Annotated in this window: 68 protein-coding genes, 2 tRNA genes and 1 pseudogene (1 of these 71 running past the window's edge); 28 read left to right on the top strand and 43 right to left on the bottom strand. The window is 42.4% G+C overall.

Annotation, left to right across the window (positions count from 1 at the left end; all coding sequences use genetic code 11):
• From QME03_RS07470 to QME03_RS07450, 5 genes are all read right to left on the bottom strand, one after another.
• Positions 1 to 3,824 carry the 5' portion of a glycoside hydrolase family 2 TIM barrel-domain containing protein gene (locus QME03_RS07470; RefSeq protein ID WP_281723948.1) on the bottom strand. Its footprint begins 205 nt before the window's first position, so the window shows 3,824 of its 4,029 coding nt (coding positions 1-3,824); it begins with the start codon at positions 3,822 to 3,824; its stop codon lies beyond the left edge, outside the window.
• A 536-nt stretch (positions 3,825 to 4,360) separates the two neighbouring features.
• Positions 4,361 to 5,674 (bottom strand): thioredoxin family protein, encoded by a 1,314-nt coding sequence (locus QME03_RS07465; protein WP_281723947.1) that lies wholly within the window; start codon positions 5,672 to 5,674, stop codon positions 4,361 to 4,363.
• Positions 5,675 to 5,732: 58 nt separating this feature from the next.
• The gene (locus QME03_RS07460) at positions 5,733 to 5,963 is read right to left on the bottom strand and encodes a hypothetical protein (RefSeq protein WP_281723946.1); all 231 of its coding nucleotides are present in this window, start codon (positions 5,961 to 5,963) and stop codon (positions 5,733 to 5,735) included.
• A 1,356-nt stretch (positions 5,964 to 7,319) separates the two neighbouring features.
• Complete coding sequence (locus QME03_RS07455) at positions 7,320 to 8,207, bottom strand: glycoside hydrolase family 25 protein (RefSeq protein ID WP_281723945.1); 888 nt, start codon at positions 8,205 to 8,207, stop codon at positions 7,320 to 7,322.
• A gap of 180 nt (positions 8,208 to 8,387) precedes the next feature.
• Entirely contained in the window at positions 8,388 to 10,028 is a 1,641-nt protein-coding gene (locus QME03_RS07450) for a diphosphate--fructose-6-phosphate 1-phosphotransferase (protein ID WP_281723944.1), read from the bottom strand.
• Positions 10,029 to 10,350: 322 nt separating this feature from the next.
• Between QME03_RS07450 and QME03_RS07445 the strand changes: the two genes are divergently transcribed.
• The 10 genes from QME03_RS07445 to QME03_RS07400 all read left to right on the top strand — a co-directional run bounded on the left by QME03_RS07445 (position 10,351) and on the right by QME03_RS07400 (position 20,875).
• Entirely contained in the window at positions 10,351 to 10,620 is a 270-nt protein-coding gene (locus QME03_RS07445; RefSeq protein WP_025815945.1) for a hypothetical protein, read from the top strand.
• Positions 10,621 to 10,801: 181 nt separating this feature from the next.
• The gene (locus QME03_RS07440) at positions 10,802 to 11,356 is read left to right on the top strand and encodes a 1-acyl-sn-glycerol-3-phosphate acyltransferase (RefSeq protein ID WP_025815946.1); all 555 of its coding nucleotides are present in this window, start codon (positions 10,802 to 10,804) and stop codon (positions 11,354 to 11,356) included.
• Between the two features lie 8 nt (positions 11,357 to 11,364).
• A complete protein-coding gene (locus QME03_RS07435; protein WP_281723943.1) occupies positions 11,365 to 13,995 on the top strand; it encodes a golvesin C-terminal-like domain-containing protein in 2,631 nt (876 codons plus the stop codon).
• 12 nt (positions 13,996 to 14,007) lie between these two features.
• Complete coding sequence (locus tag QME03_RS07430; RefSeq protein ID WP_273116877.1) at positions 14,008 to 14,325, top strand: hypothetical protein; 318 nt, start codon at positions 14,008 to 14,010, stop codon at positions 14,323 to 14,325.
• Between the two features lie 96 nt (positions 14,326 to 14,421).
• A complete protein-coding gene (locus QME03_RS07425) occupies positions 14,422 to 16,434 on the top strand; it encodes a YgiQ family radical SAM protein (protein ID WP_281723942.1) in 2,013 nt (670 codons plus the stop codon).
• A 74-nt stretch (positions 16,435 to 16,508) separates the two neighbouring features.
• Entirely contained in the window at positions 16,509 to 17,279 is a 771-nt protein-coding gene (locus tag QME03_RS07420) for a YaaA family protein (RefSeq protein WP_281723941.1), read from the top strand.
• Between the two features lie 189 nt (positions 17,280 to 17,468).
• A complete protein-coding gene (locus QME03_RS07415) occupies positions 17,469 to 18,461 on the top strand; it encodes a lysylphosphatidylglycerol synthase transmembrane domain-containing protein (RefSeq protein ID WP_281723940.1) in 993 nt (330 codons plus the stop codon).
• Between the two features lie 55 nt (positions 18,462 to 18,516).
• On the top strand, positions 18,517 to 19,974 hold the full coding sequence (locus tag QME03_RS07410) for an aminoacyl-histidine dipeptidase (RefSeq protein ID WP_281723939.1): 1,458 nt from the start codon (positions 18,517 to 18,519) through the stop codon (positions 19,972 to 19,974).
• Positions 19,975 to 19,981: 7 nt separating this feature from the next.
• The gene (locus QME03_RS07405) at positions 19,982 to 20,623 is read left to right on the top strand and encodes a radical SAM protein (RefSeq protein WP_044075771.1); all 642 of its coding nucleotides are present in this window, start codon (positions 19,982 to 19,984) and stop codon (positions 20,621 to 20,623) included.
• A 181-nt stretch (positions 20,624 to 20,804) separates the two neighbouring features.
• Positions 20,805 to 20,875, top strand: a tRNA-Gln gene (locus QME03_RS07400).
• Between the two features lie 1,330 nt (positions 20,876 to 22,205).
• Here the strand turns inward: QME03_RS07400 and QME03_RS07395 are convergent.
• The 17 genes from QME03_RS07395 to QME03_RS07315 form a co-directional block, all read right to left on the bottom strand.
• Entirely contained in the window at positions 22,206 to 24,812 is a 2,607-nt protein-coding gene (locus tag QME03_RS07395) for a DUF5686 family protein (RefSeq protein WP_281723938.1), read from the bottom strand.
• Positions 24,813 to 24,959: 147 nt separating this feature from the next.
• Positions 24,960 to 25,703: an HAD family hydrolase gene (locus QME03_RS07390; RefSeq protein WP_281723937.1), complete on the bottom strand. Its 744-nt coding sequence runs from the start codon at positions 25,701 to 25,703 to the stop codon at positions 24,960 to 24,962.
• A 16-nt stretch (positions 25,704 to 25,719) separates the two neighbouring features.
• Positions 25,720 to 26,661 (bottom strand): CDP-alcohol phosphatidyltransferase family protein, encoded by a 942-nt coding sequence (locus tag QME03_RS07385; protein ID WP_281723936.1) that lies wholly within the window; start codon positions 26,659 to 26,661, stop codon positions 25,720 to 25,722.
• Complete coding sequence (locus QME03_RS07380; protein ID WP_281723935.1) at positions 26,654 to 27,478, bottom strand: hypothetical protein; 825 nt, start codon at positions 27,476 to 27,478, stop codon at positions 26,654 to 26,656. Before QME03_RS07380 ends, QME03_RS07385 begins: the two co-directional genes overlap by 8 nt.
• On the bottom strand, positions 27,453 to 28,193 hold the full coding sequence (locus tag QME03_RS07375) for an NTP transferase domain-containing protein (protein ID WP_281723934.1): 741 nt from the start codon (positions 28,191 to 28,193) through the stop codon (positions 27,453 to 27,455). Before QME03_RS07375 ends, QME03_RS07380 begins: the two co-directional genes overlap by 26 nt.
• Positions 28,194 to 28,724: 531 nt before the next feature.
• Positions 28,725 to 30,296 carry an NAD(P)/FAD-dependent oxidoreductase gene (locus tag QME03_RS07370; RefSeq protein ID WP_281723933.1) on the bottom strand — a complete coding sequence of 524 codons (1,572 nt, stop codon included), beginning with the start codon at positions 30,294 to 30,296 and terminating at the stop codon, positions 28,725 to 28,727.
• Between the two features lie 187 nt (positions 30,297 to 30,483).
• The gene (locus QME03_RS07365) at positions 30,484 to 31,452 is read right to left on the bottom strand and encodes a F0F1 ATP synthase subunit gamma (protein ID WP_281723932.1); all 969 of its coding nucleotides are present in this window, start codon (positions 31,450 to 31,452) and stop codon (positions 30,484 to 30,486) included.
• Positions 31,453 to 31,533: 81 nt separating this feature from the next.
• Entirely contained in the window at positions 31,534 to 33,114 is a 1,581-nt protein-coding gene (gene atpA, locus QME03_RS07360; protein WP_273114712.1) for a F0F1 ATP synthase subunit alpha, read from the bottom strand.
• Between the two features lies 1 nt (position 33,115).
• On the bottom strand, positions 33,116 to 33,655 hold the full coding sequence (locus tag QME03_RS07355) for a F0F1 ATP synthase subunit delta (protein ID WP_281723931.1): 540 nt from the start codon (positions 33,653 to 33,655) through the stop codon (positions 33,116 to 33,118).
• 7 nt (positions 33,656 to 33,662) lie between these two features.
• Positions 33,663 to 34,178 (bottom strand): F0F1 ATP synthase subunit B, encoded by a 516-nt coding sequence (gene atpF, locus QME03_RS07350; RefSeq protein WP_025815957.1) that lies wholly within the window; start codon positions 34,176 to 34,178, stop codon positions 33,663 to 33,665.
• Between the two features lie 9 nt (positions 34,179 to 34,187).
• On the bottom strand, positions 34,188 to 34,430 hold the full coding sequence (gene atpE / locus QME03_RS07345) for an ATP synthase F0 subunit C (RefSeq protein ID WP_025815958.1): 243 nt from the start codon (positions 34,428 to 34,430) through the stop codon (positions 34,188 to 34,190).
• Between the two features lie 185 nt (positions 34,431 to 34,615).
• Positions 34,616 to 35,671: a F0F1 ATP synthase subunit A gene (gene atpB / locus QME03_RS07340; protein WP_281723930.1), complete on the bottom strand. Its 1,056-nt coding sequence runs from the start codon at positions 35,669 to 35,671 to the stop codon at positions 34,616 to 34,618.
• Positions 35,672 to 35,703: 32 nt separating this feature from the next.
• Positions 35,704 to 36,114, bottom strand: coding sequence for a hypothetical protein (locus tag QME03_RS07335; protein WP_273147168.1), 411 nt, complete (start codon positions 36,112 to 36,114; stop codon positions 35,704 to 35,706).
• Between the two features lie 7 nt (positions 36,115 to 36,121).
• Positions 36,122 to 36,364, bottom strand: a complete 243-nt coding sequence (atpC, locus tag QME03_RS07330; RefSeq protein WP_281723929.1) for an ATP synthase F1 subunit epsilon — start codon at positions 36,362 to 36,364, stop codon at positions 36,122 to 36,124.
• Positions 36,365 to 36,385: 21 nt separating this feature from the next.
• Complete coding sequence (gene atpD / locus QME03_RS07325; RefSeq protein WP_025815961.1) at positions 36,386 to 37,915, bottom strand: F0F1 ATP synthase subunit beta; 1,530 nt, start codon at positions 37,913 to 37,915, stop codon at positions 36,386 to 36,388.
• 128 nt (positions 37,916 to 38,043) lie between these two features.
• Positions 38,044 to 39,021: a 6-phosphofructokinase gene (pfkA, locus tag QME03_RS07320; protein WP_110370294.1), complete on the bottom strand. Its 978-nt coding sequence runs from the start codon at positions 39,019 to 39,021 to the stop codon at positions 38,044 to 38,046.
• A gap of 326 nt (positions 39,022 to 39,347) precedes the next feature.
• Entirely contained in the window at positions 39,348 to 40,736 is a 1,389-nt protein-coding gene (locus tag QME03_RS07315; RefSeq protein WP_281723928.1) for an SLC13 family permease, read from the bottom strand.
• Between the two features lie 1,645 nt (positions 40,737 to 42,381).
• On the opposite strand from QME03_RS07315, the gene QME03_RS07310 reads away from it, so the two are divergent.
• The gene (locus QME03_RS07310) at positions 42,382 to 44,046 is read left to right on the top strand and encodes an AMP-binding protein (RefSeq protein WP_281723927.1); all 1,665 of its coding nucleotides are present in this window, start codon (positions 42,382 to 42,384) and stop codon (positions 44,044 to 44,046) included.
• A 96-nt stretch (positions 44,047 to 44,142) separates the two neighbouring features.
• Positions 44,143 to 45,807, top strand: coding sequence for an AMP-binding protein (locus QME03_RS07305; RefSeq protein ID WP_274946770.1), 1,665 nt, complete (start codon positions 44,143 to 44,145; stop codon positions 45,805 to 45,807).
• A gap of 347 nt (positions 45,808 to 46,154) precedes the next feature.
• On the opposite strand, the gene QME03_RS07300 is transcribed toward QME03_RS07305, so the two are convergent.
• The 5 genes from QME03_RS07300 to QME03_RS07280 all read right to left on the bottom strand — a co-directional run bounded on the left by QME03_RS07300 (position 46,155) and on the right by QME03_RS07280 (position 54,887).
• Positions 46,155 to 47,717 carry a hypothetical protein gene (locus QME03_RS07300; protein ID WP_281723926.1) on the bottom strand — a complete coding sequence of 521 codons (1,563 nt, stop codon included), beginning with the start codon at positions 47,715 to 47,717 and terminating at the stop codon, positions 46,155 to 46,157.
• Between the two features lie 175 nt (positions 47,718 to 47,892).
• Positions 47,893 to 48,843 (bottom strand): PorV/PorQ family protein, encoded by a 951-nt coding sequence (locus QME03_RS07295; RefSeq protein WP_281723925.1) that lies wholly within the window; start codon positions 48,841 to 48,843, stop codon positions 47,893 to 47,895.
• A gap of 11 nt (positions 48,844 to 48,854) precedes the next feature.
• Complete coding sequence (locus QME03_RS07290; RefSeq protein WP_281723924.1) at positions 48,855 to 51,611, bottom strand: S8 family serine peptidase; 2,757 nt, start codon at positions 51,609 to 51,611, stop codon at positions 48,855 to 48,857.
• 17 nt (positions 51,612 to 51,628) lie between these two features.
• Positions 51,629 to 53,233, bottom strand: a complete 1,605-nt coding sequence (locus QME03_RS07285) for a BACON domain-containing protein (RefSeq protein WP_281723923.1) — start codon at positions 53,231 to 53,233, stop codon at positions 51,629 to 51,631.
• Positions 53,234 to 53,267: 34 nt separating this feature from the next.
• Positions 53,268 to 54,887: a BACON domain-containing protein gene (locus QME03_RS07280; RefSeq protein WP_273147153.1), complete on the bottom strand. Its 1,620-nt coding sequence runs from the start codon at positions 54,885 to 54,887 to the stop codon at positions 53,268 to 53,270.
• Between the two features lie 1,835 nt (positions 54,888 to 56,722).
• Here QME03_RS07280 and QME03_RS07275 point away from each other — a divergent pair.
• From QME03_RS07275 to QME03_RS07250, 6 genes are all read left to right on the top strand, one after another.
• Entirely contained in the window at positions 56,723 to 59,974 is a 3,252-nt protein-coding gene (locus QME03_RS07275; protein WP_281723922.1) for a SusC/RagA family TonB-linked outer membrane protein, read from the top strand.
• 17 nt (positions 59,975 to 59,991) lie between these two features.
• Positions 59,992 to 61,449 (top strand): RagB/SusD family nutrient uptake outer membrane protein, encoded by a 1,458-nt coding sequence (locus tag QME03_RS07270; protein WP_281723921.1) that lies wholly within the window; start codon positions 59,992 to 59,994, stop codon positions 61,447 to 61,449.
• 111 nt (positions 61,450 to 61,560) lie between these two features.
• Positions 61,561 to 62,268, top strand: a complete 708-nt coding sequence (locus QME03_RS07265; protein WP_281723920.1) for a DUF4843 domain-containing protein — start codon at positions 61,561 to 61,563, stop codon at positions 62,266 to 62,268.
• 34 nt (positions 62,269 to 62,302) lie between these two features.
• Complete coding sequence (locus tag QME03_RS07260; RefSeq protein WP_281723919.1) at positions 62,303 to 63,730, top strand: PKD-like domain-containing protein; 1,428 nt, start codon at positions 62,303 to 62,305, stop codon at positions 63,728 to 63,730.
• Positions 63,731 to 63,736: 6 nt separating this feature from the next.
• On the top strand, positions 63,737 to 66,289 hold the full coding sequence (locus QME03_RS07255; protein ID WP_281723918.1) for a zinc-dependent metalloprotease: 2,553 nt from the start codon (positions 63,737 to 63,739) through the stop codon (positions 66,287 to 66,289).
• Between the two features lie 20 nt (positions 66,290 to 66,309).
• Positions 66,310 to 68,826: a zinc-dependent metalloprotease gene (locus tag QME03_RS07250; RefSeq protein ID WP_281723917.1), complete on the top strand. Its 2,517-nt coding sequence runs from the start codon at positions 66,310 to 66,312 to the stop codon at positions 68,824 to 68,826.
• Positions 68,827 to 70,190: 1,364 nt separating this feature from the next.
• Here the strand turns inward: QME03_RS07250 and QME03_RS07245 are convergent.
• Positions 70,191 to 71,240 (bottom strand): annotated as a pseudogene (locus tag QME03_RS07245) (FMN-binding protein).
• Between the two features lie 366 nt (positions 71,241 to 71,606).
• Positions 71,607 to 71,694, bottom strand: a tRNA-Ser gene (locus QME03_RS07240).
• Between the two features lie 385 nt (positions 71,695 to 72,079).
• Between QME03_RS07240 and QME03_RS07235 the strand changes: the two genes are divergently transcribed.
• Positions 72,080 to 73,546, top strand: coding sequence for a Do family serine endopeptidase (locus QME03_RS07235; protein ID WP_025817357.1), 1,467 nt, complete (start codon positions 72,080 to 72,082; stop codon positions 73,544 to 73,546).
• 337 nt (positions 73,547 to 73,883) lie between these two features.
• Here QME03_RS07235 and QME03_RS07230 read toward each other — a convergent pair whose 3' ends face one another.
• The 3 genes from QME03_RS07230 to QME03_RS07220 all read right to left on the bottom strand — a co-directional run bounded on the left by QME03_RS07230 (position 73,884) and on the right by QME03_RS07220 (position 81,826).
• Positions 73,884 to 74,639: a hypothetical protein gene (locus QME03_RS07230; protein ID WP_281723916.1), complete on the bottom strand. Its 756-nt coding sequence runs from the start codon at positions 74,637 to 74,639 to the stop codon at positions 73,884 to 73,886.
• A 268-nt stretch (positions 74,640 to 74,907) separates the two neighbouring features.
• On the bottom strand, positions 74,908 to 77,214 hold the full coding sequence (gene tamL / locus QME03_RS07225) for a translocation and assembly module lipoprotein TamL (RefSeq protein ID WP_281723915.1): 2,307 nt from the start codon (positions 77,212 to 77,214) through the stop codon (positions 74,908 to 74,910).
• Positions 77,204 to 81,826: a translocation/assembly module TamB domain-containing protein gene (locus QME03_RS07220; RefSeq protein ID WP_281723914.1), complete on the bottom strand. Its 4,623-nt coding sequence runs from the start codon at positions 81,824 to 81,826 to the stop codon at positions 77,204 to 77,206. Before QME03_RS07220 ends, tamL begins: the two co-directional genes overlap by 11 nt.
• A 577-nt stretch (positions 81,827 to 82,403) precedes the next feature.
• Here QME03_RS07220 and QME03_RS07215 point away from each other — a divergent pair.
• On the top strand, positions 82,404 to 83,465 hold the full coding sequence (locus QME03_RS07215) for a hypothetical protein (RefSeq protein WP_281723913.1): 1,062 nt from the start codon (positions 82,404 to 82,406) through the stop codon (positions 83,463 to 83,465).
• A 1,325-nt stretch (positions 83,466 to 84,790) separates the two neighbouring features.
• Here QME03_RS07215 and lpxA read toward each other — a convergent pair.
• From lpxA to QME03_RS07160, 11 genes are all read right to left on the bottom strand, one after another.
• Entirely contained in the window at positions 84,791 to 85,561 is a 771-nt protein-coding gene (gene lpxA / locus QME03_RS07210) for an acyl-ACP--UDP-N-acetylglucosamine O-acyltransferase (protein ID WP_025817046.1), read from the bottom strand.
• Positions 85,562 to 85,577: 16 nt separating this feature from the next.
• Positions 85,578 to 86,963 carry a bifunctional UDP-3-O-[3-hydroxymyristoyl] N-acetylglucosamine deacetylase/3-hydroxyacyl-ACP dehydratase gene (locus QME03_RS07205; RefSeq protein ID WP_281723912.1) on the bottom strand — a complete coding sequence of 462 codons (1,386 nt, stop codon included), beginning with the start codon at positions 86,961 to 86,963 and terminating at the stop codon, positions 85,578 to 85,580.
• 4 nt (positions 86,964 to 86,967) lie between these two features.
• Positions 86,968 to 88,008 (bottom strand): UDP-3-O-(3-hydroxymyristoyl)glucosamine N-acyltransferase, encoded by a 1,041-nt coding sequence (lpxD, locus tag QME03_RS07200; protein ID WP_281723911.1) that lies wholly within the window; start codon positions 88,006 to 88,008, stop codon positions 86,968 to 86,970.
• A 46-nt stretch (positions 88,009 to 88,054) separates the two neighbouring features.
• Positions 88,055 to 89,275 (bottom strand): HD domain-containing protein, encoded by a 1,221-nt coding sequence (locus QME03_RS07195; RefSeq protein WP_281723910.1) that lies wholly within the window; start codon positions 89,273 to 89,275, stop codon positions 88,055 to 88,057.
• Positions 89,276 to 89,301: 26 nt separating this feature from the next.
• Positions 89,302 to 90,135: an orotidine-5'-phosphate decarboxylase gene (pyrF, locus tag QME03_RS07190; protein WP_281723909.1), complete on the bottom strand. Its 834-nt coding sequence runs from the start codon at positions 90,133 to 90,135 to the stop codon at positions 89,302 to 89,304.
• 20 nt (positions 90,136 to 90,155) lie between these two features.
• Positions 90,156 to 91,268 carry a peptide chain release factor 1 gene (gene prfA / locus QME03_RS07185; protein WP_281723908.1) on the bottom strand — a complete coding sequence of 371 codons (1,113 nt, stop codon included), beginning with the start codon at positions 91,266 to 91,268 and terminating at the stop codon, positions 90,156 to 90,158.
• 178 nt (positions 91,269 to 91,446) lie between these two features.
• On the bottom strand, positions 91,447 to 92,613 hold the full coding sequence (locus tag QME03_RS07180) for an AIR synthase-related protein (protein WP_281723907.1): 1,167 nt from the start codon (positions 92,611 to 92,613) through the stop codon (positions 91,447 to 91,449).
• Positions 92,614 to 92,716: 103 nt separating this feature from the next.
• The gene (locus QME03_RS07175; RefSeq protein ID WP_281723906.1) at positions 92,717 to 93,466 is read right to left on the bottom strand and encodes a shikimate dehydrogenase family protein; all 750 of its coding nucleotides are present in this window, start codon (positions 93,464 to 93,466) and stop codon (positions 92,717 to 92,719) included.
• Positions 93,467 to 93,549: 83 nt separating this feature from the next.
• The gene (gene ubiE / locus QME03_RS07170; protein ID WP_281723905.1) at positions 93,550 to 94,284 is read right to left on the bottom strand and encodes a bifunctional demethylmenaquinone methyltransferase/2-methoxy-6-polyprenyl-1,4-benzoquinol methylase UbiE; all 735 of its coding nucleotides are present in this window, start codon (positions 94,282 to 94,284) and stop codon (positions 93,550 to 93,552) included.
• A gap of 217 nt (positions 94,285 to 94,501) precedes the next feature.
• Positions 94,502 to 95,452: a phosphoribosylaminoimidazolesuccinocarboxamide synthase gene (locus QME03_RS07165; protein WP_281723904.1), complete on the bottom strand. Its 951-nt coding sequence runs from the start codon at positions 95,450 to 95,452 to the stop codon at positions 94,502 to 94,504.
• A 25-nt stretch (positions 95,453 to 95,477) separates the two neighbouring features.
• Positions 95,478 to 96,437: a PhoH family protein gene (locus QME03_RS07160; RefSeq protein WP_273147893.1), complete on the bottom strand. Its 960-nt coding sequence runs from the start codon at positions 96,435 to 96,437 to the stop codon at positions 95,478 to 95,480.
• A 100-nt stretch (positions 96,438 to 96,537) separates the two neighbouring features.
• Here QME03_RS07160 and QME03_RS07155 point away from each other — a divergent pair, with 100 nt between their 5' ends.
• From QME03_RS07155 to QME03_RS07120, 8 genes are all read left to right on the top strand, one after another.
• Positions 96,538 to 97,341, top strand: coding sequence for a DUF5715 family protein (locus tag QME03_RS07155; RefSeq protein ID WP_281723903.1), 804 nt, complete (start codon positions 96,538 to 96,540; stop codon positions 97,339 to 97,341).
• Between the two features lie 51 nt (positions 97,342 to 97,392).
• Complete coding sequence (miaA, locus tag QME03_RS07150) at positions 97,393 to 98,301, top strand: tRNA (adenosine(37)-N6)-dimethylallyltransferase MiaA (protein WP_281723902.1); 909 nt, start codon at positions 97,393 to 97,395, stop codon at positions 98,299 to 98,301.
• Between the two features lie 164 nt (positions 98,302 to 98,465).
• Positions 98,466 to 100,949, top strand: coding sequence for a transglycosylase domain-containing protein (locus QME03_RS07145; RefSeq protein WP_281723901.1), 2,484 nt, complete (start codon positions 98,466 to 98,468; stop codon positions 100,947 to 100,949).
• A 257-nt stretch (positions 100,950 to 101,206) separates the two neighbouring features.
• Positions 101,207 to 102,907 (top strand): ATP-dependent DNA helicase, encoded by a 1,701-nt coding sequence (locus QME03_RS07140; RefSeq protein ID WP_281723969.1) that lies wholly within the window; start codon positions 101,207 to 101,209, stop codon positions 102,905 to 102,907.
• Positions 102,908 to 104,414: 1,507 nt separating this feature from the next.
• Positions 104,415 to 105,140 (top strand): outer membrane beta-barrel protein, encoded by a 726-nt coding sequence (locus QME03_RS07135; RefSeq protein WP_025817024.1) that lies wholly within the window; start codon positions 104,415 to 104,417, stop codon positions 105,138 to 105,140.
• A 278-nt stretch (positions 105,141 to 105,418) separates the two neighbouring features.
• On the top strand, positions 105,419 to 106,621 hold the full coding sequence (locus QME03_RS07130; protein WP_281723900.1) for a hypothetical protein: 1,203 nt from the start codon (positions 105,419 to 105,421) through the stop codon (positions 106,619 to 106,621).
• 54 nt (positions 106,622 to 106,675) lie between these two features.
• A complete protein-coding gene (locus QME03_RS07125) occupies positions 106,676 to 108,481 on the top strand; it encodes a T9SS C-terminal target domain-containing protein (protein WP_281723899.1) in 1,806 nt (601 codons plus the stop codon).
• A 39-nt stretch (positions 108,482 to 108,520) separates the two neighbouring features.
• A partial coding sequence (locus QME03_RS07120; RefSeq protein WP_281723898.1) for a SpvB/TcaC N-terminal domain-containing protein occupies positions 108,521 to 115,343 on the top strand: 6,823 nt, incomplete at its 3' end.

The following is a 115,343-nucleotide window of genomic DNA, read 5'->3' as shown; positions in this document are numbered from 1 at the left end:
ATGTTACCATTCCCACTATTTTGGCGTGGTAAGTAAGTAAAGCCCTTAATGGTTTTAACACCACCGCAATCGAAGTCTACCCAATGAGGATAGTTAGCCACGGTAACAGAGTACATCGTGTGCCAATAACTGTTGGGGTTTCCATCTGTTAAGTGGTTGGCATCACCTTCTCCGATTTCCTGACTTGATGCATAAACCACAGTTAAGGGAATGCTTTCAATGCGCGAGAAAGTTTGTGAAGCCTTAAGCCACTCTGTATCTTTAGACCAAGCCGTGATAGAACCACCATTGCGCATATTAATTGCACCTGTATACTTCTGTGGTTTCTTGTTGCTATTGGTGGTATAGAACAAGTCGCTCTTAGCACCATTAGCATCTATCGTTACATTGCCTTCGGCATCTCTTGAGATAATAAGCGGCGTTGCACCGTTTAAGCTTATATTAGAATTATCAGTAAGTGCCTTACTAGAAGAGGAACTAACTGGGCGTATCATATAACCAAAGGTATGTGGCGTGGCCATCACACGGTCGTGCATCAACGGGCCTCCTTGTCCGCAACTATTACCACCTAATCCGGTTATTGCCTTATCTAGATGCAAATAAGTGTAATTGCTTTCAGGCAATTCGTGGGGGTGGTTAGCCATGGCAATATCATTGTCCGACCAAGGAAGTGCTGAAAAGCTCATTTTATCTTTTGCAACAAAGATAGCACCAACGCTGTTTGTATCATTATTGCTCGTGAGCGAGAGCCAACGAGTGTCTTGATGGTTGCCCGTATCCTGGGGTTTGGGGAACATTACAAATTCATCTGTTACATCCAGCTGTTCCGTAATCCCTATCATTTGACCAGTCTTGCGGTCTGGATAGTTATCATACACCCCCCTACCATAATAAATCAGATTATTATATTCCTTTGGCATACGCAGCGTATAGCCTAGACGAGCAAGCACCAACGTGGGTTTATTGCTCGTTACAGCGCTTTCACTTTCAATACTACCATCGGGGAATACAGTATAAACAACTTGTGTATTAAAGCGGAAATCATCTCTACCGAAAGGTTTATCTTTAAATTCAACAAGTCTCTTCCAGTTGGCATTACCTCCCTCAAGGCGGTAACCGTGAGGAGCTTGCGATTCTACGTTAAACACGATTGACACCGAACCGTCTTTATTCACATGCGTGGTATGAGATGTGCATTTATGTTGTAGGTTGTTCAATCCATTAGCATACCATCCCTCATAAGCCCAATTATCGTTATTGGTCCATGCACGGAAGGCATTCAATTCGGGCCCACAGCCATCAGCAATGATTGTTTTTCCGTCATATTGCAGGTTGTAAATAGTACCCTTTACCAAGTCGAACGTGGTTGTAAATGTAGGTCCAGACATCACCAGTTTATTGCCTTTTGGCGCAGAAACATTTACTTTCCCTTGTACAGCAATGGTGGGACGTGTTTCAGCCATCTGCACGGGCAACTGCTCTTCGGCCTGTACATATCCTGCTCTAGCCCATGGCATGTCGTGTTTTAACGTGTAGGTAACATGCAACAGATATTCCTTATTGGGGTCAAGCCCCTCGTTAAGGCCATCAATCGTTATATACTTATGTGTTCGTGCAGGCACACTTCCGAGTTCAAGATTTCCTTTTTTAACGGTCAAACCATCTGCTGTAAGGGTGTATGCCATGTTATAGCTGCTAAGATCGTCTGAATAGTAGTTTTTATTAAACACATCCAGCGTTGCCTTTTTAGCATCTTTCCAGGTTGTTCCAATGTATTGATACACTTTCTTTACCTCAAAATATTGAGGTTTAGGTGTAAGATCGCCAAAGATGATGCCATTCATTACAAACTGTCCGTCGTTGGGGGTGTCGCCAAAATCACCACCATAGGCCACATAACGCTTACCTTCTTTAGTGTAATTATACATACTTTGGTCTATCCAGTCCCATATAGCTCCACCCATAAAGAAGTTAGTAGACTCGATGGCATCCCAATAATCCACAAGATTGCCAACAGCATTTCCCATGGAGTGGGCATATTCAGAGATATGGAAAGGATACTTAATTCCCATTTTACCCTTAACTGCATCGCGCGTCCAAGCAATACTTGGATATTGATTAGAACCCATGTCCACAATATCGTTATTTCGCTCGTATTGCACAGGACGTGAAGCGTCATAGGCTTTCAACGAGTCGTAAGCCACAACAAAGTTATGACCTGGTCCGGCCTCGTTACCTAAGCTCCAAATTACAATACAAGGATTGTTTACCAGTTGACGAGCCATAGCCATCACTCGGTCTACGTGTGCGTCTTGGAACTCTGGCACATGCGACAGCGAAGACTTGCCATAGAAATATTCGTGGCTTTCGATATTGGCCTCACTCTCTAGGTAAATACCATATTTATTGCAGAGGTAATAGAAATAAGGATCGTTGGGATAATGCGATGTGCGCACATGGTTGATGTTAGCACGCTTCATCAACATAATCTCTTCTTCCATTTGTTGGCGCGAAATTACTTTACCCGTTAATGGGTTTGTATCATGTCTGTTTACACCTTTAAGTTTCAAAGGCATGCCATTGATATAAAAATAACGTCCTGCTAAACCAAATTCGTCTTTTTCTGCAGGCGTATTTTTTATTTCAACCGTGCGGAAACCAGTTTGAAAACTAATTGTTTCTACTACTTTCTTTCCCTGCATCAATTCACCAACCACAACATACACGTTAGGTTCTTCTGCCGTCCATGGTGCAACATCGTTCAGAGTGATGCTTTGATGTAGTTGGGTTTCTGCATTACAGCTGCACGAGGTTTTAGCCTTGGCATCATCAAAAGTAGCCACCAACACATTATCATCCGAGAACAATTTGTTTTTATAAATGCTCCAACGCATACTCAAGCCTTTTGCATTCTTTGCAGTAAGGTTTTGTAAGGTGGTATTAATGCTTAGAGTGCCTTTTCCACCATCATAAGTAGGAATTGCTTTAACATCGGCAACACGTAACTTGGATGTAGCTGTTACACTCACACTGCGGAAGATGCCAGGCAAACGAAACATATCTTGAGCCTCGAGAAAACTTCCATCAGAAGAGCGATAAACTTCAAGAGCAATTTCGTTTCTTCCTTTTATAATATAAGGAGTGATATCAAATTGGGCTGTATTACGTGAGTTTTTTGAAAAGCCTACATATCGTCCGTTTATCCAAAGATAGAAGAAAGAATCTACACCATCAAAGTTGATGTAAACTTCCTTTCCATCCCAGGTAGCAGGAATATTAAAAGTCCTTCTGAAAGAGCCAACCTCATTACGATATTCATAAGTGGTGTAATTCTTTGGCGGTTCGCGCATCACACCCTTTTTCCAGTCTCCGGGTTCAATCTTATACTGGAAGATAACCCATTGATTAACATAGATTGGCACACCATATTTTAGCGTACCATCCTTTTGAATGCCAGCCATATTCCAGCTAACGGGCACATTTATTCGATCCCATTTAGTGTCGTTATATCCTTGTGCATAAAAATCTTTAGGTCGTTCATCGGGATTTTTAGAAAAATGAAAACGCCATTCTCCATCTAATGATAGATAGTCTTTGGCATATTCGGGCAATACTTTCCTCGCATCATCTACAGATGAGAAAGAAGAAAACAATGCACGAGCTGGCAATTTATTATAACCCAACGACTGGGGTGATTGCCATTCCTTACCTGTTGGGGCTGTATCGAGCCCAAAAAGGTATCCGCCTTTGGGATGGTTGTCTGCCTGTAACGGCACTGCAGCTACTGTTGATAACAATAAACTAAATAATAAATGTTTATGCATAATAGATAGTTGTTAGACATTGTTGTTTGAAATAATGCACATTTGTATTGCAAGCATTGAAAACACTGCGGTGAATATTAACTAGCCCACAAAACTATTTATTGCATTAGCGTGGCAAAGTTAATAAAAAAATAATTATTTAACATGGGTCAGATAAATTATAAGCTACTACTAATTTGTAGGTCAAAGTAAATAACTGTTGAATTAATGTGACTACACCCTATGCCTTTTACATAATTTAATGGCATAACTTCTCAAAAAATGATGCTAAATAGAGATGATAACGAAACAAGAAGGTAAAAATAAACCTTATAGATAAGCGATTATGGTATGACGAAGAGTTGTTATAGAAGCTATAAATGAAAATTGGAATACTCTACGATATCAATTCATAACTAACACACTTATTTACACTAGGTCACCATTGAGATTATATCTGCCAATGAGGCACATCTCTAGCTTAAAACAAACTGTGTGTCAATGCTTGAAAGAGCATTAACACACAGCCTGCTTATTATTAATCGGTACGAATATCGTCAGTGAGTGACGATTTCTCTTCGAACACTACCATCACTATATCTCACGATATTAATTCCTTTCTGTGGATTATGAATACGACGCCCTTCAAGTGTGTAACGTTCTAATTCGATTACCGTGTTCTGTCCTTCTTCTAAAGCCGATATGCCTGTGGCTGAACCATCAGTAATAATGCATTTAGCAGCGTTCTCAATTTTCTTTGTAGAAAGATTTATCAGCAACACACAAACTTTCAATTTCGATTTGTCTTGCAATAATGAATTATGAGCAATATCAAACACGTGTTTAAAGCTTTGCACCTTATCTATTTCAATCGGAGTTTTAACATAATCTTCGATGGCTGGTGTGTAAACCCCTTTAGCTGCTATTGCCGAAAAATTGTTGTGAAGTCCTTTTATCACTAATGGAGAATTAACAAATTTGTTCATTTCTTCTGAAATACCAAGCACACTTTTGTCACCTGAGTAGATATTGTTTTGCGACCAAGTGGGTTTTGACATGCCATCTTCTGTTAGCACATAAGCCAATGCATAGGATGCATCTTTGGGGGAGACGCGAAAGGTTACTCGAGGTGTCACGGTTATGTTTGTTTTTTGCTTATCCCATTGTGCCGAGACATCAACGTCCATGTCTGCTCCCATAGACTTTTCCTCTTCAAACTCATTCGTGGCGATAAAACTTGATAGGTCGCGACTTCTGTTCATTTGGAGAGTTGGGTAAGTACGGATATTTGAAGCTTTCCATGCGTAATCTGTACACTTTAGCGGATCCGATATATGAATGGCAATACCGATGAAATCTTCGGGATAATTCTTTTCTAAATTTTCCATCACTGCAATGCCACGTGGACAGTATTTGCACCACATGCCCGTATATTCCTCAACTACAACTCTTCTTCTAGGCACTTTAGTAACGGTAGCTCTAGGTAGATTGGCGTAAGGAATAGTTGCTCTGTTTAGCTCGCCATTTACTTTCGTAATCTCTACTTGTAGTTCTGTTTCCGAGAGGTGGCTATGGGGTGGCACATCTATTTCTACAGTTGCCACGCCCATACGTGGCAGAGCCTCTTTCATTACATGTTTTTGCTCTAGAATAACAGCTCCGTTGTAAGAAAGCTTGTAATTGAAATTTTTAACCGTAACTCTACCATAATTGGTAATTGATAAAAGTCCTTTAGCACTCTTTGCATGGATGGGTACATATACCTTGCGTCCTGTCGATGGCGCCAAACTATAGTCGTCGGCACTAAGGTTAATTGGATAGCATAGAATTGCAATGAGTGCAAGTATTTGTAAAGATAATGTTTTAAGCATATTGTTATTTGTTATTATTTGGAAGTATATTTATCTTGGTTCTTGAGTTTCTTTGGAGTCAAACACTTGCAAATGTCGCGGACGTTTGTAAATATGAGATAATAAGCTGGCTGAAATTAACTCGTGCTGCACGCGTTAAAGCTTCTGTTGACTGCAATTTATGGGTTGAAATATACTTAGACGCAATCAATTGCGCTGCATTCTTCCCCACGGGTTCTGCCCTGGATAAAGTTGTTACTGCTAAATGAGCAGCTAACACAGTCATTCTTAGAATGATATTTTGTCTCATTTATATATTAAGGTTTAATCTTTTTGATTTATAGTTTTACTAGATAATAGCAAGCTATTAAGTGCAAAATTACACAAATATTTGCAAACATATTAATTTCATATAAAGATTATTTAATTGAACCTTAAAACTTCAAAATCCAAACATTTTTTCAGAAAATAAGGGGAGAGTTTAACCAGAATACTTATTTTCATCCTTCAACACCATTTGTTAATTATAGTTATTTAATTTTACAAATTAACTTGTTTACATCGCTCAATCTAGCGAGAAATCACGCTAAAAACATGCTAAATAGCAGTTATTTATTAACTTTCTTGGTTACAATTCTCGGTTATGATTGTCTCAGTAACGCCATTTTGTACCTTTTTACCTTCCTAGTTTGTGTCAAACTTACAATTTTTGCGAGTCAATCGACCTAGTTTTGATGCCCAAAAACACTATTTTTACCGCCACTATAACCAAAAATATGCGTATATTGTATACTTTTTAAGCTCATTTCTTGGAGCGACACTTGTAAAATTTTAAGTACTATCTTGCATTTAGTATCTTTTTACCTCGCGTTTTGCTGCTAAATGCACTGCGTTTTGTTGCTAAATGCATTGCGTTTTGCTGCTAAATGCATTGCGTTTTGCTGCTAAATGCATTGCGTTTTGCTGCAAATAGCTTATTTTTTTGTTTTATATTATAGCTATTATATTCTATTCATTGTTTTTAATTGAATAAAATCAATTTGTGATATTTACAAAGACGCCCTATAACTTTGACCAAACAAACCTGCGCAAGAATTGAATATTTGGAGGCGAGTTTATGTCTGGTAATTTTAAAAGCGCTCATAATGTTAAATTTTACACCATTATTTTTACACACTAAGAATAAAATATGGGTGTAAAAGAAAACTAGCTAGGTTAGAAATAAATACTTTGATACTATGCCACAATGCATCTAACATAATCAAAATACAGATAATATGGATAATATCAAATTTAACCAGAAATCGGTCCTTAGACCACAATGTTTCCAGAATTCTTGTTTTTGTGATGTTCCAAACATCTTTTATTTTATTGTGGGCATCTTCTCTGTCTTTCGAACTTGACGTGGCATGCTACGCCAACGTAAAAAAAAGGCAATATGCTCGACAATAATACAAAATCTTTTTAGGCGCTAATGACCGATTTGCGTTAAACAGATAAGCACTGAATATGTGTTAGCGTGCAACATGTTTAGCTAATGTTTTCTTACAAAAAGCTGATAACTGATTAATTGGTCTTATAAAAAGGATGCACCTGGCTATATAAGTAAACACTAAAACATTTAAAAAAGTTAAGCAAACCCCTAATTACAACACGTAATACCAATTTACTCGCCAAAAATACGTTCTGAACCGATGGTGAGTCGCTTAAGTTCGTAAAAAGAACCATTAAAGATATTCAAATCCACATACCCTCTAATACCATCTAACCTACCAGCATCAGTGTGTTGCCAAAACTTCCACTTACCTTTATATTCCACCTTCTCAACATAATAATGCGCAATCCAATAAGGATAGTCATCGAAAACGGGTGCACTAAGGTATTGTTCTTTAAACTTGTAATAGGTATAAATGATGGGTTTGACATGATATTTATCTTCAACGACATGCAACCACGTAAGCACATCGCGTTGAAAATCTTCTATCGAACGATTTTTAGGTTTATGTTCAACATCGAGAACAGGTGGGAGGTCGCCTTCTTCCAAGTGCACTTGCTTAAGAAAAAAGTTGGCTTGTGCCCTTGCCGATGATTTATTGCTCCAAAAATGGTACGCACCACGAATAAAACCGTATTCGCGGGCTTGATAAAAATTGTCGTTAAAGTTCTCATCAACAGCCGATGAGCCTTCTGTTGACTTAACAATCACAAACTTTAGCGGAAATCCGTCTATGGTTGCATCGCTCAACTTGTCCCAATTGATTTCGCCTTGATAGTGAGAAATGTCAATGCCATGAATAGCGTAGCCGTCTGGATAGTTGGCATCACCATACAAAGCACGCCAACGAAAGCCTGTGGGGCCTACAAAGAAATAGTAGAATGCCCAAATATACAAGCATACCACTCCCAAACCGCCAAGCCACCACGCCCAGCGACGCGACGAACCAATAAAGCGGAAAGTGAGAAATCCGAAGAAGCCGTTGCTCTTATTGCCACGAGATCTACTCCGTTTAGTATTTCTTTTATTGCGAACCTTCGTTGAAGATTTCTTTACCATATTGAGGCGATAAAACGTTTGGCACACAACCATGCACAAAGTGGCGTGCCAGCGTTAAGACAAGACTGAAAAACATTCCCCTTTAGAAGGAGTAAAAGGGAAAGCAATGTGGGACTAAACGAATAAAAGAGCAAGAACCCACTTCGAAAAGACATAGGTCCCTGCTCTCATTATGCGATATTAAGCTTGCTCAAGAGCCAAGGTGTGCGTAGTAACGTCGCACACGTCGCTTGGACCCCAGTATTGAATAGGACCGGGATAAACATAGCAAGTATTCTTAGACCACTCTTCGCGATGTGCAGCAAAAGCCTTAAAGGGCTTGCCATCCAATTCAACCAGTGCCTTACGGATAACAGGTTTCATTTCACCATTACGTCTTTCCATGTTCATCATCATTGTGATGGGCACTCCGCCAGCTTTCCAGTTGTCGGTATTGGCTGTGGTATTCTTAACGATGGCCATGTAACCAGTCTTGCCACTGGCAATAAGTAGCGCAGCGCTAGTACCCAAAGCGTAGCAATAGTCTGCATCAAAGTTAGAGGGAGCAGCACAACGTCCTTCATAACCCATGAAGTGATGTAGAGGTGCGAACTTACCAACGTACTTACCTTCTTTAGCCCAAGCAGCCAATTTGGCTTCAACCATCTCAGAGATGAGTTTCTCTGTTTCGATGAGCGATACTTGAACATTGCCGTGTGGGTCACGGTCGAGCGACAACTGGCGAGCAACGCTATCGGGAAGCGTTTCGAAAGTAGCTCTGTTTTCGGCCGAAAGGTGCTCCATAATATAAGTACGTTGAGCATCTTTATCGAGGTCTTTATAGTCGTCGCCATGAGCAGCGAGCAGGTCGTTAAGCTCTTGAATCAGTCTACCGATAGCTGGTACAAACTCGATAAGTCCTTCGGGGATGAGCACAACACCAAAGTTTTGTCCGTTAGCAGCCCTATAGGCAACAGCCGAAGCTATTTCTTCGATAATATCATTAAGCGTAAGATCTTTTGCTTCAACCTCTTCAGAGATGATACAAACGTTAGGTTGAGTTTGTAAAGCACATTCAAGAGCGATATGCGAAGCAGAACGTCCCATCAGCTTAATGAAATGCCAATATTTACGTGCCGAATTACAGTCGCGTTCGATATTACCAATAAGTTCGCTATAGGTCTTTGTGGCAGTATCAAAACCGAAAGAAGTTTCAATCTGCTCGTTCTTCAAGTCGCCATCAATGGTTTTGGGGCAGCCGATAACCTGTACGCCATAGTTTTTAGCAGCATAATATTCGGCCAACACACAAGCATTAGTGTTAGAGTCGTCGCCACCAATAATAACAATAGCCTTAATATCAAGTTTGCGAATAATTTCTAAACCCTTTTCAAACTGTTCGGTAGTTTCCAATTTTGTACGACCGCTACCAATCATATCAAAGCCACCAGTGTTGCGATACTCATCCACAAACTCAGCTGTAATCTCTACATACTGATGATCAACAAGACCACCAGGACCCATAAGGAAACCATAAAGGCGGTTGTTGGGGTTAAGACGTTTTACCTCATCAAACAAACCAGAGATAACATTATGTCCACCGGGTGCTTGTCCACCACTAAGAATGATACCCACATTGATTTCTTTCGAGGGGGCTTCACTGCCTTGCACGAACTCAACCAATGGCATTCCGTATGTATTGGGGAAAAGTTTCTTTATCTCATCCTGATTATCTACACTCTGTGTGGGAGCACCTTCGCTCACCTTTACTGCACCTTGAAGTGCCTTTGGTAATTTGGGCTGGTAGGAAGCTCTCGCTTTCTGCAATGCACTTTTTTCCATTCTCTTAATCGAATTACTTAAATATGATAAATTAAAAATGAATTAACAATCTTCCGTATAATACAAATTAGCAAATCATCAACTGCAAGATGCGTACATGACATGTCCAACTTGTTCTGCTACTGCAAAAGTACCAATTTTGCAGCACACTCAATAAGAAAAATGCAACAAATGAAAATTAAGACATATTTTTTTGTTGAAATGATGCTTAGTATCATATTTTTTCTTATCTTTGGGAGTTGGTTGAAAGCACATGTAAGGTACAACCGCGACTTCCATTATGTTTAACGGGGCACCATACCCCCTTGATATTTAATGAAATATGAACAAAAGACAACTAAAAAAAAGCGTGAACTACATTTGTTCCGAACTATTTGCGGAGGGCGTTGCTGCTTCGCTCTACTCTCAAAGCGCCAACAGAGACAATACCAATGCCTTGTTGGCTTCTGTGATTAACATTCAAAACGACTTCGTTAGAAGAATTTCGCACCCTGAACCTGGTATGAAAGCTAAAGTGTTTTACAACCAGTTGATTAAAGACTTCAACAACACTGTATCTGAAGTTATTGACCAAATAGCCCACTTGCAATAATAAGCGACATTGACCTGCCATAATTATGGCTGGCACAACAAAACAAACAACAAAGAACAAACTGAAGCTAACTGCACGTTCGAGAGAACTAAACTGCGCCGAAACAGCTTACATCTACCGTCAATAACGTGCAGAAAGTCGCAATAACAAAATAAGCAAATACAGCTATCATAAACGAATAATGTTAAAGAAATTTAGTGCGTGGTTGTTATACCAACGTATGGGTTGGAAAGCCAATATCACCGTGGCGCATCCAAAGAAATACATCATCTGTTTAGCACCCCACACAAGTAACTTGGACTTTCTTATTGGTCAGCTTTTCGCTAGAGCCGAAAATATGACCAGTGGCTTCCTGATGAAGAAAGAGTGGTTTTTCTGGCCTTTAGGTCCTATACTAAAAAAACTTGGAGGTATTCCTGTGTGGAGAAATAAAAAGACAAGCATGACCGATCGACTGGCTGAAATGGCTCGAAAGGCCGAAAAATTTAGTATTTGTATCACGCCAGAGGGAACGCGCTCGCTTAACCCAGATTGGAAATTGGGATTCTATTTCATCGCGCAAAAAGCTAACATTCCTATCCTATTATATGGTGTGGACTATGAGCGCAAACTCATCGAATGTACAAAAATGATTGTTCCCACAGGAGATGTAGAGAACGATATAAGAGAGATAAAATTGTATTTTAAAAACTATAAAGGTAAAAAACCAGAACTATTCACCACTGGTGACGTGTAAAACCCAAAATGAAAAAGCTGCTTTTGTGGTGCAGTCTTATTGCATGCGCATGCTTTGCCAATACAATCAAGGCTCAACCGAATGGCCTTTTGACCGATATTAACTACCAAGGACCACCCTTAACCACTAATACGGCTAAGCCCTATAGCATAACTGCAGGGTTAGGAGGCAGACATTTATCGGTTTGGGCTAGTCATGGCAAGTATTATGAGGCCAAACAAGACTCGTGGCAATGGCAGCGACCAGCACTATTCGGCACCAACGAAGACCTCTTTACACCTACCATTGTGCTACCCTACCTCATTCCTATGCTTGAGAAATCTGGTGCAATTGTGCTCTCGCCTAGAGAGCGCGACCTACAACCCGAAGAGATAATTGTTGATAACGACAGTGAAAACCATCTACAATATAAAGAGACTAACGGTCTTCAACAATGGCGGAAGACTGGCATCAGCGGATTCGCAAACCCTAAAACAATTTATATCGAGGGTGAGAATGTGTTCAAAATGGGCACAGCACGAATGGCTCAAGGTGTAGAACAAGAAGAAGAACGCAGCGAAATTGTTTTCATGCCACAAATAAACAATGAGGGCGAAAAGGCTGTGTACGTGTGCTATCAAAGTTTACCCGAAAGCACCAACAAAGCTCAATACACAGTGTATCATAAGGGACAAGCCACTACTTTCAATGTAAATCAACGCATGGGAGGTGGCACATGGGTGTATTTGGGTACATTCGACTTTGGTAAAGGATGTTCGAAAAACAACTGTGTAGTACTAAACAACGTCTGTTCACAAACATCTGTGGTGACGGCCGATGCCGTAAGATTTGGCGGAGGCATGGGAAATATTCGTCGGGGAGGTAGCACCAGCGGTTTACCGCGAGCATTGGAAGGGGCTAGATATGCCGCCCAATGGTATGGAGCACCACTAGAAGTATATAGTTCGAAGGACGGACGAGATGATTATGGTGACGATGTCAATGCCCGTCCGTTAATAACTAACTGGTGGGCAGGTGGTTCTGTTTTCCATCCCACTAAACCTGGTCTGGGGATTCCCATTGAATTGTGTCTAGGAATACATAGCGATGCGGGTGTTGATAGGCAAAGTAAAAACATCGTGGGGTCTTTGGCCATTTGCACTTCGAACTTTAACGATGGACGGTTGGCCACAGGTGTAACCCGAAACCTTTCACTTAAGTTCGCCGAAAACATGCTCAAAACTGTTCACCACGACTTAAAACGCAAGTTTGGACGATGGGAAGTGCGTGAACTTATCGACAGAAACTACTCGGAAACGCGAATGCCCGAAATACCTTCGGTTATCTTAGAGACTCTTTCGCACCAGAATTTTCCAGACATGCGCCTAGGACATGATCCAAACTTTAAATTTGTATTGGCGCGAGCTGTGTACAAAAGTGTTCTTCGCTTTCTGTGCAACCAACACGAAACAAAGGCAGTAGTTAGTCCGCTTACCCCTTCTAACTTTCACATTAACTATCTACACGATGGGAAAATAAAACTGGGATGGTGCGAGACAAAAGACGAATTGGAACCAACAGCTAAGCCAACAGCCTACATATTATATACAGCCGTAGACTCTAGTGGCTTTGATAATGGACTAATGGTGAAGCAGAACGAATTTGAAATGACACTGCCTCCTTATAAAACACACCATTTTAAAGTGGCTGCTGTGAACCAAGGTGGCGAAAGTTTCACATCGCAAATTCTCTCTGCTCATTACAATCCCGAAGCAACAAGCACTATTATGGTGATAGATGGCTTCGACAGACTCTCCCCACCGGCCATAATCAGCTCGCCTCAGCGACAAGGCTTCGATCTAAACTATGATATTGGAATTGGACTTGGCTTACAATCGCCTTGGGTAGGACGCCAGCAAAACTTCAATAAATGGGCAGCTGGCGTGGATGGCTGGCAAGGATTGGGATACAGCGATGCAAGTATGGAAGGACAATTGGTTGCTGGAAACTCGCTCAACTCGGCACAAACGCACGTTGAAGACATAGCCGCAATAGGCAAATACAATGTTGTTTCAGCATCAATGAAAGCCATCGAACAAGGGTTGTGCAAGCTTTCGCACTACGATTGCGTAGACATTGCGTTGGGTTTGCAACGAAATGAAGCTCTTGCAACAGTGAATTACAAAACCTTTACGCTTTCTGCACAAAAGCATTTGAGTAACTACGCCCACAATCATGGCAAATTGATTGCTAGTGGAGCATATGTTGGCAGTGACATGAGAGACTCGGTTGAACAAGTTTTCATGGCCGACGTTTTCAAAATAGCATTTGATGGAGCCATTAAAACCGACACGCTGCTTGCCAATTTAAGGCCCCTAGTGAGTGACACAGTTTCTATTACGCGCGACAGCATTGTGGCTTTGCTCTACAAATCGCCAAACGCAGTGCATTATGCCCCAACAATGGTAGATGTTCTGACACCACTGGGCAATGCCATAACTGGCTATCGCTACCCAGGATGGGGGGCGGCCTCGGTGGTTTATATTGATGATAAACAAAAAACTCATATCTTTGGCTTTCCACTTGAATGCATCAAAGACCAAGCAGACCGCCGAAGAATAATGGCAGAGACCATCAACACATTAATGAATAACAATTAAAACTAGATAGACATGCATAAAATTCAAGCCAATAACTCGGGAACGCGAACCATAGATGTTAGCGATCTACATCTTGAAACAATTGATAAGTACGCCTTACTCAAAAATCTTGTCGACAGCAATGGCATCATTGATGAGGAAGTGCTAGACAAATTGAAGTATAACGTAAGAGCTTTGTTGGAGTCAGAAACAGGTAAAGACAAAAACTTGCTCGACCTTTGTCTTGATGTTATCTATAACAACAACATGAAAGCCTTCGGTTTACATCAGCTTGTGTTACTCTATATCGAGTGGAAAACTAATGCAAACACGTCTGCAGCAACAGAATAAGGTACAATTTTCATTAAGTAAATTCTAATGTAAAGACGATGTTTAAGGTTTGCTTACACATAAACCCTACAACTTGTCAACTGATTACAAACAACATTGAACAATTATAAGCTAACAGATTTTTTACCCACCACTAAAAAAGAATGCGAACTCAGAGGGTGGGAACAACTAGATATCATCCTCTTTTCGGGCGACGCATACGTTGACCACCCCTCTTTTGGAGTGGCCGTAATTGGTCGTTGCCTTGAAGCAGCTGGCTATAAAGTGGCTATTGTGCCACAACCCGATTGGCATGGCGACTTTCGCGACTTTAAAAAACTAGGTACTCCACGACTATTTTTTGGTATTTCTCCGGGTTGTATGGACTCGATGGTGAACAAATATACAGCCAACAAACGTCTACGTTCTGAAGATGCGTACAGCCCAGACGGCAGACACGATTGCCGTCCAGACTATCCAACGGTGGTATATTCGCAAATTCTAAAACAACTTTACCCCGAAGTGCCTGTTGTTTTGGGAGGTATCGAAGCATCAATGCGTCGACTCACTCACTACGATTATTGGGAAGACAAGGTTAGAAAATGCATCTTGTGCGACTCTAAAGCTGATATTATTCTCTATGGCATGGGCGAAAAGTCTATTCTAGAGCTATGTAATTGCCTTGAAGAAGGACAACATATTAGCAACATCCATCATATTCCGCAAACCGTTTTTATGGTTAATAAGGATAATGTGCCTGGGGGTATCACAGATAAAGACATCATTCTAAACAGTCATGAGGATTGTTTGAAAGATAAACGTAAACAAGCCCAGAACTTCAAGCATATTGAAGAAGAAGCTAACAAGATGCATGCACAACGTCTATTGCAAGAAGTGGATGGCATGTATGCCGTGGTAAACCCACCCTACCCCACACTAACCACCCAAGAACTGGATGCAACGTTCGACTTACCTTATACGCGCTTGCCCCATCCAAAATACAAAAACAAACGCATTCCTGCTTACGAGATGATTAAATTCTCAGTTAACATGCATCAAGGATGTTTTGGCGGTTGCTCGTTTTGTACCATATCGGCCCACCAAGGTAAATTTGTGGTATGCCGTTCGAAAGAAAGTATCTTGAACGAGGTGAAAAAAGTGGCACAGATGCCCGACTTCAAGGGATATCTTTCCGACCTTGGCGGCCCCTCTGCAAATATGTATGGCATGGCAGGGAAAAACAAAAAAGCATGCGAAGTGTGCAAACGCCCTTCGTGTATTAATCCTGAGATATGCCCAAACCTCAACACTGACCACTCTAAACTCACCGAAATATATCGTGCTGTTGATGCATTGCCCGAGATAAAGAAAAGTTTTATAGGCAGCGGTGTGCGCTACGACCTTTTGTTACACAAAAGTAAAGACAAAAAGGTGAACGATGCTGCGATGGAATATACCAAAGAATTAATTCGTCATCATGTTAGCGGACGACTTAAAGTAGCACCCGAACACACTAGCGATGAAGTGCTTAAAAGCATGAGAAAACCAAGCTTTAAGCAGTTCGAAGAGTTTAAACGCATCTTCGACAAGATTAATAAAGAGGAGAATTTAAGGCAACAAATCATTCCTTACTTTATGAGTAGCCATCCTGCATGTAAGGAAGAAGATATGGCCGACCTTGCTGTGCGCACAAAAAAATTGGATTTTCATCTCGAACAGATACAGGATTTCACCCCCACTCCTATGACTGTTAGCACCGAAGCATGGTACACGGGCTTCGATCCATATACACTTGAACCAATTTTCAGTGCCAAAACGCCTAAAGACAAAAACAACCAAAGACTGTTCTTCTTCTGGTATAAACGTGAAGAGCGACCAAATATAGAACGCGAACTGAGAAAAATTGGCAGACCCGAACTGATTAACGAACTTTATTCATCTAATGAGAGGGCCTGGCAACAAGGTGCAAATAAAGACAAGAAGTTCGAAAATTCCTATCGTGAAGAGAAAAATAATCGCACAGAAAGGTCTCAAAACAAACGAACTTCACAAAAAACTAACGAAAGAAAATCGTTTAATCCCAACTTCCAAAACGTAAAACCCCAGAAGCCTAAAGGTAAACGAAAGTAATAAATGGTGGTAGTGGTAGACAACAAATTACCACCTTACCCTTTTAAAGCAAAACCTACAACCCACACGCAAACATGCAAATACTTTTATCGTGCGCCAAAGACATGGCCACTTTGCCCACAACATACCCTGGCGTTCAAGAAAATGCGCCTCACTTCATCGCGAACGCTAAGGATATAGCAGCCGAAATGATGAACTTTTCTGCTGAAGAGTTAGCCCAGTTGCTCAAGATTAATGACAAACTAGCTAACCAAAATTGGCTAAGATACCAACATTTCTTACAAGAAGGCGATACGTCGCATGCTGCCTTGGCATTCACAGGCATGGCCTACAAGCATCTTAAGGCCAATACATTCAACACAAAAGACATAGACTTTGCTAATAAGCACCTATGGATTACCTCTTTTCTTTATGGACTTCTACGCCCTCTCGACACCATCAAACCGCATCGGCTGGAAGGAAATGTGCGTTTACAAAACCACGACGACATGCGTTTGTTTGATTATTGGAAACCCCTTTTAACCCAATATTTCGTCGATGCCATAACCAGCGATAACGGTATGCTGGCTTATCTAGCGAGTGAAGAAATGAAAACGCTTTTCGATTGGAATGAAGTAGCAAAGAAAGTAAAGATCTTTGAGCCACAATTCATGGTTGAAAATGCTAGAGGCAGAAAAACAATTGTGGTATATACCAAGATGTGTCGCGGAGCAATGGCCAATTATATCATCACAAACAAAATTACCAATTTGGATGATTTGCTGGCTTTTGAATACGAAGGATTTAAGTTTGCCGAATGGATTGACGAAGGCAAAACGCCTCTTTACGTTTTAGCTGCACCATAAACCAAAAGCGCCTTTTCAGTCTCTGAAAAGGCGCTATGTTTCATTTTATTATTCCATCACCCACTATCAACTCTGTAGAAAAGTGCTACAAAAACTCGTTTATCTTTTAAAATACTAGAAAAAACGCCTCATTTCGTTTTGCGCTTTCAACGATTTGCATTATTTTTGCAGGGTATAAATATAAGAAAATTGAAAATCAAACATATCATAAACGACACATTCAAAATTGCCCTTTCGCTTTTCCTCGGCGGGGCAATATTATATTGGATGTATCGTGGCTTTGATTTCAGGCAGGTTGAACACGTGATGCTTCACGAAATGAACTGGACTTGGATGCTTTTGTCATTCCCTTTTGGCATTATGGCCCAAGTATTTAGAGGGTGGAGATGGCGACAAACGCTCGAACCGATGAACGAGCGGCCACGAACTTCCACTGCTATCCATGCCATATTCGTGTCTTACGCTGTTAGCTTGGTAATCCCACGCATAGGCGAATTTGCTCGTTGCGCCATCCTTAGACGATACGATAAAACCGATTTCGCCAAAGCCTTAGGAACTGTTGTCACCGAAAGGGCCATCGATTCGTTATTAGTACTGCTCATTGCTGCCATAACACTTCTGGCTCAACTCAGCATTTTCGACAGTTTTTTTACCAAGACAGGAACTAGTCTTAATGGCATCGTGAGCAAATTCTCAACCACTGGCTATGTTGTAACGGCCATCTGTGGTATTGCTGTGCTGATATTGCTACACTTCCTGCTTAAAAGAATGGCCATATATAATAAGGTGAAAGAAACCGTAAAAGGTATCTGGCAAGGCGTAAACTCAATAAGGAAAGTAAAAAACAAATGGCTCTTTGTTGTTTTCACGCTGGCTATTTGGGGCAGTTATTTCCTTCATTATTATCTAACGTTCTTTTGCTTCGAACAAACGGCCAACTTAGGCATGGCATGTGCCATGGTTACCTTCGTTGTTGGTAGCATGGCAGTGGTGGTTCCCACGCCCAATGGAGCTGGACCTTGGCATTTCGCTGTTAAAACAATGCTGATATTATATGCTGTTGAAAGCACTGCTGCACTAAATTTTGTGCTCATCGTGCATTCGGTACAAACACTTCTAGTTATCTTACTGGGGGTGTATGGATGGATGGCCTTGGCTTTCTCTAACAGAAAAGATAAATAACAAGTAACGAATAACTAAATTCCAAAATATTTACTAACTATTAAACAACTGTGTTATGAGTGAAATTAAAAATTTGAAGCCTGAAAGCATTTGGCGTAACTTTTACAACCTCACATGTGTTCCGCGTCCATCTGGACACCTAGAAAAAGTAAAAACATTCTTGTTAGACTTCGCAAAGGAAGTGGGCGTTGAGGCTTTTATTGACGAAGGCAACAATGTGGTGATGCGTAAACCTGCTTCTCCTGGCATGGAAAACAGAAAAACGGTTACCATGCAAGCACATATGGACATGGTTCCACAGAAATCACCAGACAGCAACCACAATTTTGAAACCGACCCCATCGAAACTTGGATTGACAACGAATGGGTTAGAGCCAAAAACACAACATTAGGTGCCGACAATGGTATCGGCGTTGCTGCTATCATGGCTGTAATGGAAGACAAGACTTTGAAACATGGACCCATTGAAGGTCTTATCACTGCCGATGAAGAAACAGGCATGTATGGTGCTAACGACCTACCTACTGGCCAACTAAAAGGCGATATCCTGTTCAATCTCGACTCTGAAACATGGGGTTGTTTTGTGGTTGGTAGTGCTGGCGGTGTGGATGTTACTGCAACTCGCACATATAAAGAAGTGACTGTTGATAAAGCAAGAGTGGCTTTGAAAGTTACCATCAAGGGCTTGAAAGGCGGACATTCTGGCTTGGAAATTCACGAAGGACGCGCCAATGCCAACAAACTGATGGTTCGCGTTGTAACCAGATTGGTTGATGAATGCAAGGCCGAACTTTCTATTTGGCACGGAGGAAATATGCGCAATGCCATCCCATACAAAGCTGAAACTGTTGTTACGCTTCCTGCTGAAAACGAAACTAAGGCCTGCGCTATCATTGATGAGATGAAACAACTATTCGAAACAGAATACCGCTTTGTTGAAAATGTAGTAGAACTGTTTGCTGAAAAAACCGCACTCCCTGAAAAACAGATGGACGCTACCGACAGAGATGTAGTGATGAAAGCCATCTATGGCTGCCATAATGGTGTGCTTCGTATGATTCCTGCTATCCCTACCGTTGTTGAAACATCGTCTAACTTGGCCATCATCGACATCGAAGGCGGAAACATTAAATTCTTGATGCTAGCTAGAAGTTCTAGCGAATCAATGAAGGCTTATATCTGCGACACACTCAAAGGCACACTAACATTGGGCGGTTTTGATGTAAAACTCAGTGGCGACTATCCTGGCTGGGATCCCAACACAGACAGTGAAGCGCTCAACTTACTCAAAGAACTCTATCAAGAAATGTTCAACGAAGAGCCCATAGTGAAGGTTGACCATGCAGGTTTGGAATGTTCTATTATTCTAAGCAAATATCCTAACATGGATGTTGTTTCGCTGGGCCCAACAATTCGCTCACCTCATAGCACCAGCGAGCGCTGCTTGCATGCTACTGTTGTTCCCTTCTGGGAATTGTTGAAGAGGGCTTTGGAAGAAGTTCCACAAAAATAATTCGCTTATGGTGAATAGAACCAACGATGCCAGAGTTCCCCTTATAGGGATTGATAGGCACCGAATTGCAACCGACGGGCATGGAGTTACCACGCTCGTCGGTTTCTTTGGCTGTCCACTTCGATGCAAATATTGTCTCAATAATCAGTGTCACGATAAGAAAAGGCAATGGCAGCGCTTGTCACCTCAAGCATTATACAACGAAGTGAAACAGGATGAGTTGTATTTCTTAGCTACAGGCGGAGGCATTACCTTTGGAGGAGGCGAACCATGTTTGCAAAGTAGATTTATTAAGGCTTTTAGAGAGATTTGCGGCGAAGCATGGAACATCACCGTAGAAACTAGCCTTTATGTGCCACAAAGTCATTTGAGACGATTGCTCAATGTAGTGAACACCTATATTGTAGACATAAAAGACCTTAATCCTCATATCTATTCCGAATACACTTGTCTGAACATAGATTTGCTTAATACTAATCTAGAATGGCTTGTTCATCATGTTAAACCCGAAAATATATTTGTGCGCGTACCTAGTATACCCAAGTTTAACACGCCTATAGATGCCGAAAAAACCGTTGAGAAATTAAAAAACATGGGAATAATAAACATCGAACGCTTCAACTATATTATTCCTAAGAAGGAAAAATAGCGAAAGAGATATTTCTATTAAGAATGCATAATTGTAAATATTATGGTTTTGCCCATATTATTACGCACCCTTTTGCATAACTTCTCTGCTTTATAGAACGTATAAAATGAAGCAAAAAAAATATTGTAAATCGTTTGCGAAATACGAAAAAAGTAGTAACTTTGCAGCGTAAAACAAGCATTGGGATATGGTGTAATGGTAACACTACAGATTCTGGTCCTGTCATTCTTGGTTCGAGTCCGAGTATCCCAACAAAAAACGCATCTTTAACGAGATGCGTTTTTTGTTTTTACTCAATAATGGATAGCAATAGTATGCTGACTGTAGATTAATCAAAAGGCATATATAACAAAGTTCAAAAGTCTTTTGTACTACGTTTAATCAATAAACAATAAATACATGTTTAATGATGAACAAAATAGTTTTTAGACAACGAATTAAATTCTTATTGTTGTGCATTAAAGACCTGATTATTACTTCATATCATTGTTGTCTGCGTAAATGCCACGAATCAAGCTTTATACAAATTGTTCTTTTAGCATTTTAAAAGATGTATGACAGCGAGGAATTTTTCGTTTATCCTATGTTAACATAAAAACAAAGCAACAGAATTCATATAAAATGTAAAATATTAAGGCTAAAATTTAACATTATGAGTGCAATTTTTGGTCACAAACAGTCATTCGCCTTTAAATAATCGATTCTCGTGGCGGGTTGTTTGGCTAAAAATGGCTTTGCTTTGTGAATGCATACAAACAGACATTTCGTAGGGATTACACGTGTTTTTTACTAAAAAACGGGCTATTTGAGGCAAAAAACAGTGCAAACTCCTACAAAATGCAGTGCTAACTCCTACTAAACGCAGTGCTATCTCCTACTAAACGCAGTGCTATCTCCTACTAAACGCAGTGCTATCTCCTACTAAACGCAAGGCTAAATACTGCAAAACGCAAAGCTTAAAGGTACAAACTGCTATTTCTTGAGAAACTCAGGGGTTAGAAAGTAATTAAGAATCGTCGGATTTTGATGTAAAAAGGAGCATAAAATATAACTTTATTACCAAGAAAGTGACTTTCTGCAGTGATTAAAAAACGCTAACCAATGACAAACTAGGAAGGCAAAATGCAGCAAAATGCAGCAAAATGCATCTAAGGAACTTAAAAATGACGTAAAAGTAAATGACAAAACGGAGAAAAGCGACAAAAAATATTTGATTTAAGCCATTATTTTTGCTAGAATGACTTGATCACGAGTATCTACTTTGTAAAATATTAATACCACATTTAACATTTATCGGGTGTTATAGAATTTTTAAATGAGGTTGTGTAATGGTGAGATTGATTAGTAATGAAAGTGGGAGGTATACACTTTCCTGCACAACGCTCATGGTTTAGATAATACACCGAATTAGAAACCAAAAACAACAAAAGGTTATCAAGAAACAATAAACTCAACTTTACCAATCAAATGATGAATAATTCATAAGCCAAGCCAAAACTGAAGATTGACCTTAAGAAAGAAAAATGGGACTGTTAGAAGAACAAGATCTGCTAACAGTCCCATTATATTTTAGTCTTGACCTTTAGAAGGTCATACGCATCATCAATCTAACGCCATGTTTCTGCGCAGTGGACAACTCATTATAATTCAGTCTTCTAACATACTGAACATGAAATATTTTGAAGATATTATGAACACCCACCACTAATTCCATATAAGGGCGTTTAGGATTCATCACATTTGCGCCTTCAGGGAAATACATTAATGTTTCATCGCCAGCGTTTTGGGCCAATAAGGGATTATTCTTATCTGTAAGTGTGCCCCACAGGCTCTTAAAGCCTATAAATTCTCTCCATTTAAGCTTTTTTAGAAGCGGAACACGATTAAACAACTTACCATTCATATCCCATCCGATGTCAACGCTTGCATACCTGTCGTTAAGAAACTCCATGTTGTTTATCAAGTTGAAAGTACCACGCTGAACAATGTACGACAAGTTGGCCGACGGCATTATGAGTAAGGGGAAGGGCACTTTGTTCCATTGTGCACCCGCATTAAGTCGCACATCAAACTTGCCCCAGCTTCTTAACCAAAAACGTTTTAACACAGCAGCTTCAGAGAAATTATAAGTGTACTGACCACCCAATACGCCATTAAGTCCCATAGCGTGAGACACCACAAATACAGGTGCTTCCAAATTAATGGCTATGCGACGCTGCTTAGTGTTGATAAACGTGCGTCCTGGTGCAAATTCAAGTTCAAAACGCAATTCTGTGGTACGCATTTTACCATTCTGAAGCAGTTTAGTGATGTCTGTACCCGGATATAAAACGGGTGGAACAGGATAGCTAAGCTTTTCAAAAAACAAAGCACCTGCTGCTTCATTCTCTTCTGTTTTAAGACTTAAAGTGGTTTTCAGCCCCCACTCCTCTTCACGTTCAAAACTTAGTTGCTGACGATTATAAAACATCATTTTGTCTACTTTCGTCCACTTTAGTGAAGTGAAGACATTATCTTTGTCTGTACGCAGAAACTTATCCGAGGGAGACATAACATCGTAAGTAGACTTAAACGAAATGGTACGCTTGGGGAACTCTCTGGGCAAATACTCTTTCTTGTTGAACGAATAAGTAAGTTCGCCACTATAATAGTTTTTCTTACTTCCCCATCCATGCGCCACATATCCAGCTAAGAACCAATGTTTGTTTAAATTGGCAGTGGTTTGTGCACTGATACGTGTTCTAAAACCATCAATAAAGTTGCGTGTAAACATGGTGTTTACAGGTCCTATGTCCACTTTACTAGGATGGTCTTTATCGCCTGTTTCTACAAAATTTTCTATAAGGGCTTTTAATCCAAAGATGATATATTTAAATCCTTTCATCTGTTCAACGCGGTGCACAAACTCATCCATCGAGGATTCGCTCTTGCTAAGTTGTACTGCACGATATTGTTTCCAAAAAGCCTCGTCGCGCATCATGGCATCGGCTTCGCGTCTTTCGCGAGCACCACCTTTGAAAAGTTTAGTTGGAAGTTCGTCAAAAGCATAGTCGTTCAAGCGTGTTGTGCGTATAACAATGGCTTTCTGTAACAGCTTGTTCACATTTATCTCAGCAATCATATCGTCTTCACTCAGAGCCCACTCGTCATTATCTAGCTGCGTGAACTCTTGCCTCACTTGCAGATTCTCGACAAAGTTGACACCACTATTAACAGGCAAAGTAAGATTGCAACGTTTAACATGCAGCGTGGAATCGGCCACAATATACAATTCGCCTCTAAAACCAATATCCTGCGTATTGTTGGGGATGAATTGCAGATGATAACACAAGTCTTTACCCACATAAACGGTGTCTTCGATATAGTATCGGTAGAAACTTATAGCCGTATTACCAATAGGACTAGTGAAATGATGCCTTAACAATCGCACATCGTTATCGTAAATATTCACATCGGTAAACACGTCGTTGAGCATCGTGTTCATGATGTCGCCTGTTTGTATCAGTTGGTTAATACCGGTGGTGTTTTGACCTTTAATAATATCGCGCTCTGTTTTAGGGTCTTTACGATATAGGTGCTGGCTAACGGTTTCCTCTACAGATATGGGTAATATCAGTTTATTGTTGTAAGGGCAAAGCTCCACTTGGTTGAGCATCCAACGTCTTTTACCAATAAACCCACTATCTATCTGCGAAGGCGTTATGTCGTTCATAGCCAACGTTATTTTTTGATATTTGGTGTATTGAAAGAAGTCGTGATTTTCTAATCGCGTGTTTTTCTTTGCAGCAATTACGCGTTTCATCAATTCAACGGCGGGATTGTCTTTGCGCGAATACTTACCACGCTTTTGCTTAATCACCACTTCGGCCAGCTGCTTAGTGTCAGGCTTCAATTTAATGTTTAATATACTAGGAGTGGAAGACTTAACAAGCACTTGCACAGAGCCATACCCCACAGCACTGAAAGTAAGCATTAAGCCCTCTTTGCGCACAATATTGTAATGCCCTTTGGCCGTACCCGACACGGCAATATCGTGCCCCTTGTATCGTACACTGGGATAATATATGGTGTCACCCGTCACAGCATCTGTGACAACACCTGAGAGCATGCTTACCGTTTGGGCTGAAATAGTCAGTCCTACAACGAGCAATGCCAATAACATTAATAGTCTACTTGTTTTATAACTCATCTCTTAAATTTACTGTTTTTCGTTGTTGCAAAAAGCTTTAGGTGTGAATTCAATGTTTTCTGCTATGTTAACAAGTTACACCGAAAGCGTAATTTGTAACTATTTGTGGGTACAACAATTGTACTATGTACCAAACACTGATCCAATCTAACTTAACAATTCATCCAAATCACTAATTATCAAATGTGCTACACTTTTATCTTGGGCTTTTTCTTCCCATTGTTCGCCTTTAAACCAAGCGGTGATACATCCAAGCGAGTGGGCAGGTACGATGTCTTTATCAATACTATCGCCAACCACCAGCACCTTCTGAGCAGGCATTTTCAAGGCTTCAACGCCAAGCGCAAAAATCTTTGGGTCGGGTTTTCGAACCCCAACCACCGCCGATTCGATAACACTTCCAAAATAATGAGCCATGTTGTAATCGGCAAGAACGGTTTGTATATTACCATAAAAATTGCTAACCAAAACCATGAGATAACGTTTGTGTAACTGCTCGAGCACAAAAGTGCTGTGCCTTATAACCTTCTCAAGGTTCGAACAGAGTTCGGTATATATTAGGTGGTGCATATCATCGATTTCTAATTGAGGAACATCTAGCACTTTATTATCTCTCAAATAAGCCAACTGCATCTTGAGTTTGGTGTTCAACACGTTGCAAAACAAAAAGTCGGGCATGATTATTCTGTTGGTCGCCAATGCACGTTCAACATGCACGTAAGCAGCCCTAAAGTCGGCTTCGCTAATGGGTATATTATTATTTTGGTAGGCATGCCAAATCACTTTTCCCCAATGATGGCCATTGGTATCGAGTGTTCCACCATAATCAAATATTATTCCCTCTATATCTAGTTGGTCAAGCGTATTGAACGTATATTTTGTTGTTTGCATGTAAAGTTGCTTTTGGTTATTTTTTTACCAGGTTAGAACACCTTTGACACAAATCTTCGTGCTGCTTGTGCATGTAAATATATATGGCACTAAGCACAGTGAGTTCGAAGAGGAAATAAACCCATGGGCAATTAGCCAAACAAGTGATATATAACACAATGGCGCGAAGATTGAAACTAAGCATATTGGTGTACTTCATCAATGGTCTACTGCCTTGCAGAAACTCATCGCGCAAAGTTTCGGGAATACTCTCTGCATCGCCATAGGTGGCATGTATTTTATCAAAGAACGACTGAAACCTTGGTGTTCGCTTCTCTTGACTTTTGCAATAGTTGGCATAATTATAGTAAAACAGACGTTTAAACCACTCGCCATGTTTGGGCAGAGCTTCGTAAATGCCACGTTGTTGGGCGTAAGTATCTAGTTCACTTCCTTTTTTCCCCTTAAGAAAAAGCAAATGAATTTGACGGTAATAATCGGCCAAAGAACTTTGTGGTGAGTGACAAAGCAATCCCGACACAGCTGCTAAAGCCCAAATCCAAAAGCCCCATTTAACGTTGGTGTAGGGAATAAGTGACGATTGTAAGCGCAGACAAAGTGCAAAATAAATACAGAAAAACCACACATCGCCCGAGAATCCATCTAATACGCGCCCCACAAGCGTTTTTTTGCCTGTGAGTCGAGCCATCTGTCCATCGGTTGAATCACAAAAGTTGGCTAACATTAATAACACCACACCCATGAGGTTGTGAGTTAAATCGGAGAAATAGAACATATAGCCAGCCCCAATACCCAAGAAGATTGAGAGGATGGTGATGGCGTTTGGATGAACACCAAGTTTGTTCCACAACAAAGCAAACACCAATCCAATAGGACGAGTGAAATAAATATCAATGGTTTCTTCTGTATCAGCAGACTTCAATGAGTCGCGAAACAGGGTTTTAATGCTATTACTCATGTGTTATTTTTCTAGTTGTTTGTGTTGCTAGCAGTTGGTTTGCCAGGTGTGCAATGCACTCGGCTGCCTGCTCGCAACAAGGTGAAAAGCTAGGCCAATCGTTAAAGTCGATAATAAAAAAACGACCATCGCTATTGATTATGCAGTCGCCACCATAAACGTCTATTCCTGTTAAGCTTGCCAAACGGGCGACCGTATGCCTTAGTTGTTGCACGTTAAAGGGATAATGATGAGCTGAACCATTATGTTGTTCGTCGCCAAACTTAGAATGACCCGTATCTGTGGGATAGAAATGCCAAAAAAAACTGTCTGCAACGCCATAGAATTTAACCAAGTCGCCTTCTACGTGAGCACTAACCACCAAGTTGTGCACACCACGTTGCACAAATTGTTCTTTGGTTTTGTCTACTTCGGCTTTATCTTTGCAATATACCACATCGTCTTGTGTTTGTGCAGCAAAGTCGGCTCGCTTCACCCAATAGCCTCTTGTACCCTCTTCGGGGGGCATAGCAATGCCATTTTCTTGCATCACACAATGTATGTGGCTACGCGAGAAGGATTCGAGCGCCTTGGCATTGTTCAACACAATGGCCTGATTTTGATATTCGAACTGCTTCAGAAGTTTAATGGTGCGTGGTAAACGCCCCATAGACAAGTAGAGGGCAGCCCGATGTTGTTCGTTCAACTGTTGCTCGGAAATGGCCACTACATCATGACGATGCAACTTACTTAACACTGCATCTAAAATGGATCGGTCGTTTTTAACCGAGTTTGGCGAGAAACGTTCATCTCTATATATGGCAACTACACTGCTCATTAATAAACTCTTCTGCTTTGGTAACGTCTGATGCGTGGTCAATGTCGAGTACCTTTCCCATCACATAGGCTCTTAACTTTAAGCCTTTGGCAATCAGTGCACGTTGAAAGTTGCGCATTCTACTTTCTCCCCCTTCTATACAAGCCTGTAAGATTGGTAGGCAATTGGGGGTTAGCCCATAGATTCCTGCCGAGATATATTGACAAGAAGATGCCTTCTCATCGTAAAATCCTGAAATGTACGGAGGGTTGGTGATTTGTACATACAACGGTTTTTCGTCGTCTACAAAACTCGTTACGGCCATCAATCCATCATTGCCTGTTGCTAATGCATCTGTAAACGATAAGACAAAGGCCTCAAAATCGCGTTCACGAAAAATTGTATCTACCGTTGTAAGCACAAAAGACGATGTGCGAAGATAAGGGCTTAACTCATAAAAACTGTGCATTGAACTGGGCGTTGATTTAACAACAAACCTTAAAGGCACTTGCCTTCCATCTAAGCCATCGCGCTGAACATCTCTTAAATGCATTGCAACATCGGTCATTTGTTCGTTACAAATAACCAAAATTTCTTCGGCCTTGTTAGCCATAAATATTCTGATAAGCCGGTCTACAAGGTGTTCACCCCTTACCTTAACCAATGGTTTGGGTAGCTGAACACCTTCTTGGCTAAGGCGTGAGCCCTCACCTGCGGCTATAATGGCATATTTCATATATACGTTGTGTTTTAAAATGGTGAAGGAAATCATACTGATGAATAATCCCTATACCATAAGCACGTACGGTATTAAAACCGTTTTTCACCCAAACAAACTATGCATGGATGGGCAATTGCTGATTTAGAACCAACTACAAAGATAGATAAATGTTGGCGAACACAAAAATTTTTCAATTGTAAAACACACAATTAAATGCAAGAGAAAACATTGCATAAAGTAGATAGACCAAACAAATACACGCATTTTGCTGAAATGTTACATACAAGATGCGTGGATAAGATGGTCTACTTAGTTATGAAAGATAATGGAATTTATAACGCCTTATTTGCCAAAACTAACCAATTCTCAAAAGAAGTTGTCAGGTTGTACGCCATAAACAACCTATTAAGAAGCTAAAGACTAGCAATGGGATACACCTAGATAAATTTGACTAACAAGAAAAGTTATACTGTACACAACAAAATTAAAGTCTTCGGTGCTTTTTAATAAGTACGCACTGGACGAAGAAGGATTCTCAAAGACGAATTAACTAATAGCCTTGATGTAGGATGCACACATCTCGGCACAGCGTTCACCATCCATTGCTGCAGAAACGATACCACCAGCATAGCCAGCACCTTCACCACAAGGAAATAGGCCGCTTATACTAACATGCTGGAAGGTTTCTTTATCTCGTATGATTCTTACAGGAGAAGAAGTGCGACTCTCGGTGGCGATAAGCACTGCTTCGTTAGTTAAGAAGCCATGACTGGTTCGACCAAACCTTTGAAATCCATCTTGAAGACGCGAAACGATATGCTTGGGCATCCAAAAATGTAGTGGACTAGATATAATCCCTGGTGAATAGCTGCTTCTAGGAAGATCGTAACTAAGCTTGCGATTTACAAAATCTACCATTCGTTGCGCAGGAGCTGTTTGTTTACGATTGCCATTCACCCAACAATCGTGTTCAATAGTCTGTTGGTAGTGCATCATTTTCAACACGTCGTCGCCCTCAACATCTTCGGGACGTATCTCTACCACCATTCCACTATTTGACCATTTAGAACCACGATTGGCTGGACTCATGCCGTTGACCACTATTTGTTGATATTCGGTTGCAGCTGGTATGACGAAACCTCCCGGGCACATGCAGAAGGAGTAGACGCCTCGTTCGGCTGATTGAGCAACAAAACTATATTCTGCTGCAGGTAAATAATTTCCGCGTCCGTTCTTATTATGATATTGTATTTGGTCTATCAAGGCAGATGGGTGCTCCAATCTTACACCAATAGCCAAACCTTTAGCCTCTATGGGTATGCCTGCAGCGGCTAAGTACTGGTACACATCACGAGCACTATGACCAGTAGCCAAAATTACTGGACCATTGAAATGACGTTCTTGAGAAGTAAGATTGTTGAAAGTTTTAACTCCAATAACAGTATTATTGTTCATCAAAAACGACGTCATCTTTGTCTGAAAATATACTTCACCACCACATTTAATAATCGTATTACGGATAGCTTCGATAACTTTGGGCAACTTGTCGGTTCCTATATGAGGATGAGCGTCGGCCAAAATTGCAGTGGATGCACCATGTTGACAAAATATATTTAATATTTTATCTACACTACCACGTTTCTTACTACGGGTATAAAGTTTTCCATCTGAATAAGCACCTGCACCGCCTTCACCAAAACAATAGTTGCTCTCAGGATTAATCTGTTGTTCCTTAGTTATTAAAGAAAGGTCGCGATGACGTTCGTCAACACGCTTACCACGTTCAACAACAATGGGGCGAACACCTTGTTCTATTAACCGTAATGCAGCAAACAATCCACCAGGGCCAGCACCAACAACAATAGCAGCAGGAGATTGAGAAACATCAGGATAAGAAATGCTTTGATAGTCTTGTTTATCGGGTCTCTCGTTAACAAATACGCGAACAGAGAGATTAACAATAATGGTACGTTGACGTGCATCAATGCTACGTTTAAGAACTTGAACATGATTAATGGTACGCACATCAAGGCCTTTTTCGTGAGCTACATATTCGCGTATACTATCTTGGGTGTATGCCTGCTGGGGTAACAAGCGCAATTGATATTCGTATATCATTGTAAGTTAGGGTATTAATGAGAAATAAGATGCTTATAAAAAACAGATAACAAGCAACAAAAAACATAACATGTAATAAACAAAAGATTGACAACTTTACGCTTTAAGCGACCACCTATAAGAGGTACGACGTTAAGACGCAAAGTTGTCAAACGCAAACACAGAGAAAGCAACAATAAGAAAATAACTAATTGTTTACACTGCCTCCCATAATATCAAGCAATTCATTTGTAATTGCCTGCTGTCTGCTTTTGTTATACTGTAAATTCAAGCCGCGAAGAAGTTCATCGGCATTATCGGTAGCCGTTTGCATTGCCACCATACGCGCCGCATGTTCGCTGGCATTGCTATCGAGCAACCCTGTATACACCATCAAATTTAATAATTTGGGAATGAGTGAATTAAGGATTGTCGCCATATCAGGCTCAACTAGGAAGTTATCATTAAGCGGTTTAGCCTCTTCTTTCTTCTTTGTTTGTTCAGATTTTTTATTCTTCAAATACTCTTGCGCCTTTGCCGTTACAACATTAGAACTAAGGTCGCGGTCGTTAAACCGGCCAACTTCAGTAGTGAGGTCGATAGGCAAAAAAGTTCTACGAGTTAAAATCTGCGAACCAGCACTCTTGAAATGGTGGTATATAAGCTCTACCTTATCAATATCGCCTGCTTCAAACTTACGAGTCAATTCTCTGGCTATCTCAGCACATTGGTGTGCATTAGGTTTCTCGGCAAGATGGTTAAAGTCTCCACAAAGTTGCAAACCCATCTTAGATGCCTGTTCAGCAATCTTTCTGCCAATGGGATAAACCAAGACTTCGCTTACTCCTTGTTCACGATAATGTGACACCGTCTGCTGCATCAGCTTTGTGATATTGGCGTTAAAGCCACCGCACAAGCTGCTATTGCTGGAATAAACCACAAGCGCTACACGTATGAGCTGCTTGCGTTCAACGCTTAATGGCGTGTGTGTCTCGGTCAAAGACGCAAGAAATGACTTAAGAATATGCTCCAACATATTTTCATAAGGTAACATATTCTCAATCATCTGCTGAGCATGGTGCAACTTAGACGATGCCACCATCTTCATTGCACTCGTTATTTTACGAGTGCTATTGACGGAGGCAATACGTGTCTTTATCTCTTTTAATGATGGCATACGCTATGTATTGAAGGATGGCAACCCCACCCCACAAATATATGAGGCGGGATTGTACTTATCCTTGATGTTCTAAATTTTTTAGAATTGACCGGCGATGTCGGCCATTACCTTCTCAAGTATGGCGCAAGCTTCATCGTTGATTGTACCACTAGCCAACAAATCAATGGTTGACTGATGGGTAGAACGTAGCTTCTCAAGGAACAAGTCCTGACATTCGCGAATGCGTTCTACTGGAACTTCGTGCATCAAGCCATGCGTTCCACAATACAAGATGGCAATTTGCTCGCCAACAGACATTGGACTATATTGAGGCTGAATGAGCAACTGATTGTTCTTTCGTCCCCTATCCAGCGTCATTGCGGTAACGGCATCCATATCGCTAGAGAACTTAGAGAAAGCTTCTAACTCGCGATATTGAGCCATATCTATTTTAAGTGTTCCCGCAACCTTCTTCATACTCTTAATCTGTGCAGAACCACCTACACGGCTAACTGAAATACCAACATTGATAGCAGGACGGAAACCTTGGTTGAAAAGGTCGGTTTCCAAATAAATCTGGCCATCAGTGATGGAGATAACGTTAGTAGGAATGTAAGCAGATACGTCGCCAGCCTGAGTCTCAATAATAGGAAGTGCAGTAAGAGAGCCTCCTCCCTTTACATGTCCTTTAAGACATTCGGGAAGGTCATTCATCTTTTCAGCAACCTCTTGTTGGTCGTTTATACGTGCTGCACGCTCCAAAAGACGACTATGCAAATAGAAAACGTCTCCAGGATAAGCCTCACGTCCAGATGGACGACGAAGAATGAGCGACACTTCACGATAAGCAACAGCCTGTTTAGACAAGTCGTCATAAACAACCAATGCATGTTCACCACGGTCGCGGAAGTATTCACCGATGGCAGCACCAGCAAATGGAGCATAGTACTGCATAGCAGCTGGGTCTGCAGCAGTGGCCGAGACAATAATTGTATAGTCTAATGCTCCTCGTTCCTTCAAAGTTTGTACAAGTGTAGCCACTGTTGAAGCTTTTTGGCCAATAGCAACGTAGATACAATATACCGGTTTACCGGCTTCGTAGAAACTTTTTTGGTTGATGATAGTATCAAGAGCGATAGCTGTTTTACCTGTTTGGCGGTCGCCAATGATAAGCTCACGCTGACCCCTACCAATTGGAATCATTGAGTCGACACCCTTAAGTCCTGTTTGAAGCGGTTCCTTAACGGGCTGGCGATAGATAACTCCAGGAGCCTTTCTGTCAAGTGGCATCTCAAAAGAGTTAGTCAAATCAATTTCACCTTGTCCATCGATAGCCTCACCCAAGGGATTGATTACACGCCCGAGCATATTCTCGTTAACCCTAATACTGGCAATGCGGTGCGTACGTTTCACAACCTGTCCCTCTTTAATGCCAGAGGTAGGGCCAAGAAGCACACAACCAACATTATCCTCTTCAAGGTTCATAACGATAGCCATGGTTCCGTTCTCAAACTCAAGCAGCTCATTTGCTTCTGCATTACGCAGTCCGTAGACACGCGCAACACCATCACCAACAGTAAGAACAGTGCCTATTTCATCAAAGTCTTGTCCGTCGTTGAGTTGCTGAAGCTGTTGGAACAATATCTCAGAGACCTCGTTGGGCCTTATTTTATCAGACATGTTACTTGTTTTTTAATTCAATTAGAATGCGATTTAGTTTGCTCTTCACGCTTGCGTCCATGCGATAGGTGTCGTAGTCCAACACAAAACCGCCAAGGATGGTGGGGTCTACCACAGTGGTAAACTCCACTTTGCCCTGCGTGCGCTCTTCAACCATGCGACGCATACGTTGTTCCACCTCAGTCGTTAGTTTCACAGCTGTGGTGACTTTGCCACTGGTGATATGGAAAAATTGCCTATAAAGATTGATGAAAGACGAAGCCATAAACTGTAACATCTCTTCCCTACCCTCTTGCAAAACCAGAGCGATAAAGCGATTTGTTAGTTCAACAGCAGGCGTTCCACATGCAGCCAACACCACCGATTGCTTTTTAGGTTTCGAATACATAGGGTTGCATATCGTAGGACGAAGTTGCGGAACATTCATATAGCATTCCAACAAATTCGACATATTTTGATACACTCCTTCATGACAGTGGTTATCAATGGCAGCTTTAAGTAAAGCGCGCGCGTATCGAACAGCTATTAAACCTATATCCATAACGCGTTTAGTTGGGGTTTACAGAGAAAGCATCGTCTAAGAAACGATTAACCAAAGACATTTGTTGAGCGTCTGACGCTAAGTTTTCGCGCATTACCTTCTCAGCAATCTGAACACTAAGCTCAGCCACCTGCGTACGAATGTCGCGGATAGCGTTTTGTTTCTCTACCTCTATCTGGCGCTTGGCTTCTTCGAGCATACGCGCACCTTCTTCTCGTGCCACTTGACGAGCTTTCTCAACAATGGCTTCGCGAGTCTCGGCAGCCTCCTTCAAGATGAGTGTTTGTTTCTCTCGCGCTTCTTGAAGTATCTGCTCGCTTTCTTGCTTGATGTTTTCTAGCCGTTCTGATGCCTCATGAGCCTTGCGCAGACTTTCGTCTATGTAAACCTTACGGGCATCTACCATACTGATAATGGCAGGAAATCCGTATTTTACAAGAACAACAAAAACCACCAAGAACGCCAAGAGCATCCAAAAGAGCAAGCCCAAGTCGGGCGTTAATATTGATGGTAAATTCTCCATTCAGTTAATTTATTTAATCAAGAATGCACACGCAGCAATAGCAAAGAGAGCACAACCCTCAATGAAAGAAGCGGTAACAATCATGTTGGTCTGTATTTTATTCGTTGCTTCGGGTTGACGAGCAATAGCATCCATCGCGCTACTGCCAATGCGGCCAATACCTAAACCAGCACCAATTGTAGCAATACCTGCACCAAGACCGCAGCCTAGCTGAGCCAGACCCTCGGCAGCCAATAAAGTTGTAATCATCATAGTTCTTATTCTTTTTGTTAATTGTTTATATACTCTTTGATTTAATATTGTCAATATCTGTTAATACAACGTCCATTTGTTTTTGGGAATAGACGCCGAATGTATTTTATATATTTACTATGTTTTGCATTGAAGGTTACTTACACTATTATGAGCGTATGTAACGTAGAAACACAGCGGAATTATTATTCTGCAGAATGGTGTTCTTTATGCGCCATACCAATAAACACAGCACTAAGCATAGTAAACACATAGGCCTGAACAAAAGCCACTAGCAATTCTAGACAGTTCATGAACAACAACATAATTATGCCCAATAGGTTAAGTCCTAATCCATAGCCCACTCCCATGTTCCATCCTAGGAAGATAACACAAGTAAAACTTAAGATAATAGCATGTCCTGCCATCATGTTAGCGAAGAGACGTATCATCAACGCAAACGGCTTTGTGAAGATACTGAAAACCTCTATTACTGGCATTAGAGGTACAGGAAACTTTAGAGCCATTGGTACTTCTGGCCAAAACACTTCTTTCCAATATTCTTTGTTAGCAAAGATATTGATAACAAGCATTGATGTAACCGCCAAGAACATGGTTATATTGATGTTACCCGTAACATTTGCACCACCGGGAAACACTGGAACCAAACCAATGAGGTTGCATGTGAAGATAAAAAAGAACACCGTGAGCAAAAAAGGTGAATAGCGTTTATAATGACGCTCGCCCACAGCAGGTTTAATCAAATCATCGTGAATATACATCACGAGCATCTCTATCAATCCTACAAAACCTTTTGGAGCCTCACTTTTCTCGTTAACTTTCTTGTACCAACGTGCACATGATAAAAAGACAATGAGCAACACAGCCACGACTATCCATATTTGAGCAACTGCTTTAGTTACACTCAAGTCTAACGGACGCGATGTTGATCCATCTGCATGACGTTCGTATATCTTTCCGTGATGTTGTGAATCAAAGAAAAAGTTATTTGGTAGATTGTGAGCAGTACCCACATACCATTCACCTGTATCGCCACTTTTAACAATAATCGGCAATGGTAGGCTCAAATGCTTGCCTTGATACGTGGCAACATGCCATTCATAAGCATCAGACAAGTGCTCGAGCACTATCTCGGGAATGTCAAGTTCCTTATTGTTATCCCCTTCGTTACTTGACGCATAGAGCGAAAGCGACGAAAGAAACAATACTAGAATGAGCGATATGTATCTTACTTTTTTCATTATATACCTTATTATATATAGGCGATTGCGCCCTACTTACCTTTACCATGCGAGAAAAACAGCGTATGATGTACCAGCATTGCCACATAGAACACAGCAAAGATGCATAAGAAAAGCAACATTTGCTGTCTACTTGCAACAAAATAGAAGATAAAGAACACCATCAAGCATATCAGCATTCTAAAGCCTGACACCCCCATAAAGAAGGTAGGAAGGCTGTCTGGAGAATTACTTGCTACGCGAGACCAAATAAGAATGTCTGCCAACTCAAGGATAAAGAACACTGTTGCACTTACCGAGAGCGGTAGTGCTACAGTATATCCCAACCACAATTCAGCAACAGCGTATCCCCCCCCCACTAACACTATTAGTGTAATGAGCATTTGGTAGATAAAACTACGCCTATACTTATTTATCAGCTTATTGTCCATAGCACTACTCATAGAGAAGTTATACCTCTACGCATAGGGACACAACATTTTTTTGCACCTCGACAAAGCCTCCAACAATGTCGCAGGCATGTGTTTCGTCCTTACCTGTGACATAAACCACTTTGCCAGCATCTAGTGAAGAGATGATAGGCGCATGGTTTTCGAGAATTTCAAATTCACCAAGAGAGCCTGGAACTTTCACGTTCTGGATGTCGCCTTGATAGAGAATTTTCTCTGGAGAAACTATAATTAACTTGAGCATAGACACCTGCTTTTACACTATTTATTTTGCACTAGCAGCTTCAAGCAGTTTCTTTCCTTTCTCTATGGCATCTTCTATTGTTCCCACATTCAAGAAAGCTTGCTCTGGAAGGTCGTCTACCTTTCCGTCAAGAATCATATTGAAGCCCTTAATGGTATCTTCAATGCTTACCATAGCACCCTTAACACCAGTGAATTGTTCTGCAACGGTGAAAGGTTGAGAGAGGAAACGTTGAACTCTTCGTGCACGGTTAACAGTCTGTTTGTCCTCATCGCTCAATTCATCCATTCCTAGGATAGCGATAATATCTTGCAATTCCTTATAACGTTGCAAAATTTGCTTAACACGCTGAGCACATTCATAATGTTCTTTTCCTACAATAAGTGGGTCAAGAATACGTGAAGTAGAACCCAGTGGGTCTACAGCAGGATAAATACCCAGCTCTGTAATCTTACGGCTAAGTTCTGTTGTAGCATCCAAGTGTGTAAAGGTTGTTGCAGGAGCAGGGTCGGTAAGGTCGTCAGCTGGTACATAAACAGCCTGTACCGAGGTAATTGAACCACGTTTTGTAGACGTGATTCGTTCTTGCATCGCACCCATTTCGCTAGCCAATGTAGGTTGATAACCCACGGCTGATGGCATACGACCCAACAGTGCGGACACTTCAGAACCAGCTTGAGTAAAACGGAAGATGTTGTCAATAAAGAACATAATGTCTGCAGCTTCTCCGTCTTTACCTCCATGGTCGCGGAATTCTTCAGCTACGGTCAAACCAGACAATGCCACAGAAGCACGTGCGCCTGGAGGTTCGTTCATCTGTCCGTAAACAAGTGTTGCTTGCGATTGGCGTAATTCTTCTGGGTCAACGAGTGACAAGTCCCATTTGCCTTCTTCCATTGCCTTTCTGAACTTATCGCCATAGCGTATAACGCCCGACTCAATCATGTCTCGGATAAGGTCGTTACCCTCGCGTGTACGCTCACCAACACCAGCGAACACAGAATATCCATTGTGTCCTTTGGCAATATTATTGATAAGTTCCATGATAAGCACAGTCTTACCCACACCTGCGCCACCGAACAAACCAATTTTTCCACCCTTCATGTAAGGCTCAAGCAGGTCGATAACCTTAATACCTGTTGCCAGCATTTCCTTATGAGTAGAAAGTTCTTCGAACTTTGGCGCTTCCCTATGAATAGGGTAAGCACCCTCCATACTCAGGTCAGACATACCATCAATGGGCTTACCGATAACATTCATCATGCGCCCTTTGATTTGTTCGCCAGCAGGCATGGTGATAGGGCTACCCAATGGTTTTGCTTTAAGGTGGCGTTGTAGGCCATCAGTATTATCCATAGCCACGCAACGCACGGTATCTTCGCCAATATGCTGTTGCACTTCCACTATAAGTTCACGCCCATCAGGCCTAACGATAAGTAAGGCTTCGTGTATTTTTGGCAGCACTTTTTCTGCATCTTGGCCTTTGGTGTCGAAATAGACGTCAATAACCGGACCAATGATTTGCGATATGTGTCCCTCTATGTTTGACATATTCAGATATCTTGTTTTTAGTTTCCTTAATTATAATGGGACAAAAGTAACCATAAAAAACGGAATTGCCAAAATGTTATAGCATTTTAATTGTATTGATTTAAATTCCGTGGTTAGATTTGTCCACTTTAAATACTCAATTCGTCTAAAACGGTGATTAATTTCTTATCAAATGGTTTGTCGCTACGTATTGCCTCGGATAGTGGCACGTAAACAATCTCATTATTTCGAACGCCAATCATGACATTTCGTTGTCCTTGCAAAATAGCATCAACAGCACCAACTCCAGTGCGGCTAGCAAGAATTCGGTCGTGTGCAGTTGGCCTACCACCACGTTGTAAGTGACCAAGGATTGAGACGCGCACATCATAATCTGGAAACTCTTTCTTTACACGGTCGGCATAATAAAGCGCGCCACACTTTGGACTTTCTGACACTATAACGATGCAACTTTTTTTCGATTTACGAATACCTCGCTCCATAAATCTAGCCAACTGGTCTACATCTGTTGAATCTTCTGGTATGATTGCTGCTTCTGCTCCCGCTGCAATAGCACTATTCTGAGCCAAAAAGCCTGCATCACGTCCCATAACTTCTACAAAGAAAATGCGTTCATGGCTTTGCGCAGTATCGCGAATACGGTCAACGCATTCTACGATTGTGTTCATTGTGGTGTCATAACCAATGGTTGAGTCGGTGCCATAGAGATCGTTATCTATAGTTCCTGGCAATCCAATACAGCACAAATCAAACTCTTGTGCAAAGATTTTAGCACCACTAAGCGAGCCATTTCCACCTATAACAACTAGTGCATCAATCCCTTGCTTCACAATATTATTGTAAGCCTTCTGTCTGCCTTCTTCTGTAGTAAACTCTACGCTACGTGCTGTCTTAAGGATTGTACCACCTTGCATGATAATACCACTAACATTCTCTGTGGTAAAAGGTTTTATATCGTCGTTAATTAGTCCTTCAAAACCGCGATATATCCCCTTTATATTAAAACCATTGCATATGCCTGCACGTGTCACGGCACGTATTGCGGCATTCATTCCCGGTGCATCCCCACCCGAAGTGAGTACGCCTATTGTTTTTATTTTTGTCATTTTATTGATAACTTTATCTAGTTTCTACATGCTTATAATATAATAAGGCATAAAAGATTTTATTACGTCAATGAAGCAAAATAACTTTTTGATAGGTCATTGATTGAGTTGGTGCATATGCCCGTTGCATTGATTAGACTATCCAACAAGTTAACTGATTGACAATTGCTAGCTTTATATTTGTAATTTTGCATATAATTTGCTCATTCTTTTAACAAAATGCGCGCAAACAGAAACAATCATCTAACAAATTCACTCACATCATCTCTTGCTTTTCCTTTCTCTGCTTTAATTTATATATATAACCACAGCCTGGCTCTCGGCGCCTATACTAAGAACCAAAGCAACAACATGCCTAAGATGCCACCCAAAAGAGCTTTCCAGCCCACATGGATAAAGTACCATCCCACACGCATTCGCTCTGTCTGTATCAGCGCTAAACCACTTATCGAACCTATCGGCAATATATTTCCTCCCATAGCTGTGGCAAAAGCTATCATTTTCCAGTACGCTCCGTTCTTGGCAAAGTTTGCCGCATAGGTTGCTAATTCACTGCTTTCTCCTGCCACAACAGAATGAAGCGATACGGCCGACACTGTGGTAACAAAACTATCTAGCACACTACTAATGGTTGCACAGGCTACGCCAAAGAACCAGATATTAGGTGTTTGCTTATCGATATAGGCCATAACCTCTCGAAAAAAACCTGTTTCGCTAACTACGCCCATGGCCAACATTATGCCCAACACAAACAATATCATCTGCATCGAACCATATTGCAACACGCGGGGTATGCGTCGGTGTATTGTTTCGCCTGTATTAAATAACTTGCGGTTGAATATTTCGTTTACCACCCACAACACCGATAGCACGCAAAGCGCACCAAGGAAAGGGCTTAGTTTGGTAATATTATGAAATGTAGGTATGAACCACAACCCCCCAATACCCACAACAAACATCACAAAACGTTGCCACACATTGAGATTGGTGTCATCGCCACGATATGGAAGTCGTAAAAATTCTATATCAAGGCGGTGAGGCAGACTTCTAGACAATAGCCATGTTGGAACAACGCAAGCCACTATACAAGGTAATGCCATACTCAACGAATAGTTTGATGCAGTTATTGCGCCCATATTCCAAAGCACAAGACCCTCGGGCGAACCAATAACTGTCAATGCACCACCCATATTTGCGGCTATCACGGCCACACTACCGTAAACCATTCGGTAACGTCTATTGGGTATTACTTGATGTATCAGCGTTAAAGCCATCACGGTGGTGGTGAGGTTATCCAAGTTTGCTGAAACAACAAAGACGATAAGCATCATCATCCAAAGCAACTTCTTGCTATTTCTTGTGCGTGCCCACACACCCAAGAAATCGAAACAGCCATTATTATTCAATATCTCTACAATAGTCATTGTGGCCAACAAAAACAATACAATCTCGCAAGCCTTACCCACATATCTTAGGAATACGGTTTGCGCGATAAACTGCTTCACAGCCATACTGCTGTGCGCTGCCCCATTTAGATAGTTGGTATAGGCCTGTTGGTGCATCATTTGCACAAAATCGGTACCGTAAGACACATACAGCACCCACCCCACTGTACCAACAAAGATTGCTACAGCGGCCTTATTCACATTTGTAACATTCTCTGTACTAATGAGAATGAACCCAACGACTATGATTAAAAGGATAATCAGAGACATTTACATCAATTATTTAAACGCAAAGGTAACAATTGTTTGCGAAACAAACAAATACAAAAGAAACTATTAAATGTTTTTTGATTCAGTTGTTCTCTTTAGCCGATTTTATTGCTTTCGCCACTCGCGCTCAATTATGCTATTTAACGGTGTTTATTTCATTTTTTATCATTCTACCTTTTAAGTATGTTGATTTTATATTCTTTTTTCTGCTTTCCTTTTGTTTGCTAATTGACTATTTGTCTGTTTATTTTCCCTATTCGTTACCCATTTCACCAGAATGAGTATGATTGAGAAACCAACCTGTATCAAACAAATCACACAGTCGATTGCAACTCATTTGACGAAGACATCATTTCCCTACATATAATTTTTCCCTTACTTGTTTTTCGTATTCTTAAGCGACCCAATAACTTCTTAAAACCACATACTTTAATTGCCTTTTGTGTATAAAAATATTTCTATGAACGTGTCTTCATAAATAACCATTGAACCCCACAGAAGAAAAACAAAAAAACACAAACATACTAATTGTTATTGACTGCGAGTACTCTTAATCGACTATCAACTGTTGGCAAGATATTAATATTTTGATGTATGCTGTAAGGCTTTGAAAAATTTAAGCTAGCGCGATTACTTGACATTTGTTTAACAAGGCCTCCACAACAGCTTGTTAAATACGGTAATCTTACTTTACAAAACGCACTCTTCAGACCAAGGCATTCTAGAGAAAACAGGTGCTATAAAACATAAAATTTAGGCATTTTTTCAACCTCACGCCTTTTATTTTACGCATCAACTTAGCCCAAATCCTTCATTTTGCACCATTTTACTCTTCTATTTGCTGATGAAAGTGCAATTTTTTATCATCCTAAAAACAGGTTTTATGGGCTAATAACACACCATTTTTGTTCGTTTTATAGTGTAAAGAATATCATTTACGCTGTATTTTTAAAGTTTTAAAATCTGAGCAAATTCACATTTTGCACCATTTTACCTTGCATTTAGCACCAAAACGCATTGCATTTAGCACCAAAACGCACTGCGTTTTGCAGCTTATTACACTGCGTTTAGCACCATATTACACCCCATTTTGGTGCTTTTTGGCCCAGAATTTAGTACAAAACTCCTTTTTTATAGCATAAACTGCGGGTTTTGACACTAAAAATCATTTTACCGGCAATTACTTAACTAACTCTCTTTACACCCTTATAAACTCACGCGAGAATTGAATATTTGCGAACGAATGGCAAATGGTGAGCAAAAATGCTACTCACAATGTTAAAATTTGTACTTAATATTTTACACAAAAAATCACCAAGCCGACAAAAAAGCGATAAAAAGTAAAGATAAAGTAATTAAGACACACCACGAATGAACAAAAAATCAATGCCCTTCAATGATGATTAGTGGGAAATTGGCCGTTATCAAACTAAATTGATATTCATATAAAAAGACCTAAGCCCAAGGAATGAGTGATGAGAAAGAATTACTTTTAACCCCGCATTCTACCCTTATAGGCTGAAATAATATTGTTTATACCCACTAGAAAACCTAAATTCATTAAATAGTCCGTACAAACTGCACATAAGTTTTGGAAATGTGCAAGCAAAATTGTAATTTTGCACAAGATTAAGAATTATGTGCAATGAAAAAGACACCTAGCTTTAATGCATATATCGAAAAGAGCATCAAGAACCATTGGAATCTTAATGCCCTCACCGATTACAAAGGTAAGACGCTGCAATATCAAGATGTTGCGCGTAAAATAGAGAAATTACACATACTATTCGAAAATGGTGGCATCGCAAAAGGGGATAAAATTGCCCTCTGTGCACGAAATAGTTCCCATTGGGCAGTAGCTTATTTTGCTATCCTCACTTACGGGGCTGTGGTAGTTCCAGTGCAAAGTGAATTTACCCCCGAGCAGATTTACAACATCGTTAACCATTCTGAGTCGAAGTTACTCTTTGTAGGAGACACTATTGCAGCGAACATAACGATAGAAACGATGCCTATCGTCGAAGCCATCGTTTATCTGCCCGACTTCTCGTTACGCGCATGCAAGTCAGATAAGTTGACCTTTGCCCGCGAACACCTTAACGAACTATTCGGAAAAAAATATCCCAAATATTTCAGAAAGGAACACGTAGCCTATCATCTAGATGAAAGCGAAGAGTTGGCTATTATCAATTACACCAGTGGAACAACTGGATTTTCCAAAGGAGTGATGCTGCCGTATAGAGCATTATGGGGCAATCTAGATTTCATGATGCACGATTTGGCTCCACATGTACCAGCTGGTAGCAACATCTTAAGTATCCTCCCAATGGCACACATGTATGGCCAAATGTTCGAATTGGTACTATCATTTTGCGTAGGAGCACACAATTACATCCTCACTCGCCAGCCTTCACCTTCACTAATCATCGAGGCCCTGGCCGAAGTGAAACCCGCTATTGTGTCGTCTGTACCACTTACGATAGATAAAATTATACGTAAGCGAATTTTCCCTCAGGTACAAAACAGTAGAATAAAACTATTGTCGAGTATGCCTGTGATTGGTAAAAAGGTAAAAAACAGCCTCTGCCAAATGGTACGCGACCTTTTTGGCGGCAATATTTATGAAGTTATTGTTGGAGGAGCTAGTCTAAACAAGGAAATTGAAGACTTTCTTACAGACATTGGTTTCCCCATTACGGTTGTATATGGTGCTACCGAGGCTGCACCGGTTATCACTTTTACCGATAAAAGCCAGTTTGCTTCAGGTTCGTGTGGCCTACCCTTATCACACTTGGAGGTTAAAATCGACAGCACCGACCCGCAGAATGTGCCAGGAGAAATTGTTGCTCGTGGCATCAATATTATGCAAGGATATTATAAAAACAAAGAAGCAACACGGCAAGTACTGGATGAAGAGGGCTGGTACCACACCGGCGACCTAGCCACAATGGCTGCCGACGGACACATATATATAAGAGGACGCATCAAAAACATGCTTTTAGGGTCGAACGGACAAAACGTTTTCCCCGAGGAGATAGAAGACAAGCTCAACTCTATGTCGTTGGTTAACGAAAGTCTTGTGGTGCAAAAAGGCGACAAATTGGTGGGATTGGTGTTCCCCGACCAAGACGAAGTAGCGTCGCTCGACCTCTCTACCGAAGAGTTGGAAGGCATCATGGAGCAAAATAGGCGCGACTTAAATGCCCTATTACCATCCTATTGCCATCTTTCAGCCATAAAACTACACGATTCTGAATTTGAAAAAACACCTAAAAAGAGCATTAAACGCTTTCTCTACCAGAACGTGTAAGCGCCTTCGCCCTTATCTATCTCGCAAGAGATATGCACACTAGGCACAGGCCACCCTCCCTTAAAAACAGATATAACGTTATAAAGCAACATAATTATGGAAAAAATACCTAGCTTCAACGCCTGCGTACAGAAGAGTATCATAGACCATTGGGATCTTGATGCCCTTACCGACTTTAAAGGGCAGACGCTACAGTACCATGACGTAGCAAGAAAAATAGAGAAGCTTCACATACTTTTTGAGAATAGCGGAGTACAAAAAGGAGATAAAATTGCACTTGCTGGGCGCAACTGTGCTAATTGGGCTGTTGCATTCTTAGCAACACTAACTTACGGTGCAGTGGCTGTACCTGTACTTCATGAGTTCACAGCCGACCAAATGCACAACATCGTAAACCACTCTGAAGCGAAACTGCTCTTTGTGGGCGATGTGGTGGCCACGACCATAGATGCCACTAAGATGCCACAACTGGAAGGTATTATCTATATTCCCGACTATTCGCTAGTGCTATCGCGTACCGATAAGCTTACTTTTGCACGCGAACACCTTAATGAAATATTTGGAAAGAAATACCCCAAGTACTTCCGTAGGGAGCATATAAGCTATCACATCGAGCAAACCCCCGACGAACTGGCGCTTATCAACTACACCAGTGGCACCACAGGTTTCTCAAAAGGCGTAATGATTCCTTATCGCGCCTTGTGGAGCAATCTCGACTTTGCCGTCGGTGTACTCGGTCCGCACGTTTCTCCTGGTGCGCACATCATCAGCATTTTGCCCATGGCCCACATGTATGGCATGGCCTTCGAGTTTATATTCGAGTTCTGTAGCGGTTGCCACATCTATTATCTCAACCGCATTCCAAGTCCTGCTATCATTGCCCAAGCATTCACCGAGATTAAACCAAAGGTAATTATTGCTGTGCCACTGGTAATCGAAAAGATTATCAGGAAGCGCGTTTTCCCCAAAATACAAAACAACAAGATGCGCCTGCTGCTTAACATGCCGGTGATAAACAAGAAGATTAACCAGAAGATTAAGGAGCAGGTAGCTGCTGCTTTCGGTGGTGAATTCTACGAGATTATCATCGGCGGGGCAGCGTTCAATCGTGAAGTGGAAGCATTTCTCACTCGCATCGGCCTACCCTTCACCGTTGGTTATGGTGCTACAGAATGTGCACCCATCATTACTTATGCAGACTATAACGACTTTGTTCCCACTTCATGTGGCAAGGCGGTGGTTCATATGGAAGTAAAAATCAACAGCAGCGACCCGCAAAACGTACCTGGTGAAATTCTTGCTCGTGGCTTAAACGTGATGTTAGGCTACTATAAGAACGAGGAAGCCACACGTGAAGCACTTGATGAAGAAGGCTGGTATCATACAGGCGACCTGGGTTTGATGGACGAAAATGGTAATGTCTTTATCAAAGGACGCTCCAAAAACATGCTCCTAGGCTCGAACGGACAAAACATTTACCCTGAAGAGATTGAAGACAAGCTTAACTCTATGACTCTTGTCACAGAAAGCGTGGTAGTTCAAGACGGAGAAAAACTTATTGGACTGGTATTCCCCGACTTCGACGAAGCTAACAATCTCGGTTTGAACAATGAAGACTTGGCCAACCTGATGGAGCAAAATCGCCTAGAACTTAACGCGATATTGCCAGCCTACTGCAAACTGTCGAGCATCGAAATTCATGCCGAGGAGTTTGAAAAGACGCCTAAAAAGAGCATTAAACGATTTAAATACCAAAGGTAATACAAGCTCTAAACACTTACAACAAGCGCCCAATTGCATTGACAACTGGGCGCTTGCTTTTTTATAAGCCCTTTGTAGCCCTTCGTACTTTTGACCATTCAGTATCTCTATCCATCAACAAACGACTTAAACCCATTACACTATTGTTTCCCTAGAACAAACAGTCCACATAAGAACAGATCTCTAAAACGCTTTTTATCAGCATGAAGGATAAACAAGAAACAAGAAGGGCGAAAAGATAAAGACAAGAACGAGACCATAGTCTCAGAAATTGCATATCGCTTTTATCTTTTCACCCTTATAGGTTTATATAATACTGTCTTTAACAATTAACTAGTATAAACATTTCACTTTACAATAATCTTCTTGCTTGAGCCATCTGAATATTTCACAACGTTGACACCTTTCTCCAGTTGTTGGCGTTTACTACCATCTACAGCATAATAGCCAACCACCACTTTATTGTCTGTAGCAACCTTATCAATGCCAGAAGTAACTACATTAGTACTCATTGGCTCACTCTGATACTTCTTACCATCTTGTTCGTAAACCATCACCACAGTAAGCTTCTTTATATGGGCATCATAGAAGTGTAAAATACGCTGATCGTCAGAAACCTTAAAGTCTTCGTTTCGTTTATCTTGGTAGTTGAATGGGATATCTACCATATCCTTTTCAAGATAATAATACTGCGACTTCAAAAACTTAAATGGCTGAGGATTATCGTTGATATATACGTTATAATACATGTTATTGGGGTCGAGATAATTGCCAGACTCATCCACATTTCTTACATAAAACGCCAATGTAATGGTGGTTAGGCTATAGTCGTAGCTATCAACTGCCGATCGATAGTGCAAAGTGGGTGCTGCTGGTTTGGCCGCTTTCTTAACAAAAGGTATAAGCACAAGGCTTTCAAAAGTTTCCATTCCATCAACTAAAGCATTCTCCGTGCTACGCTTACCGAAAACAATTTTAAGCACATTGTTGCAAGTTAAGACACCTGTTTCGGCATTAACACTAAAAGTTAGCTTACTAGCCAGCGTTGAAGCATCGCTATAGGCAGCTGCATAAGTATGATATACGGAAGCATCATTCGAAAATCTCACGAAGTCTGTTCTAACCGTAGTACCAAGATATTGATTGGTTAGCATCTCAGCTGTATTTCCGTTCTGCGTTAACTTCACCCATACATTGGCCAATTTACTGGTTTTAGAAATACCTTTTAAATAAATATCATTACCATCAATAGCCGCATCAATCACGCGTGGCGACGTTTCTTCTTTAGAAGAGAGCGTATATTGCACAGTCTTAGCATTTGCGGGTGGAGTAACAGGTGTATTTTCGAAGCTTTCGATAGTTACATCCCAGTCGCCGTAGCGGTTTTCCCACGAACCATTATCATAAACTATGCCTAATATTTCGTTTTTATTGCCTACGCCAAGCATCTTTAGCGTTTGTCCATCCCACGAAAAATCCATGAAATTATTGTCTTTCGACACCACTTCGTATTGGTTATTATCTTTAATACTCATACGATTAAGCAAAAACTTACGCTCGGTGTTTGCTCCCTCATCATCATCGTCACCTCCATTGTTGTCTTTAAAAATCACTTGAGGCAGTTTAGCGCGATATTTTCCAGCACTCAATGGGTCTAGTTTTAGCCATGATTTACTGTCGAAGCCTGAAATTGGATTATACACATACAGGCAACCATCTTCGCCAACAACCACCTTAGACACCAATCCGTCGTATCTACCAGGTTCAGTTCCTATCCAACCTTTCTTCACCCACGAACTACTTGAGCGATACATGTGGTCTATCAGCTTACCTTTTGGTGTTTCTACCAGTTGTGCCGATGCAGAAAGGCACAAGACTAATGCACAAAATGAGAATAAAGTTTTTTTCATACGTCAATATTTTAGATTTGAATGAGGCTGTTTCTATAAATTCTACGTTTGTATTTCATCTTTAACTCATACCAAGTTCAATGACATATGTAAGCATGCATCAAGATAAAACCTAGAATAGTCTTCAAAGACCTTTCATAGAACCAGCCTTTTAGCTTAAAAAATAGTCATGTTATTAAAAATCATACCCAATGCCTACATTGAAATAGCTACTACCAGCATCAGCCGTTCTCAGCAAATAAGCACCATTTAGGCGAAATGAGCCATACTTAATGCCTGCGCCCATGGTGACATGGCTGAGGTTGTGGTCGCCATATTCGTAACCTACACGAACCGAAGCTAATTTATTATAGGTGTATTCCAAACCTCCACCCGCCATAAATGTTTTGCTATCTTCTGGCAAGAAGTAGTAACGCGAAGACAAGGCAGTTGCCACTTGATGCTTATCGCTAACATCGATGGTCATTGTTGCTCCAAGAACCGCATGTGTTGGTAGCGAATTCTTGTTGCCACTACCAAAATCTAACTTTGGACCAATGGCGCCAACCTTAGCATCAAGCATAACACTGGCAGACTTATTGGCAACCCTAAGGTCGGCGTTTTGATAAGAGGCGCCTAACGTAAAGGATGCTCCAACAGCATTTTTAGACTGATGACTGAAGAGCATTCCGCCCATAGCATAGGCCGAAAAACCACCACCAAGCATGTAAGCATAACCTAGGTCAATGGTCCAACTATAAGGTTTATAATCTTTTGTAGGCAACCCCTGCATGTCGTAGCCCTTAAACTTCAATCCGCCTGCATATCTAAAACCTGCAAACACAGCATGCTTACTAGCCAACTTATAGCCCACAGAGGTCGTGTAAAGCGAAAAAGTACCCTCTATACCTTGTTCTTTTTCAAAAGCAGCAGCAGCTACATCAGCTGCAAAACGCTTGTCGTCACCAAGAAAAGCAGAAGGATTGGCGTAGAGATGCATACCCTTTGCTGCCACCATTGCATTACCCATCGCTGCCGTTCGGGCATCTGCATTGGCAGTAAGTATCGAAAGGTCTTGTCCTTGGGCATTAGCCTGCATTGCACCCATAAGTGCTAGGCAAGCCAAGATGATATGTTTACTATTCATAATTGTTAGGGTTATCGTTTAATGAACATTTGCACGTGTGTTCCCTTGTTGGTGTACACAAAAAGCTTGTATGTACCTGTGTGAAGTTTTGAAAGGTCGAGCTTTGCAACATTGTTGTTGTCGGGAACTACAGTGGCTTTCATCAGCTGTTCGCCCACTGTTGAAGTGACAACAAACTCGGCTTCTTTTACATCAGAATTAAGAAGCGCGTTAATCTCCGTCTTAACGGGTATGGGATAAACGGCATAAACAGGGGCTGACTTACGCTCGACAACGCGAACTTGGAACGAACCTTCCGATGATCGCTGCGTACCATCTGAGGCAACAACACTAATGCGGGTAAGTCCTAGGGCCAAAGGTTTGAGCTGAAGCTTGTCGTTATTTAACTCTACAGAAGCAACACTGCTATTTCCCACACTGGCTTGGAAAGACAATTGATTGCTACCACTGTGCTTATAATGTCCATTCAGAGGTATAGACACCAAGCCTTCATCCAACCCCACGATGTAATTAGAGAATGGCGTTTCTAGTGTTGGCGGCAAGTACTTAATGATTTTAAACGTGAAACGCTGTTCTGTTTTAGCACCCAAATCATCTGTAAGTATAAACGTGCACGTGTAATCACCAGCCTCGAGTACAGGAACAAGGTTCACTGTAACCATTCCTTGTTTCAAAGAATAAGACACACCTTTGGTCTCTCCTGCAGCTTTTATATCCCAACTGTGTCCATCTGGGTCGGCCACATTAAAGGTAAACGACTTTCTTGCATTGCTATTCACTTCTATAACCCCATTAGGGAAGTTGGTTACCTCTGGTGCATGGTTCTGTTTTGTGGAGACTTTCTTAATAACTGGCTTTGAAACATTTCCCCAACGGTCAACTGCAACAATGGCAACAGAATAACTTTTGTTGTCTTCTAGATTATTAAACGTGTAATTAAGTGTCTCACCTAAGCTGTGCCCCACCCCATTAATTTCTTGATAATCCATATCTTTAAGACTCTCGGGGGTAAGGTCGTTAGCACTTATATATAATCTATAGAAGGCCGCTGTCTTATCTTCGTCTTTGGCAATGCTCCATTCTGCATTCACATCAACAAAGTCGGGCGTAAGCGTTAGCTTAGTCACCTCATCGGGAGCAATCTTTGTATCCGACTCGAAAGCAGCTTCGGCATCGATAAATCCCCTTCCAAGCTTGCCTTTATAAGCAGGATTTATCTCATCAATATTATAGGGGCGGTAAGCCGTTATGAGGCGAGACTTCAACTCTTCGTTAGTAAAGCCCTGTTTACCAAAGTACGAAACGATGAGCGCAGCAATGCCCGATACGTGCGGACAGGCCATAGATGTGCCTTGAAAGAAAGCATAACCCGAGGGAACTTTACGTTTTGGCACAGTACTTAACACGCCACCATCGTTTCCAAAAGTGTCCTGATCACCACCTGGAGCCATTATTGTTACCCAGTTAGCATAATTGCTGTAACTAGCTTTTGCAAAATTCCAAGCCATCGCCGATACAGATATCGCTGGCGGATAGCATGCGGGGTATGCCGAGAACTCTTTATTTTCGTTGCCTGCAGCAAATATTACCACACCTCCCTTCATAGGCGAATCAGCCCGTTGATTGCCATTAGCATCACAGCCAGCCATCTTAATAAAATAGTCTACTGCCTCTTTCAGCAATTGAGGCATAGCCGTAACACCAGTTTTAAACGAGTATCCCCACGAGTTTTGGCAGATAACTGCTCCGTTGTCGGCCGCATATTTTATGGCCGCAGCGGCATCTCCTTGCTCGTCTTTGTTTCTAAAAATCTGGCAACTCATAAGTCGCACGCCACTACCTGGTGTACCATCGCCTCCAGCAATACCCGCAACGCCTTTTCCATTGTTGTTACGAGCCGCAACAGTGCCGGCCACGTGGGTGCCATGCCCTTCGTTGTCGGGTTCTATCTTGCCCCCAACAACATCTTTTGCCTCAACAAAGTTGTAGCCATAGACATCATCAACAAATCCGTTTCCATCATCGTCAACACCTGCTTGACCATTTTTCTCCTTCTCATTCACATAAAGATTGTCAACCAGGTCTTCGTGCGTCACGTCTATACCACCATCAACAACGGCAACAATCACATTGCTTTTGCCTGTTGTGTATTTTTCCCAAGCAGGTTTAACATTGCAATCGGCCCCACTTTTAGCATGGGCACTAACCGAGCCATCGTTGTAATAATGCCACTGTTTAGGCAAAAGCGGGTCGTTAAAAAAGCCACTGCCCTGTTGCGTGGGTGCTTTGCCGCCAGCGTAAGCACGTGTTTTAATCTCGGGGTGCGCTATGGGCAGAACCCTTTCAGCACATTCCACACCGCCAACCTTATTGAATTGCTGCAACACGGCATCCACATCTTTACTTTCGTCAAAATAAATTGTGTACCAGCGATCTAGTCCTTCGGCCACAGTGCGTGCTTCGTAGATACCTGCTGGTTTAAAAACACGCTCCATTTTATAAGCGCCCGAAAAACTCATAGCCTTCGACATGGCCGACGGTACACTCTGCATTGACACATTTCCATCGGCAGCACTAGACAGTGCACGTGTTGTGGTCTTAGCCAACTTCACATTGATGCATCCCTTTACGGCAAAAATGTTTTTATCAATAATTACCGAACGTGTATCAGAATTTGCGACCGACGACTCTAAATTGTCGCTACAAGAGGTTGCAACCATCATGCCCCACAGGGCACAGGCACATAGATATATGATTGTTTTTTTCATTGCTAGTCCTTTTATTCTTATTTCCCTGTGTTGTGCTTTTTAAGCATCTGTTCCACTTTTTCCATCGTGGCTTGTTTACTTCCTGCAAATACTGTGGGTTTGTATAACACTGAGAGTTGCATAACGGGCTGTCCATTGTTCACATCAGAAAACTTACCTCCCGAAATGGCTAGCGTAAGATAATCTGAACGACGCGCATATACATGGTGTTTGCCATTATAGCCCACGAACTCGAAATTGTTTGAAGTAAGCAACTTATCAAACTCGCGCGTGATAAACCATTCTCTGCCGTGTTGCCACAAGCCTAAATTGGGCTGACTGATACTCAAACTATATTGTTCAACACTTCCAATCTTATCGGCAGGTGCAGGAGAATCACCACCACGCGTATAAAAGAAATAGGTGCGAGACACCACCAGGGGGTCGGTTGTTTTGTAAATCACGGCTTCAATTTCTCTATTTCTCGATACCTGTCGCGTAACTTCTTCGCTGTTTTTTGCCGTTTCATACTCCTCAACAGCAGTTATTTTCTTGTCTGTCTTATTCAACAGTTCAAGCGGACCAAGGTCAAGACTGTTGAAAGTGGCATAATCGCGGTCTTGGACATGCATCTGATAGAAAAACAGCACCACGCTGTTGTTTCTCTCCATCACATCCACATCCATGGTGATAAGTTCGTTTTGGTTTACATAATGATTGGTGTCTTTTGAGTCTCTTTCGTAACCATTAGCCTTAACAAAGTCTTGAAAAGCTTGCGAACGCACAGCGTCAACTCCCTCTTTAACCAACGAACGGGTAAAAATGCGTGTGGGTGTGAAGTACTGCGTGTCGTGAACATAGAACACTTCTTTAAATAAAGGCGACGAGGTTTTGAAGATATAACTCTCTTCATAGAGTCCATTACCAACATCTGGGCCACCATATTCCTTAAGAATACTTCCTCGACGATATTCAAAATCCATCATCTTATGCAAACTAAATGGGGTACCAGGGTTACATGCCAAAATAAAAGTAGACACCCCAGGCTGTTTAACAACCACCTCGCTGCTCTTACCTGCATACGAGAGCGTGAGTTTAATACTTCTCTCGTTTGAATCGTAGTTTGGCTTTGATATAAATTTCAAAGCGTGTTTTTTCTTCACAATCTGCAACCAGCTGGGCGTTTCGTTCTGAGCAAGTTCATAAAGACTGCCTTCTACGTTAACATCAACAGTTGTTGTGCCACCCACTTGAGGCAAAACCACCACACCGTTGGCTACTTCTAGCGATATATCAGCTGCACTTTGGGTCACCGAAATTTTCTCAACCGCCAATCCGCCATCAACAAGAATATAGCCATTGCGTTCAGCTCCAGTGGTATTTGCATCCACTTTCACGGCAATCTCATTTCCGTTTTTCGTGAGGTGCATCCACGATTTGGGCGTTGTGGCAATCCATTCTTTGCAATTGGTATTAACCGTTACGATTGTTTCGCCAATTTGGTTAGCAAACTTTAGGTCTTTATCAGATACACTAAGTTGCGGTTGTTCTATGTCGTCGCTTTTTACACAGCTTGCCATTAATCCCAAAATTAGGCTTAAAGGCAAGAGCATAAACAACCTATATATTTTTACTTTACGCATGTTGAATTGGTTTTAAATGCGGAATAACCTATAACTAAAACTTCAACGCCTTCGTAGCATCCACAAAGTTGCTCACCATTTTATTTTGAGCCTTTAGCGCTTTGGTGCCAGCCCCCTGCACAGAAGCATCATAATTGTAGAGCAATGCCAACACAGGAACATTATTATCAACAACAGACAAAACAGCAATGAGCAAGTGATCGCGTTCGCGAACAAAGTAATGCGTGTTGCCAGCCGAACGAAGATACGAGAATCCCTCGTCTCCCAACTTCTTTTTAAACTCGTTGGTAACAACCCATTTGTTGCCATACTTCCAGAGTCCTAAGCTAGTATCCTTAAAAAGCAAGGCACCTATCTGTACACTACCTAACTTAGCAGGCGATTTGCCGTCTTTATCAGTGGTATAAAAAATGTGAATACGACCATATGGAGCCGAGGCATCACTGTTAGCTTTAAGCGTGTATTGCAGTTGAGACACCTCAGTATTCTTGTTTTCGTTAAAACTTCTCTCTTCTTCTTTGCTACCGGCATCTTGTTCATACTTTTCAACTTGAGCCAATTTCACATTATCATCCTGCAACAATTCGAGTGGATAATAAGGTAGCCTATCGAATGTTTTATAATCACCAACTTGCTTCATCACAGGTGTAAAAGTAAGGTTAACCCCTTGATTGCCCACCTTTTCTGAGATATAAACCTTCAAAGCCAATAACTCTTTATCGTTGACATACTCTCTATCCGAAGCCGAATTGCTACGTACATAACCATTATCGGCCAAGAATTTTGCAAAAGCCTTGTCTTTAACTGCCTCAACAGCTGTTGCACCATCGCCCACTGTGATAATTTGAGAAGGCGTAATGCCATCGGCACTACTATATTGCATCAATGTAAGAATGGGAGAAGGCGTGATAAAAGTGTACATTTCTTCCAATCCATAGGCCGGCATAGCAGATTGATACTCGCGCAAATAGCTACCTCGTCCCAATTCGTATTCCATAATCTTATGCACATCTTGGGGTAAACCGGGGTTGATAGGCAAGACAAAACGTTGGATACCCGATTGAGAAACAACGATTTCGCGTGTTTGATTACCACTCTTAGCATAAAGTTTTACCTCACGGTTAAGGTAAGAGTCGTTGCGCTCGGCCACTAACTTTATCTCTTCATCACCCTTTATTATCTTCAACCAAGTAACATCCTCACTAAGAACTACATCGTATGCAGAAGTATTTGTAGTAACATCAACAACCTTTTCGCCACCCGATTGCGGCAAGTAAATAGCAGTGGGCACTACATCAAGCGTTACATCAGCAGCGCTTTGTCTCACTTCAATCTTACCCGTTGCACCATTGGCATTGACAATAACATGACTTATGCGTTCGGTTCCCATTTTGTTTTCGGCAACTTTCACCTTTAATACATTGCCATCTTGAACAAGCGACAGCCAATCTCCCTCTTGAGGCGAAGAGGCAATCCAGGAATTTTGGTTGGTAGTGACGCTAATTGTTCGTTCGCCCACACCTTTATCAAAGGAAACACTACTTTCAGAAAGAACCAATGTTGGCATTTCGAACTCGTCTTCCTTTGCACACGAGCAAAGGCAAAGAACTATTCCACAAATAAATAGCGGAATGATTGTTTTTTTAAAGCTCATATTCTTCAAGATTTTATTTGATAAAACTTATACTTAAATTCGTTGTTAAACGTCTACTCTTTACTGGAAAGACGCTCGTTTGAAGCGCGAAGTTAATAAAAAGAAATACTTTATTTTAGAAATTGACTTAGGTTATTTCACAAAATACCCACAAATGGGGATACAAACCTACTCCACTAATTTAATGAAGTAAGCTTTTAAGTGACAAAAAATCATTTCATCTTTACCTTTCATTGTTGCATATCATTTAGTTAATATTATTGGCTAAATACCTAAGGCTGATAATTTCCAAATGTGGTTCTACCTTGCACATAAATATCTTTATCACAACTAAGTGGTACCTACTCACAATGTTTAAGTTAATGTGGCAATAAGTTTTTTACAAATGTCGATAATTTTGTTGACACACACAAGGTTTTTTGGTATAATATTGTTAACAAAACAACTTCTTTTGTTTAATTCTATTTAAGCACATAGCTATTCTAACTTGATGCTATTCAAAAAAAAGCGCACAAACACTTTACTATCATCAATTATTTTTAATATTAACTTGAGTTATATAGTTTGTTTGCAATAAACCTATCTTAGCGCCAACTCATTCATTAGCGTGTTGGTAACATCTCTAAACAGACAATAAACCTATCGAGAAATTGTTAAATTAGTAAATGTATTTTACAAAACACAACTATAAATTCCAGCCTTCTAGACAAATCAAAGCACTAAAATAGGTAGAAAATGCACTGAAATTTCAAAATTCGCTTCCCTCTTCAAGCGAATTTCTACACCGTTTTTTGTTATTTCATATGGTTTTGCATTTCTATTTTGAGAAAAAGTGCGCCAAAATTTAAAGCGAAACAACAAAAAAATGAAGACTTAACCCTTCGATAAAAAATGCTATTTGTACCAAAACGAACTGCATTTAGCAGCAAAACGCCTTGCATTTAGCACCAAAACACCTTGCGTTTAGCAGCAAAACGCAAGGTTAATTGCAGCAAAACGCAGAGCTTTTAGCAGCAAAATACACAAATAACAGCCGAAAAATAACCTATAAGTACTTATTTATAGGATTTTTAGCGGTTTTGAAGGCAAACAGAGAAAGAATTTTTGGCAGTGAGTTTAGATAGGCACAACACATCAAAAACATACTAAAAATAACCCATTTTTCGGTATTACACCCGTAACTAACTTGAAACTAACACTTTACAAACTCACAAAAATACGCCCAAATTTTCAGCCTTAGCCCCATTTTTTCTAAACGAAGGCACTCACAATGTTAAATTCTAGTACAATTATTTTACATTCTAGAAACAACAAATTCATCATCTTGGTTCAACAAAAAGACCGAGATATAACGAATATGCTTAATATTGATAAAATAACAATGCCAACAAGCGCCGTTGAAACACAAAAGTAAATGCATCAAGAAAGATTGCAGTGTAACATCTGTTTTTGCTGATTATCAGCTAAACATTGAAACTAGGATAATTCGTGATACATATTGTAACATAAAAAGTGATGAGAACCGATTTATTAGTTAATCAATTTACCCAAACAGCAACAAAAATATCAGTAAAACTAAGGAGCAGACTAACAAAATTCAACAGAAACACACCATTTTGTTTATTTTTAATAACTAAATAGGTGGTTGTTTTCATATTTTTCCGTACATTTGCAATTGAATATAAATAAGGTACAGTATCACAGGTATCAATCATCTCAATAATTAAACAAGTATTTTTAAGTCATTTTCTCTCCAAGACCACGAGTAAATTAGGAGTATCAAGTTTTAAAAGATTGTATTTCGAATAACAAAATTCATTAAATAATAGAGAACGATGCAGAAGATTAAATTTCTCCAGCGCATAAGTTGCGTTCTTTTTCTGAACCTCTTATGCTTTGGTCCGCTAAGTCTGCCCATCTCAGCGCAAGAGTTGAGTGGAGCAAAAGTAACCCTCTCTATGCGCGATGCCTCGGTTGAGGACTTCGCAAACGAGGTAGCAAAGCAAACAGGACTAAGTATTAAGTTTACAGATAAAGACGTTAAAGCCTTTAAAGGCATTACACTTGACGTGCGCGACCAGTCTGTTTCAAGTCTGCTACTAAACTTATCTAATCAGTTTCCACTATCATATAATATCGAAGGCAACACCATTACTTTTGCCAAAAAGGACGTGACGCAACGTAAAGGTAGCATTCGCGGTCAGGTTACCGACGTGAATGGCGACCCTCTTGTTGGCGCTATCATCAGAGTGGATGGCATAAATGGCGGATTTGTTACCGACATCAACGGCGAATACGAGGTAAAAACAGATAAGAAAGAGGTGCACCTCACCGTGGCTTACATTGGCTATAAAAGCGTTAATAAGAATGTGAAAAATGGCGCCACGGCCAATATCACCTTGCACGAAGACTCGAAAGAAATGCAAGAAGTGGTTGTAACAGGTTACCAAACCAAAAACAAAAACTCGTTTACTGGTGCTCAGGTGGCCGTAACTCGCGACCAACTGATGAATGTGGGAACAAAAAACGTATTGAAAAGTATTGCAAGCTTTGTGCCTGGTATGGTTATTTCGGACGATAACCTAAAGGGTGCCGACCCCAATTCTGTGGCCGAAATCAATATTCGTGGTCGTGCAACATTCGACGGACAGGCTAATACGCCCGTGTTTGTAGTAGACGGTGCTCAAGTAACTGCAGAATATGTCTATGACATGGACATGAACGACATCGAGACAGTTACCGTGTTGAAAGACGCTTCTGCCTCTGCTCTTTATGGTGCTAAGGCTTCTGCAGGTGTAATTGTTATAACAACAAAAACGCTAAAGGGTGGAAAGCTTAAGCTTAACTATAGCGGAACGGTGCGTCTTTCAACTCCCGACTTGCACGATTATAACCTATTAAATGCTAGTGAGAAATTGGAATACGAGCGTTTGGCAGGCTTGTTCACAGATACATCGCCTTCACGACAATATACACTTGACCAAGACTATGCGCGCATTTTCAATAACATACAAAGCGGTGTAGAGACCGATTGGCTTTCGAAGCCACTGCGAAATGCCTTCTCGCAATCGCATAGCTTAAGCGTAGACGGAGGTGACGAACGCGCCAAATACAACCTTGGTGTGCGCTATGGCAAAGATGCTGGTGTAATGAAGGGTTCAGACCGTTCACGTCTGTCAACCAATTTCCGACTCTCTTATAATGTGTCGGGCAAATTCTTTGTGTCGAATAGTTCTACCATATCATCAGTAACAAACAACGAATCGCCCTATGGCGACTTCTCAGATTGGGCAAAAATGAATCCCTACGAGAATCCTTACGATTCGGATGGCAAGTTGCGTGTATCGCTTTATCACGATTTGGCCAATCCATTATACGACGCTTCATTGGGTAGTTATACAAACACAAACGCTTTCGACTTTCTCAATACAACCAGCATCCAACTATGGTTTGGTGAAAAAGTACGTTTGGATGGCGACTTTACCATCAACCGTAATAAGCAAAACAGACGTAGCTTTACTTCACCATTAGCCTATAGCGAAATCAGAAGTAAGTCGGCCGACCAGCGCGGTTCACTTTTAGACAACACTGTGAACACCACAACGCTGCAAGGAAAACTAATGTTATCGTACAACAACTACTTCTTTAAAAAACTGTTTCTTACCGCCATGGGTGGTAGCAGCGTGGAGTCAACCTCATCAGACGCAGCCACCTATCGCTCAATAGGCTACTATTCGGACAAGTTGGGACATCCAGCCTTTGCCACTTCTTACGACAGCAGCCGTCCTAGCGGTTCGGATACGCAAACCAGAGGTGTGGGTGTGTTTGTGAATGCCAATACTATTTGGGACAACAAATACTTCCTTGACCTTATCTATCGTTACGAAGGTTCATCGCGTTTTGGCAAAAACCAGCGCTTTGCACCATTCTGGAGCGTTGGTGGAGGTTGGAACATCCACAACGAAAAGTTTATGAAAGGAACGCCAGTGCAATTGCTTAAGCTACGTGCTAGCGTGGGGTATCTGGGTAACATCAACTTCAACCCTTATCAAGCGTTGACAACATACAGCTATAACAGTTCTTACTTTTATGGAAAGGGAACAGGAGCAACCCCCATAACTATTGGTAACCCCGATTTGAAATGGGAACGCACGCTTAGCACTAACATCGGTCTAGACTTTACAGCATTCCGCGGACGCGTAGATCTTTCGGCCGATTATTATATCAAGAACACCGACAACCTGCTTTTGGATATAACCAAAGCGCCTTCGGTGGGTGTGACCACATCGCGCGAAAACATTGGAGAAGTACAAAACAAAGGATTTGAATTGCGCCTACGCACCATCCCCATTCAAAATAAAGACTGGCAATGGTCTTTGGGTCTAACGTATGCTCTCAATAAAAATAAAATCAAAAAGATAAGTAACTCCTTGCGCGAGCAAAACGAAAAGAACCAAAGCGACAATGGTGTAGCACCGCTTCCTATCTACGAAGAAGGTCAATCGCTCACAGCCCTTAAGGTGGTTCCCTCTGCTGGTATCGATCCTTCAACAGGACAAGAGATATTTATCAAGCGAAATGGCGCTTACACCTTTGTTTACGACACTAACGACAAGGTAATTTTCGGAGATACCAACCCCTCAGGAACAGGTTCGGTATTCTCTTACCTCACATATAAGCGTTTTGCACTTAGCTGTACGTTCCAATATTCGTTTGGAGGCGCATTGTATAACGAGACTTTAGCTACAAAAGTTGAAGGAGCCAACCCCAAATATAATGCCGACGAGCGCGTGTTGAACGACAGATGGAAAACGCCAGGCACAGTGGCTAAGTACAAACGTATTGATGATACCGCAACCCCGTATCAAACATCGCGATTCGTACAACGCAACAACTATCTGCGCATGAGTAGTCTTTCGCTATCTTACGAAGTTCCAACAAACTTTATACAGAAGTATGGTTTGAAGCGTATGTTCTTAGAACTGCTCACCAACGACCTGTTTTATCTTTCAACAGCAAAGAGAGAACGCGGTCTGAATTATCCATACGACAGAAGTTTTGAGTTCTCATTACGTTTCTCACTCTAAAACTAAACAGAACAACAATGAAGAAGATAACAAAATATATAGCCCTTTCCACTGCCCTTGCACTATTCACATCGTGCAACGACTTCTTGGATGTACAACCTAAGGGTCAACTAACAGACGATGAAATGTTTACCGACTTAACGGGCTATGAGGATGCCATGTTTGGCATATATGGTAAGTTGGCCACCTCTAACCTTTATGGCGAGAACCTATCGTGGGGATTAGTAGATAAACTAGGACAACAGTTTGGTTATGACAACACGCTAGATGTGAGTTACCACATCAACCGATATCAATACACCAACCAAGAGGTTCGCAACGTAATTGATGCCGTTTGGACCAATATGTACAACAACATTGCCAATGTTAACAACGTGTTGAAACACATAGACGACATCAGTATTGGCGCACAAGAACGCCAAATGATAAAGGGAGAAGCGTTGGGACTTCGAGCCTTCATGCACTTTGATTTGGCTAGACTGTATTGCACAGATTATAGACGAAGCGATGCTAGCACCTTGGGCTTGCCTTACGCCAAAGAATTTAACTTGAGTAATCGCCCACGTTATACGTTGCAGAGCACATTTAAGCTTATACTAAAAGATTTAGACGAGGCCGACTCGCTGCTCGTAAACGATAACAACGTGACATACGACAACACGCTGCAACGCGACTATACAAAAGGTCGTACAATACTTTTCAACAAGTATGCAGTGAAAGCCACTAAAGCTCGTGTTTATTATGCTATGGGTAAATACACTGAAGCCGCAAAATATGCACGTGAAGTTATTAACGCTACACAGAATTTTACACTAAACACGAGCACTTCGCTAGATTCTGTTATGCGTTTCCCAGCCAGCAAAGAAATGATATTCGGGGTATATGCAGCAGATAGGTCTGCCACTATTCGCACTGCTTTCTTACGTTCTACGGGTCTTGGCTCATTTGTAGAAGGCCGAAGAGACACCCGTAGTCTTTACGAAACAGACCTTTTTACGGCTCTTAGCTCAGATTTGCGCTTCACTTCTTTCTTTAGAGAGAACACGTCGGGGGCTACTTCGTCTTTTAGTTTTATTCGTTTAATACAGAATGATGCCGAAGCAACGAGAGGTGTATTGAAGGGTTTCGTGCTAATTAGCCTGCCTGAAATGTACTATATTCTTAGCGAAAGCCTTTACGATAGCAATCAAACAGAAGCTATCAACCTGCTTAACCAAGTGAGAAAGAGCAGAGGCTTGACCAATGTTGAGGCAACAAAGGTGTCTACACGCGAACTGTTTGAACAAGAAATGATGCGTGAACGCATGCGCGAGTTCCCAGGAATGGGACAAACGTTCTATGCATTGAAACACTATAACCGTAGTTTCACCGACTTCAGAAACATTGATACCTATCAGCCTTCTGACGCAATCTTCAATCTTCCCTGGCCAGACAGAGAGAGAGAATATGGCGACCAAACGATATATACTTATTAAACACAAGGCACAACATCGTTAAAACAAGTACTGCACTAAGACTTCATCTGGGCTATAGAGCTGTACTTACTTAAAAACAAGGCAAGGTAAAAACATAAACAACTTACAATTATGTATAAATCAATAATAAAATTCTGCGCTATCGGCCTAGTGGCACTTTCGTGGCAGGCGTGTTCGGGCGTAGACTATGATGGAGAATACTCAAAAGATGGTACGTTTGAAGGCATGAACCAAGTGTACTTCGATTTAAGCAATGAAGCAGACACATTATATAGCTACTCGTTTGGCACACAACCAACCAGCATTACTACAGACACAGTGAAGGTAAGGGTAAGAATTGCTGGTGTAAGAAAGTCGGCAACACAACAATATAAGGTGGTTGTTGACCCTAGTAGTACTGCTAAACCAGGCGTTCATTTCGAAGCCATCAATAGCGATCAAACTGTAACAGCTGACAGTTTAACGGCTAGTTTCCCCGTAATATTATTACGTCAAAACTTAAGCGACACACGTAACGACAGCATCAGACTGGTACTTCGACTGGAAGCAACCAACGACTTAGGTGTGCGCTTCCCTGACAAAATAAAGAGAACAATTGCCTTTGACAATGTTTTGGCAAAACCCTATTGGTGGGATATGCCGCTATTGAAGTCGATGGGACTGCCTGATTATACACCAGCTAAATACAGACTACTGTTGTCTTACTACGACTCTGACGCTAGTCAACTTGAAAAGGCGATACGTAACAATAGAAGTTGGACACAACTTTACAGGAACATCCAAAAGGTTGTAGCCTACTTTGCAGCGAACCCAGAATAACCAAACAGTGGTAACAAACAAAAAACATACGAACATGATAAAGAATTCATTATATATCCTAGCTTTTGGATGCTTTATGTTAGCCTCGTGTATAAACGATGAATCTACAGAAGGCAACAAAGCTATTTCTGTAATCAGTTTGCAGACTCCACTTAACAGCAGCTACACACTTAATCAGGGTGATACGCTAAAGATTAGTCCAACGGTGTTGCAGAGCAATGGCAATCAAGCGTTAACTTATGAATGGGAAGTAGAACATAAATTGGTATCTAACGATGCAACGTTGGTTTATCCTTGCAAAACCTCTGGCAACTATTCAGCTCGGCTTCGCCTTAGCAATGGGCAGAACATCCAAATATACGAGTTTGGTATTAACGTAGAATACGCTTATACAAAAGGTGTATTCCTGTTAGCCGAAAACAACAACAAGACCATCCTCTCATACGTACCATCTGAAGATGTGGACAAGAGTTTCCAACTTGATGTATTGGCAACCAACAATCCCAACATCAACTTTGGCGTGCCTTGTTCAATGACATGGCATAAAACCATTGGAAGCCAAACTAACAATGTGTTGTTGATTGCAGCAGGAAACCCCTCTACAGTTTATCAGCTTGATGGATATGAAATGCTTTCGCTATTTCAAACTCCTGTTGGTGAAAAAGTAACTCAGCTTGAAGCTAGCTCAGACATTGGTACTCCCAAAACAATGGCGATAACAAACAACAATCTGTATTCTGTGGGATTGAACACTACCAATATCTTTGCACAAACTTCACGCTTTACAAATGCAGTTGGAGGCTCGGTTACGCTAGCAAACAGAATGACAACATGGTGGAGAGACGACCTTTTCTATGCGCATGCAGATGCTTACTTTGACAATGCGCATGGTGCGCTGCTAACTATGCCCATTGAAACCACTTCAATTCCTGCAGAGATACTAAAAGGAACATTTACTGGTGACACACTAGTGGGCATGGGAAGTGTAAACAAACAGCGCAATATGGCATTGATAACCTGTCAGAAAAGTACGGGAACATTCTACTTTACGTATCTCTTCCCTGGATATTTCTCAGCATCAGCCGACAGAAAGATTGCGCCTAACGTGCTATACAGAGCAGCTATGCCCGCTTCTTCGGGTATTGATAATGGCGCTGTAGTACGTTCGGCACGTAGTAAGAATATTGTGTATTACACAAAAGGCAATGCCGTTTATGCTCACAATGTTCTTGCAAATAGCAACTTCCCAACAGAAGCTTTATTTACCGTTGGTAACAGTTCAGAGACTATTGTAGACTTTACTTTCTCTGATAATGACAATCTTATCTATGTTGCCACAAACGATGCTGCAGCGTCGATGCCAGGAAGCTTATATTGTTACGACACGCAAACAAACACATTACGCTGGTCGAAAAAGAACATCACAGGCCGTATTGTTAAGGCTTTATATAGAAATAAATAACAACCAATGATAAAAATGAATTTCTCATTTAGACAATCGGTACAAGGAGGGGCTTTGCTGCTCCTCCTTGCATTGCAAAGCAGTGCAGCAAAGGCCGACGAAAACAAATCAAAGTCGGCCTCAAAGCCTAAGAAAGAAACAAAGTATGACAGACTTTTTAAAGACAAGAAGACTGAAACAGCACGTAGTAAGTTTATCACCGTTCATAAACTTGACAACAAAATTTACCTTGAACTACCTAGAACTTTGCTTAAAAAGCAAATGATGCTGGGTGGAACAATTACCTCTACCACCGACCCTACAGCTGTAACAGTGGGCTCAACAAGTTCCAATCCTGTATTGTTCTACTTCGACATACAAGACAGTTCGGTGGTAATGAAAACACCGAACAATGTCCTTTTTGAAGACAATGCTTCTTCGCCCGACCTAAATGAGGCATTGTCTTTGAACTATCGCGACGGCATTTGGCAAGGCTTTAACATCATGGCATACAACAACGACAGCAGTGCTGTGGTATTTGATGTAACTGCTTTATTAGGAAAACCCACCAACTTAATACCTGTGATGCCAACTAAAAATGGCAACTACAGTGTTAAGGCTACGCCTAAATCAGAATTATCGTTTATTCGTGGCATCAAAAGTTTCGACACAAATCTCTCTGTAAATAACGATTTCACATATGGCGTATCTACATCACTGATGTCTATGCCCATTGGTGGAGAACGTCCTACAACTGTGGGCGTAAGCTTTAGCCTGGCTCTTGTACCCGAATCTGCAATGCGTCCGCGCATCATGGATTCGCGCATCGGCGTAGACTTCTCTGTTCGTTTGGGCATGCCTAAAGAAGGTGCAAGCACAAAACGTATATTCTTCTCGCATCGTTGGAACCTCGTACCAAAAGATAAAAAGGCTTATACTAAAGGTAAAGCCACCATGCCTGTTAATGCCATACGTTTCTATTTGGACGACAACTTCCCCGAATCTTGGAAGCAACCCATTAGAGAAGGCATACTGGAATGGAACAAAGCGTTTGAGAAGATTGGGTTTAAAAATGCTATCGAAGTGGTAGATTTTCCTCAAAAACAAGGTTTTGACCCTGATAATATTCAATATTCGTGCATCCGATACATTCCAAGCGGTGCATCTTCAGCTCCTACAAGCGACTTATATGTTAACCCCAACACGGGTGAAATTATGAGCGCTTCGATGTTTATCTACTCGGATGTTGAAAAACTTTTGCACAAATGGCGCCTGATTGAAACGGGAGCTGTTGACCCTTCTGTGCGAGGCAACCGCTTATCGGCACAGCATTTTGCTCAAGGCTTAAAGATGTTGGTTACAAAAGAAACTGGAAAGATGCTAGGTTTACTAAATAATCTTGGCGCATCTGCAACCTACCCCACCGACTCGTTGCGTAATGCTCGCTTCACAACTACTATGGGACTAGCTCCTTCAGTAATGGATGATGTGCATTATAATTATGTGGCACAACCTACAGACAAAGGCGTTAGCCTGGCTTCGTCAGGATTAGGTATGTACGATTACTTCACTATTAATTGGAACTACCGTTATTTTGATACTGATAAGGTGTCTATTAACGAGGAGACAAACACGCTTGAGGCTTTTGTAGACAAGAATATTATCAATCCACGCCTTCGCTTTTACGCTGAACGTAATGCTAGATGGGATCCCAGAGTGCAGGCAGAAGCTCTTGGCAATAACATGATTGCCAGTGCCGAACTTGCCAATAAAAACTACTCTATCGTTGAAAGCAATCTTTCTAAATGGATTAAGAACGATGAGGATACTCGTATTAAAGACAAATTATACCTGCAAATCGCACAAAACAGATATACGCTTTTCAAGCAGGTGCTAAGCAACGTGGGAGGTATGTATCTCAACAATATGAAGATTTCTTCTAAAATTCCACAATATCAAGTGGTGTCGAAAGAACTCCAGAAGCGCTCTTTATTGTGGTGTTTGCAACAAGCGGCTAACTTCACCAAGTATGCCAACCGCAAATTTGAACGCAAAGGCTTCTTATCTGTTAGCTATTACGACCAAAGTTTGGAGTTTATTGCCTACGACTTGCTCGCTGCTCGTAATCGCGTAGCAGTTACCTCTTACTTAGATCCTAACAGTTACACACAAAAAGAATATTTCGACGACCTATATAATGGTGTCTTTAAAAGCGTTGCGCAATTGCGCGCTCCTTCTCAAGGCGAACGTATCCTGCAAAGAGCGTTTATGAATTATGCACAAAGTGCAGTATCTAAAGCCACTGGTAACGGTGCTGCTGCTGGAGGTTCGGCTGGTGGAGCAGCATTAAAAAACGACGACGAAGGTGCTACTCCTGGCTTTGGAGACCCCTCACAAAACCTTGCGCCTACTGTAGACATCACACTTGCAGACAACTCTGAACTATATTTCTACAATAGTTTGCTGAAACTTAGAACTGCTCTGGAGAAATGTTTGAAAGCGAACTTGCCTTTGGAAGCTCGCACTCACTACGAGATGATGCTTTTCAAAGTCAACAAAACAATGGAGGTGAAGAAATGAGAACAGTTTCTTTAATATCAATGAGAACGGCAAAAGTTACCGTCATGGCTGTGGCACTATTGAATGTGTCTATCTCTGCGAACGCCATCTCTTTCTTTAAAAAGAAGAAACAAAACAAAAACACAACCGCAGTTGTGAAAAAAGACGCCTACGAACGAATATTGACTGAAGAGAAAACCGACTCGGCTAAAGGGCCTTTCATCTCTCTTTATCGCACCAACGAGAAGCTGCTGGTAGAACTTCCGCCTTCGTCTATTGGCCGCGATATGCTTATAGGTGCTACTATTTCATCGGTTTCTGCACCACAATTTTCTGAATTGGGCACCCGTGCTGGCTCTATTACACACATCCGATTTGTTGAGAAAGACAGTTCTATCGTGATGCAAGCAGTGAACACTGAAATGCTCGATGCTCTGCCTACTACAAATGCTAAACAAGCGGAAGAAATAAATTACCGCAATCTTGACTTCTTCTCTTTTCCTATAAAGGCTAGAAACAAGGAAACGGGTGGTATTTTGTTCGATGCGTCGTCGTTCTTCTTAAGAGAAAGCAAGTATTTCCCTGTTATAACTAAGGTGGCTGGACCCTATAGAGTAGATGCAGACCTGCGCCCCGAATGGATTAAGGTGACGGAATTAAAGGCTTTTGAAAACAATGCCTGCGTGAAGATGGAACGCAATTATGTTACCAACATGAGTGGCAACAGTGGCAATGTGGCCATTAGCAATTATCCTGTTTCTATCGGCGTGCAATTTACATTGACGCTCTTGCCAGAGGATAAGATGATTCCTAGACTTAGCGACACACGGGTTGGATATTTCCTTACACCAAAATCTATTGTCAACGACAGTCTTATTGAGCATGCTAGCTTCATTAATAGGTGGCGAGTTGAACCGAAAGACCCTGAAGCTTATTTTGCAGGAAAGCTTAGCGACCCCGTAAAACCGATTGTCTTTTACATAGACAATAACTTCCCTAACGACTGGAAGCCGGCTATTAAGAAAGCTGTAACCAGATGGAATAAGGCTTTTGAACGCATTGGCTTTAAAAATGTGATGCAAGCTAAAGATTATCCTACGGATGATCCTAATTTCGACCCCGACAACTTCAAATACTCATGTATAAGATACCTACCCACTGCAACCGAAAATGCTATGGGCCCTTCATGGATTGACCCTCGCACGGGTGAGATTATAACCGCCACAGTATTGGTATATAATGATATTGTTAATGTGATAAACAGTTGGCGATTTATTCAAACTGCACAGCTCGACCCTACAGCTCGCACATTAGATATGCCCGACAGCATTAAGTTGGCTACACTTGAATATATCGTTACGCATGAAGTGGGACACACCTTGGGACTGATGCACAACATGGGCGCATCGGCTTCCATTCCAACCGACTCGCTTCGCTCTGCTTCCTTCACACAGAAGTATGGCACAACAACTTCCATCATGGACTATGCGCGTTTTAATTACGTGGCACAACCAACAGACAAAGGCGTTTCGCTCACCCCACCCCTCTTGGGCGTGTACGATAACTACGCCATTGAATGGGGATATCGTGTCTTCCCTAACGCTAAAAGCTACAGAGATGATGTGCAACCATTGCTAGACCTTGTTGCTAAACATGCCAACGACCCAATGTATCGCTACGGACTTCAGCAGTCGCGCTATCGTTACGACCCTACTGCTATAGAGGAAGACTTGGGCGACAACGCCATTAAGTCGAGCACTTATGGTCTAAAAAATCTTGAATATATTCTCAATCACTTTGACGAATGGATTCCTGATGGCAATGACGGAACGCGGAAAGCTAAACTCTATCGACAAATTGTTTCGCAAGCTTATGGCTATGTACGCAATGTGTATGCACTTCTTGGTGGTATAAAACTGTATCAAACCACTGAATCTTCTGGGTTGCCCCGATATCAGGTTATATCTAAAGAGCAACAGCGCGAAGCTGCTATGTGGCTATTAAAGGAGGCTCACCAATTTGGTAAGCGTGGCATAACATCTATTGAGAACCGTCTGCCACAGATTAATGCGCATCCTTATAAAACATTGGCTAGTGGTATTCAAGAGATGGCATTATCTGCTACCGCACGTCTTGCGTTAAGTTATTATGCTGATTCCACTTCGTATTCGCCACTTGAATATTGTGATGACACCTACAACCATGTATGGGCTAAGACTATCGCTGGTGACGAAAAGCTTGATGAAGACGATATCTCAATGCAAAAACTATATGTTGAACGTCTGAGAGCTAATATCAACGAGATTAAACAGATTGGTAAAGTTCGCAGTCTTCGTGACGAAAACCAAGATGTAGCCTTCCTTGGCTTCGGTACTGGCTATGGCGAACCCGAGACTATGTGGATGGAAACTATTGACCGCACTGCTGAATACGTGTTTCATTATGCACAGAAACTGCAAAACCTGCTTGAACAACGTATCAAAACGACTAGTGATACAACTGTAAAAGCACAATATGAATTGATGTATGCACGTGTACTACGTTATATGAACGACTAATTAAATAACATCATATTACTTATAACAGGGGTGTGTCAAAAATAACTTGGCACACCCTTTTATTATATCAGCCTGTTTTAATAAACGTTGAACTTTAAGTTTTCTAATTTCTCCTAACCTCTCATCTATCAATCAATTGTTAAATTGGTAAACATATTTTACAAAACACCATTTCCAACCGAACCATTCTAGAGAGAATTTGCTCTTAAAAACGACGAAAAACACGTTTTTGGGGGCAAAACTCCAGCACGCTTCAAGCCTTCCACTCGTCTATTTTCTCCATTTACTAGGTTTTTGCCTTTCTATTTCGAGAAAAATTGCGCGTGCGTTGCTTCCCCAAAAAACCAAAATGCAGCTCGATAAGCATCTACCCGTTTTGCAATTTGCACCAAAACGCATCGCTATCTCCTACAAAACGCAAGGCTATCTCCTACAAAACGCACTGCTAACTCGTGCTAAACGCAAGGTAAAATGCAGCAAAACGCAAGCCTATTTGCTGCAAATAGCACCAAAAGTGGGCAAAATGTAGCATAAAGCACCTTTTTTAAGGTATTTTTTACGGTTATCAATAAAAACAGCTTGGTGCTTTTGGCTGTGCGCTTAAACCTACTTTTAGCGCCAAAAACATGCTAAAAAGGGGTGTTTTAGCGCCTTTTAATGCACAAGTATCTATATATCAATTAGTTACAAACTTTAAAAATACGCGCATTTTTTGCACCGTCGTCCAGAATTTCGGCGCGGATGGCACTCACAATGTTAAAACATGGTGCAAATATTTTACAATTTATTGACTCATCAAACCTCAATGCTGCTTTATGGAAATTGGCCATTGTCACCTGTAATAATGTTGTGTATTGTTGTACACATAGTCTAGCATACTTTTGAAAGCATGGTATACCAGGTCAAAAAAATAAAGTTGACAAGATGTGGACAAGCAACCTAGGGATGAGCAGGAAGTAAGGAATGATATAAAGAGCTTGACACGTACAGAATCTAGGCACATACTCCAAACGGTTATGCTCTTGCTGTCGTCTCAATGGTTTGTTTTAGACATGCTATACAATCTGTTCTGTCTAAGGTTATACGCTTCGCCAAAAGGGTATGAGAGGTTTGCCCTAATGGCAAAACCGATAAACAGCTTGCAGAAGCCAAACTTGATGTCCTGAAGAACTGAATGCAGGAAATCTGTCTGCCATTGACTATCAGCAAATCTGTGCTACCGCTCCCATGTTTCACAACCTAACGGAAAGCACCATTTGTATTTCAGCCAGTTATATGGACCTAAAGAAAAAAGACATCCTTGAAATGCTTCATATCTATTATTTTTTGTATTTAGAAGTTGATGGTTGATTATACTTAAAGAGTTAATCTGTTGGACATACAAAGTGGCAGTAAGGTCGCATTATCACCGTCGACAGTGCCACAAAAACAATAGCAATAACGATAACTACCCACGAAGCAGACTGGAATGCGAAGGCTAAGAACAATTCATATTCAATCCAATCGAACCATACACCTGTCCACAGACATAGCATGAGTATTGCCCAAAGAACCTGACGAAACATATCCAAGCGTTTAACTGTCGTTGGTTTCATTTTGAGCTTATAACTAACGCATCTTGCTGCAAGCTCTTGTATCGAGCCAAACGGACAAACGTGCGTGCAATAGTATGACTTCATACCAAAGAATGGATACACAAATGCAGTGATAAGCATGACGACTGGTACGATTAGCGTGAGCACATTCATACCATTTTACATGTAAGTGATGAATGGAGTGTAGTTTAAGAATGAGCCACACCAAAAGCCTAATACTATCCCGTTGAGAATCTGCTGACTTATCTTATAACGTTTGTCCTTAATAAAAAGAGGTAAGATAGAGGCCAGAAGCACAACAATCAGGCCTACTATTGCCTTGGCAGATAAATCAAAATCAGACCATATCGATTATTTTAGAGGATTGTTTGCCACATACTGTAGTCCTCGTTGTACGTTTCCTATGATAGCCTTTGACGAAAACGTTGCAACCAACATGCCGTCTACCTTCAGTTTCGCCGCCTCTTCCATGGTATGTCCGTTCCATTTGGTAAGAATTGCTGACGCCTCCTGAAAGAAGTCGGGTGTATTTGAATTTGGAAGTGCCTTGATGTTCTTCACCTTACCATCTTCCAAGTTAATCTCCAAGGGTACAGTTCCACCATAACCTATAAGGTCTTTGGCTAGTTCTGTTGTGTTTGATCGTACCGAGCCATCCTAAAGCACAACCATTGGCTCTGCTTTTACCGAATCTACCTGTTGCTGCTTCAAATCATGTCCTAACACCTTACCATCTCTACGGATCCTAATTGCCATAACCAGCAGAATACAGATAAGCAAAGGCTGCAACTGCTGTAGTTTTTCTAAATAATTCCTCATATTTTTATCGTATAGTCTTTCATTCACACATCTCACATTAACATTAAATGTCTACATAAAACCTAGTTTTATGATATTATTTGACGATAGATAGACCACAGTAAACTGATGACCTAGGTTGACACTCTCCGCAAAATAAAGTGAACCTTCTGTCACGACTTCTATCAAATCTAAAATATGTGACAACCTACAAAAGCAGAAGTTTAATCCAGGCATCATTATTTTGCTACGTAACCAATAATATTGGGTCAGGCGATAGAGGTATATACAAAGAAAAATCGTTGTAAAACCTTGATTTTACAACGATTATCTAATTTTTGAGGGCTAAAATGACTACCTTTGTGAAGTCCTTTTGAAGCCTATTTGCGGAGAGAGGGGGATTCGAACCCCCGATACGCTTTAGGCGTATACAAGCTTTCCAGGCGTGCCTCTTCAACCACTCGAGCACCTCTCCTTTTTAGTTTCGGCTGCAAAAGTAACATATTTTATTGAAGTATGCAACCCATTGGCTAAAAATGTAAGGAAGATTGGGGAACACCTTATTTATATATGTGCAAAAAACGCAACAAGAATATAGCAAAATTAAAATGTAAGTAGAAATTTAACAATATAACAATTTGATACAGCAATTAGCCGTGAAAACAGAAAATACTAATAACATCTACGCAAACAACTGCAAAAAGAAAGCCCAAAGGCATTAATAGCCGTTAATATGATAATCACGTTTGTTAAATTGGGATAAAGAAATGCGCTTAAATTCTTGTTTTACAATATTTGCCCCTAAATTTGCAGATGGAAAACTAAGACAAACAAAAATAGTAATTTTAAAAGGAAAGACAATGAAAAAGTATTCACAGTACCTCATTGGTGGATTATGCGTGCTTTCTGTTGCATTCTCTGCCGGTTCGTTTATGAAGGTTAACGCAGCTGCTGCATCACCTGCAACGCCTGCTCAACCCGTAGATCTTACATTCGCTGCTGAAAAAGCACTGCCTGCAGTGGTGCACATCAGATTTGTACAGAACTCTAAAGTACAAACTGTTGAAATGCAAAACGACCCCTTTGGCGACTTCTTCAGCGACCCATTCAGCTTCTTTGGCTATCCTGGTCAAGGTAATGGTGGGAAGCAAAAAAGACAAGTACAAACCCCAAAACGTGAAGGAACGGGATCGGGAGTTATCATTTCGCAAGACGGATATATCGTTACAAACAACCACGTGGTGGAAGGCGCCGACCAATTAACGGTTACGCTGAATGATAACCGCGAATACTCCGCTCGCATTATCGGTTCGGATAAAAACACCGACCTGGCTCTTATTAAAGTGGATGGCAAAAACCTCCCCACTCTTCCTATAGGCGACTCAGACAAACTCAAGGTGGGCGAATGGGTGCTGGCCGTTGGAAACCCCTTCAACCTCAATTCTACGGTTACTGCTGGTATTGTTAGTGCCAAGGCGCGCGCACTTGGTGGCAACCCTATTGAGTCGTTCATACAAACTGATGCTGCCATCAACCAAGGTAATTCGGGTGGTGCACTCGTTAACACACAAGGCGAATTGGTGGGCATCAATGCTATGCTCTATTCTCAAACAGGTTCGTATAGTGGCTATGGCTTCGCTATTCCTACCACCATTATGAATAAAGTAGTGGCCGACCTCAAACAATATGGTAGTGTACAACGTGCGTTCATGGGCATCAAAGGAACTGATGTGCGTCTTTTCCTAGACATTGAGAAAGAAAAAGGCAAAGAACACGACCTAGGAACAAACGAAGGTATCTATGTAGATAGCGTGGAAGATGGTGGTGCTGGAGCTGCTATCGGCATGAAGGGTGGCGATGTTATCACTGCCATTGATGGAAAGAAACTCACCAAGATGGCCGAGCTGCAAGAGGTTCTTGCAAGCAAACGTCCCGGCGATAAGATTTCTATCACCTACATGCGCAACAAAAAGAAGACCACTGCTTCTGCAACTTTGAAGAACGCTCAAGGCAACACAAAGGTTGTTAAGACTGCCGATCTGGACATTCTTGGCGGAAACTTCAAGGAGATTACAGCCGAACAAAAGAGCCAATTGAGTATTTCGTCGGGTCTTGAGGTTATCAAGGTGAACAACGGCGCACTAAAAGATGCAGGAATAGCCAGAGGCTTTATCATCCAAAAGGTGAACGACCAAAACATTAAGTCTACCGACGACTTGCAGAAGGTTGTTAAAGAGGCTTCTACTAGCAAAGATCCTGTGCTCTACATACAAGGTATCTACCCAACTGGTAAGAAGGCTTACTTCGCTGTTGTGATTGGCAATTAATTCTCTATACCAGGTTGCCACTTGCCTCATGGCTATGGCAACCATGGTTACGAGCTATTAACTTCTTGTCTGTGTTATTGGTATGTGCCTTCAACGTCTTGTATTTGATAAGCTGATGCACAAAGAATACTAAAACACATTATAACAGCAGACGTTAATCTACCGCTCTTTATGGTAACAAAAATAGCAGCTATAACATTCATAAATGTTGTAGCTGCTTCTTGTTTTATGCGGTTTACATCCTCTAACCTCACATCAAGCTTAAGTCAGTGTGGCATTCTTAATTCAAACTCCACATTATGAACAACGGATTGCGACCATTCTTCGCACATTTGTATTACTTCTCATCACTTTTTTTCAGGATAAAGAGTTGGTGTATGCCATTTCCTAAACCTTTAGTTGCATCATATGAACAAGCCCTACCCCACGACCAATAGGAAACTTTTCCTTCAGAACAGCCTATTATTTGCACATAGTGATTGGATAATAAGCTAGTACTAAACAGCTCATCTTTACCCAAATGCACCATAGCAATCACAAAAAAACGACTGTAATTGATTACTTCTAAAGTTGAATTAGTAGGCCAACACACCACTTTACAAAACGCAGTGCCAACAAATTGCTTTACAAATCTAGGGATAAACCATGGATACATAAAAGTGCTTAATCCACTTTCTCCTTTAAAAGGGTTCATCTCTAAAATCCAGTTGTTTTTATTTGTTATCGCCCCTTGCAGAATAGCATCCACCGAAAACATCCTGTTATACCCCTTAAAATGCAAGTCTGTAGATGTACCACGCATCATCGCTTCAGTAACAATCAACTTCAAACCATTGTTTCTAAACTTCCCTTCGGTGTATAGACCAATAGCCATATTGGCAAAGAGCACGGGATTTACCTCGGCTATATACTTACACAACACGGCTGCACCACAAGTTCCATTCTTTGACTGAACAATCGACACTGGATGGCAAATACGTTCCTTCAGTTCTCTTATAAACTGTACTTTCGATATTTGTCCAAATACACTACCTGTGCTTAGGGCCGAAAACTCATCCACCACTTTTATTGCGTCTTGGATTTGTGTCATCATTCTATTATATACAAGATGATAAAGCTACAAAAATACCATTCCCAGTTGTAAACTACGATGTATTAGAGGCCCAACTATAGCCCCTTTTACCCATCTTAATAAATAAAAGCAAATGGAACTCTGTTAATCAATTATTGTTTGCACAACAAAACACATAAACAAATGCTTACCAATACCATTGTTCGGCCTTTTAGTTACATACAAATTAAAGCTTAGTCAAATCACTTTATTAGCGTTTTATATACTGCAGCACATCATTATTACACGATTAGAAGGGATAACCAATGGCCAGTTGTAAACTTTGGCTATTCTTAAATTTACCCATATTATAGAATCCGCTCTTGTATGGCACGTGAATACCAATACCCCAGTCAACACGAATAACAAAGAAATCGAGGTCGTAGCGCAGCCCAATACCTGTTCCTAATGCCATATCTTGCAACATACTCTTTAACTTGAATGTTGAATTAGGTCGTGATGTTGACGAATGCATAGCCCAAACATTGCCTGCATCTATAAACACAGCTCCGTAAAGACTATTGATAATGCGCGGTCGATATTCAAGATTGAGCAACAGTTTGAAGTCGCCTGTTTGGTCCAGATACGAATTGGTGCTGGCCGTTGGATAATAACTACCAGGCCCGATGCTTCGAACAGTGAACGCTCTCACACTATTAGCACCGCCAACATAAAATTGTTCGCTATACGGAGCCTCGGTTGAATTGCCATAACTCCATATTGCGCCTGCCGAAGCGTGAGCCACGAGTTGCGAATGCGGGGTTATTTTCCAAATCTTACGCCAATCGGTCTCAATCTTAAAGAACTGTGCATAAGGGTTTTTAAACATCGTTTTATCCGTCTCGTTCCATTTTTTTCCTGCCAACATATATCCTAAAGACAAGATATTAGATGCTTCGCTCAATGTGGTTTGCCACCAAATGGGATGTCGATAGCGCGAAGGACTATTATAAATATAGCTATAGCGCATCTTAGGAATGAACACATCCTTCATCGTTACCTTTAGATAAGGATTGGCATTTATAATCGAGTCGAATGCAGCAGTGTGACTTGTCATATAGTTGTATTGCAACGACAAAGGCGAAAACTGATGCATTGAGCGTTCAGACGTTTGTAGGTTATAGGTGAGTTCGCCCGAAACGATATGACGTTTAAAATAATTACCTCGATTAATAACACTCGACGACACTTTTAGAAGTGTAGAAGGCGTGTTGTAAAAGCGGCGCGACTGCCAGAAAGGTGCAAACAGTCGGGGGAACTCTAGCGATGCCGAAGCACCATATTCGTAAGAAGACATCTGCGATGAAGCACCCGATGCACTATGACCTGTTTGCCATTCGTAAGATCCGTTTACGTTGATATCCAGTTTTTCGGCTCCTCTAAAGGCATTGCGTCTTGTAAAACCGATGATGAGTGCTGGCCCCATACGTCCATTTGTCTTACCCGTGTAGTTTGTTTCTACATAAAAATCGTATGGCTTTTCTAGCATTCCTGTAACAGTTAGGTCAAGTGTATCACTGTTAGCCGTGGTGTCTCGTGGTGTAAACTTAAAGTCGGTCATACTGAAAAGTCCCATATCCATGAGTTTAGTCGACGTAAGATTTTCGTCGCGATGCCTATACATATATCCCTGACGCATAAAGATGTTGCGCATCAAAATGCGCGAACGGATAGGCGAACGTTTGCCATTGTAATGCAAAGTTAGGTGTTTACGCTTCACCGAGTCGGTTAATGCTTCTCCCATCTGCTTACGAATGTAGAAATCTATCTTACCCAAATACCATCTACGTTTGGCTGTTTCGGGCATAGTAGCCGTGGGCAACATCTTCAGTTGCACCTTTTGGGGAACTTGTATCGTATCTGCAAGAAACGACGAGTAACCTGGTTGAAAATAATAATATCCATTATCGCGCAGCAAAGTGCTGATACGATTGCGTTCGTTATCTAGTGCCGAAACCGAGAATGCACTTCCTTTCTTCAAGTTAGAGATAGAGGCGCGCGAACCAATGAGTTGAGTTATCTCTGGTGTAAAATTGAGATAAGCCACCGAATCTAACGTATAAAGTGGCCCAAAGTTAGCGGTATAACCTATTTTTGCCTTCTTGGGATTGCTTTGTGTCACCACTTCATATTTAACACGACCTTGAAAATAACCATGATTTTTAAGTGTGTTTTGTGCCACCGATGCCCGCAAGGCAGGGTTCACCCTGCTCATCAGCACTGGCGCCTTACCAAAAGTTTTGCTTATCCACTTTCCTGCGGCCGACTTAGAGTTGGAAAAGGCATTATAAACCCAAAGTCGTATGGGGAATGGCGTACGATAATAACTACTTCCAAGCAACGAACCATTGGGTTCGCAGTCTAACACAGCCTCCATTTCTTCTTGCGTTGAACTAAAAGTTGCGCTATTTTCATAGTTCTCACACTTTACTTTTGTCAGTCCTATGTATAGCTGGTCGCCTTCTGGAACACTGCTTGTGGTTGAACAGGAAGTGGCAACCAGCGCTGCAGCACAGGCCATTAAAGCCAATAAAGCATGTTTAGGATTATTCGCCATTTGTCTTTTCTTTTGTTAATGAGTCGGTATTTACGGGCAGCACTACATCTTCTGGCACTTTAAGTCTGAAAATATCACGAAAACGTCTGAGCTTTCTTCGCCAGATAAAACCAACGCCGTATTTACCAATATCGCCCTCGAGCCAGTCGTAGCTATCGCGGTTATAGAATAGTTGCATATAACGCGTAGAACCTTGATTTAGGCGATACTCCAGCGACACGTTATTAAAGAAAGTATTATCTGTTCGCCCTACATCAGCACCCGACGACACTTTACCGCCGATAATGATACGTAGACGGTTGCTCCATAGACGTTTGGCAAACTTAAACGAGTAGTCGGTGTGCATATTTCCGCTTGCGTCTGTAACGTTGTCAAGACCAAAACTCAAGTCTAATGTACGCAAGGCGTTACCTGCAATATTATTAATCTGACTTTGTAAGAATGCGCTGAGGGCATTGTTCATCGAGAAACGGTTGGTATTTCCATCTGCAAGATACATACCCGTGGTAAGCATTGTCACGGCTAGTTTTCCGCGTTCATCGCTTCCCATGGTGTTAAGTTGGTTGCTCACAGTCATATCTTGCGGGGTATCTATGGTAAATTCCAGTCCCATATCTTTCAATGTTCTTGTCACCACCACACCACATTCAAAGTCTACAATTCTACTATCATTGCCATTAGATGTAACCGAAGCCTTGGTTATCTCGGTTGCGGTGATGTTTAATCGTGGGTTCATAGCATCACCTGTAAACTCAATGTAGCTTCCATCCTTGATGGTAAAGGTCTTAAGCGGTATCACTGGCAGCGAATATTTCATTTCACCGTTGTTAAGTGTATAGCGTCCAGTAAGTCGTAAGCCATTAACAGGCGTGTATGTCATACGCAAATTACCACCACCCATCAAGTCAACGTAGTTAGACTTGTCTGCATTCAAGGCACAAAGTATATGAGCGTTGGGGTCGATGTTCAACCCTAGGTCCATACTAAAGCCTGTTAAGGCGGGTCTATTGATAATTACGGTCTTATTATCAGAGAAGTCGGTGAACGAAACAAGCTCTTCTATCTGGTTGTCTGTAGACAAAGGTGAGTCGCGCAACACGTAAGTCATATCAGTGGCATCCAGCACATCAAGATTTCCTTTTAAGTTTAGGTTGCTCAGTTCGCCCTTCATTTGACCGCTAAAGTTCACAAATACTTTACCAAACACTTCCGAACGGTAGTTTTCTTTAGCATTGATAATCTCGTATTTGGTGGCTTTCATACGCATATCCAGTCGCATACGGTCGGGATTGGAGAAATCTAACTCACCCTTAATGTTAAGCGGACTATCGTTATGAGCATACACTTCAAAGTTTTCAAACAGCAAATGACTATTCACAATGCGCACGGGGTCGTTGGCAAAACGCAGCGTAAGCCCATAAGGGTCGCTAAAGATATTGGCCGAATCAAGGTATAATTCACCATTAATCACAGGCTTAGACAAACGTCCCTTTACCACTAGCTCGCCATCGGCATAGCCATTAAGACCGAAAAGGCGTTGAGGGATAAAGCCATTGACAATAGAAAGTGGCAGACGTTCAACCACCAATTCAGCATCAAGATTACCTCCACGTGCGGGATTGTATGTGCCAGAAAGGTGTCCAAATTGCACATCGTCTTTACTTAACGTGCCATCTACATAGTGTCCGCCATCTTGTTTAGGCATATACACGAACTCCGAACTGATGTTACCCATCGCACTCTTTTGGTAATTAAGGTTGCTAACCGATACGGCCGACGACACCGAAAGGGCATCCTTGGTTTGTATGGCGTGGAAGTCGCCGTTGAGTGTTCCCGACACTTCGGGCATATAAGGCAGTATAGCAAATAGTTTCTCTAGGTTCAATTGATTTAACGACAGTGTTATGTCTTGTAAAGCTTCAGTATTGGCGTTATTTGTTGTGAGCATAAGGCCTGTTCCTTCAGCCGAGTTCAGGCGTAAGTCGGCCTGAACTCTACGATTATTACCCAAGAACACATAATTGCTATCGTTAACAGTAAACTGCTTATAACCCAAAATGGCCTGGCGATCCATCAAACTCACACGTATTCCGTTATCTTCCATCGTTGCACGCACACCTAAACCCACGCCTAACTTGTTTGCTTCGTCGTAGATTTTGGCTCGGATGTAGGTTCCACGTTCCTCCAGTGCTCCGTTTAACAACGCATTAAACACATATTGCGGATTTTTCTTATTGTTGCGCACCTGCACCGAATAAGCAATACGGTCGGCATCCGATTTTAATCCCAATCGCACTGTATCGATTAGTATGCTATCGGCCATTAGTCTATTAACATTTAAATAGCCATTCAAGCCACTTACTGGCGACGATTTCAAGTCGGCCGACACTTCACCCACTATGTAACCATACTTTTTGAGCACACGCATAAAGATGTTTTCGCGTCCGCTTTGCAAGTAGATATTAGCCAAAGGCAATCGCTCGCGCAACCTATTCTCGTCAATGCGCCTTGAGGTAAGCTGCTGTTGAAGCTCTTTCCACAAGCCTGTGCCACGGTTTAAGATATAAGCATAACCACCTTTGCTGTTGGCACGCAAGGTAAAGTCGCCACAAACCAAGTCGGCATGTGTTGTGTCTCTATTGGTAAACAGGCTCATACTCATTGCTCCCAAACGATAATCTTTCGTCGTATCGTTAACAATAATGTCGGCCACATTACCTTCTAGCTTATAATAGTCCTTACCATTGGTTTCTAGGTTAAGGTCGCTACGGAAAGAAGCCACCACCTTTTGGCTCAACAAATGCAAGTTGTAGAGGTCTAGTTTGTCCAAATTGGTGTTGATATGTGCCTTTATTACTTTCCCACTATTGCGTCCATTTACATTTATCGAACCTTTAAGTAAGGGGTTATCGCTTATCAAAGCGGCTGTAATAGTGCCATTACTCATCTGTGCATTACCCGAAATCTTGTCGAAATCGTAGCCTGCAAAATGAAAACGTTCTACTCGTGCCTTTGCAAATAGCTGCGTTTTAGTAGACATAAAGTCGGTTCCTGCACCTCTAGCCTCTAATTCTCCTGTAAAGGGATGTAGGCCTTGGTTAGGCAAGAAGTGCTGTAAGGCCAGGTTCTTCACCTTCAATTTGGCCTCGTAGGCCATATTGCTCGCATCAAATCTTCCCTTCGCCTGTACATTTCCATTGCTTTCGCGTAACGAAGCATCAGCCTCGTACACTTCTCCCAATATTTTAGCCTTTCCGTTTAAGGCCATATTGGCTGGTATATTCACCTCGCGTTGTAGTTTACTATCTAACAACACCTTCACAAAGTTCAAGTTATAGGTATTGGCATTGAGGAAAATCTCACCCCTACGGCGCTTACTATCCATGGCATTTTCCACAAAACCCGTGGTTTGGAGTTTAAATGCAGTTGGCAACACCACATTAAGCCCCGAGAAGGCTATGCGTTGTTTATTGCCTTTAGCCACTCCATCTATACGCAGGGGATAGTTGGGAAATGCCTTTCTAAAACCTTCGGGCATTCCACCCATCGCGCGCAGCAAGTCGGCTTTACCCAACGATGCGTGTAAAGCCACATACAGTTTGCCAGGATTGTTATCGTCGAAGGCATTCATGTCCATGTTAAAGTTGGCCGAAACCGACGATTCGGGTGTACGCAACACAAGGTCGGGTAGATCAAGACGCGCGGAGTCGAGCCCCACATGTGTGCTAAAATGGTTAACCTGCACGCCACTTTTCTCTTTAAAGGCACAAACGCGCACCTTCATCTTCAATTCGGGTTGGCAAAAATAAAAGGAGTCGACACCCAAATCCAAATGAGTTAGGCGTATGTGGTTAGGGTCTAAGCCGTCTGTTCGTGGTTTGTGTGTAAGGTCGTAGTTAACACTTCCATCTTGCCAGTTAAGCGTTTCAATGCGATAAAGGTTTTTAAAGAGGTCGAAATAACCATTCTTAGCCTCTAGTTTAGGCATTTCGGCCAGCACAGCCATGGTGTCACCAGCAGTTCGTATCATCGCTTTAGAGCGTTCTACCAACAGCTTATCAACCTTAATTTTCCAAAAAACAGGGGTCTTGGTGGTATCGGGTGGTACGGTGTCGCTTAGTTCCACACTGATATTCGCATCTCTGAGTTGCGCTTGGTTCACCCTAATGGTCTTCGATTTTAGGTCTACTCCCCTACTCTGCACCAATAGCAAGCCCACATCACCTTTAATACGTGCCTCGTGCACAAGGTTTGCAGTATTCATCCGCACATCGTGTAAGGACAATTCGTTCACTTCCACCTTACTACTAAACAAGGGAAGCAATTGCACATTGGCCACAATTTTGCCTACATTGGCTATTGTGTCTGTTTGTCCTGTTACCGAATCGTTGGACTGCAATACCCTAACGCCTTCAACCCCTAAATCTAGGGGAAACACAAGTTTCACTTTCTCCACCGTAATGTTCATGCCCATCTTCTGCGAGGCATAACTTGCCACCCGCTTAACAGCCCAATTTTGCACTGGAGGACAGTAAAGCAGAATCACTATAAGTAGAAAAAGAACAATTGGGATAGCAATAACGATACCAACCCATCGGATATATTTTTTCATAAAAAACGCAAGCTCATCATCTGTTTTGCCTTAACAGGCAACATTTCGCATGCAAAGTAAGCATTTTTTTTTGAATAATTGCCACACGTTGCACAAAGAAATTAAAACCAAATACAAATTATTTTGTATTTGGTTAAGCAGATTACTAATATGCGTTTATCACATCATAAAAAGGGCTTTGCAAGAGAATCATTTACAACAACATTTCTTTTTGGGGCTTTTCGTTGTGGTTCTCAGTTTTTTTCGCTAGTTTTGCTTGTTTATTATTCCTATTGAACGCCGCCAGTGGCTTTCTTTCTTGGCTAGCCAACATCGTTACAACCAAATCATAGTTACAGGCTGCTATAAAGATAAGCGTGAAACACAGAAAAACGATTTCAACAGAACAAATAATTAACCCATAGGTTCGCACATAGAATAAATTATTTTAAACATGTTAAATACCCAACTTCGTTATATTTTGGTTGCAATGGTTAGCACAATTTGCCTTCAATGCGTCTCAAAAACGCCACAAACACAAAACATAAACAGCGCTAAAGCGCTAAACAAAAAATATCAATTAAACATTACTAGCAATTTGGTGCTACCACTTAATAAGGCAGGATTAGACTCTTTAAAAAAAGAATATCTACTTATCGTTGACAGAAATGCACAAGTTATAGATGAAGAGAGAGAAGAAGACGACCTTGCTGTGAACGAGAAACTGATGAGCATATATATACCCTATGCCTTTAACGACTTGGTTAAAAGAGGATTTAAACCTATATCGGCCGAACTTTTCGAACAGAAACTCACACAATTAGGCCTTAACCCTACACAAAGAAAAAAACTTAAGGGCGTGTACGAGCATACCCATTACTTCACTTTTTTAATTGCACCACTCCAGGTTACGACGGATGAAGAGCAAAAAGAAGTTGACGAACAAGAGGCTAAATGCATTAAAATTGCTGGATTGTACCATTTTTACGTTAAGGGATACAACTTCATTGCTATGCCCTCTATGCTTGAAAGTTTTATTAAACAAGATAAAAATGGTGCGCATTTTTCGCTTGATAACGAACTTGTTCACTATAATTGTTTTTTACTGAACAACAACAAATCCAGCCTCTCGTGGCTGTGTAAACACAATAAAACACTGCTCTTTGATTTAGTAAAGCTTTATGGCTACGACAAGAACGAAACAATTAATAAGCTTTTGCTGAAAAAGATGCTTAACTTAAATCGAGCCTCTGAAGTGGGTTCAACATACAGTGGCTCTGGATTAGATTACATTCATACTGTATTCTCACGTAAAGTGCAGTTAAAATCGCCCTACCTTGTTATTCATAAAGGCTTGTTCGAAACACTTATGCAACTACCGCTAAACAATCAAAACAAACAATGGACAAACTTATTGAACCAATATGGCGAACAATTGGTAAAAACTTCTCCAACAGAAAGTTCGTTATGCCTATCTTCACTCAATGATAACGAACGCTTTGAACTTGCCGCATACACAGCTTATTATCTGATAAAACTACGCAATAGATATAAACTCACAGGTGATTGCTTCTATCAAAAGGCACTAAGCACTAATCGGATGTTTAGAACATACTTGGAAAAAAATAATTATCTGGGACTTTCTGTGCTAAAGAAGTGACCATCAGCATGCGACAAAAATATCACAGACCCAACTTTGTATTCTAAATATCATGGCGTTACTTGATGTTTAGAGCAGTTTTAATGACGAATAGTTCGTTGTAATTTAATCATTTATTTATAATATGGCGTTGTATTGTGTGCTTTCTCCCCTTTTAATTTGCTTATCGGCATTATCTTTGTACTATTTTTACGCTCTTAGTTTGGTCTTCAAGACCAAAACAAACAATGTATTCAATAAATCTCAATATCTGTAGAGTTGATAACAAACCATTTTAGATGTAGGTTTATGATTAATATATTCACAAAGAAAAAACGGAATAAGCACATTCGAATGTAAAATAATTGTACCATATTTTAACATTATGACTACCCTCGCCGAAATTTTTCTGGGCATCAGGCTAATTTACGCGAGTATTTAGCAAGTTTATAACACACTGACCAACAGCAACTTAACATAAAAAACACCAAAAATATGCCTTTTAAAGCCCCAATCCACTATTAACGCATAACTATACGCATAAGCATAAATTATCAAAGTAACTTAACATTCTAATGTGCGAAAAATCTAGTAAAGCGCCATCATTCATTGTTATTTTGGCCTTTTTTCAGCGTTTTGCATGAGTTAGCACTGCGTTTTGTAGGAGTTAGCACTGCGTTTTGTAGGAGATAGCACTGCGTTTAGCATGAGTTAGCACTGCGTTTTGTAGGAGATAGCATTGCGTTTTGTATGAGTTAGTAGTGAGTTTTGCTACTTTTCTGGTTTGCATTTTTAACCGAAGTTGTGTGATTTCATAACCATTTCTTGAGCAAATTCTTATATTTTAGAGTAGAAAATTAGGACCTATTTTATCAAAATAGAAAGGCAAAAACATGATAAATGACATTAAAAGATTGAGAAATAGTAAAGAAGAAAACGTAAAACTCATCTCAAATACGCTTTTTATATATGAATTAGCAGTGCATTTTCTCTAGAATGAACTGTCGGACACCTTGCGTTTTATAAAATAAATTTACCTTTTTAACTATTCAACGAAACCAATGTGAAGTCTAAAAGGTAAAAAAACCGCTACTACTTGCATAATTTGAAAGAATTTCCAATATTTGTGAATGTGTAAGCCTCATTTTATTATTGTTTTTTTTGAATAATACAAAGATAAGAAAAAATGGGCTTACACACTTTTTAGGGTAGTACCTGTATTAACAAAGACACGGCGAACTTTATATGCTTAGGTATGAAGTTTAGCCAACACAAATAAATACAAAATAAGCCCACAAGAGCTGAACTCTTACAGGCTTATGTGTATATGATGCATCACAGCATAATTAGCGAATGATGCCACGTTCTGAACTTTCCACAAAGTCGATGATGTATTGAATTTCCTTTGTTATTGGCAAATTATTCTTTATCTCTTGAATGCCTTCAGCCATTAAGCCCTTAGAATAGAGCAAACGATAAGCATTGTGGATAAGATCTATCAGTTCATTAGAAAAACCACGTCTACGCAAACCCACGAGGTTGAGACCAGCAAAACGCACAGGATGTTTGCCAACAGTAACGTAGGGAGGAATGTCTTGACTAAACCCACTACCGCCTTGAACCATGACATATCCACCAATGTGGCAAAACTGATGACAGAGCACTGCAGCACTAATAATGGCACAATCGTCTACAACAACCTCTCCAGCAAACTTAGTTGAGTTGCCGATAATAATTTGCGAGCCAATAACACAATCGTGAGCAATGTGAACATTCTCCATCAACAAATTGTTACTGCCCACGATGGTAACTCCTTTTGAGGCCGTTCCACGCGAAATAGTAACATTTTCACGAATACTGTTGTTGTTTCCAACTTCGCACAATGTGTCTTCGCCCACAAACTTCAGGTCTTGGGGTTTGGTTGAGATGCTTGCTCCAGCCAAAATTTCGTTTCCATTGCCAATACGAGCACCATAATTGATGGTCACACTGTTTTGCAAGTTGTTGCCATCGCCTATCACTGTGTTACGGTCTATGTAGCAAAAAGGCCCGATAATATTGTCGTTGCCCAACTTTGCTTCGGGATGTACATAGGCCAAAGGGCTTATTTGATTCATAGCTCAGCGGATGTTATTACTTATTTTTTACGATTTGCGCTGTAAATGTTGCTTCAGACACGACTTGGTCGCCAACAAACATGTAGCCTTTCATCGAACTTACGCCATGCCTTACGGGGTGAAGCAGTTCGACACGGAAGAGAAGAGTATCGCCTGGAACAACCTTTTGACGGAACTTCACATCATCTATCTTCATGAAATAGGTAGACCAACGCTCGGGTTCTTCTAGTTGGTTGAGCACCAATAAGCCACCACATTGAGCCATGGCCTCTACTTGCAGCACACCAGGCATTACTGGTTCTTGAGGGAAATGGCCCACAAAAAACGGTTCGTTGCTAGTTACATTCTTAATGCCAACAATGCTTGTTGGGCCAAGAGAAATAACCTTATCAATGAGCTGCATTGGATAACGGTGAGGCAAGAGTTCGCGAATGCGCTTATTATCCATAAGCGGTTCTTCGTTGGGGTCGTATATAGGTGCCTGCACCTCGTGTTTGCGTATATCCTTACGCAAATGGCGAGCAAACATATTGTTGATGGTGTGCCCAGGACGGGTGGCAATGATGCGTCCCTTAATGGGTTTACCCAGCAGAGCCATGTCGCCAATGATGTCGAGCAACTTATGTCTGGTGCATTCGTTTTCCCAAACCAAAGGCTTATGTTGGATATAGCCAGGTTTAGAAGCATCCAAACGCGGAACCTTGAGCAAATCGGCCAATTGATCAAGCTGCTTTTGGTCGGTCATTTTCTCATAAATCACGATAGCATTGTCCATATCGCCTCCTTTGATAAGATTGGCTTTAAGCAATGGTTCGATATCGCGAACAAAGACAAAGGTACGCGCAGGTGCAATCTCTTTTTCGAAATTATCGAGTGTATCAAGAGTAGCAAATTGACTATTGATAAACTTTGAATCGAAAGAGCACATGGCAGTGATGCTAAACTGGTCGTCGGGAAGAATGGTAATACACGACCCTGTTTTATCGTCTTTTACTTCAATTTTATGGCGAATGATGTAATAATCTTTTGGAGCGTTTTGCTCTTCGATTCCAACTTTCTTGATTTCCTCTACATACATGATAGCAGAGCCGTCGAGAATAGGAAACTCTGGTCCGTTAACCTGTATGAGACAGTTATCGATACCCATAGCGTAGAGAGCAGCAAGGCCATGTTCAACAGTAGAAACACGCACATCGCCATTAGCTAGTACAGTGCCGCGTTGAGTGTCGACCACCCTTTCGGCTAGCGCATCAATAACAGGCTGGCCTTCCAAGTCCATTCTCTTTATCTTATAGCCTGTGTTTTCGGGTGCGGGATTGAAGGTTACCGTGAGGCTCAATCCTGTATGCAAGCCTTTGCCATACAAGGAAAAGCTGCCTTTCAATGTTGTCTGTTTTAACATTGCGTTATGGTTTTATTTGCTTTTTTAATTCGTCAATTTCCTTTTGAAGTTCGTTCACTTGCTTGTACATGTCGGGCAAATACTTTAGAACGGCATGCGACTTGAAGTAGGGTTTCAGTTCCATAGGAGGTGTTCCAATAAGCTGTTTGCCATCTTTGATGTTACCAGGTATGCCCGATTGTGCTCCAATAAACACCTTATTGCCGATGGTGCTGTGACCAGCAACGCCAACTTGTCCGCCAAACATGCACCACTGTCCAACTTTTGTTGAACCAGCAATGCCCACTTGGGCCGACATTACAGTGTGTGCACCTACTTCCACATTATGAGCAATCTGCACTAAGTTATCAAGTTTAACACCTTTGCGCAGATAAGTGCTACCCATTGTAGAGCGGTCAATACAAGTGTTAGCCCCAACTTCCACATCATCTTCGATAACAACGTTACCTATCTGAGGTATTTTGTCGTAACCATTTTCTGATGGAGCAAAGCCAAATCCGTCTGCCCCTACAACACATCCTGCGTGCAGAATAACTCTATCGCCCACCACCACATCGTGGTATAGACACACATGAGGATTGATGATGCAGTTAGAACCCACGCGCACATTATCGCAAAGGGTGGCATGAGGATATACTTGTGTATTGTTTCCCACCACAACGCCACTTCCAACGTAAGCGAAAGCGCCGATATAGCAGTTTTCGCCCACCTTAGCATCAGGAGCAACGAAGGCCAATGGGTCAATACCTGTTTTCTTAGGCTTGGCAGCTTCGTATATCTGCAGCAATTTAGCTACACACTCGTAGGCATTATCCACCTTGATGAGCGTGGCCTTTACAGGTTTTTCCAGCTTGGTGTCTTTGTTAATGAGCACCACGCTAGCCTTTGTTTCATATATATAATGTGTATATTTCGGGTTTGCAAGAAACGAAATAGCACCTGCCTGCCCCTCTTCTATCTTAGCGAAGGAGCGTACAGCAGCGTTCTCATCTCCAACAATTTCACCATTGACGACTTGTGCAATTTGCTTTGCTGTAAATTCCATTGGTTTCAGTGTTGTTGAATAATTCTGCAAATATAGCAATTATTATTCAAAATCTTTGATAACATAGGTAATATTTGCTGTTTTTCATAGAAAGGCGGGTCACATCGAAGAGTTCAGAGGCCTGCGAGATGTCTTTGCAGGTGCCATCTTTGCATTTAATGGTGATGTGGTCGTCTTCCATACTATACATTTTTTTGTTCACGGTGTTGGCGCTCAATAGGTAGGTGGCATCGTCTGTAGATAATCCCGTGTGTTGACAAATTTGCGCCAAGCGCTCTGCTATTACTTCCTCTGGAATGGGCTTATCGAAGACCTCTACTTTAAAGATACGGCGGTCTACCAAGTCGGTGGCCAACATAGAGAGTACAGGGTCGGTATCGTTCATCCATACTTTCACACTGCTCCAGATGTCGTTATCGTCGAGTGCGCAGTAATTTTGCAATGCCTCTTGGTGAGAATCGAAAAAAGCGCGGTCAACATCATTGACCAAAAAATATGCTAGTGCAGGCGAAGCAAACAGCTGATACCCTTTGCGCACAAGATGTTTGGCCCGCTTAAGCAAGTTAACTAAGATAGTTTCACACCCCACAGCAGTTTTGTGTAGGTACACTTGCCAGTACATCAGTCTACGCGAGATTAAATAGTTCTCGATGGAATAGATACCCTTTTGGTCTACCACCAATGCATCATTCTCCACGTCAAGCATTTTGATGATACGCGCCGAGCCAATATTACCTTCTGACACACCAGTAAAAAAGCTGTCACGACGAAGATAATCAAGTCTATCCATGTCTAACTGACTGCTTATAAGCTGATGAAGAAAACGCTTAGGATACTCGTTTTTAAATATTTTGATGGCTAAAGTGAGCATCCCATCCATTTCACGGTTCATCTTTTCCATCATCAACAAAGAAATATCTTCGTGCGAGATGCCAGAGATAAGCGAATTTTCGAGCACGTGAGAGAACGGTCCATGTCCGATATCGTGAAGAAGGATGGCTATCTGAACTGCTTCTACCTCGCTTTCAAAAATGAAAACACCCTTTTGTTGGAGCGATAACAAGGCCTCGCTGACCAAATGAAACGCGCCAATGGAGTGCAAAAAGCGCGTATGCTGTGCGCCAGGATAAACCACAGAGGCCATCCCCAATTGTCTAATGCGCGTAAGTCGCTGCATAAGGGGATGGCAAATAACGTTGAGTATCAACCCACGTGGTATCTTAATGAAGCCAAAAACGGGGTCGTTGATTATCTTTATGTCACTCATTGATAACTATTGGTGGTCATTAGGGGCTAGAACGTAGGGAGAAGGGCTTTAAGCTCTGCAGCCATTTCTTCTTGCACCTCGCGCGCTTTTTCGGCTGCAACTTGGGCAAAGTCGTCTCCGCTGCTTGCATAGATAATGCCGCGCGAGCTATTTACGAGCAAACCACAATCTTTGTTCATGCCATAGAGACACACATCGTGAAGACTTCCACCCTGCACTCCAACACCCGGAACAAGCAAAAAGTGGTTTGGTGCATGTTTGCGTATATCCTTAAAGGCCTCGCCTTGTGTAGCTCCCACCACATACATCATGTTATCTGCATTACCCCACTCTTGCGACTTGGTAAGAACATGCTCGAAGAGACGCACGCCTTGCGCGTCGGTAGTTAGCTGGAAGTCGTGCGAACCTTTATTACTAGTTAGTGCCAACAATATAACCCACTTGCCTTCATAAGCCAAGAAAGGTGTTACACTATCTTCGCCCATATAGGGAGCAACAGTAAGCGCATCGAGATTATATGTTTCGAAAAAGGTGCGTGCATACATCTGCGAGGTATTACCGATGTCGCCACGTTTGGCATCAGCAATAATAAACTGCTCTGGGTAGTTCTCGTTGAGATAAACCACCGTGCGTTCAAATGCCAACAAGCCTTTTACCCCAAGCGATTCGTAAAAAGCGAGATTGGGTTTGTAGGCTACACAATAAGGTGCAGTGGCATCGATGATTGCCTTATTGAACTCAAAAATAGGGTCTTCAGTCTGCAACAAGTGTTGCGGAATTTTCTTGATATCAGTATCTAGACCCACACAAAGAAATGATTTCTTGGCCTGTATCTGTTTGATTAAATCTTGTCTTGTCATAAAAAACGGTGTGAATGGGGTTACAATTCGGCTTCTTTCATTCGTTCTGTGTTCTCGGCAACCGACAATGCATCAATCATAGCTTGGATGTCTCCTGCCACAAAGCCCTGCAAGTCGTGTGTGGTGTAACCTATACGGTGGTCGGTTACGCGCCCTTGAGGGTAGTTGTAGGTACGTATTTTGGCCGAGCGGTCGCCTGTAGATACCAAACTTTTTCGACGACTAGCAATGTCGTCCACATATTTTTGGTGTTCGCGGTCGTATATAAAGGTACGAAGTCGCGATAAGGCACGTTCTTTATTTTTAGGTTGATCGCGAGTTTCGGTACACTCGATAAGGATTTCTTCGGTCTCGCCGGTATTGGGATTTTTCCACGGATAGCGTAAGCGCACACCCGATTCCACTTTATTAACGTTCTGTCCACCCGCACCCGAGCTTCTAAACGTATCCCATTTAATATCGCCCTCGTTGATATTCACTTCAAACTTATCGGCTTCGGGCAGTACTGCCACCGTTGCAGCCGATGTGTGCATACGTCCTTGGGTCTCGGTGGCGGGAACACGTTGCACGCGATGCACGCCCGATTCGTATTTCAGAACGCCAAAAACGTTATCACCACTAACGGCAAAATCAATCTCTTTAAAGCCACCAACGGCCCCTTCGCTAGAAGCGGTAACAGAGAGAGTCCATCCTTTTGAGTCACAAAAGCGCTTGTACATACCAAAGAGGTCGCCAGCAAAGAGTGCGGCCTCATCACCACCAGTGCCTGCTCTAATTTCCATTTGGACGTTCTTAGCGTCTTCAGGGTCTTTGGGAACAAGCAGCAATTTAATTTCCTCTTCTAGCTTTGGGCGTACTGCTTCGTTAGTTGAAAGTTCTTCGCGAGCCATTTCTTTCATCTCGGCATCGCTTTCGTTGGCCAAAATATCTTTGGCTTCGGCAATGGAATTAAGGCAAGCCACATAGCGCTTGCGTGCATTCATAATGTCGCCAAGGTCTTTATACTCCCTTGTCAACTTCACATAACGTTCTTGATCTGCGATAACGGCAGGGTCGGTTATCAACGTAGAAACCTCTTCATATCGGCTTTCAAGCCCATCTAATTTTGCTAATATGCTATTTTGTTCTGACATAATCTCATTATAGTTAAGTTTTAGGATTTGCGGTTTAACAAGTTTATTAGTACTGTCTTAAGTTTTCTTTAGCTAAAAGCTAAGACTCTCATCAATCGCAAAAAGTCCAAAAGCAGGATAATAAAACAGATTAAATAAACCGCAAGCTAAAAAACCTTGTTCATTTAATATAGGAAAGTTAGTCGTAGAAGAACTCACCAAACTCCGAACGTATGGTGAGCGACTTCTGCCCTTCTTCAATATGCCCCACCACTTGTGCGTCGATATTGAAGCTTTTACTAATGGCAATAACACGTTCTGCATGTTCGGGACGAACATATATTTCCATTCGGTGTCCCATATTGAACACCTTAAACATCTCTTTCCAGTCTGTTCCACTTTCTGCTTGTATCAATTTAAAGAGCGGTGGCACATCAAACATGTTATCTTTCACCACACGACAATTGTCGTTAACGAAATGTAGCACCTTTGTTTGAGCCCCTCCAGTGCAATGAACCATGCCATGAACATCGGCACGCATTTCGTCTAGCAGTCTGCGAATTACAGGAGCGTAAGTTCTTGTGGGAGAAAGTACCAGTTGTCCTGCATCAACCCCCAGACCTTCAATAGCCTCTGTTAATTGCTTTGTACCGCTATACACCAACTCTTTGGGTACAGCATGGTCGAATGTTTCAGGATATTTTTCTGCTAGATATTTAGCAAATACATCATGACGAGCACTAGTTAGTCCGTTACTTCCCATTCCGCCATTATACGATTTTTCGTAAGAAGCCTGTCCGCAAGACGACAATCCCACGATAACATCACCAGGTTGAATGTTAGCATTATTTATAACGTCGCTACGTTTCATACGACAAGTAACAGTAGAGTCAACAATGATGGTGCGTACTAGGTCGCCAACATCAGCCGTTTCACCTCCAGTGGCGTAAATTCCTACTCCCATTTCGCGCATCTCGGATAACAGTTCGTCTGTTCCATTGATAATAGCCGAAATCACTTCTCCTGGGATAAGCATTTTATTTCGTCCAATAGTACTCGACACGAGGATATTGTCTACCGCCCCCACACAAAGCAAATCATCGGTATTCATCACCACTGCATCTTGCGCAATACCCTTCCAAACGTTTAAGTCGCCCGTTTCTTTCCAATAAGCATAAGCCAATGACGATTTTGTTCCTGCCCCATCGGCGTGCATGATGTTGCAATAAGCATCATCGCCTCCTAGAATATCGGGAATGATTTTGCAGAAAGCTTGTGGAAAAACGCCTTTATCGATGTTTTTTATGGCGTTGTGCACATCTTCTTTTGCGGCACTAACGCCACGCATCATGTAACGGTTGTTCATCTGTTTGAATTTATTTGGGTGAAAACTTGTTGTATAACAGTGTTGGGTTAATATCTTTTATCTGCTTTGTGGTGCTCAAACACATCCACATTGGTTTAACATGTTAATCTCTGCCATGCCAAAACTCCCAGCTAGCAAATGCTTGTAGCAGCAACATCTCTAATCCGTTTTTGGTTATAGCGCCCTGTTCCCTACCCTTTTTCATAAAGAGTGTTTCATCGGGGTTATAAATCAGGTCGTATAATAAAGTGTGTTGGTCCATCGCCTCGTAAGGAAGTTGGGGGCACTCCTCGGTTCTTGGATACATACCTAGCGGTGTGCAGTTAACGATAACATTGTATTCGGCAATGAGTTCAGGCGTAACATCATCGTAAGTAATAACCTTTCCTTTACGCGATTGTCGACTAACAAAGAGCGTTTCAAGTCCAAGGCTTTTCAAACCATAGTCTACAGCCTTGGCCGCGCCACCCGTTCCCAAAATTAGAGCTTTGTGGTGGGCAGGTTCAAGCATTGATTCTATGCTTCGTGTAAAACCAATTACGTCGCTGTTAAAACCTTTCAGGTAGAGTTTATTACCCTTATGGCTAACCCTAATAACATTAACTGCTCCTATGGCACGCGCTTCGGGCGAAAGGTCGTCCAAGTATTTCATCACCTCTTCCTTATAAGGAATGGTAACGTTTAGCCCACGTAGGCTTGGTGTGGTATCGAGAATTTCGGGCAAGCTATCAATACTTGCTATTTCGTAATTCTCGTATTCGGCATCGATACCTTCGTTGTGGAATTTCTCATTGAAGTAGCTAATCGAGAAGCTATGCCCTAATGGAAACCCGATAAGTCCGTATTTATCCATAATTTTCCTGAATGTTCGTATTCAAATTGCCTATCTAAATACAACGCAACTGTCGCAACCTTTATTATTTGATAGCACGTTAGCTACTTGGTTGCCAGGTACATGGTGCAGATCCCAAACGTAAGGCGTTTGAATTTCACCTCTTCAAAACCTGCTTTCTTGAGAATTTCCACCATCGTTTCGCCTTGAGGGAAGGCTTCGACGGTGCTGATGAGATAGCGATAAGCGCCTTTATCCTTTGATACTAAGCGCGCATAGAGTGGGAGAATTGTATGCGAATAAATTTTAAAAAGTATCGACATGGGGAAACTTTTTGGTGCAGACAATTCCACTATGCTAAGATGTCCGCCCTTACGCAATACACGATGCAGTTCGCATAAGCATTTATCCAAGTCTTTAAAGTTACGAATACCAAAGGCTGCCGTAACAGCATCGAAACGTTCGTTGTGGAAAGAGAGGTTCATACAGTCTTCTTTCATAAACGAAACGATGCTACCTAACTGAGCCTTCTCCACTTTTTGGCGTCCAATTTCCATCATCCCTTCCGAGATATCCGCCCCAATAAGATGGTTGGGTTTTAGCATTTGAGCAGAGAGAATAGCAAAGTCGCCAGTGCCAGTGGCAATGTCGAGCATCTCTTTTGGGCCAAAGGGTATCAGTTGCCCAATAGCCTTGCGTCGCCAACGCTTATCAATATTCCACGAAAGACGATGATTTAATACATCGTAAGTGGGGGCAATATTGTCGAACATCTTTTCAACAAGCTCGCCTTTATCGCCTTGTTCGGCGTAAGGTTTTATCTCTTCTTGTTTATACATTGAGGATATGTGCCATTAAATAGTGGTTGCAAATAACCTGAAGCAGAATGTTTGGCGCAGAACGCACACGATTAGTTCGTCTGTAGGTTATTTAATATTGTACCGTTTGCCAGGCCACGAGCCCAAGCCTAAGAAACAGAACCGTGCTTTCGCGTCACATCTTTTCACCTTTGGGGTTTAAGATGTCGACACGAAAGCCCGTTCACTGCATCTTCATTTATTTGTTTTGAGCTAAGAAATCCGTTACATTCTTCTCAATGCGAGTAGCCAAATCGGCTTCATCAGCGGCTTTATTAAAGGTCTCGCCTGTGATGTGCTCGTATAGTTCGATATAACGATTGCTCACCTCTTCTGCATACTCATCGGTTATTTCAGGCATCGTTTGGCCTGGCTCGTTCATAAAGTTATGTTCGATGAGCCATTGACGCAAGAATTCTTTAGAAAGTTGTCGTTGTGGTTCGCCCTTAGCCAACTTCTCTTCGTAACCTTCAGCGTAGAAATAACGACTTGAATCGGGCGTATGAATTTCATCAATGAGATACACTTTACCATCGCGTTTACCAAATTCATACTTCGTATCTACGAGTATTAGTCCTTGTTTAGCTGCAATTTCCTGACCACGACGGAAGAGTTTGCGTGTATAGTCTTCAATCACAGCATAGTCTTCAGCACTAACTAGTCCTTGAGCAATAATCTCTTCTTTCGAGATATTCATATCATGCCCTTCGTCTGCTTTGGTTGTGGGCGTTACAATAGGTTCGGGGAAGCGTTCGTTTTCTTTCATTCCCTCTGGTAGTTTCACACCACACAACTCTCTACATCCCTCCTTATAAGCACGCCACGCCGAGCCTGTGAGTATGGAACGAATTATCATCTCTACGCGGAAGCCTTCACATTTAAGGCCTACGGTAACCATGGGGTCGGGGGTTGCAAGTTTCCAGTTCGGACAGATATCAGCCGTAAGGTCAAGAAACTTTGCCGCAATTTGGTTCAGAACCTGACCTTTAAAAGGTATTCCCTTAGGCAAGATAACGTCAAAAGCCGAAATTCTGTCGGTTGCAACCATCACGATTTTATCGCCATCGATGTCGTACACATCTCTAACTTTACCGTGATACACACTCTTTTGTCCATCAAAATGGAAATCGGTTTGTGTCAATGCTTTCATCTTAATTTATATTTTATGATGTATCCTATTCTTTTTCTTTATTTCTTTCTGCCTCGTAATATGCCTCATAGGCATTAACGATACGTGTTACGAGTTTATGGCGTACTATATCTTTTTGGTCGAACCTCACAGTTGCAATGCCTTTCACATCCTGCAATATGTCTAGCGCTACCCTCAAACCACTTTTTTGCTCTCTAGGTAGGTCTATTTGTGTTAGGTCTCCCGTCACAATCATTTTGGTATTGGTACCCATTCTCGTGAGAAACATTTTTATTTGAGCCATGGTGGTGTTTTGCGCTTCATCCAAAATTACGATTGCATCGGTAAGCGTTCTACCACGCATAAATGCTAATGGGGCTATCTGTATGATATGCTTCTCCATCATATCTTGCAACTTCACTGCTGGAATCATATCTTCAAGAGCGTCATAGAGTGGCTGCAGATAAGGGTCTATCTTATCTTTCATATCCCCAGGCAAAAAACCTAGCTTCTCACCTGCCTCAACAGCAGGCCTACTCAATATTATTTTCTTAGCTGTTTTCTCTTTCAGGGCCTTCACTGCTAATGCAATGCTCAGATAGGTTTTACCTGTTCCTGCAGGGCCTACTGCAAAAACCAAATCATGACGTTCGTATGCATCCACCAAATGCTGTTGATTTTCGCTTCTACTCTTGATTGGCTTGCCTGTAATGTTATATACAATAACATCCTTAACGGCATCAGCTTTGGTACGTTTGCCCTTGATGATGTCGAGAATATCCTCCTCATTGATGGCGTTATACTTAAGGATATGCCTCCTTATATCTTCAGCCTTCTCTTCAAAAGCAGCCATCTCTTCTTCATCGCCCAACACGCGCATCACGTTATCACGAGCCACTATGCGTAATTTAGGGAACAGCGACTTAACCATTTGCAGATGTCCGTTGTTTACCCCATAAAACATTACGGGGTCAATATCTTCAAGTACGATATGCTTCTCTACCAATGTCTTAATTCCTAAAGTATAATATTAGTGCAAAATTACAAAAAGCTTTCCATAACCCAACACTTTTTTCTATCTTTGTGGCTCAATTAAACGTTTTTCAATGAGATTGACAAAGAACCAGTTTTTAAAGGCTTTCGCAGCAACTATTGTTTTGCTGGCTGTGGTAAGAGCATTTTTCCCCTCTATCGCCAAGCCTTCTAACAAGGAGAAGAAGAGCGAAACTCAGATGCAAGACATCAGCAACGATGTCCAAAGTCAGCCACGTGCTTCGCTTCAACCCATTGATGGAAAGCTCAAAAAACTAAAGTTTTTTAAGCCTGATGGCTCGCCCGTGAAGAACAGAATAATTAGTGTGCCCAATTATTCTAAAGCTTTCCCCGACCTGAATGATGTGCAGTTGGAGGTGGCTAACAAGTATGGCGTTAAGCCTGTTGCCGATCGGAAGGAAGCCGAAAGAAGGAAAAGCGAATTGGTGTACGTGGCTAGTAACCCATATTACTATGTAGATAAACTCAACAACAGCATTCCTTACCTTGTGCCAAGAGCCGCAGTGCTGCTTAACGACATTGGTCGAAACTTCTTCGATAGTTTGCAAATCAAAGGTATTCCCTTGCATAAATTCATTGTTACAAGCGTTTTAAGAAGCGAAGCTGACGTAAAAAAACTACGTGGCCATAATGGCAATGCATCTGAAAACAGCTGCCATAGGTTCGGAACAACATTCGATATTGCCTATAACAGGTATAAAACGGTGCAAGCACCTGATGGACCCACTCGCCGACAAGTGAGAAACGACACGTTAAAGTGGGTGATGAGCGAAGTGCTTAACGACCTAAGACTAAACGAACGCTGCTATATTAAATATGAGGTGAAGCAAGGTTGCTTCCACATAACGGTAAGATAGCACTGATGTTAGATGGCTATTCTTTACCATTATATATAAATAAGGAGTAATATGAAAACACTTATCGTTGTGCTTGGCCCCACAGGCGTGGGCAAAACGGCTCTTTGTCTCAACTTAGCTCAACGCTATGGCGCTCACATTATTAGTGCCGACTCTCGCCAAATGTTTGCCGAACTGCCCATTGGCACAGCTGCTGCCACGCACGAAGAACAACAATTGGTGCCTCACCACTTTGTGGGCAACCTCAAACTTGACCAATATTATAACGCTGCTTGCTTCGAAACAGATACGCTTAACTTATTGGACTCGCTTTTCCAAAACAATGATGTGGCTGTGATGACTGGCGGAAGCATGATGTATATTGATGCTGTTTGCCATGGCATTGACGATATTCCTACCGTAGACGATAACACCCGACTTCACGTAAAGCAAATGCTTGACAAACAAGGACTGGATGCACTCGTACAAAAGCTGAAGCAACTAGACCCTGAACACTACGACTTTGTAGACAAACAAAACCCAAGAAGGGTGTGCCATGCTTTAGAAATTTGTCTCATGACGGGTAACACATACACCTCTTATCGTAAAAAAGTGCACAAACAACGGCCGTTCAACATCTTGAAAATTGGCCTTAACCGTGAACGCGATGTGATGTACGAACGCATTAATCTACGAGTGCTGCAAATGATAGACAAGGGATTGGAAGAAGAGGCGCGACGCGTTTACCCGCTTAGAGGACTTAATTCGCTCAACACCGTGGGTTATAAAGAGATGTTCGCTTATTTCGATGGCTATATTCCTCGTGAAGAGGCCATCAGGCAAATACAGTCTAACACGCGAAGATATATGCGCAAACAACTTACTTGGTTTAAAAAAGACACGGAAATAACATGGTTCGACCCCAACGATACAGAAAAAATTACAAATTTCATCGACTCTTTTGTCGGGATAACAGATTAAATCAGTAATTTTGCAATGGGCTACCAAATGTTGAACCAACGCTAAAAAGACACGAACAACTTATAGGATGGAGCCTAACAGTAAGAGAAACTTAAGCCTTGAGCGCCATAGTGAATGCTCAACATGGGCTGAAAGCGCTCTTGTCAACCAACCAACACATAACTATGCGTAAAAAAATAGTGCAAGGCGCCAAATGGTGCGCCACAAAGTTAAAGGCATCTTGGAAATGGTACAAAGGCTTATATGCCGGCCGCAAGTGGTATTTCAAAGGCGGCGTGGCCCTTGTGTCGGCTTTCATCGCGTTCTTGCTATACCTCGGTATGGTAGACATCAACTTCCTTTGGCTCTTCGGTAAGTCGCCAGGATGGTCCACCATCAACAACCCGATTTCTGCACAAGCATCCGAAATTTATAGTGCCGATGGAAAACTCATTGGCAAATATTTCAACGAAAACCGCACACCCGTGGCTTACGCTGATGTTAACCCCGTGTTTTGGAATACGCTTATCGACACCGAAGATGAACGTTTCTATAGCCACTGGGGCGTAGACCCCATCGGTATGTTTGCTGCCGCCAAGGATGCCATCACAAAAGGCGATGGACGTGGCGCGTCTACCATTACACAACAGCTGGCTAAAAACCTCTTTAGGGTGCGCACCGAATATTCTACGGGACTGCTGGGCAAAATCCCTGGCATTCGTATGCTCATCATGAAAACCAAAGAATGGATTATCGCCACTAAGCTGGAAATGAGCTACGATAAAAACACCATCCTCTCGATGTATGCTAACACGGTGGACTTTGGTTCGTCGGCCTACGGAATTAAAACAGCATGCAAAACCTACTTTAACACCACACCGAAAGATTTGAGAGCCGAACAGGCTGCTACGCTTGTAGGTATGCTCAAAGCTACCACCACTTACAACCCCATAACACATCCCGAAAACAGCATGAAAAGGCGCAACACTGTGTTGGCTAACATGGTGAGGCGTGGCCATCTCTCGCAAGAGGCCTTCGACACCCTGTCGATAAAACCTATCAAGCTTAACTTCAGCGTTGAAACCAACTATGACGGAAAAGCCAACTACTTTAGGGAAGCTGTGGCCGATTACCTCAAAGACTGGTGTGAGGCTAATGGATACGACTTATATACCAGTGGCTTGAAAATTTACACCACACTGGATAGCCGTATGCAAAAATATGCTGAAGAGGCTGCCACTAAGCAAATGAGGCAGGTTCAGCAAAACTTTAATAACCACTGGGGCAAAAACGACCCTTGGATTGACGAGCGTGGAAGGGTTATTCCTGATTTTATTGAGGGCATCGCACGCAAACAACCTGTATATAACTGGCTGCTAGAGAAATATCCTAACCAACCAGATTCTATCACTTATTATCTAAATAAACCGCATAAAGTTAAACTGTTCGACTATGCTAAGGGTTCAATTGAAATGAATATCTCTACAATGGACTCGATACGCTACATGGTTCGCTTTATGCACTGCGCCTTCGTGGCCATGGAACCACAAACAGGTGCAGTGAAAGCTTGGGTGGGCGACATTAATTTCGACTCGTGGAAGTACGACAAGGTTAAAGCTATGCGCCAACCTGGCTCTACCTTTAAGCTCTTCGTATACACCGAAGCCATGAACCAAGGACTCACCCCTTGCGACAAGAGACGCGACGAATATATCTCGATGCAGGTTTACGACAAGAAAAAACAAGAAGTGGTAACATGGACTCCTTCTAACGCTAATGGTTCGTTCTCGGGCGACTCTATGCCGCTAAAAGCAGCTTTTGCTAAGAGTATCAACTCGGTGGCCGTGCGCTTGGGTCAGGAGATGGGCATCAAACGCATTATCGAGACTGCCGAAAAAATGGGTATTAAGAGCACTTTGGAAGATGCTCCCTCGCTTGCACTTGGCTCAAGCGACGTTAATCTGCTTGAACTCACCAATGCTTATTGCACCATTGCCAACGATGGTATGCACCATGACCCTGTGCTTGTTACCAGAATTGAAGACAAAGACGGCCATGAAGTGTATCTAGGGCCAGCTGCTACCGAACAGGCTGTGCCTTATAAAAGTGCCTTCCTTGTGCAGCAACTGCTAATGGGTGGTATGCGCGAACCTGGTGGTACTTCTCAAAGCCTATGGGGATATGTAAGCAATTTCCGCGATACCGACTTTGGTGGTAAGACTGGTACATCTAACAACCACTCTGACGCCTGGTTCATGGGCGTTACTCCTAAACTAGTGGTGGGTGCCTGGGTTGGTGGCGAATATCGAAGCATACACTTCCGCACAGGTGCTCTTGGCCAAGGAAGCCGCACGGCATTGCCTATATGTGGCTATTTCTTACAATCGGTGCTTGGCGATCCCGCCTTTAAACAATATCATAGTAAATTTGGAAAGCCACGGGATGCCGACATTACACGCGACATGTACCTGTGTGCTAGCTACTATTCGCACGCTAAAAACGACACAACAGAAACAGACAGTGCCGGGGGCGGGGGCCTTATCATTCTGGATGGTAACGGAAACCCCATCAAAGAGATTACTCCAGGAGACCTCGTCCCCTCTGAACCGGGCATAGACAAAAGAAAGATTAAGCCCACTGAGCAACCTCTAAATCTCGACGAGCTATAAGCTCTAAACAATCAAAGGCATTAAGCACTGCCAAAGCTTTTAACACAAGGCTTGTTGAGACACAAACAAAAAGCCATTTAGAGACCTCACTATTCTGATTGCCGTGTCAAAAACGCTGTAAACCATAAGGATTTAAAATATACGGTGAAAGACTAGTCAACACAAACAGACTTTATTTTACCCATCCTAAAACAGACTTCACCCGCTTAAACGTGAACAACGATACGCCCAACCAAATAGATTTAGAGAACGAGGAGATGCAAAAAGCACTCCAGATTATACAGTTTACCCGTCGCTCGCTCTTCCTAACGGGAAAGGCGGGCACGGGTAAATCCACGTTTATGCGCCATATAGCGGCCACGATTAAAAAGAAACACATCATACTCGCACCTACTGGTATTGCTGCTATTAATGCTGGTGGAAGCACTCTTCATAGTTTTTTCAAACTGCCTTTCCATCCCTTGTTGCCCAACGATAAACGATACTCTAATCGAAACATTCGCGACACACTGAAATATAATGGTGAAAAAACCAAGTTGTTACGCGAAGTGGAATTAATCATCATCGATGAAATTTCAATGGTTAGAGCCGATATTATCGACTTTATTGATAAGGTTCTACGCATCTATAACCGCAATATGCGCGAACCTTTCGGTGGAAAACAGTTGCTCTTGGTTGGCGATATTTATCAGCTTGAACCCGTTATTAAAGAAGAAGAACGCCAACTGCTACGCCCTTTCTACCCTTCTAACTTCTTTTTCGACGCCCAGGTGTTCAGAGAGATGCAGCTTATTGCCGTGGAACTGAAAAAGGTGTATCGGCAAAGAGATACACAATTTATCGCTCTGCTCGACCATATACGCACATCGCATGTGTCGGATAGCGACCTGCGTTTGCTTAATGCTCAGGTAAATGCCGAAATAGGGACCGAAGCAGGGCGTTTATCCATCACCCTTTCGGGACGTAGAGACACGGTTGACTATATCAATGAAAAACAACTTAACACCCTACCCGACCAGCCAACAATATTTTATGGACACATCGAAGGCGAGTTTCCTGAAAGCAGTTTACCCACACCCATGGAGTTGGAAGTAAAAACGGGCGCACAAGTGCTGTTTATTAAGAACGATAAAGAACGGAGATGGGTGAACGGCACGCTAGGCACTATCATTGGCTTTGGCGACGAAGAAGATGGTATTATATATGTACGAACAGAAGATGGGCGAGATTTCGACGTGCAAAGAGAAATTTGGTCGAACGTAAGATACACTTTCAACGAGAAAGAACAGAAAATTGAAGAAGAGGAAATTGGCAGCTATCAACAATTCCCCCTTCGCTTGGCATGGGCTATCACCGTACACAAAAGCCAAGGTCTAACCTTTAACAATGTAAAAATTGATTTTACTGGTGGGGTTTTTGCTGGAGGACAAACCTATGTTGCTCTATCACGCTGCACCTCTTTGCAGGGTATCAGTTTGCAGGAACCCATCCGTAGAGAGAACATCTTCGTGCGAACAGAGGTTACTAACTTTGCACGCAACTATAATAACCTCAACATTATTAATACTGCATTACAAGAAAGTAAAGCTGATAAACAGTATGTCGACACCATCGCTGCATTTGATAAGGGAGATATGCAAGCGGCCATCGATAACTTTTTTCTTGCCATTCATAGTCGCTACGACATCGAGAAACCTACCGCCAAAAGGCTTATTCGAAAAAAGTTGAACGTTATCAACCACTTAAAAGAACAACTAGAAGAGGCACGCGCTTTAGAAAAGCAACGGGCAGAACAGCTTAAACGACTGGCTACTGAATACATGCTACTGGGAAAAGAGTCGGAAAAAGAAGGCATGCCACAAGCTGCTATCAGGAATTATGAAAAGGCTTTGGAACTATGGCCCGAACTTCCCGAGGCCAAACGTAAATTGAAGAAATTGAAAAAAGATGGGATTTAGACGCTCAAGATTAGTTTAGTCAAAGATGCTCTCTTTCATACTGTGCTATATCTCCAATTCTTGCTTCCTACTCGTCTCTTGGTTGCTTCTCTACATCTTATTCAGGATATTCTTTTGGCATTGTTGACTATACTTTCAGATGTATACTAGCCTATATGTTCAATAATGCACTACATCTTTAGGTGCTACAATGGGCGATTTCAACAAAGCAGCAGTGACGTGTTACTGCTCCAGAAATTGTAAAATATCTATACCAAAATTTAACATTATGAGTGCCGTCCACACAGAAATTCTGGACGATGGGGCAAAAAATGCGCGTATTTTTAAAGTTTGTAACTATCTGATATATAAACGTTTTCATATTAAAAGGTGCAAAATCTCCTTTATTTTGCATGGTTTTGCCACTAAATGTGGGGTTAAGTGCAAAATCTAAGCCACCAAACTGTTTTTATCGATAACCGTAAAAAACTCCTTAAAAAAGGGGTTTTATACCACTTTTCGCCCATTTTTGGAGCTATTTGCAGCAAATAGTCTTGCGTTTTGCTGCATTTTACCTTGCGTTTAGCACGAGTTAGCCTTGCGTTTTGTAGGAGTTAGCAGTGCGTTTTGTAGGAGATTGCGATGCGTTTTGGTGCAAATCGCAAAACTGCAAGATGCTTTTCGGGTAACTTTTTTGTATTTTAGGGAAGCTACAAACGCGCAATTTTTATCGAAATAGAAAAGTAAAAACCCAGTAAATGGAGAAATTTGAAGAGTGAAGACCTTGATGCATGGTGAAATTTCACCACAAAAAACGTCGTTTTCGTGGTTTTTAAGAGGAAATTCTTTCTAGAATAGTTCGATTGGAAAATCTATTTTGTAAAATTTATTTACCTCTTTAACAATTTAATTCTGAATTATTGATGAGTGAATAACAAACTAAAGTATAAAGACCTGTGCGAAGTGCTGATAAAACCTGTCTACGAAAAAGTGTGCGATTGCAGGTGCTTGCTTCTATTCCCTGTTGGGATAGTTCCATCTCCCAATAAGTTATTACACCATTTAAACTTGAGCTTGGGTAGAGAATATTATTAGGGTATAGCTATCGCTAGTTTACTGGCCACTGGTCTTTCTTATTATTTCCATCTAGTAGGCAGTACTTTCAAGAAGGAATCAAACAATATAATCCACCTTTCCTTTATATTTCTTTGATACTGTTATTATTATCTTGACATTTGTATATCATAATTGTATTAAGAAAGAAAAGTTCACTTGATTATATTTAATAGGGTGAGAGGCTATCCGTCTTTTCTTTTACGATAGGTTGAACTACGCACCAACAACAAAATAATATTCTCTTTCAGCATCATCAACTTAGTTAACCCCGCAACATTATAAAAAACTGATTTTTCTTTGGTATTTTGTAAAAATATAACACTTAAGTCTTTGCTATTTAATTTACATTTAATAAATTTGCAACACGATATTCTTATTAAAAATCTAGACAAATTTAACCATTATCATGTGTATGAGACCTTTAATAATATGTACACTCTTTTGCTGCTTCAACAGTTTAACTGTATCAGCTCAACGTTATGACTTTCATGTCGGCCTGCGGTTGGGTTGTGGCATTAGCTCAAACTCAAACGTGCAGCACATACTTGTGAGTGAGGAGTATTACTCCAACTATACTTTTCGTAAACGGTTACAAGTAGTTCCCACAGCCGAATTGTATTTTCTCTACAAACCCCAAGGAAATCTATGGGGCATTGAAGCTGGTATCACCTATTACAACAGAACGGCATGCGTTCGATACGACGATAAGAACGAATTAAACTATACGCTTTCTGCACGATATCACCACTTAGGAATAGCCTCCTACTTTAATCTTTACCCCTTCAAGGAGAAGAACACACTACATATATCGCTTGGTGGACGCCTCGGTGCGAACCTATCACCCCAAAATCTAAGTTACACGGGCAACCAAGAGGATGAGAAATTTACAAAATGGAAGTATCCTAGCTTAGAAGAGACGGAACGAGTGATGCAAAGCAAACTGCAAGGGCGTCCAGACGCTTCGCTTGGCGGTGGCGTGGGTTACGATTTTCACTCTGGTTTATGTATCGACCTTCGATTTCATTACAGTCTTGCCAGCACCATCAAAACCGAGACTAACGTTTTCAACTGGGTAGAATATTCCAACCACAACTGGCAAGCTGAACTCTCGGTGGCGTATGTGATAGACATTAAATGATACTTCACGATAGCACAGCACCGCCAGAGGATATTATAAACGCTATCTTTTCTTTAAGATTAACAATCACCCTCTTTAATGGCGATGAATTTCCAACTACTATGGAACTATTATAGGAAATAAGCTTTTGTTCATCCCGAAACCAATAGCTCAGTTGGATATGAATCTGCCTAGTCGTTAAATTCTTGTCCTACGAACTGGAAAAGAACATAAATAACAGCACGTTGATTTGCTTCTACTGCGCGCGCACCTTATTCTATTTATCCACCTATCCTAACATGTACACAAATAATCCTACCTCCAATAACCACCATAACAAGTGGCGCATTATAATCATCCTAGGCGTGCTCCTTGCACTCCTACTGTGCCTACGAGTATGCAAACAAAAAGCCACAGAAACGCCAACATCACCAGCCCTCCAGCAAACGGCATTATCCCAGGTAGCTGTACAACGCTGCACTAAAAAGACGTTTGCCTTTACTCAAAACAAAACGGGTAGACTTATAAAACAAAGGAGAAAAATAAAAAAGGGAAAGACTCAACACCAAGAACAGCCTGCAAAACGAAATCCGATTAAAAAGACCATAACACCAGAAGACAAGAGCATGGCGAAAGTGATGCCAACGAAGCGCGAGCAAACCGAACGTTCTTCGCTACAGCAGTCCGAACAACCGAACGAGTCGCAACCTGCACCTTTATCAGAACAAAAAGCAGAGCATCAAGAAGAACTCCCAACTATTGTAAACGAACTTGACACGATGAAACGTAAAACCAAGTCTGAACACAAGCCTGCTAAACGGCTCTCTGCTCGATACAAGAGTCATACTCAGTCGCGCATCGGTATAAGGGCTGGTGCAGGATATGCAAACATCGTAGCCCTTGGAGAGATGATTGAAGACTACAGCATACGCCCACACTACACATTAGAAGAACATGGTTCAACCGTCCCCACTCTAGGGCTTTTCGTATTATTACGACAAGACCGACTGGCTGTAGAACTAGCGGCAGACTACACCTGGCTATCTGCCAACCTAGTGGAACACAAACAAGTGGGCAATATCCACGAGAAAACAATGTTTCGTTACCATGTAATCATCCCGCAGGTGGCACTACGCCTCTATCTCCTTGACAACTTTTATATGGGAGCGGGTGTAGCACTTGCCTTACCTACCAATCCTGGAGGCTTAGATTTCACAAGCGACCGACCAAACATGTTAGCCTCGGCAGACAAACTAATCCAAGCTCACCTAAGGGAAACACTGCGTGCAAAACCACAGGCCACACCCTTAGTAAAAGTGGGCTACTCTTCGTTTAAAAATGGTATTGAAGCATCTCTACAATATGGTTATGGCCTAACCGACCTTATTAAAACCAACGACAATCCTTATGGCTACCACCCTGCAAGAAACAATTGTCATCTCTTCTTGTTAACTGTGGGTTACACCATTCCTATAAAGCACATCCTAAAAAGCACTCGCTAATACTCAATACTTATTTTATAATCCTCACCAATGCTTTTTCCAATCAAAATAATCATGAAACAATCTATATATCGTATTGCGGTAATAGCCTTATCCCTATTGTTTGCCTTATCAATCCCTTTGCATCGAGTACTGGCACAGGTTGTAAATCAATCATCGCGATATGCTCCCGGTGGCGTAGCGGGCTATGCAAGATGGGGCTTGGGTTGCGACACCTCACCAATATTGCTCAACAGTGGCAAAGGTATGACCTTTGTTGGTGTAGGTAAGGTGCGACAAGGCAGCGAACAGTTGTTATGGAACGTGAGCACAAAAGATGGCAAAACACGCTTTGTACAGACCACCGCTCGCACGGCCGACCTCACTCGTGGCACTTTTATGAATTATATAGGACGCGACACATTGCCCTCATTACGGCTGTACTCCTATGTTACATCGGCTGCGAATGGCATTCGCGGAACGCTCGTTATTGGTGGTACAACCAAAGATAGATTACCGGTTGGGATATTGAAAGAAGGAATGGCAGAATACGCTGTGTACCCACGAGCCCTTTCGGTTACCGAGCGCATGCGCGTAGAAAGTGCTTTGGCTCTGCGCCATGGCGTTACATTAACCCATTCGTACTTCAATTCTAAAGGTACAGTCATACGTAATTATTCCCGTCTCAAGAGCTACAACCACCGTGTAGCAGGCATTATTAACGACAGCACATCACGCTTACGTCAAACGTCGAGTGCAAGCAGCGAGGGTGAAGCTGTTGTTCAACTGTCTACAAAGACAATGGCCGAAGGTGCTAGTGTTCTTTGGGGCGACAATGCCAAGAGAGTGGCATTCTCTTCAGACCAGGGAAAAGGTAAGTGGATGCAACGCCGATGGGCTGCCACAACCACAGGCGCATCTGTAACCAACATGGTCTTGACATTTGATACGCACAGCATACGCCAGTTGGAACCGCTTACCAAGGGTGAAAACTATTACTTAGCCATCGACAGGAGCGGAACGGGTAAGTTCCCAGCAGGGCAGGTGGGTTACTACAAGGCTCGCATGGGACGGGGCGACAGTCTTATCTTCTCGGGTTTAAACACCGACGTGGGCTTGAATTTCTTCACGCTACGTATCGCAAGCGACTTTTTCTCGACCATCGATATGGTTCAACCTCAATGCTCAACAGGGGCAAAAGGGCTAATGAGGGTGCAACTTACGGGTGGCAAACCTCCTTATCGTGTAATCACCACCCTCGACAGCAAACCTGCCTACACACTAACAACACCAGACAGCGTTGTAACCATTCCGGCACTTGTACAAGGCAACTACGTGCTTACTATTCACGACAACAGTGGTAAATGCCTCACTAATGAGATTATGGTTTACAATGCCGACTTACCTGACGTTCCCGAACTAGAGGATGTACGTTTCGTTCAAGGTGCAGAACGCATCTACCAATTGCAAACGAAAGGCAACTACACCTGCCGCTGGCGAAGTCCTGCCGGAACATACATGGACGGTCAGCGTGTAACACTTAACGAGAATGGGGTATATACTATAGAACTAACCAACGAAAGCGGCTGCTCTACCCTACGCACCCTGAACGTGACAACAATTGCAAGCGATAATTTCTCTCGCTATGAAGTATCGCCCAACCCCACGCGAGACGGATATGTAAATGTGCGCGTAGAGCTGACTGAACTTGATGCACTCGTGCTACGCCTTTACGCTCCCAATGGCGCGCTGCTACAAACTGAGCAACACGACGCCGACAACTATCACGCCACACGCCTTTACCTACCTGTAGCTGGTACTTATGTGCTCGAGATGCTCAGCCGTGGGACAAAGCGAAGCGTAAAAATAATTAGAAGATAACCTATATACCAAATTCGGAACTACAAACCAAAAGCGCACATGAAAAGATTTACACGCATCACATCGATCGTTGTCATCACACTAATGACACTCGCATCCTGTAACGATGGTAGGCACACATCACCTGCCCTCGGCGAACTAATCCAAAAATCACCGCACGCAGCGAAACATACTATCCAAAATAAAGCTAAACAAACGCCAACAACAACCATTCTTAAAGAAACAAATGGCATAAGCAACGCACAGACTCAACCAATTACGAAAAAGAATAAAGCATTGTCGCGTTGGCAACATTTCCATCACCGCACAGTGAGCAAATTATTTGCTCACAACATGGCCGACTCTTTAAGCGTGGGACATGCCGAGCTTCGCGTGCCACAAGGAAGCATGGACCGTTCAAAAATACTTAGTGTAACACCACTAGTTAAAGATGAACTACCCACACTACCGGCTGGTATGGTTAATGTTACGGGCGATAGAAATGCGTCTGTTTCCGTTTCGTTGAAAAATGGAGTGGCAGGCTATCGCCTCCTACCCCATGGCGAACACTTCGTGCACAAACCAGCCACCATAACAGTGCCCTACGATAGCACACTCATCCCAGAGGGTTATACTGCAAACGATATACACACCTATTACTATGACGAACTGCAAGGCAAGTGGACAATGCTTCGCCATAAAGCCCTGGATAAAGTGCAGAAGGTGGTGACGGCCGAAACATCACATTTCACCGACGTAATCAATGGTATCATTAAAGTACCCGAGAGTCCTGAAACACAAAACTATGTTCCTACAGGTATAGCTGAACTCAAAGCGGCTGATCCTGCAGCGGGCATAGCCACAGTAAATGCACCCACACCCAACCAAAACGGAACGGCATCACTGGGTTACACCTTTGAACTACCCAAGGGTCGCGCTGGTATGCAACCTAGCGTCGGTCTGCAATACAGCAGCGACGGCGGTTCTTCTTATGTGGGTTACGGGTGGAGCTTGCCTGTGCAGAGCGTGGACATCGAAACACGCTGGGGTGTGCCACGCTTCGACCCCAACAACGAGAGCGAAAGCTACCTACTGATGGGTACAAAACTGGGCGACCGAACCTATCGTAAAACCGAACCTACTGCAAGAAAGCCTAACAAGCGTTTCTACCCACTGGTTGAAGGCAGCTTTGCGCGCATCATACGCAAAGGCGATTCGCCCACCAACTATACTTGGGAGGTTACATCCAAAGACGGAACCACATCTTATTTCGGGGGGATTGATGGAAAAAGCGTTGACAATGCTGTTATAAAAGATGGTGAGGGCAATATTGTGCGATGGGCATTATACCGTACAGTAGACACTCATGGCAATTTTGTTTCCTACACATACGAGCACCGTGACAGTACCCTCTATCCCAAATCCTATCGCTATACTGGACATGCTGACAATGAAGGACCATATGCGGTGAATTTCAAATATATTTCGGGAACACGTAAAGATGCCGTAAGAAGCGGACGACTACGCATACTGCAAACCGATAATGCATTACTCCAACGCGTGGAGGTGAGCTTTAATAATGAACCAATACGAAGCTTTACATTACACCACCACGAAGGACCATTCGCCAAAACTCTTCTTGATAGCATTGTGCAGAACGACGCTAAAGGGGAAAGAGTGGCTGCTCAGAGCTTTGAATACTATAACGATGTGAAAGACGGAATGTTCTCGAAGAAACCCATAGAATACACAGCTGAACAAGATTATTATGGTAATCTTGTGAAAACTCACTTCGGACACTTTGACGAAAGCCTGTCACTGCTGGGTGGAGGTTCGGCAAAGGGAAACACACTAGGTGGTGGCGTTATGGTAGGTGGCGGATGGGGGCCAGCCTCAGGTGGAGCAGGTCCCTCATTCTCGTACAGCAAAACAGAAAACAAGGCGCACGTCACACTCGTCGATATAAACGGAGATGGCATGCCTGACAAGGTTTTTAAGGACGGAGATGGCAACATATACTACCGACCCAATCTAAACCGCGACCTCGCCCACCCCTTGTTCGGAGAGGCGAAGCGCATATTGGGCATTTCTAGCTTTACCGAGGGATCGGTCACTAGCAACACGTGGAGTATTAACTTCTCCACTGGAATCGGACCCATAAGTACTGGCGCTTCCTATAGCAGAACCACCGAAAGAAGCAGAAACAAAACCTATTTCCACGACTTCAACGCCGATGGGCTCATAGATATAGCTCACAACGGCGTGGTACACTTTAACCACAGCGATGGGTCAACAGTGACCTTCAGCCCCACAAGCGGTGGAACGCACAATCCTATAGGAGGTGGTACGACCAACTTGGACTCAACTTTCATTCCTGACAGGAAGACCATCAGGGAGCAGATGGAACGCGAACATCCTTTACACGACATTGTAAGACTGTGGCGCGCACCGTACAAGGGAACTGTGAAGATTAAGGGAACAGTGGTTAAACCCTCTCCAAAGGGCGACGGCGTAAGCCTGAGCATACAGCACAACGACTACGTACTATGGAGGGACACATTATTACAGTCGGGGCAGGTGACTATTCCCGAGAAGTCCTTGCACGTATGGCCTGGCGACTACCTATTGTTCCGGGTGAGTGCAAAAAATTCTGGCGAAGGCGATGCTGTGGATTGGGACCCCGAAATTATCTATACCCATACTAAAGTCAAAACCTATGCAGGAACAGATATCACACACTATCGACATTCAAAAGATGCAATCAGTGGCGAAGCCCCAACTGCCCCGCTGTCCGTAAATGGTGAAGTGCATTATTCGGGTAGGTTTAGCAAACTCAAAACAAGCGACGACATTACGCTTTGCGTGATTAGGACAGACAGTACTGGGAAACAAACAGTGATAGCAAGCAAACACTTACCCGCAGACACTGTTGCTTCGGGAAAATTCGAAGGGAGTTTCCAATCTGTTGCAAAAGCATGCCAAACCGTAAGCTTCATCGCTAGAGCAAACAGCCCTATCGACTGGCAAGCTTTAAAATGGGCGCCAATATTCCACACCGACACGACCGAATACATCATCGCACCACAACGTACAATGTACAACAAGGTTGTGGCGGCGGCAATCGATACGCTCGTGAGCCTACCTCCAAGCGACTCCACTTGGGGAGATAGATTAGTTCTAGTACCTAATTTAAGGGTAACACGAGAATCCGACAAAGATACTGATACGGCCACGGTTTACCTCACGCTGAAAGATAATCATGGAACATTAATCTATCACCGAAAGCTGAAGATGGAGCGTATGAACGTGCTTTCAAAAGATGGCGACATCATCGATGGTAATCATTTGCTTACGAAACTATCAACAGGCAAGGTGCAAGCCTGCTTCTCCGTACTCAACGAGCTAAACTTTGCTCATGTGGCTGAACTACAAATCCTGCGCGATTCTATCCTTTACGAGAAAGATAAATTAGGTAAAAAACATGAAGTGGGACGAAGACCTGTACACGTGGCTACAATAGACGCCTCAGTACACTCCAGTTTCAACAGACTTGACTATGGTACGCTGTACCGTGGTTGGGGACAGTTCGCATGGAACGGCAATAACACAGAGCCTATCAACCCGAGCGAAATGAGGGCACCCGACGCAACCTCGTTAGGAACAGACCAGGAAGGGGCTTCAGAATTCGTTAAGAACGGCTCGTTCGATGCCAACTCGCAGAAATTCTTCACGCTAGCATACGTAGCCAAAACTAATAAGTATGTCACAGCAACAGACAGTGCATACGTAAGCGGGATAACCATGCGCCCATCGCGACTAGGAACCGACGAGATAGTGCTCGACGTACCTAATTACGACTCTAGTGGGGAAGGACTTCCTGCGCCCGTTCAAGAAACAGTATCGGTAACCACGGGCACGACTATCTCGGCAGGCGTGTCACTCGGCGCCAGCGCAGGAGTTAACCAAAGCGAATCATCACAAGAATCTACAACTACCGTTTCGGTGACAGACATCAACGGAGATGGATACCCCGACTGGATGAGGGGCTGGGCCTCAGCCAAAGAAAATAAGATAACCGTAATGTTTACACAACAAACAGGAATGATTGGAAGGGTACAGAAATACGGTGCACCATTACCCTCGACGAACGGCAACTCAAGCAACAGTGGACACGACGTGGGGTTAAGCTTTAACCCTAGTGCTTACAACATCGCCAAATTCAAAGAGCAAACAGACGCCGCCAAGGCCGCTGTAGCCAAATGCAATGCCAGTCTGCTTCTAACGGGACGGCTAGACTGTAACGCCGGAGGAGCGAGCTTCAGCAGCAACATCTCAGAAGCATCGTGCGGCGCTAGTGGTAACTTCTCAAACGGCACATCCATGTCGACAATAGACTGGACTGACCTCAATGGTGATGGGCTGCCCGACGTACTGACTGATGGTCTAGTAAGCTATGGTTTGGGATATTCCTTAGCTCCTGCTGTACCCGCAGGCACAAACAAGATGACGAACGCCTTAAACAACAACTACGGTGACGGGAAGGGGGTATGTATCCCCGTTAGAGGTCCCTTTAGCATCTCTGGAGGACAAAACGACACCGAAAGCCTCACTATGGGCATGGGGGCATTTCACGACGTCAACGGAGACGGATTACCAGACTTCGTGGAACGCGACTTAAAGGGCAATCTCAACGTCTCGTTCAACACGGGCGTTGGGTTCATGCCTGACGTAAAGATGCAAGACAAGTCTGAGATATCAAGTGACTTGGGCTCTTCCGTGGCCCTTTACGCCAGCACGGCCTACACCATCCGCATTCCTCTTCCCTTCGGCTTCGTTATCACCATCACGCCTAGTACACAGGGGTCGCACAGCGAAAGTGTGAACCGTACTCGAACGGCGATGCTCGACATTGACGGTGATGGTTTGCCCGACATTGTATTCAGTGATAATGAGAACAGCCTAAAGGCCTATCGCAACCTCACTGGCCGTACCAACCTCTTGCGCAGCGTCACTCTTCCATTCGGCGGACACGTCCGCGTGGAATATCAACAGACGATGCCTAGTTTCGCCATGCCAGGCCGACGCTGGGTGATGTCGGCCGTGGAGACTTCAGGCGGTTATGCCGAGAACGGGGCAACGCGCATGCGCAACGAGTTCGCCTACGAGGGTGGCTACCGCGACAGGCGCGAGCGCGACTTCTTTGGGTTCGCCAAGGTCATCACCAGACAGCTGGACACCCAGAACAACAATGCCGTATACCGCACGCAGGTGTCTGAGTACGGCCACAACCGCAACCTCTACATGCACGACCTCGTCACCGCCGAAACGCTCTACGATGCAGCAGGCAACAAACTGCAAGGCACCCTCAACACCTACGAGGCAGTACGGCAGCGCGACGACAGCACGAGCGTGTTCCCCGCGCTCGTTTCCATTAGGCAGACGGTCTACGACAACGCTGGACAGGGCAGCATGAGCACCACCGTGCACAACACCTACGACGCCTACGGCAACCTCGCATCCTACAAGGAGACGGCCACCAACTACGAGCTGCGCGCCGACATCGCCTACCACGAACTGCGCGAAAGCCACATCGTGGCACTGCCGCGACACATTGCGGTGAAGGACAAGGCGGGCAGGGTGTATCGTGAGCGTTCAACGGAAGTGGACAACAAGGGCAACATCACCCGCATCACCATGCACAACGGACAGCTCTCCTCGGTGTACGACATGGCCTACGATGCCTATGGCAACCTGGTCGCACTCACCAAGCCCGAGAACCATAAGGGGCAGCGCATGCGCTACGAATACACCTACGACGGCGTGCTGCACCAACTGGTGACGGGTGTGAAGGACGCCTACGGCTACACCTCGTCTACCGACTACGACTACCGTTGGGGCGCACCGCTCGAAACACGCGACATCAACGGCAACCGCATGCACTATGCTTACGACGATGTGGGTAGGCCCGTCGCAATCGTTGGCCCGAAGGAGCTGGCCGCTGGCAGGCTCTACACCGTACGCTTTGAGTACCATCCCACAGGCCGCTGGGCGCGCACGCTGCACTACGCCCCCGAGGGTGACGTGGAGACGCGCACCTTCGCCGACAGCCTGATGCGCGCCGTGCAGACCAAGCGCACGGGCGTTGTATGGAAGGGCGGGTCGGCGCACAAGGTGTCGATAGTGAGCGGCCGCACCGTACAGGACGCCTTCGGCCGAACCCTCAAGGCGTACTGGCCCACCGAGGAAGCATTCGGCAGCATGGGCCTATATAATAAAGGTGTGGGCGACCTGCAAGCCGTCACCGAATACGACGCCTACGACCGCCCCACCAAGGTGACGCTGCCCGATGGGGCGACCACGACGACTGCCTACTCCATCGTTTCCCACGATGGTGAACCGATGCTCGAGACGCGTGTTACCGATGCGCTGGGCAGACATGCCGAAAGCTACACCGACGAGAAGGGGCGCAACCGAGAGACGGTGCAGCACGCCGGCGGCGGCGACGTGCGGGTGAGGTACGACTATGATGCCGTGGGGCAAGTGCTCTCCGTGCATCACCCCAACGGCAAGACAACCGCCTACCAATACGACCTGCTTGGGCATAAGCTACGCGTGAACCATCCCGACGCGGGCGAGGTGACCTGCACCTACGACGCCGCGGGCAACCTCCTCACCAAGCTCACGGCGGAACTGAAGAAGACCATCTCCGACAAGGCCTCCATCACCTACACCTACGACTACGAACGGCTAAGCGAGGTGCTCTATCCCAAGAACCTCTTCAACCGCGTCACCCACACTTATGGCAAGCCGGGCGAGAAGTACAACCGCGCAGGCAGGCTGGTGCTGGTGGAGGACGCCTCGGGAGGCGAGGCCTACTACTACG

It is taken from the genome of Hoylesella shahii, from assembly GCF_937990675.1.
Classification (GTDB): Bacteria; Bacteroidota; Bacteroidia; order Bacteroidales; family Bacteroidaceae; genus Prevotella; species Prevotella shahii.
This window is presented reverse-complemented; position numbering and strand designations above follow the sequence as displayed.

Coding starts and splice junctions, on each gene's coding strand:
- QME03_RS07465 (WP_281723947.1), bottom strand. CDS start 5,674: ATGCTTAAAACATTATCTTTACAAATACTTGCACTCATTGCAATTCTA.
- QME03_RS07460 (WP_281723946.1), bottom strand. CDS start 5,963: ATGAGACAAAATATCATTCTAAGAATGACTGTGTTAGCTGCTCATTTA.
- QME03_RS07455 (WP_281723945.1), bottom strand. CDS start 8,207: ATGGTAAAGAAATCTTCAACGAAGGTTCGCAATAAAAGAAATACTAAA.
- QME03_RS07450 (WP_281723944.1), bottom strand. CDS start 10,028: ATGGAAAAAAGTGCATTGCAGAAAGCGAGAGCTTCCTACCAGCCCAAA.
- QME03_RS07445 (WP_025815945.1), top strand. CDS start 10,351: ATGAACAAAAGACAACTAAAAAAAAGCGTGAACTACATTTGTTCCGAA.
- QME03_RS07440 (WP_025815946.1), top strand. CDS start 10,802: ATGTTAAAGAAATTTAGTGCGTGGTTGTTATACCAACGTATGGGTTGG.
- QME03_RS07435 (WP_281723943.1), top strand. CDS start 11,365: ATGAAAAAGCTGCTTTTGTGGTGCAGTCTTATTGCATGCGCATGCTTT.
- QME03_RS07430 (WP_273116877.1), top strand. CDS start 14,008: ATGCATAAAATTCAAGCCAATAACTCGGGAACGCGAACCATAGATGTT.
- QME03_RS07420 (WP_281723941.1), top strand. CDS start 16,509: ATGCAAATACTTTTATCGTGCGCCAAAGACATGGCCACTTTGCCCACA.
- QME03_RS07410 (WP_281723939.1), top strand. CDS start 18,517: ATGAGTGAAATTAAAAATTTGAAGCCTGAAAGCATTTGGCGTAACTTT.
- QME03_RS07405 (WP_044075771.1), top strand. CDS start 19,982: ATGGTGAATAGAACCAACGATGCCAGAGTTCCCCTTATAGGGATTGAT.
- QME03_RS07395 (WP_281723938.1), bottom strand. CDS start 24,812: ATGAGTTATAAAACAAGTAGACTATTAATGTTATTGGCATTGCTCGTT.
- QME03_RS07390 (WP_281723937.1), bottom strand. CDS start 25,703: ATGCAAACAACAAAATATACGTTCAATACGCTTGACCAACTAGATATA.
- QME03_RS07385 (WP_281723936.1), bottom strand. CDS start 26,661: ATGAGTAATAGCATTAAAACCCTGTTTCGCGACTCATTGAAGTCTGCT.
- QME03_RS07380 (WP_281723935.1), bottom strand. CDS start 27,478: ATGAGCAGTGTAGTTGCCATATATAGAGATGAACGTTTCTCGCCAAAC.
- QME03_RS07375 (WP_281723934.1), bottom strand. CDS start 28,193: ATGAAATATGCCATTATAGCCGCAGGTGAGGGCTCACGCCTTAGCCAA.
- QME03_RS07370 (WP_281723933.1), bottom strand. CDS start 30,296: ATGATATACGAATATCAATTGCGCTTGTTACCCCAGCAGGCATACACC.
- QME03_RS07365 (WP_281723932.1), bottom strand. CDS start 31,452: ATGCCATCATTAAAAGAGATAAAGACACGTATTGCCTCCGTCAATAGC.
- atpA (WP_273114712.1), bottom strand. CDS start 33,114: ATGTCTGATAAAATAAGGCCCAACGAGGTCTCTGAGATATTGTTCCAA.
- QME03_RS07355 (WP_281723931.1), bottom strand. CDS start 33,655: ATGGATATAGGTTTAATAGCTGTTCGATACGCGCGCGCTTTACTTAAA.
- atpF (WP_025815957.1), bottom strand. CDS start 34,178: ATGGAGAATTTACCATCAATATTAACGCCCGACTTGGGCTTGCTCTTT.
- atpE (WP_025815958.1), bottom strand. CDS start 34,430: ATGATGATTACAACTTTATTGGCTGCCGAGGGTCTGGCTCAGCTAGGC.
- atpB (WP_281723930.1), bottom strand. CDS start 35,671: ATGAAAAAAGTAAGATACATATCGCTCATTCTAGTATTGTTTCTTTCG.
- QME03_RS07335 (WP_273147168.1), bottom strand. CDS start 36,114: ATGAGTAGTGCTATGGACAATAAGCTGATAAATAAGTATAGGCGTAGT.
- atpC (WP_281723929.1), bottom strand. CDS start 36,364: ATGCTCAAGTTAATTATAGTTTCTCCAGAGAAAATTCTCTATCAAGGC.
- atpD (WP_025815961.1), bottom strand. CDS start 37,915: ATGTCAAACATAGAGGGACACATATCGCAAATCATTGGTCCGGTTATT.
- pfkA (WP_110370294.1), bottom strand. CDS start 39,021: ATGACAAAAATAAAAACAATAGGCGTACTCACTTCGGGTGGGGATGCA.
- QME03_RS07315 (WP_281723928.1), bottom strand. CDS start 40,736: ATGTCTCTGATTATCCTTTTAATCATAGTCGTTGGGTTCATTCTCATT.
- QME03_RS07310 (WP_281723927.1), top strand. CDS start 42,382: ATGAAAAAGACACCTAGCTTTAATGCATATATCGAAAAGAGCATCAAG.
- QME03_RS07305 (WP_274946770.1), top strand. CDS start 44,143: ATGGAAAAAATACCTAGCTTCAACGCCTGCGTACAGAAGAGTATCATA.
- QME03_RS07300 (WP_281723926.1), bottom strand. CDS start 47,717: ATGAAAAAAACTTTATTCTCATTTTGTGCATTAGTCTTGTGCCTTTCT.
- QME03_RS07295 (WP_281723925.1), bottom strand. CDS start 48,843: ATGAATAGTAAACATATCATCTTGGCTTGCCTAGCACTTATGGGTGCA.
- QME03_RS07290 (WP_281723924.1), bottom strand. CDS start 51,611: ATGAAAAAAACAATCATATATCTATGTGCCTGTGCCCTGTGGGGCATG.
- QME03_RS07285 (WP_281723923.1), bottom strand. CDS start 53,233: ATGCGTAAAGTAAAAATATATAGGTTGTTTATGCTCTTGCCTTTAAGC.
- QME03_RS07280 (WP_273147153.1), bottom strand. CDS start 54,887: ATGAGCTTTAAAAAAACAATCATTCCGCTATTTATTTGTGGAATAGTT.
- QME03_RS07275 (WP_281723922.1), top strand. CDS start 56,723: ATGCAGAAGATTAAATTTCTCCAGCGCATAAGTTGCGTTCTTTTTCTG.
- QME03_RS07270 (WP_281723921.1), top strand. CDS start 59,992: ATGAAGAAGATAACAAAATATATAGCCCTTTCCACTGCCCTTGCACTA.
- QME03_RS07265 (WP_281723920.1), top strand. CDS start 61,561: ATGTATAAATCAATAATAAAATTCTGCGCTATCGGCCTAGTGGCACTT.
- QME03_RS07260 (WP_281723919.1), top strand. CDS start 62,303: ATGATAAAGAATTCATTATATATCCTAGCTTTTGGATGCTTTATGTTA.
- QME03_RS07255 (WP_281723918.1), top strand. CDS start 63,737: ATGATAAAAATGAATTTCTCATTTAGACAATCGGTACAAGGAGGGGCT.
- QME03_RS07250 (WP_281723917.1), top strand. CDS start 66,310: ATGAGAACGGCAAAAGTTACCGTCATGGCTGTGGCACTATTGAATGTG.
- QME03_RS07235 (WP_025817357.1), top strand. CDS start 72,080: ATGAAAAAGTATTCACAGTACCTCATTGGTGGATTATGCGTGCTTTCT.
- QME03_RS07230 (WP_281723916.1), bottom strand. CDS start 74,639: ATGATGACACAAATCCAAGACGCAATAAAAGTGGTGGATGAGTTTTCG.
- tamL (WP_281723915.1), bottom strand. CDS start 77,214: ATGGCGAATAATCCTAAACATGCTTTATTGGCTTTAATGGCCTGTGCT.
- QME03_RS07220 (WP_281723914.1), bottom strand. CDS start 81,826: ATGAAAAAATATATCCGATGGGTTGGTATCGTTATTGCTATCCCAATT.
- lpxA (WP_025817046.1), bottom strand. CDS start 85,561: ATGAATCAAATAAGCCCTTTGGCCTATGTACATCCCGAAGCAAAGTTG.
- QME03_RS07205 (WP_281723912.1), bottom strand. CDS start 86,963: ATGTTAAAACAGACAACATTGAAAGGCAGCTTTTCCTTGTATGGCAAA.
- lpxD (WP_281723911.1), bottom strand. CDS start 88,008: ATGGAATTTACAGCAAAGCAAATTGCACAAGTCGTCAATGGTGAAATT.
- QME03_RS07195 (WP_281723910.1), bottom strand. CDS start 89,275: ATGAGTGACATAAAGATAATCAACGACCCCGTTTTTGGCTTCATTAAG.
- pyrF (WP_281723909.1), bottom strand. CDS start 90,135: ATGACAAGACAAGATTTAATCAAACAGATACAGGCCAAGAAATCATTT.
- prfA (WP_281723908.1), bottom strand. CDS start 91,268: ATGTCAGAACAAAATAGCATATTAGCAAAATTAGATGGGCTTGAAAGC.
- QME03_RS07180 (WP_281723907.1), bottom strand. CDS start 92,613: ATGAACAACCGTTACATGATGCGTGGCGTTAGTGCCGCAAAAGAAGAT.
- QME03_RS07175 (WP_281723906.1), bottom strand. CDS start 93,466: ATGGATAAATACGGACTTATCGGGTTTCCATTAGGGCATAGCTTCTCG.
- ubiE (WP_281723905.1), bottom strand. CDS start 94,284: ATGTATAAACAAGAAGAGATAAAACCTTACGCCGAACAAGGCGATAAA.
- QME03_RS07165 (WP_281723904.1), bottom strand. CDS start 95,452: ATGAAAGCATTGACACAAACCGATTTCCATTTTGATGGACAAAAGAGT.
- QME03_RS07155 (WP_281723903.1), top strand. CDS start 96,538: ATGAGATTGACAAAGAACCAGTTTTTAAAGGCTTTCGCAGCAACTATT.
- miaA (WP_281723902.1), top strand. CDS start 97,393: ATGAAAACACTTATCGTTGTGCTTGGCCCCACAGGCGTGGGCAAAACG.
- QME03_RS07145 (WP_281723901.1), top strand. CDS start 98,466: ATGCGTAAAAAAATAGTGCAAGGCGCCAAATGGTGCGCCACAAAGTTA.
- QME03_RS07140 (WP_281723969.1), top strand. CDS start 101,207: ATGCAAAAAGCACTCCAGATTATACAGTTTACCCGTCGCTCGCTCTTC.
- QME03_RS07135 (WP_025817024.1), top strand. CDS start 104,415: ATGAGACCTTTAATAATATGTACACTCTTTTGCTGCTTCAACAGTTTA.
- QME03_RS07130 (WP_281723900.1), top strand. CDS start 105,419: ATGTACACAAATAATCCTACCTCCAATAACCACCATAACAAGTGGCGC.
- QME03_RS07125 (WP_281723899.1), top strand. CDS start 106,676: ATGAAACAATCTATATATCGTATTGCGGTAATAGCCTTATCCCTATTG.